Below are 90,429 nucleotides of genomic sequence, written 5' to 3' on the forward strand. Positions count from 1 at the left end.
GCAGGCGGTGTTCCGTCTTGCGGACCGCCTGTCGGTGCAGGCCGGTATGGATTATTACGAATCAATTACTTAGGTGGATTGCGGGCGGCTTGATCACAAAGTTGTCCACAGAAATTGTGCAAACCTGACGTCAGGATGATCTGCGGTATATCTGACTGTAGGGTGGGGGCAGGTACACTTCGATGCAGAAATTCTGCTGCCTGTTTAAGTGGCATGCGCAACTAGAGTGTTTAAAATCAATGACTTGATGTGCATTCTTTGCGCTTCCTCACATTCTTATCCACAAAAAATGTGCAAAGCACGAACATTGTGCGCAAAAGTCATCTTCACCCCGAACAAGTGTTGCACACAGACTATAAACACCCACTTTTATGGGCAAATAGTTGCCCATGCTCAAATTTTAAGCGCATAGATTTTTTTGATGTAAATCAAAGGCTTAGTGTCATAGAAGTGCCCTTGCTCACACTTTTGTCCACAAAAATTGTGAGGAACCGCACTTAGGTGAATGAGAAGTACAGGCCGCAAACCCTGCCCATATTTTGAGCTCGACAATAAATGCGTATTGAATCAAAGACTTAGTCAGTGCCAATGGCCCTTGCGCACAATTTTGTCCACAGAATTTGTTCGCAACTACAGCCGAGCTGAGGGCAAGCCGGCGATGCACGCGCGGTTGAGCTGCACTTGAGCTAAGTCATGAGACTGCCATTTTCTTGCGCAGGCGCAGAAAGTCCTTATGAATCAAGGTCCTTGTTCCGCATACAGGCCATTGCGCACAATTTTATCCACAGAAGTTGTGAAGAACTCTACTTGCCGCTTCGCTAGCAACTTGCTACATTGCCGAATTGATTTTTCTCATCTCAGGAGTATCTCTTGCTCGCCATTTTTCAAGCCGCAGGCTGGCCAATCTGGTTCCTGCTGGCCGCGTCGATCGTTGCCGTTGCCCTGATTGTCGAACGCCTGATCGCCCTGCGCCGCGAGAAGATCCTCCCCCGTAACCTGCTCGACGAAGTGATCCGCGTCCATCGCAGCGGCAAGGTGACGCCGGACGTGATCGACAAGCTGGAACAGAATTCCCCGCTCGGCACCGTGCTGGCCGCCGCGCTGCGCAACGTCGACGTCCCGCGCGACGTCATGAAGGAGTCGATCGAGGAAGCCGGCCGCGGCGTCGCCCACGGCCTGGAACGCTTCCTGACCACCCTCGGCACCATCGCTTCGCTGGCGCCGCTGATGGGCCTGTTCGGCACGGTGGTCGGCATGATCGAGATCTTCGGCGCGTCGAGCCCGACCGGCGGCAACAACCCGGCCCAGCTGGCGCACGGCATCTCGGTGGCGCTGTACAACACCGGCTTCGGCCTGGCGATCGCGATGCCGGCCCTGGTCTTCTACCGTCACTTCCGCAACCTGATCGACACCTATATCGTCGACATGGAACTGCAGGCGGTGAAGTTCGTCGACGTCGTCCACGGTGCCCGCAAATGATGGACTTTCGCCGCGGCCGCAAGCGCGAGGATCCGGAGATCAACCTGATCCCGTTCATCGACGTGCTCCTGGTCGTCCTGATCTTCCTGATGGTCTCGACCACCTACAGCAAGTTCACCGAGCTGCAGATCACGCTGCCGACCGCCGAGGCCGACAAGCCGCAAGAGAAGCCGTTCGAGATCAACGTCACCATCGATGCCAAGGGTAACTACACGGTGAACAACACGCCGGTCGCCTTCAGCAGTGTGGCCGGCCTGGCGCAAGACTTGCGCAACGCCGCCCGCACCCAGGATGGCCAGGTAGTGGCCAGCCCAGTGGTGATCGTCAATGCCGACCAGTTCGCCATGCACCAGATGGTGATCAATGTGCTGGAAGCGGCGCGCGTCGCCGGCTACGACAAGCTGACCTTCGCCGCCCAGACCGGCGGCGCCAAGTAATACCACGGGCGCCGGCAGGCACCGCCGGCGCCGCTGATCGATTTCCGTATGGCTTCCTCTCTCGAAACGACGCTGACCCGCGCCTGGCTGCGGCGCGGTCCGCTGGCCTGGGCGCTGCTGCCGCTGGCGCTGCTGTTCCGCGTCCTGTCCGGCGTGCGCGCGCTGCTGTTCCGCCTTGGCCTCAAGCGCGCGGAACGGCTGCCGGTGCCGGTGGTCGTGGTCGGCAATATCTTTATTGGCGGTACCGGCAAGACGCCGCTGACGATCTGGCTGGCCGACGCGCTGCGCGCGGCCGGCCTGCGTCCCGGTGTGATCTCGCGCGGACATGGCGGAGAAAACAGTGCGCCGCGCGCCGTCACGCCGCAGTCCGATCCGCGCGAAGTCGGCGACGAGCCGCTGCTGATCGCGGCGCGCGCCGGCTGTCCGGTGGTGGTCGGCCGCCGCCGCGCGGAAGCGGGCAGGGCGCTGCTGGCCTTGTATCCCGAGGTCGATGTCCTGATCACCGACGACGGCCTGCAGCACTACGCGCTGGCGCGCGACGTCGAGATCATGCTGTTCGACGGCCGCGGCGTCGGCAACGGTTGGCTGCTGCCGGCGGGACCGCTGCGCGAGCCGCCGTCGCGCCGGCGCGACTTCACCGTGGTCAATGCGCCCGAGGTCCCGCCGGGGCTGGCCGCGGCGGTCGGTGGCGCGCCTTACCGCATGCAGTTGTCCGGCGAATATGCCGAGCCTTTGCAGGGCGGGGCGCGGGTGCCGCTGGCGCAATTGCGCGATAAACGCATCGTGGCGGCGGCCGGTATCGGCAACCCCGACCGCTTCTTCGCCATGCTGCGCGCGGCCGGCCTGACGCTGGAAGAGCTGCCGTTGCCCGACCACCACGACTTCCTCGACCGGCCGTTCGACGCCGTAAATGCCGAGCTGATCCTGATCACCGAGAAGGATGCAGTAAAATGTCGGCAAATTGATCATCTGAAGGACGACCCGCGCTTGTGGGTCGTTCCGGTGACGGCGCAGCTCGACGTGCGCCTTGCCGAACAAATCGTGGAGAAATGTCGTGGACGCTCGCTTGCTTGATATCCTGGTCTGCCCCCTGTGCAAGGGACCGCTTGAATACGACAAAAAGGCGCAGGAACTGACCTGCCCCGGCGACCGCCTGGCCTATCCGATCCGCGACGGTATTCCGATCATGTGGGCCGACCAGGCCCGCAAGGTCGAGCCTGCTTGATGCGCGGGCGATGAGCTTCACGGTCATCATCCCGGCGCGCCTGGCGTCGACCCGCCTGCCGAACAAGCCTTTGGCCGACCTCGGCGGCAAACCCATGGTGGTGCGCGTCGCCGAGCGCGCGCGAGAATCCGGCGCGGCGCGCATCATCGTCGCCACCGACCACGAGGACATCGCCGCCGCCTGCGCCGCCCACGGCGTGCACGCGGTACTGACCCGCGCCGACCATCCGTCCGGCACCGACCGCATCGCCGAAGTGGCGCAGGTGCTGGGCCTGGGCGAGGACGAGACCGTCGTCAACCTGCAGGGTGACGAGCCGCTGATCGACCCGGCGCTGCTGGCGGCCTGCGCCGCGCGCATCAATGCCGACGTGCCGATGGCCACCGCCGCCCACCCGATCTTCGACGCTGCCGAGGTGTTCAATCCGAACATCGTCAAGGTGGTGCTGGACAAGGCGGGCCGCGCGCTGTACTTCTCGCGCGCCACGATTCCATGGCACCGCGATGCCTTCGCCCAGACCCTGGAATCGCTGCCGCTGGGCTACGCGCCGCTGCGCCACATCGGCCTTTACGCCTACCGCAACGCCTTCCTCCAGGCCTATCCCAAGCTCGAACCGGCGCCGCTCGAATCGATCGAAGCGCTGGAGCAGCTGCGCGTGCTGTGGCATGGCTACCCGATCGCGGTGCATGTCACCGAACAAGCGCCACCGGGCGGCGTCGATACCCCGGAAGACCTCGCGAGGGTACGCCAACATTACCCGTCTTGATGTGGCCGGCATACGCCTGATGGGGCTGTCTGCGATGGATCAATAAACCCATCGGCACAGCCCCGGAACTGGCTATAAAGCCAACTTCTGTGGTAACTTTCGTGTCAAGCAAGTCAGCGCAGCACCAATCACACAAAGCCGCCACGACATTCATTTTCATTATTTTCTAGAAACTCAGGAAACTCATGCGTCTCATTCTGTTAGGAGCACCCGGTGCCGGCAAGGGCACCCAGGCCAATTTCATCAAGGAGAAGTTCAACATCCCGCAAATCTCGACCGGCGACATGCTGCGCGCCGCGATCAAGGCGGGTACCGAACTCGGCCTGGCGGCCAAGAAGGTGATGGATGCGGGCCAGCTGGTCTCGGACGACATCATCATCGGCCTGGTCAAGGAGCGCCTGAAAGAAGCGGACTGCGAAAACGGCTACCTGTTCGACGGCTTCCCGCGCACCGTGGCGCAAGCCGACGCCATGAAGGACAGCGGCGTCAACATCGACTACGTGCTGGAAATCGACGTCCCTGACGACCTGATCCTGGAACGCATGACCGGCCGCCGTTCGCACCCGGCCTCGGGCCGCGTGTACCACGTCAAGTTCAACCCGCCGAAAGTCGCGGACACCGACGACGTCACCGGCGAGCCGCTGATCCAGCGCGACGACGACAAGGCCGAGACCGTGTCGAAGCGCCTGGAGGTGTACCACAACCAGACCGAAGTCCTGCTGGGCTACTACAACAAGTGGGCCCAGTCGGGTCTGCCTGGCGCCCCGAAGTACCGCAAGATTACCGGCGTCGGCCCGGTCGAGCAGGTGCGTGACGCTGCGTTCGCGGCGTTGTCGGAGTAAGTCCGAAGTGCAAGAAATCCGATACCGGATTTCTTGATACTAACTTTAAAACCGTCATCCCCGCGCAGGCGGGGACCCAAGTCCGCAGCAGTCCACTCACGCCAGGCGAAGTGGCTGCTCAAGCAAACTTGGGTCCCCGCCTGCGCGGGGATGACGTTTTTGCGCTACCAATTCGTCTTCACGCGAGCGATGTACACGTAGGGTTGGCCTAGGCGGCCCCGCGCTCCGCCGCCGACGCGTCCAGTTCCCTCTGCCCAGTCCCGAATCACAATTATGTGAGCAATTGTTTCGCGTGCGCCGTGCGCGACTTATCAAGACGATAATAAGTCATCGGTTCCCAATATCGGTCACCAACATTTGCGAGGCTAGCCATGAACAAAACCAAATCGATCCTTGCCGTCCTGTTTGCCTTCACCGCGGCAAGCGCCGGCGCCCAGACCACCGGCGCCACCCCTGGCCAGCCCACCAGCGGCGAAACCTATCGCCCGGTCCTGAACGGTCCGACCACCTCGGCCCCGGCCCCGGCCATCGACATGCGTCCCATGACGCAGGAAGAAAAAACCACCGGCCGCCAGGAACCATCGCGCCTGAAGGAGATCGACCCGGCCACCCACCCGGCGCCACAGAACGTGCGCCCGGTGCTGACCCCGCAGCCGAACGCCGGGCGCACCGCCCAGCAACAGATCGACAGCAGCGCCCGCATGCCAACCCCAAGCGCCCCGGTGATGCCGGCCACGCCCAATCCCGCCCCGGCAGGCCCGACCTCGTCCACCGTCAACGCCTGCGTCGGCGCCACCTGCACCGACTCCAGCGGCGCCACCCTGAACCCGGGCGTCGGCAACTCCACCGTCAACAGCCAGGGCCGCCTGTGCAACCGCAACGGCCAGTCGGTGCAGTGCTTCTAACGACACATTCCTGATGGCGTCCTGAGCGCCGCATGGTTTCACCGGCCAAAAGTTCGCTACAATGCCGACTGGTGCTTACGTTAACGTAAACGTAAACGGCAAAAGAACTTATAAGGAGACACCATGCAAATTCAGGACAACGTATTCATCGTCACCGGCGGCGCCTCCGGCCTGGGCGCGGCCACCGCGCGCATGCTCGCGGAAGGCGGCGCCAGGGTCGTGATCGCCGACGTGCAGGAAGAGACCGGGAAAGCCCTGGCCACCGAACTGAACGGCCAGTTCATCCAATGCGACGTCACCCAGGAATCCGACGGCAAGGCCGTGGTCGCTGCTGCAGTGGCGCTCGGCACCCTGCGCGGCCTGGTCAACTGCGCCGGCATCGCGCCGGCCGCCAAGACCGTCGGCAAGGAAGGCCCGCATTCGCTCGAGCTGTTCCAGCGCGCCGTGAACATCAACCTGGTCGGTACCTTCAACATGGCGCGCCTGGCCGCCGAAGCGATGGGCCAGACGCCCGAAGCCGAATACGGCGAGCGCGGCATCATCATCAACACCGCCTCGGTTGCCGCCTTCGACGGCCAGATGGGGCAGGCCGCCTACGGTTCATCGAAGGCGGCCGTGGCCGGCATGACGCTGCCGATGGCGCGCGACCTGGCCCGTAACGGCATCCGCGTGATGACCATCGCGCCGGGCATCTTCGAAACCCCGATGCTGATGAACATGCCGCAGGAAGTGCGCGATTCGCTGGGCAAGATGGTGCCGTTCCCGCCGCGCCTCGGGCTGCCGAAAGAGTATGCGCACCTGGCCAAGGCCATCATCGAAAACGTGATGCTCAACGGCGAAACGATCCGCCTCGACGGCGCGATCCGCATGCAGGCGAAGTAAACCGCAGAGTCGAAACGATCGGCTTGCTCTGAAAGCATCCGGCGAATGCGGTAGCATGCTGGGGTGTCGGGCGCGCGGTGCGTACGTGGGTGCATGCCGCGCGCCCGTTTGCTTTCTGGAGAATCGTTTGAAGACATCAATGAAATTCGCGCTCGGCCTGCTGATCGGCGGCGCATCGGCCTGGCCCGCCCTGGCCCAGGATTCGCAGCAGGCCGCGCCGGAAGCGGCCAGCGGCTATACCGAGAAGGCCGGCTGGCCGGCCCAGAAGTACATGGTGGCCGCCGCCAATCCGCTGGCGGTCGATGCCGGCTACCAGATCCTGCGCCGCGGCGGCAGCGCCATCGACGCCGCGATCGCCACCCAGATGATGCTGACCCTGGTCGAGCCGCAATCGTCGGGCATCGGCGGCGGCGCCTTCATGGTGCACTACGACGGCAAGCACACCCAGGCCTTCGACGGCCGCGAGACCGCGCCGAGCAAGGCCGACGAGCACCTGTTCGAGCGTCCCGACGGCACGCCGCTGTCGCGCGCCGAAGGCATCGTCGGCGGCCGCTCGGTCGGCGCGCCGGGCGCGCTGCGCATGCTCGAACTGGCGCACCGCCAGCACGGCAAGCTGCCGTGGAAAGACCTGTTCCAGCCGGCGATCCGCATGGCCGAAACAGGGTTCGCGGTCAGCCCGCGCATGCACAAGATGCTGCAAGGCGACGCCTACCTGCGCAAGGATCCGGTGGCGCTGGCGCACTTTTACGACAAGAACGGCAAGGCCTGGCCGGTCGGCCACATCCTGAAGAATCCGGCGCTGGCCAAGACCCTGCGCGAGATCGCCGAGGGCGGGGCCGACGTGTTCTACAACGGCCACATCGCGCGCGACATCGCGGCCAAGGTCGCGCGCCACCCGACCAATCCGGGCCTGCTCAGCGCCAAGGACATCGCCGACTACCGTCCGAAGGTGCGCACGCCGGTCTGCAGCGACTATCGCGCCTACACCGTGTGCGGCATGCCGCCGCCATCGTCGGGCGGGATCGCCGTGGCGCAGATGCTGGGCATGTTCGAGACCTTCGACATGAAAGCGCTGGCGCCGAAGAACGGCGTGCCGGGCGCCGAAGCGGTGCACGTGTTCTCGGAAGTGGGCCGCCTGGCCTACGCCGACCGCAACCGCTACGCCGCCGACACCGACTTCGTGCCGCTGCCCGGCGCCGGCCTGCCGAGCCTGATCGACAAGGGTTACATGAAGCAGCGCGCCAGCCTGATCGGCGCCAGCTCGATGGGCGAGGCGCCGGCCGGCACCCCGCCGGGAATGAACGTTGCGTGGGGCACCGACAACGCGATCGAGACGCCGTCGACCTCGCATGTGTCGGTGGTCGACGCCAACGGCATGGGCCTGGCGATGACGACCACCATCGAGGACGCCTTCGGCTCGCGCCAGATGGTGGACGGCTTCATGCTCAACAACCAGCTGACCGACTTCTCGTTCAGCGCGCGCGACAAGGATGGTCCGGTGGCCAACCGCGTCGAAGCCGGCAAGCGTCCGCGCAGCGCCATGTCGCCGACCGTCGTGTTCGACCGCAAGACCGGCAAGCTGGTGCTGGTGATCGGCTCGCCCGGCGGTCCGGCCATCATCAACTACGTGGCCAAGGTGCTGGTCGGTACGCTTGACTGGGGCCTGAACGTGCAGGAAGCGATCGCGCTGCCCAACTTCGGCAGCCGTAACGGCCCGACCGAGCTGGAAACGGGACGCTTCCCGCAACAGACCATCGACGTGCTGCGCGCCCGCGGCCATGCGATCAGGCTGGGCGAGCAGACCTCGGGCCTGCACGGCATCGAACGCATCGAAGTGCATGGCGTGCCGCTGTGGTTCGGCGGCGCCGATCCGCGCCGCGAAGGCGTGGCCAAGGGCGACTGAGGCGCAAAGCGCCGCCCTGTGCGCGCGGTAAAGCAGCGCGACGGGTAGGGCGGCAGTTCACGCAGCGGCCAGCCGTACAGGTGCAGGTGATAGATCGGGCTTCTGATGGTTCGCTGGTGCCGCCACTGGTTGCACATCCGCGACTAAACCCTTGTTAAATAACATTAAGTTCATTAAATTTTCCGCAAGACAAGCGAAATTTGCTACCCTTGGCGCGTGGAAAAACATGAGAAAACCGGACTGATCCTGACAGGAGGAGGGGCGCGCGCCGCCTACCAGGCCGGTGTCCTGCATGCCATCCTGCGCATCCTGCACGACGCCGGGATGCGTCCGGGACGCACGCCGTTCGACATCATCTGCGGCACCTCGGCCGGCGCCCTGAACGCCACCGCGCTGGCCTGCCGCGCCGACAACTTCGCCAGCGCCGTGCGCGGTCTGCTGGCGGTGTGGGAAAACGTCGCCACCCACACCGTCTACCGCGCCGATTCGCTGGCGGTGCTGCGCTCCGGCGCGCGCTGGCTGTCGCTGCTGTCGTTCGGCGCGCTGCTGCGCAAGTGGCGCGCGGCGCCGCCCGATTCGCTGCTCGACAACACCCCGCTGGCTGGCCTGCTGCACCGCGTGCTCGACCTGCCGCGCCTGGACGCGGCGCTGGGCGATGGCGCGCTGCACGCGCTGGCGATCACCGCCTCGTCGTACACCAGCGGCCAGCACCTGACCTTCTACCAGAGCGCGGCCCGGGTCGAGCCCTGGACCCGGCACGGACGCCAGGCGCTGGCGACCCAGATCGGGGTCGAGCACCTGCTGGCATCGAGCGCGATCCCGTTCATCTTCCCGGCGGTGCCGCTGTACCTGGGCGGCCGGCGTGAATACTGCGGCGACGGCTCGATGCGCCAGCAGGCGCCGATCGCGCCGGCGATCCACCTCGGCGCCACGCGCGTGCTGGTGGTCGGCGCCGGCCGCATGAGCGAAGCCGGGCCGGATGCCGAAGGCGCGGGCACGGGCAATGGCGGTTATCCGAACATGGCCCAGGTGGCGGGCCACGCGCTGTCGTCGATTTTCATCGACAGCCTGGCGGCCGACATCGAGCGCCTGCAGCGCATTAACGATACATTGGGACGGCTGGCCCCGGAGGCGCGCGCCGGCCTCGGGCTGCGTGATGTCAAACTGCTGGTGATCGCGCCCTCGGAGCGCCTCGACACCATCGCCGCGCGCCACAGCGCCAGCCTGCCGGCGCCGGTGCGCGCGCTGCTGGGCGCCCTCGGCGCGCTCGAGTCGCGCGGCGCCGCGCTGGCCTCCTATCTGCTGTTCGAGGCCGGCTACACGCGCGAGCTGATCCGCCTCGGCGAACGCGACACCCTGGCCCGGCGCGGCGACGTGCTGGCATTTTTCGCTTCATGACCATGCTTCGATTGTTTGTCGTACTGTTTCTGCTGGCGCTGGCGCCGGCCATCCACGCGGCCCCGCCCGAGCCCACGCTGCGCTTCGAGCACCTGTCGGTGCAGCAGGGCCTGACCCAGGAATCGGTGCTGTCGATCGTCCAGGACCGCGACGGCTTCATGTGGTTCGGTACCCAGTCCGGCCTGTCGCGCTACGACGGCTACCGCTTCGTCGCCCACCGCAACGAGATCGGCAACCCGCGCAGCCTGGTCAACAACTGGGTGCGCGTGCTGCACCTGGACCGCCACGGCCGCATGTGGATCGGCACCGACGGCGGCCTGAATCGCTACGACCCGGCCACCCAGAGCTTCACGCTGTACCTGCCGAACGAGCCGGCGCGGCGCGGCAACGGCAACCGCCAGATCAAGACCATGATCGGCGACGGCGCCGACGGCCTGTGGATCGGCACCGCCGACGGCCTGCAGCACTTCGACACCGAGAGCGGGCGCTTCACGGTCTGGCACCACGTGCCGGACAATCCGCGCACGTTGCGCGACGACGGCATCCAGGCGCTGGCGGTGGACGCCGACGGGCGGCTGTGGATCGGCAGCGCGGCGGGGCTGGACAGCCTGAGTCCCGACCGCCGCGAGATTACCCACCATCCGTCCGGCCTCGGCCCGCGCGAGACGCCGGTGCATGCGCTGCTGGTGGACGATGCCCAGCGCCTGTGGGTCGGCCGCTTCGGCGGCCTGGAACGGCGCTCCCTGCGCGGCCCGCAGGCCGGCCAGGTGCGCCGCTTCGGCGCCCAGGACGGGCTGGGACCGTACTGGATCACCACGCTATACCAGGACGGCGCCAGCATCTGGATCGGCTCGCACGACGCGGGGCTGTTTCGCTGGCGCGCACCGGCGACGGGCAAGGACGATGGCGTGGAACGCTTCGACGGCTACCGCCACGCCGTGGCCGACCGCCACAGCCTGGCCGACAACTACATCTCGGCGCTGTACCGCGACCGCGCCGGCACCTTCTGGGCCGGTACCTGGTACGGCGGCGTGTCGCGGGTGGATCTGGGCAGCGGCGGTTTTGCGCGCATCGTCAGCCGCACCGGCGGCGCCGACGCCGATGCTGATGCCAATGCCGGCGCGCCGGACGCCGGCCGCGGCCTGGTCGACAACAAGGTGCGGGTGCTGATGGAGGACGGAGACCGGCTGTGGGTCGGTACCGCCACCGCGCTGCACCACATGGACCCGGCCAGCGGCCAGGCCACCGTCTACCGCCACGAGCCGGACAACCCGAACAGCCTGATCGACGTGCCGGCGGCGGCGCTGGCGCGCGACCGCCACGGTGTGCTGTGGGTCGGCAGCCGCTCCGGCGTGACCGCCTTCGACCCGGCCACCAGACGCTTCCGGCGCCAGACGCTGCCGGGCGACGCCGACGCCAACAACGTGCGCTCGATGATGACCGACCGAGCGGGCTACATCTGGATCACCACCCGCGGCGGTCTGCACCGGCTCGACCCCGACGGCGGCGGGGTGCTCAGCTACCGCCACGACCCGGCCAAGGTGGCCAGCCTGTCGGACGACATCGCGCGCCCGCTGCTGGAAGACCGCCATGGCCGGTTCTGGGTCGGCACCTTCGGCGGCCTCGATCTGTTCGATCGCGCCAGCGGCCGCTTCCGCCACTTCCGCCACGATCCCTACGACCCCAACAGCCTCAGTCACGACGAGGTGCACCACCTGATGGAAGACAGCCGCGGCGACGTCTGGGTCGGTACCGCGGTCGGCCTGAACCGCATGGTCACGGGGCGCGACGGCGCGGTCAGTTTCACCCGCTACACCACCCACGACGGCCTGGTCGACGACGCGGTGGCGGCGCTGCTGGAAGACCTCGACGGCCGCATCTGGGTCAGCACCGCCAGCGGCATCTCGTGCTTCGACCCGAAGAGCGGTCGCTGGCGCAGCTACACCGCGGCCGACGGCATCGCCGAAGGCGCCTACTTCGACGCCGCCAGCCTGCGCACGCGTGACGGCACCCTGTACTTCGGCGGCTTCAACGGCATCACCGCGTTCGACCCGCGCGCGCTGCGCGACAACCGCATCGCGCCGCGGCCGGTGATCACCGCTCTGCAGGTGTTCAACCGCCCGCTCGACCAGGTGTTCCCGGGCCTGCTGGCGGGGCCCGTGGAGCATGCCAGCGCGGTCACGCTGCCGGCCGACGCCGCCGTGGTCACGCTCGAATTCGCGGCGCTGCACTTCGCCGCGCCCGAGCGCAACCGCTTCGCCTACCGCCTCGACGGCTTCGACCAGGGCTGGGTGAACGCCGGCGCCGACCGCCGCTCGGCCACCTACACCAACCTCGATCCCGGCACCTATGTGTTCCGGGTGCGCGCCGCCAACAAGGACGGGATCTGGAGCGAAGACGTGGCGGCGCTGGCGCTGACCATCGAGCCGCCGCCGTGGGGCACGCCGTGGTTCCGGATCGGCATGACGGTGCTGGTGTGCGCGGTGGTGTACGCCGGCCTGCGCATGCGGCTGTCGAGCCTGCGCAGCCACAAGGAGCGCCTCGAACACCAGGTCAGCGCCCGCACCGAGCAGGTCGAGCAGCAGAACCGTGTGTTGGAGAGTCAGGCGCGCGAGATGCGCGAGCAGGAGCGGCGCGTGCGCCACCAGAGCAACGAGCTGGCGCGCGCCTACCGCGCGCTGCAGGAGAACGAGGAGTTCCTGCGTCAGGCCAAGGAGCGCGCCGAGGACGCGACGCGCCAGAAGTCGGAATTTTTGGCCAATATGAGCCACGAGATGCGCACCCCGCTGGCCGGCGTGATCGGCATGCTCGGCTTCGCGCTGCGCGACCCGCAGCTGAAAGACGGCACGCGCGACCAGATCGTCCGCGGCCAGGCCAACGCCCAGTCGCTGCTGGCGATCATTAACGACCTGCTCGACTTTTCCAAGATCGAGGCCGGCAAGCTGTCGGTGGAACGGATCGACTTCGACCTGCACGCCAAGATGCGCAACGTGGCCAGCCTGTTCCAGGAGCAGGCGGCCAGCCAGGACCTGGAGTTTTCGGTGACGGTGGACGACAACGTTCCGCGCTACCTGGTGGGCGACCCGACCCGGCTGCGCCAGGTGCTGGTCAACCTGGTCGGCAATGCCTTCAAGTTCACCAGGAGCGGCAGCGTCCAGGTGAGCGTGCAGTGCCGGCCCGACGAGCAGCCCGAGGCACCGGGGCGCCACATGATCCGCTTCACGGTGCGCGACACCGGCATCGGCATCCCGGCCGACGCCGTGCCGCGCCTGTTCCAGAAGTTCGAGCAGGCTGACAGCACCACCACGCGCCGCTACGGCGGCACCGGCCTGGGACTGGCGATCTGCCGCCAGCTGGTGGAGCTGATGAAAGGCTCGATCGGCGTCAACAGCACCGAAGGGCAGGGCAGCACCTTCAGCGTGCTGCTGCCGCTCGACGACGGCGTCGAGCCGCTGCATCCCGAGCACGCGCCGCGCGCGCCGCACAGCCACCGCCTCAGGGTGCTGTGCGCCGAGGACTTCCCGACCAACCAGATCATCGCGCGCCTGATGGTGGAAGAGATGGGCCACGAGATCGACATCGCCGACGACGGCGCCGCCGCGGTGGCGGCGTGCGCGCGCACGCGCTACGACCTGATCCTGATGGACGGCCGCATGCCCGAGATGGACGGCGCCAGCGCCACGCGCCTGATCCGCGCCGGCGGCCCGCCGGACGCCCCGGTGCTCGACCCGCACGTGATGATCGTGGCGCTGACCGCCAACGCCAGCAACGAAGACCGCCAGCGCTACCTGGCCTGCGGCATGGACGCCTTCCTCACCAAGCCGATCGACGAGGCGGCGCTGCACCTGCAGCTGAGCCGCGCGATCGAGCGCCAGCTGGGACGCGGCGTGGCGCTGCCATTGATGCCAGCGCAGGAGCCGGACACACAGGCGCGCAGCACTGCAGCGCTGGCCACGGCGGCGCTGGATGCGATGTTCGACGTGACCGTGGGCGCCGCCCAGCCCCCCGCGCCGCAGCGTACACCGGACCAGGAACCAGACTCGGACCGCGCCGGTCGCGACGCCGCGCTGGCGGCGCGCCTGCGCGCCGCCTTCAGCGCCGATCTGCCGCGCCGCCGCGCCGAACTGGAAGCGGCGCTGGACGCCGGTGACGCCGACACGGTTGGCCGCATCCTGCACGGCTTGCGCGGCAGCGCCAGCCATCTCGACGACGCGCCGCTGGAGCAGTTGTGCGTGCAGCTGGAGAGTGCGGCGGCAGTGTTCGACCTGGAGCGGGTACGCGCCGGCCTGCCGCAGCTGAATGCGCTGCTGGAAGGCTTCCAGGCCGCGTCAGACGCGAAACGGGAATGAACGTATGTACGTGCTTATAATGCAAACTCGAACATGGCTGATGAGGTACCGATGAAGGTTCTGGTGGTCGACGATGACGTAGTGGCGCGCATGATGCTGATGCACCTGATCGACAGTTGCGGCAGGCACGAGATCATCGAGGCCGAGGACGGGGCCGAGGCCTGGCAGCTCCTGAGCGACGCCGGAGCGTCGGATAGCGCCCCGGACATCGTGTTCTGCGACCTGCGCATGCCGCACCTGTCGGGACTGGAGCTGCTGCAGCGCCTGCGCGCGCAGCCGGCGCTGGCGGCGCTGCCCTTCGTGCTGGTGTCGGCCGCCGCCGATGGCGCCACCCGCGACGAGGCCACGGCGGCCGGCGCCGACGGCTACATCGTCAAGCCGTTCCGCCAGGACGACGTGCGGGCACAGTTCGAGCGGCTGTTCGCGGATGCGGGGCCGGACGATGAAGCGCCGGCCGATGTCGCGCATCGGCTCGGTATCGATGACGCGCGCCTGCGCCTGTACTACGACGGTCTGGGACGCCAGCTGGAAGCGGCCGGCCTGGAACTGGCGGCGGCCGATGCCGACACCATCATTGCGCGCCTGGCGCGCCTGCGCGAAGGCTGCGCCATGCTCGGCCTGCGCAGCGCGGTGGCGGCGCTGGAAGCGATCGGCACCGCGCAGGCGGGCGACCGGATGCGGGTGGCGGCGGCGCTGAATCTGGCCAACCGCGCGGCGGCGCGCCAGGGCGCCCGGGTCTGACGGGGAATGCGAATCCGCTGTCGAAACAACTGCTTCTCACCGAAACCGGTAAACTACGGCGGTTGACATTACGCGCAAAGCGGTTTGAGGGAAGCATGCAGGGTTTTGACGAGCAGGGGGCACAGCGCGACGAAGGTTTGGACGGCGCAGGCAAGAAGGCCGAACTGGATCTGGAAAGCCGCCTGACCAGCGAGCACCACCAGTCGCTGCGGCTGTGGCTACGCATGCTGTCGTGCACGACCAGGATCGAAAACGAAGTGCGCAGCCGCCTGCGCACCACCTTCGGCATCACGCTGCCGCGTTTCGATCTGATGGCGCAGCTGGAGCGCTTTCCGGAAGGATTGCGCATGGGGGAACTGTCCAAGCGCATGATGGTCACCGGCGGCAATGTCACCGGGATCACCGACCAGCTCGAACGGGAAGCGCTGGTGATGCGGGTGCAGGACACGAAAGACCGGCGCGCCTCGGCGGTCAAGCTGACCCCGGCCGGCAAGGCCGCGTTCGCCGAGATGGCGGCGACCCACGAGCGCTGGATCGAGGAAATGCTGGCCGACGTGCCAAGTGAGGACAAGGCGATCATGATCGAGCTGCTCTCGACCATGAAACGCAAGCTACGGGCGAGTATGTAAAGTCTGCCAGGTAGGTGGCAGTCGCTACTGGCGCGCCTGGCCACCGTGTGCCACATTGCTCACCGTAGCATGACTAGCCATGCTGCCTGCTCACTCTTTCCCCTAGGCTGCCATGTATCCCATTAGCCATGTCAAGGCTGGGCATCCTCAGCCAGGAACTAACCCACAGTACCAACGAATTCCGTACACGGCCGAGCTATTCTCGTAACGGTTGCCTCTTCGTTGGACTATCGGCATCGCCAGGTCGCCAGTAAGTCCGAGCAAGAGCCTGTTCAGAATCAAAGATGTCGTCGTTTCAGGTAAGTACCATTTATTTTTGGAATTTTCCAGAAATAGATATCTCATCTGAATGCTCTGCTCAGGAAGTTCTCATGAACCTCAAGGATCTGATTCACGCGGCATCTGATCTGACCGAGTCACATCGCCCCATCCGGGTACGGCTATTCCAGGAGGAGCGGGTGCTCGACGACGTCCTCCTGGTCAAGCGTGTCACTGGCAGCGAAACACTTTGCGGTGGGTTGGAGTACAGGATTCTGTGCGTATCGACGCGCGCAGATCTTCCTTTGAAGGAGTTCATTGCCTTACCCGTTGAGCTGCAGTTTGTCACGGATTGTGGCGCCATGCATGTCGTATGCGGCATTGTGGCACAAGCTGCTTCCGGGCAGAGCGATGGTGGCCTGGCGACATACGAACTGGTGCTTCGGGATGTTCTGGCATTGATGGAGTACCGAATCAATACCCGTGTGTTCCGCAATCTGAACGAACTGGACATTACTCAGATCGTCGTGGATGAATGGCGCCGGAATAATCCAGTTCTCGCCAGGATCTTCAGTCTGGATTGGTCGCATATAACCGGCACATATCCTCCGCGGGAATTGACGATGCAGCAGAACGAGTCCGACGCCGACTTCCTGCGCCGGTTGTGGAAGCGGCGTGGCATCGCCTGGGGAATGCAGCCCGGGCCTGCCGCGTCACAGCATCAGGACACGCCAACCCACACCCTTGTGTTGTTCGATGACGCATCGACGTTGCCACAAAATGTCGCCGGAACGGTCCGCTATCATCGCGACGACGGCACCGAGCAAAGCGACACCATCACGATGTGGAGTGCTGTCCGCAAAATCAAGCCAGGCAATCTGACCCGCCAAAGCTGGGATTACATGCGCGGGCGTCCGATGACCGCAACTGCGCCGTCCTGCACTGACCAGGGAACAACGGGGAACCGGTTTGCAGCCAGTCTCGACGACTATTTGATCGACGTGCCCCATGCCGGTGATGACGACGCCGACTATCGAAAACTCGGCGACTTGCGCATGAAGCGCCATGAGTATGAGGCCAAGTGCTTTTACGGCGAAGGCAGTGTGCGATCAATGTGTGTCGGACAGTGGATTACCCTGACCGGCCACCCTGACATCGACAGCCATCCACAGGACGAGCGCGAATTCGTCATCACTCGCTTGGAAATTGATGCAGAAAACAACCTGCCGAAGTCGCTCGACGATCGAATAGAACGTCTGTTTGCGCTCAGCCGTTGGGATGAGCGGCCCCTCAGCAATCTTCTACAGCAAGCCAGCAAAGAACGCAGCATGCGTTACACCAACCGTTTTTCGTGTGTGCGTCGCGGCATTCCGATCGTGCCCGCTTTCGATCCCCGAACCGACTTGCCGCGTCCGCAATTGCAGAGTGCAATAGTGGTTGGTCCCGCTCGCGAAGAAATACATTGCGATCAATATGGCCGAGTCAAAGTGCGCTTCCTCGGCACCAGGGCCGAAGACCACGAGCACGCGCAGGGCACAGGGGCCAGCGATAGCGATCGCGACTCCGCGTGGATCCGTGTCGCCAGCACCTGGGCTGGCAGCCAATGGGGAGCGCTGACGCTGCCCCGCGTAGGTGAGGAAGTCGTCATTGACTTTTTAGGGGGCGACCCTGACAAGCCTGTCATCGTGGCACGGGTCCATGGGGGCGCAGCCTTGCCGCCTTCCTTCAGCCATACTGGCACGCTGCCCGGAAACAAATACCTGGCCGGTATTAAGAGCAAGGAAGTTCAAGGCGGCCGCTACAACCAGCTGCGGCTGGACGACACGCCGGGCCAGATCAATGCCCAGTTGTCTTCGCAGCATGGCCATAGCGAACTGAACCTGGGCTGGCTCACCCATCCGCGCAACGACGGCAAAGGCGAAGCGCGTGGCGAAGGTGCGGAGCTGCGCAGTGACCATGCCGTTGCCATCCGGGGTGGGCAAGGAGTACTCGTGAGTGCTACTGGACGCCGGAATGCTGGCGGCAAGCAGCTGGATCGCGACGAGCTGGTCGGTTTGACCGAAGCGCTGCAGGGCGTGCAGCAGGAGTTGTCGAAACTGTCGACGACCCATCATGCCCAAGCTTCCGATGACCAGCAGCTTGCGCAGCTGATCACCTATTTGAGGGATTGGGAGGCCGGCAGCAATACCGAAAAGGATGGGGCCGACGGGGGCGGCCAGCCGGTGGTGGCGCTGTCCGCCCCGGCCGGCGTTGCCGTGACCAGCCTAGACAACATCGCGATCGGCGCGCAGACGCATGTCGATGTGGTCAGCATCGGCAACACCCAGCTATCGGTCGGAAGGAAGCTGCTGGCGCGCGTGTCGGAAAGTATCAGCCTGTTCGCCCACCGTTCCGGCATGAAGCTCATCGCCGCCAGCGGCAAGCTGGAACTACAGGCGCATGGCGACGACATCGAGCTCACGTCCGCCAAGCGCATCGTCCTGACTGCCGCAGACGAAATCGTGCTGCAGGCACCCAAGCTGCGCCTTGTGGCCCAAGGCGCGCAGGTAGACATCGGCGGCGGCGCTATTACCCAGCAGAGTAGCGGCGAGCACACCATCAAATCGTCGAAGTTCGCCCACGTCAAGCCAGGTGGCGGCAGTTTGGCTGCCATGACGCTGCCCAAGAGCGAGTCAGCGCACGATCTGCAAGTCGTCCTGCGCTGGATTGGTACCGACGAGCCAATGACCGACCAGCGTTATCGCATCACTACGGAAGACGGCCGTACCTTCGAGGGACGGACCGATGCCGCCGGCTTGTCCGAACGAGTTGCCAGCACCATTCCTTTCGGGCGCTACAGCATCGAAGCGTTAGACGACTGATCACAGGAGACCGAAACCGATGGCTACCGCAGAACATCCCTTGCCTGCACGGCAGAATCCAAGGGGCGCAGGCAAGGCTGAAGGCTTTGCGACACCGAAGCAGGACACGCGTCCGCAGTGCGCCAGAATCCTGCCCAAACGTGTTTTGCCGATTATTTTCCTCCCTGGGATCATGGGCTCCAACCTACGCATGAGCGCGCAGCGGCAGGAAGAACTGCGCTTGAAGGACAATATCGCATGGCGGCCCGACATCCTGGGTACTAGAAACATCAGAAAACACTCTCAGCTTTCGCCGGGTGAACGCCAGCTGCGATTGGACCCTCTGCAGACCACGGTCGACATCTACGATCCTGCCGGCGCCCCGGATGTTAGCGGCGACGAGCGGCATGAGAACGTCGAACTCGATGATAGTTTCAACTCGCCATTGCTGATGGACGATCCACCCACGGCCAAGAACCGGCGTACTGCGGTCCAGAAAGCGCGCGAGCGGGGCTGGGGCGAGGTCTTCTTCAAAAGCTATGGCGAGCTGCTGCAGCATCTTGAGTCACGCCTGAACAATACGTTCTCCGAGGGGAAAGTCCGGCAGGAGTGGCGCGACGTCGTCGGCGTCGATCCACGGGCATGGAACCCCGATCCCAAGTTGCCTCAGCAGGTCTTGACTGAGGACGAGCTCAAGAAGGTGGCTACCGGCTGCTGGTTTGCCGTGTATGCGTTTGGCTACAACTGGCTGCAATCGAATGGCGATAGCGCGAAAATCATCGCGCAGCGCATCAACAAGGTGATCGACGACCTGAATGGCTCCGGATACCAGTGCAAACAGGTGATTGTCGTCACGCACTCGATGGGCGGGCTGGTGGGGCGCGCGCTGGTACATCCGGCCTATGGCAATCTGCAGGACAAGGTGCTGGGCATCGTGCATGGTGTCATGCCGGCGATCGGCGCGCCTGCAGCCTATAAGCGCATGCGGGCGGGATTCGAGGATCCGGGCATGTTGAGTGGGCCACAGGAAAGCCTTGCCGCCAAGGTGGCAGGCAACTACGGGGATGAAGTCACGGCGGTACTGGCGAACGCTCCAGGTGCATTACAGCTGCTGCCTACCGAGTCATATGGCAACGGCTGGTTGCGGGTGCGGCACAAAGGGCGTGACCTGGAAACCTGGCCGAAGCAGGGCGACCCCTACCGTGAGATCTACAAGCTGCGTGGCAAATGGTATTCGTTGTTCCGGGAAGACTGGATCAATCCATCCGGTTATACCCCAAAGCAAGGAGGCGGAACGTTTGAACGAACGTGCGGGTATCTGGACAAGGTGCAGCAATTTCATAGAACCATCGCGAGCACGTATCACCACAGCAGTTACGCGCATTATGGCGCCGACCGCGCGCGTCATAGCTTCGGCGAAGTGGTGTGGGACATCAGGAATTGTACCGACCCGGGCGGGTGGCAGAACTGGCCTGTCGTCCGCGACAGCAGGCAGGGCAAGCTGGAATTTGCTGCCCGGGATGCGAACGGGGTGAACAACATTGGATCGCTGCCCTACAACGACAGTGCGCCGGAGCCAATGCATGCAACGATCCTCCCGCCTTCGGCGCCGGGTGACCAGACCGTCCCTGTCAGGTCTGCCGATCATCAATTGCACAGCGGCACGTTCAAGGGCGTGTTCCGCCAAGCCGGTTATGAGCACCAGTCCAGTTACAAAGACCCGCGAGCCATCGCCTCGACCTTGTACAGCATCGTGCGCATCGCCCAGAACGCAAGCTGGACATGTTGAAAGGAAAACCGTGTACCCGACTGCCATCAAACGTGTGCCCCTTGTGCCGATTGCTGCCGCGGCCTTCCTGCTCGCAGCCTGCGACCACCAACCGAAAGAATGGAAGACGCCGAACATGACCACACTCACTCCCCGCCTGCAGCCCTTGTTCAAGAAAACCAAGACCGTCTGCTTCGGTAGGTTCATGGTCGATGTACCGGCATCGGCTACCGTCGTTTGGGGTAGGACGATTTTGCCGTTAGACGTCACCATTTATCCTGACGGCGTGGACAAAGTTAAAGGATTAGCGCAGCAGTTCATCGACGAGCTAAAAAACGAAAAGGCCATTTACCTCAACAATATCCCCTTGCTGATTTCGGTGGACGACATGAGTCGGCCTGAAGGGAAAATTGTGACTGGATACGAGGGTTTTGAAGCCATGGCTGAGTTAAAAATCAGTGGCTACTTCAAGATGAATGACGACGGCGTCATTATTGACGCACGTCCTTTGAAAAGACTGAAAGACGAAACTATCGCAGACATCAAGAGCATTGCCCGACGCCTACGCCAACGTGCTAATGATGAAGCCCCGGCCGAACCCGGTAATTGCCTCAAACGGGCCTTCCTGCCGGACTCGCCGGATGATGAAGAGGGCCATCCAGGCGAGTTCGTCAACATCGGTTTCCGCCTAATGGAATTTCCGGACGTACATTTCTCGATCCAGGTCCGTCCCACCAATCCCCACGATCCGGAACGCGAATCGCTCAAGGCACAGTGGCAACGCATGAAGGACGACAAGGGCACACCCGAAGAGGATGAAGCATTCGCTAAAGTCAAATACTTCCGCGAAAGCCCACGTCAGCTCCACGGATGGATAACCGGCTACGAGGTGCTGACCTGGGCACCCGACGAGGGTCGCGTGCACGCCTATCATGATTTCGAGCTCAGGTTCACTGGCGTGGCCGGCGATGCCCTCAAGCCCTATGCGAGTATCCAGCTCCAGACTGGCGTCGGCAACAACGCGGCCGGCGCCATCAAGGCCAGCCTGACCGACGAGGAAACCATTGCGCTTTGGGACAAATTGACCAGCACCGTCCGCGTGCGCCCGACGAGCGCCGCAGCGGTCACTGCCGCAGGGGGCAATCCGCAGCCGCATGTTCCACTCGGCGAACTTGCCGCCACTGGCCGCACCTGCCCGCAGACCGGCTGGTGGGAGTCCGATCAACCGGGAGAAAGACAGGACAACCGCCGGCGGCACATCCAGGCCGGCGAACGAATGCCGTACGTGGTCTCACTGGAAGAATTATCGCTATGGCAAAAGTTCAAGGGAGAACGGCCATCGTATCGTAAGGCGGCTATGTGGAAATTGGTCAGTTACGAAGAGGCGACTGCCGGCGCCGGGGTGGCAGCGCAGACGGCGTCAATCGCCCAGGTTTCTCTCGATGATGTTTCATCAAAAGACGCCAGTGCCGGCACTCCCGAAACCGGAACAAGCGAAGGAACTTCGTCTCAGAAGAAAGGCTGAGCAATGTGCAACGTTATTCGTCTAGGTGACACCACGTCACATGGGGGCAAGGTCGAGAGCGTGAGCGCCACGCATTTCACGGTTGACGGCATCCCTGTCGCCTGCGTTGGCGATAAATGCAGTTGCCCGATCAAGGGGCATGACATTTGTATGATTGCCGAAGGCGATCCAGCCCACCTTATCGACGGGATCGCCGTGGCCTATGACGGGCACAAGACCACTTGTGGCGCCACATTGACTGCGTCGATAAACAACTTCAGCGGATCATAATCAGCCACCTGAACGTTCAGGCACAGGCGAAACATCCTGGTTTCGCAGAATCGCAAATGTCGTGAAGCATCTTGATATAAAGCAGTGGTCCCCCCGACTGGAATCGAACCAGTATCCCACGCTTAGGAGGCATGTGCACTATCCATTGTGCTACGGGGAGGACGCGCGCTCCGCCAAGCGGCGGGGCAAAGCAGGGCGGACCTGCAGTTCGGCAGGCGGCCCTTGCAAAGCAGGCCGGTACCCTAGAACGGATGCAATTATAGCCGAGGATAGCAAGAGAATTGTAGGTTCCGGTCTGCCAGTCGGTACAATGTGCGCCTTACTCAATCAACGCATCCCATTCCGGCGTCGTGCGCACGTGCGAACAGGCGCCGAAACGCACATCGATCATGGCTGTCATTTCCCTCTCTTCCGCCCAATTGGCCTTCGGCCACGTGCCGCTGCTCGACCACGCTGATTTTTCCTTCGAAACCGGCGAGCGCGTCGGCCTCATCGGCCGCAACGGCACCGGCAAATCGTCGCTGCTGAAGGTGATCTCGGGCCGCTCCAAACTCGACGACGGCTTGCTGGTCATGCAGCAGGGCATCAAGATCGCTTACGTCGAACAGGAACCGGTGTTCGACCCGGCCATGACCGTGTTCGACGCCGTGGCGGCCGGCATGGGCGAGCAGCAGGCGATGCTGACCGAATACGAAGAACTGACCGGCAAGTTCGGCCAGGGCGACGACGATGCGCTGATGGAGCGCATGCACGTACTGCAAACCAAGCTCGACGCGATCGACGGCTGGAACCTGGCGCACAAGGTCGATACCACGCTCGACCGCCTGGGCCTGGCGCGCGACGCCATCATGGGCAAGCTCTCGGGCGGTATGCAGAAGCGCGTGGCGCTGGCGGTGGCGCTGGTATCAAGCCCCGACGTGCTGCTGCTGGACGAGCCGACCAACCACCTCGACTTCACGTCGATCAAGTGGCTGGAAGGCTTGCTGCGCGAGTACCGCGGCTCGATCCTGTTCATCACCCACGACCGCAGCTTCCTGGACAACGTCGCCACCCGCATCATCGAGCTCGACCGCGGCCGCCTGCTCTCGTTCCCGGGCAATTTCACCACCTACCAGGAACGCAAGCGCGAGCTGCTGGCCAACGAGGAAGTCGAGAACGCCAAGTTCGACAAGTTCCTGGCGCAGGAAGAAGTCTGGATCCGCAAGGGCGTGCAGGCACGCCGCACCCGCGACGAAGGCCGTGTACGGCGCCTGGAAGCGCTGCGCCTGACGCGCGCCGCACGCCGTGACACACAGGGCCAGATCAAGCTCGACGTCGCCACCGGCGAGCGCTCGGGCAAGATCGTCGCCGACCTCGAGAACATCGGCAAGCGCTACGGCGAGAAGGTCATCGTCGACGGCTTCAGCGGCACCATCCTGCGCGGCGATAAGGTCGGCCTGATCGGTCCGAACGGCGCCGGCAAGACCACGCTGCTGAAGATCATCCTGGGCGAGGAAGCCGCCGACAGCGGCTCCGTGAAGCTCGGCACCAAGCTGAACGTGGCCTACTTCGACCAGATGCGCACCCAGCTCAACGAAGACGCGAGCCTGGCCGACACCATCGCGCCGGGCAGCGACTGGGTCGAGATCAATGGCCAGCGCAAGCACGTGATGACCTACCTGAACGACTTCCTGTTCTCGCCGGAACGGGCGCGTTCGCCGGTCAAGTCGCTCTCGGGTGGCGAACGCAACCGCCTGCTGCTGGCGCGCCTGTTCGCCAAGCCGGCCAACTGCCTGGTGCTGGACGAACCGACCAACGACCTCGACATCGACACGCTGGAACTGCTGGAAGAACTGCTGGAGGAATATACCGGCACCGTGTTCCTGGTCAGCCACGACCGTACCTTCCTGGACAATGTGGTCACGCAAGTGATCGTCGCTGAAGGCGCTGGACGCTGGCGCGAATACGTGGGCGGCTACAGCGACTGGGAGCGGGTGCGCGCCACGGCGCCGGCCGCCAGCCAGCCGGCCGCAGCCAAACCGGCCGCGGCCAAGGCCGACAGCGCGCCGGCCGCCGCACCAGCGGCGCAGGCGAAAAAGGTCAAGCTGAGCTACAAGGAACAGCGCGAGCTGGAGGAACTTCCAGCCTTGATCGCCAGTCTTGAAGATGAGCAGTCGGCCATCACGGCCCAGCTCAACGCGCCGGACTTCTACAAGCAGAACCCGGCCGATGCACGCCGCATCAATGCGCGCTTCGCCGAGATCGAAGAGCTGCTGCTCGACGCCCTCGAACGCTGGGAGCGCATCGAAGCGCGCGCACGCGGCGAGTAAACCGATCAAGAGGAGGCAGGCCAGGCGCCTGTGATCTGGATGACCGAGCGGCACGACAAACGTAGTGCTCCTGCCGCCGGCATCTCTCCCACGGCCCGTCCGCTTGGCCGGGCCATCCTCGAGCGCGCTGCCTGGGTGCGCATCCTGCCGTTCGGCGTCTTCATATTCTTCCTGGTCCTGGGCGACCTGCTGGCCTGGCTCGGCGCCGCGCGCGCCACCTTGCTCTGGCTGTATCCGCTGCAGAGCGGCGCCGTGCTGGCGCTGCTGATTGTGCTGTGGCGCGAGTACGACGAGCTGCACCGGTTCACGCTCCCGATCCCGCACATGCTGGCCGCCGCCGGCGTGGGCGCCATCGTCACCGTGCTGTGGGTACTGCTCGACGACTCCTGGATGATCGCCGGCAGCGGCCCCGGCTACGATCCGCGCGTTGATGGCCGCATCGACCCGCTGCTGGCGGCGATCCGCCTGCTTGGTGCCACGCTGGTCGTGCCCGTCATGGAAGAATTGTTCTGGCGCTCTTTTCTGATGCGGTGGATCGCGCGTGCCGACTTTCGGCTGGTCGATCCGGCGCGCATTGGCTTCAAAGCCTTTGTGCTGCCGACATTGCTCTTTGGTGTGGAACACCATCTGTGGCTGGCCGGCGTGTTGGCTGGCAGCGCTTATGGGCTGCTCTACCTGCGGCACCGCAACTTGTGGTCTCCCGTGCTGGGTCACGCTGTCACCAATGGCCTGCTGGGGATCTGGGTGCTCGCGACTGGCGATTGGGCATTCTGGTGATCCATGGCGAACACTAAAGAGAGACCGGTGCCATGCCTAGATCCGTACCTTCGTTCGTGCCTTCGTTTGTGGTTGCATTCGCACCGGCGCGCCGCTTCCGGCTGCTGGCCGCGCTCGGCGGCATCCTGTTGACCGCGTCGGCGCCGGCCGCCGAGCCCGAGGAAGGCGTGCATCTGTATGGCGGCATCGGCTGGGCCCATGACGACAACCTGCTGCGCATCGCCGACGGCGAGCAGCCGTTCGCGGGCCGGCGCAGCGACAGCTACCGCACCGGCGAAGCGGGCGTGGTGGTCAACAAGCGCATCAGCCGCCAGCGCTTGGCCGCCACCGCCAAGGTGTCGAAGGTCAGGTTCGACCACTTCGATCAGCTCGACTACGAAGGCCGCGACGTGCAGGCCACCTGGAACTGGGCCGTCGGCAACAAGCTGGAAGGACGCGCCGAAGCGCTGTACGTGCAGACACTGGCGCCGTACACCGACTTTCGCAGCGACCAGCGCAACCTGCGCCGCCAGCGGCGCCAGCTGTTCGATGCCGGCTACCGGCTGCATCCGAGCTGGAAGCTGCGCGCCGGCGCCGCGCGCGACAAGTACACCTATGAACTGCAGGTGCAGCGCTACAACGACCGCACCGAAAAGGCGTTCGAGGCCGAACTGCTGTACCAGCCGAAAAGCGGCAGCTCGGTCGGCCTGGTGGCGCGCCGCGTGAAGGGCGAGTACCCATACCGGCGCCCGTTCAATCCACTGGTCGCCAGCGACGACTTCACCCAGGACGAACTCAAGGCGCGCGTGCACTGGCTGGCGGGCGGCGCCACCACGCTGCAGGCGCTGGCCGGCTACGTGCGGCGGCGCCAGCCTTCCTACGGCGAAGGCAGCACCAGCGGCTTCAACGGCCGCCTGAACGCCAGCTACGCCCCGGTCGGCAAGCTCGGCTACACCGCCGCCGTGTGGCGCGAGTTCGCGCCGATCGAAAGCCCGAGCGTCAGCACCACGCTGAACAAGGGCGCGAGCATCGGCGCCACCTGGGACGCGAGCGCCAAGGTCAAGCTCGAGGCCAGCGCCGTCTACGAGCGGCGCGCCTACAGCGCGCGCTTCGTGTTCCCGGGCTCGGACGACCTGGACGACGCGATCCGCAGCGCCAGGCTGAACGCCACCTGGCAGGCGCGGCCGAAGATCAAGGTGGTGGCCGGCTATGCGTACCAGGCGCGCAGCGGCTCGCCGGTGCTGGGAACCGGCCGCTTCGACGCCAACTCGGTGCAGGTGAGCGCCAATGTGCTGTTCTGACGCGGCCTGTACAAGGCATTGTGTGGATAAAGCCACTCATGACGGTCAACGACATCCCGATCATTTCCTTTTTCCAGCGCGTGCTCGATCCGCTGATCGTGATGGGAAGCCTGTACCTGGCAACGGTGGCCTTCAACGAACCGTTCTCGGGCTATTGCCTGGTGCTGATGATCCTGGCCTTCTTCATTTCGTCCGCCGTCTACCAGCACATCGACCCTTACCGCACCTGGCGCAGCGGGCGCATGCTGGCATATGCGCGCGACACCATCTTCGGCTGGTGCGTGACCATCGCCGTGCTGTACTTTCTCGGTTCGGCCAGCGGTATGCGCTATTACTACGACGAGCGCGTGCTGCTGGCCTGGGCGGTGGCGACGCCGCTGGCGATCCTGGCCAGCCACCTGGCGGTGCGCTTCGCCGGCGGCAGCAGCGACGGCGGGCGCGAGCTGCGCTCGGTGCTGGTGGTGGGGGCCAACGATGCCGGCATCAAGTTCGCCGACGTCTGCCGCCGCCACCCGAACCTGTTCATGCAGGTGCTCGGCTTTTTCGACGACCGCAACGGCGAACGGCGGCCGGCGCTGCTGGCCCATCCGGTGCTGGGCCGTATGAGCGAGGCCGCCGCCTACGTGCGCCGCCATAACATCAAAATGGTTTTCATCAGCCAGCCGGTATCGGCCCAGCCGCGCATCCGCAAGCTGATCGACGAATTGAAGGACACCACGGCCTCGGTCTATTTTCTGCCGGACGTGTACGTGTTCGACCTGATGCAGGCGCGCTTCGATACTGTCGGCGGGATGCCCGTGATCGCCATCAGCGAAACCCCGTTCATGGGCTTCAACAGCGTGCTCAAGCGCGGGACCGACATCGTGGTCTCGTGCGTGGCGCTGGTGCTGCTGGCGCCGCTGATGCTGGCGATCGCCGTCGCGGTGCGGCTCAGTTCGCCCGGCCCGGTGATCTTTCGCCAGCGACGCTACGGCCTGTACGGCGAAGAAATCTACATCTATAAATTCCGCTCGATGACGGTGCTCGACGATGGCGCCGACATCGTGCAGGCGCGTAAGAACGATGGCCGCATTACGCGCATCGGCGCTTTTTTGCGCCGCACCTCGCTCGACGAGCTGCCGCAGTTCATCAATGCCTTGCAGGGCCGCATGAGCGTGGTCGGCCCGCGCCCGCACGCGGTGGCGCATAACGAGCAGTACCGCAAGCTGATCAAGGGTTACATGCTGCGCCACAAGGTCAAGCCGGGCATCACCGGGTGGGCCCAGGTGAATGGCCTGCGCGGCGAGACCGCGACCCTGGACCGGATGGAAGCGCGCATCCAGTATGACCTGGATTACTTGCGCAACTGGTCGTTGTGGCTGGATATATGGATCATGCTCAAGACGATCAAGGTGGTGTTCAGCCGCGAGAATGCGCACTGAGCGTGGGTTGAGGCGTGGCCCGACACCGCATCGCGTCCAGCCTGAAGCGCCGCATTGAGCGCCGCGCAAGCATCTGCACGACATACGGAACTGTCGCGCCGCCGCGGCATCGAACAGCACGCGACCATGCTTTACGCCGGCTCCGCAGCGAATCAATTGCACAGGCCAACGAAGGCTTCAGCAACGATGGCGGCAGGACAGGGACATCGTTCCACCCGAACAGGAAACGACTGACATGAAAAAGGCACTGATCACGGGCGTCACCGGACAGGACGGTTCCTACCTGGCCGAACTGCTGCTCGAGAAGGGCTACGAGGTGCACGGCATCAAGCGCCGCGCTTCGCTGTTCAACACCGCGCGCATCGATCACATCTACCAGGATCCGCACGCCGACGATCCGCGCCTGTGTCTGCATTACGGCGACCTGACCGACACCTCGAACCTGACCCGCATCCTGGCCGAGGTCGAGCCCGACGAGGTGTACAACCTGGGCGCCATGAGCCACGTCGCGGTGTCGTTCGAAGCGCCCGAGTACACGGCCGATGTCGACGCCCTCGGTACGCTGCGCCTGCTGGAAGCGATCCGTTTCCTCGGACTGGAACACAAGACGCGCTTCTACCAGGCCTCCACTTCCGAACTGTACGGCCTGGCGCAAGAGACGCCGCAGCGCGAAAGCACGCCGTTCTATCCGCGCAGTCCTTACGCGGTGGCCAAGTTGTACGCGCACTGGATCACCGTTAATTACCGCGAAGCGTATGGCATGTATGCCTGCAACGGCATCCTGTTCAATCACGAATCGCCGCGCCGTGGCGAGACCTTCGTCACGCGCAAGATCACGCGCGCCCTGAGCAATATCGCCCAGGGCCTGGAACCCCAGCTTTATCTTGGCAATCTGGATGCGTTGCGCGACTGGGGCCATGCGCGCGACTACGTACAGATGCAGTGGCTGATGCTGCAGCAAGACCAGCCGCAAGACTTCGTGATCGCCACCGGTCGCCAGCATTCGGTGCGCGAGTTCGTCGAGACCGCCGCGCGCGAGCTCGGCATCACGATCGCATGGCAGGGGCAGGGCATCGACGAGCGCGGGCTGGTGGCGCGGGTCGAAGGCCAGCGCGCGCCCGGAGTGGCGCTGGGCCAGCCGATCGTGGCGGTCGATCCGCATTATTTCCGCCCGACCGAGGTCGAGACCCTGCTGGGCGACGCCGCCCGTGCGCGCGAGCGCCTCGGCTGGGAGCCACGTACCGGTTTCGAGGCCATGGTGCGCGAGATGGTGACGCACGACCTGGAGTCGGCGCGCCGCCACAAGCTGCTGTGCTCGCATGGCTACAACGTTGCACTTTCACGGGAGTAAACGTGTCGAATCATCCTCGTATCTATGTTGCCGGCCACCGTGGCCTGGTGGGTTCGGCCATCGTGCGCGCACTGCGCGCAGGTGGCTCGCCCAAGATCGTCACCCGTACCCATGCCGAACTGGAACTGACCGATCAGGCCAGCGTGCGCGACTTCTTCCGCAGCGAACGCATCGACGAGGTGTACCTGGCGGCGGCCCGGGTCGGCGGCATCCACGCCAACAACAGCTATCCCGCCGAATTCATCTACGATAACATGATGGTGCAGGCCAATGTCGTGCATGAAGCATGGCGCGCCGGCGTGCGCAAGCTGCTGTTCCTCGGCTCGTCCTGCATCTATCCGCGCCTGGCAGCCCAGCCCATCCGCGAAGAGTACCTGATGAACGGCGTCCTGGAGCCGACCAACGAGCCGTACGCGATGGCCAAGATCGCCGGCATCAAGCTATGCGAAAGCTATAACCGGCAGTACGGCACCGACTACCGCAGCGTCATGCCGACCAACCTGTACGGGCCGGGCGACAATTACCACCCAGAGAACAGCCATGTGATCCCGGGGTTGCTGCGACGCTTCCACGAGGCGCGCCTGAGCGGCGCGCCCGAGGTGGTGATCTGGGGCAGCGGCAGGCCGATGCGCGAATTCCTGTACGTCGACGACATGGCCGCGGCCAGCGTCCACGTGATGAACCTGGCGCCCGAAACCTATGCCGCCAACACCGATCCGATGCATTCGCACATCAACGTCGGCACCGGCCAGGATGTGACCATCGCCGAGCTGGCGCGGCTGGTGGGCGAGACGGTCGGCTACCCCGGCCGCATCGCCTTCGATGCGAGCAAGCCGGACGGCACACCGCGCAAGCTGCTCGAAGTGTCGAAGCTGGCCTCGCTCGGCTGGCGCGCCAGCACGCCGCTGGCCGAGGGCCTGCGCCGAACCTACGCGGCCTATCTCGAGACGCTCGATCCGGACCGTATCCGTACGACGGCGCGGCCATCGCTCACCGTGGAGACATGAACGTGAAGATCCTGTATTTGAAGATCCCGTCTTCGGCATTCATCCGAGCTGTTCTGCGCCGCATCCTTGTCCGCTGGTCTGGATTGCAGCGCGGGATATCGGCAGGCCTCGCCGTGCTGGTGGCTGGCGCCGCACTGGCCGGCTGCAGCGACGACAAGGCGACGCAAGCCAAGCCCGGGCAAGCACTGGCCAGCGTCAACGGCGAAGAGATCACGGTGCTGCAGCTCAACGAAGAAATCCAGCGCGCCGGCGTGCCGGCCGCGCAGCAGCAGCTCGCCAGCAAGCAATTGCTGCAGGCCTTAATCGACCGCGCCTTATTGCAGGAAGAAGCGGGCAAGGAAAACCTGGACCGCGATCCCAAGGTGATGCAGGCGATCGAGCGTGCCCGCGCGCTGATCATCGCCCAGGCTTATATGCAGAAGCGCGTCGGTGACGCCGGGCGCCCGAGCGACGCCGAGATCCAGGATTATTTCGACAAGAACCCGCAATTCTTCACCGAGCGCAAGCAGTTCACGATGAACCAGCTGATCATGCCCGCCACGGCCGTAACGCCGGAGCTGCGCGCCGCCGTCGATAAGGCAAAGTCGCTGGAAGAAGTGGCGGTGATGCTCGACGCCAGAAAGATCGGCTACGGCCGCGCCCAGGTCACGCGCAGTACCGCCGACCTGGATCCGCAACTGTCATCCAAGCTGCTCGCGATGCCGAAAGACCAGATCTTCTTTGCCCGGGAAGGCGGGCGCGCGATGCTGGTCTCGGTCGCCGACGTGGTCGACGCGCCGGTGACGCTGGCGATCGCCGCGCCGCAGATCGCGCAGTTCCTGGCCAACCGCAAGAACCGCGAGCTGGCCCAGGCTGAAATCGGCCGTCTGCGCGCGGCGGCGAAGATCGAATACATGAACAAGGAACTGGCGCCCGACGGCAAGACCGACGGCGCCGCGGCACTGGCGCGGACGGCGGGGCCGGGATTGCCTGCCGCGGCGTCGCCCGGCATGTCGCTACCTGCCGATGCCGCTGCGGGTGACGGATCGGGCGCTACGGCAGCGACTACGGAGGGAGCGCAGGCGTCCATGCCTGCCAATCCTGCCGGACCAGCGCCGGTGCAAGCGGCCGACGGTGTTGCGCGCGCCGCGCCGGAGGTGACGGGTGCGGCAGCAGGTGCCGGGGCTCGCGCAGGTAACGGAAATGGCAACAGCAATGGCTCCGACAGCGCCGTCGACAAGGCGGCGCTGGAACGCGGAGTAGGTGGGCTCAGGTAAGCGCGACACAACCGACGCTGGAGGATGAACATGAAACGATTCGTGAAGTGGATGAGCTACGCCGCGTTCATGCTGTTCGCCGTGACCGGCATGCGCGCGGCCGGCGCCGCAGAGGTGCTGCTGGGCGCGGGCGACATCGTCAAGTTGTCGGTCTATGGCAGTCCCGACCTGTCGCTCGAGACGCGCGTCAGCGAGGGCGGCAACATCACCTTTCCGCTGCTGGGACAGGTCGAGGTCGGCGGCTTGTCGGTGGCCGCGGCCGAGAAGAGGATCGGCGGCCTGCTCGAGAAGGGCGGCTACCTCAAGAAAGCGCAGGTCAACATGCTGGTGACCACCCTGGCCAGCCAGCAGGTCTCGGTGCTGGGGTATGTGAACCGTCCGGGCCGCTATCCGGTGGAGGGCAGGCGCAAGGTGCTCGACCTCTTGGCGATGGCCGGCGGCATCCACAGCGAGGGCGGCGACATGGTCAGCCTGGTACGCACCCGCGACGGCGCCACCGCGCGCGAAACCATCGACGTGGTCGACATGGTGCGCAAGGGCGAACTGGACAAGGACGTCGAAGTGGCGGGCGGCGACATCATCTACGTCGAGCGCGCACCGCGCGCCTATGTCACCGGCGAAGTGACGCGCCCCGGTGCCTTTCGCCTGGAGCGCGGCATGACGGTCCAGCAGGCGATCTCGGCCGGAGGCGGCCTGAGTCCGCGCGGCAGCGACAACGGCATGCGCATCACGCGTCGCGACCCGGGCGGCAATCCGGTAACGATTGAAGTCAAGGCCAGCGATCCGGTACAGGTCGACGATGTGATCGTGGTGCGCGAAAGCTGGTTTTGAATTGCGTCTGCCTGTCTGCCGCTGGGCCGGCCTGCGTGCCGCACGTGTGAGCGAGCTGGCGTCGCATCTGAAATGGCAACCATGAGGAAGCAAAGGTAGGTTCATGAACATCCACCAATTTCTGCTGATCCTTCTCGCGCGCAAGCGCCTCATCCTGAGCACGTTGCTGGTGACGGCGCTGCTGGCGCTCGGCTGGAGCCTGGTGCAGCAAAAGACCTATACGGCCACGGCCTCGGTACTGCTCAACTACAAGGGCGTGGACCCGCTGACCGGCCTGACCATGCCTGGTCAGCTGATGCCGGGCTATATGGCGACCCAGATGGACATCATCGGCAGCAAGAACGTGGCGCTGCGCGTGGTCGATTCGCTGCGGCTGGCGTCCAGTCCCGCCGTGGTGCGGCAGTTCCAGGAAGCGACCGAAGGCAAGGGCACGGTGCGCGACTGGCTGGCCGACCTGCTGCTCAAGAAACTGCAGATCATGCCCTCGCGCGAATCGAGCGTGGTCGAGATCAGCTTCGACGGTGCCGACCCGGCGTTTGCCGCCGCTGTCGCCAATGCCTTCGCCGGCGAATACCAGAAGGCGACGGTCCAGCTCAAGACCGAACCGGCCAAGAACGCGTCCACCTATTTCAATGAGCAGACCCGGCAGCTGCGCGACAACGTCGAGGCGGCCCAGGCGCGGCTGTCCAAATACCAGCAGGAGAAGGGCATTGTCAGCCTCGACAACAACCGGGTCGATGTCGAACTATCGCGCCTGAACGATCTGTCGGCCCAGCTGGTGGTGGCCCAGGCGGCGGCGATGGAAGCGAGCTCGCGCGAGCAGGCCGCCGGCGGTAATGGTGCAGCGGGCTCGCCCATCAACTCGCCCGACGTCGCCAACAACGCGCTGATCCAGAACCTGCGCGTGACCCTGGCGAGCGCCGAAGCCAAGCTGGCCGAGGCAGGCTCGCGCTACGGCCGCAACCACCCGCAATACCAGTCCGCCAGCGCCGAAGTCGCCAAACTGCGCTCCGAACTGGGCAGCGCCGTGGGCACGGTGACGCGCAGCGTCGGCGCCAATGCCGATGTGCTGCGCCAGCGAGAAGCCGAGCTGCGCACCGAACTGGCCGCGCAGAAGACCCGCGTGCTCGAACTGAACCGCACCCGTGACGAGCTGGGCGTGATGCTGAAAGACCTCGACAGTGCCCAGCGCGCCTACGACTCGGCCAGCGAACGCTTCTCGCAGACCCGCATCGAGGCCCAGTCCGAACAGTCCGACATCTCTGTACTCAATCCGGCCACGGCGCCGCTCGAACCGTCCGGTCCGCGCGTGCTGCTCAATACCCTGGTGTCGATCCTGCTGGGGACCATTCTCGGGGTCGGACTGGCGTTGATGCTCGAACTGCTCAACCGCCCGGTGCGTTCCAGCAGCGATGTGCGCGACATGCTCGGCATTCCGGTGCTGGGCGCCATCGAGTGGAGCGCGCCGCGCGTGCGGCGCAGTAGCATGGCGCGCCTGATGGGGCCGCGACGCCTGCTGCGGCTTAACTGAAGCATGGATGACTTTCACGACGTGCGCCCGCACCGGCATGACGGCGCATCTCAGAACGACCATGAGGAAGAACCCCGGGACCGCGCCATGAATTCATCCGTACTATCCGCCTTGCCGCTCAACCAGGGAGTCGATGCGAGCATGGGAAGCTTGCTGCTCGACGCCGGCAAGCTGACGCCGGAAGATACCGAGCGAGTGCTGCGCACCCAGAAGGATCTCGGCATCCGCTTCGGCGAGGCCGCCGTGCGCCTGGGGCTGGCGAGCGAAGAGGATGTCCAGCAAGCACTGGCGCGCCAGTTTGCCTATCCCTATCTGCAGCGCGGCGAAGCCAATCTGTCGCCACGTCTGGTGGCTGCCTACGATCCATTTTCGCCGCAGGTCGAAGCGTTGCGCGCCATCCGCAGCCAGCTGATGCTGCGCTGGTTCGCGCGTGGCCGGCGCGTGCTGGCGATCGCCGGGGCCGAGGCCGACGATGGGGCCGGCCTGTTCACGGCCAACCTGGCGCTGGTGTTTTCGCAACTCGGGGAGCAGACCCTGCTGGTGGACGCCAACCTGCGCAATCCGCGCCAGCATGAGATGTTCGCACTCAAGCCGCGCCAGGGCCTGTCCGACCTGCTGGCCGGGCGCGCCGACCTCGACGTGATCCAGCCGGTCCCGGCCTTTTCCGACCTGTCGCTGCTACCGGCCGGAACGCTGCCGCCGAATCCGCAGGAGCTGCTGGCGCGCGAGGGATTCCGCAACCTGCATGCCCAGCTCGAGAGCCGTTACGACGTGGTGCTGTACGACCTGGCGCCGTTCACCGCCGGGGCCGATGCGCTGGCAGTGGCCGGACGTGCCGGCGGCGTGCTGCTGGTAGCGTGCAAGCACCGCACCCGCATTGCCGGCGTCAAGCGCATGGCCGAGCAGATGGCGGAGGCGGGCGCCGAGATCGTCGGCTCGGTGGTGGTGGAGTTCTGACATGGCGGCCCGGATCGACGCTGCAAATCCTCACGGTGCGAACGCGCCTGCGATGGCACATTCGACGCTTGCATCGGCATCGGCATCGGCATCGGTATCGACATCGACGATACCATCGGCACTGCCGTCGACATTACGCGAGGCGCTGCCCGACTGGTGGCCGGTCCTGCTCGGCCTCGCGGCAATGTTCGTCCCCACCTTGTACAGCCTGTTCACCGGCGCCTGGATCGGCGAAGAGCAGGGCCACGGTCCGATCATCTTCGCGCTGGCGTTGTGGCTGATCTGGCGTAAATGGCTCGAGGTACTTGCTGCGAGCGAGCCGCCACGCCTGCACTGGACCGGCTGGCCGCTGCTGGCCTTCGGCCTGGCGATCCACCTGCTGGGGCGTTCGCAGAAGATTTTGATGTTCGAAGTCGGCTCGATCCTGGCCGTGCTCGCCGCCATCGTGCTGCTCAAGTTCGGCGCGTGCGCGCTGCGCGTGCTGTGGTTCCCGTTCTTCTTCATGCTGTTCATGGTGCCGCTGCCGAGCGAGCTGGTGGCGGCGGTGACGATGCCGATGAAGATGGCAGTATCCTGGGCCACCGAACACCTGCTGTTCGCGGCCGGCTATCCGATCTCGCGCTCGGGCGTGGTGCTGCAGATCGGCCAGTACCAGCTGCTGGTGGCCGACGCCTGCGCCGGCCTGCAGACGCTGCTGACGCTGGAAGCGCTTGGCCTGTTCTATCTGAACCTGATGCGCCATCCGTCGGCGTTTCGCAACGTCGGCCTCGCGATCCTGATCGTTCCGATTTCGTTCACCGCCAACGTGGTCCGGGTGATCACGCTGACCCTGGTGACCTACCATTTCGGCGACGCCGCCGGCCAGGGTTTCCTGCACGGCTTCGCCGGCATGGTGCTGTTCCTGACGGCGCTGGCGATGATCCTGGCCGTCGATTCGGCGCTGCAATGGCATCTCAGGCAACGGACTGCGGAAGGGGGAGCCAGGCGCAGCAACGGCATCAACGATATGGACGACGGGGGCCGGGCTGGCGATCCTGCCGCCGACCGCGCATCAGCGGTGAGGGACGCGCGATGAATCGCAGTCTGGTGGTCAGCCTTGTCATCGGTGTCGCCATGGCAGCCACATCGGCGCTGACGGGCGCGCTGACGCCGCAGCCGCGCGCGCCGCTGCCGCACGAGCTCTTCAATCTCGAGCAGATGATTCCGGCCCGGTTCGGTGAATGGACGATCGATCCGAACGTCGTTCCGCTCACCCCGAATTCTGAACAGCAGGGCATGCTCGAAAAGATCTATGACCAGACCCTGTCGCGCACCTACGCCGACGCGCATGGTCAGCGGGTGATGCTGTCGATCGCCTACGGCGGCGACCAGAGCAAGTCGCTGCAGCTGCACCTGCCGGAAGTCTGCTACGTGGCTCAGGGCTTCCAGATGGTGCAGGAAGACGACGACGTCTTGCCGACACGCTATGCGCCGGTACCGGTGACGCGCCTAGTGGCGCGGCTGCACGAGCGCAACGAACCGATCACCTACTGGATCACCATCGGCGACAAGGCCACCAGGACCGGCATCCAACAAAAGCTGCGCCGCCTCGCCTACGGCCTGTCGGGCGAGGTTCCGGATGGGATGCTGGTGCGCGTTTCCACTGTCGGCAACGATCCGCGCGCCGGCTGGCGCGTGCAGGACCGCTTCGTGTCCGACATGCTCGCCGTGCTCCCGCCGCGAGACCGTGCGCGTCTGATCGGAGCGGATGCGCAGCCGGACAATCATGCCGGCACCAACGCGGGACACAGTGCCGAAGCCGCGCAAGCTGAAGAGGCAAAAACATCACGGGCTGTAACCAGCGCTCGACAAGCCGCTTCATCGTCGCCATCTGTAGCGACAGCGTTCCTCCACCGCTGAATTGGAACGTGTGCCGATGAACGACTTCCTGCCTTACGTCTATTACTCGCTGCCATGGCTGGCCGTCATCGGCCTGTCGGTCGCGGCCGTGCTGGGCGTCGGCATCGGCCTGGCGTGGCCGCGTTTCCTGGTCTATCCCTACCTGCTGATCTTCTTTTGGGTCAATTCCACCAGCTACGGCAACCTGGCCGTCTTTGCGTCGCGCAGTATCTACAGCCGCGGATCGGGCCTGCTGCTGTTCGGCGTGGTGCTGTGGTACATGCTGGGCGCGTGGTGCTGCGCGCGCGTGGCCGCCGGCTTCCAGCGCCTGCCGGCGCCGGCCTGTAACCTGCGTCCCTGGTTCCTGGCCTGGGCCGTGCTGCTGGCGGCCCACGTCGGTGCGGCTGTGCTTGCCAACGTGCCGGTAGCGGAGGCGCTGGCCCCGTCCGGCTTCTCGAACATCGTCTGGATGGCGCCGCTGGTCTCGCTGATGCTGCTGGCCTTCCGCACCCGCGAGCAGGCGCGTGAGCTGGCCCGTTTCATCCTGCTGGCCGGCCTGGTGCGCGCCGCGTTCGGCCTGGGACGCTGGGCCGTCCTCGGTGGCGATCCGAACAATGTCTACGCGAACATGAACGCGCTGCAGATCCGGCTGACTTTCTTCGACATCAACGACAGCCTGCTGTGCACGCTCGCGTTCGCCATCGCCGCGATCATGCTGTTCCAGGCCGATGCGGCCGAACGTTCGCGCTTCTGGCGCGGCATTGCCTGGTTGACACTCGGCGCCACTGCGCTGTGCGTGCTGCTGTCCTACCGGCGCAGTGCCTGGATCGGCTTCGTGCTGGCGGCCGCGGTAATCATGTTCCGGATTCCAGCACGGCGGCGCCTGCAGCTGATGCTGGCCGGCCTGCCGCTGGTGGGCGCGGCGCTGGCATTCGTGGCGGTGCGGCGGCTGGCCCGGGTCACCGGCAGCGGCAATGGACCGGTGAGCCTGCTGTACGACATGCAGTCGCGCCGCTTCGGTCCGGAGAGCGAGCGGCTGCTGGAACTCAAGCTCGCGCTGGCCGACTTCCTGGCCCATCCCTTCACCGGCATCGGCGCCTGGGGGCGCTACAACGGCTACCAGACCATCTCCTGGCAAAACAACCAGGACGGCGGTCTGTTCCTGCACAGCGGCGTACTGCACATCGCGCTCAAGACCGGGCTGCCCGGCGCGGTGCTGCTGGCCGGCGTGATCTGCGCCTTCGTCCTGTTCGCGCGGCGCACCCTGCGCACCTTGCCGCCCGACGTGCTGGGACTCGGGGTGGCGGGCGCCGCCGGGCTCGCCTTCATGATTCCCGATCTCCTGATCGGCACGCCGTTCCCGCAGGTGCGCACCACGCAGATGCTGGCCTTGTGCCTGGCGCTGCCTTACCTTGCATTGGCGGTCAGCGCGCCGGCAGCGGCGCCGCGTGCCGTGGCACGGCCGGCCGTGGCACATCCCTATCTGGTGCCTGCGTGATGAACCTGCGCCTGGCCCGCAACGCCTGGTCCAACCTGCTCGGGGCGGCCATTCCCGCACTGGTGATGCTGGCCACCGTGCCGCTGGTGGTGCGCGGACTGGGGGAAGCCGGCTACGGCGTGTATTCGCTGGTGACAGCCATCGTCGGCTACTTCGCCGTGATCGACATCAACGTCACCACCGGCTCGGTCAAATACATCGCCGAGCACAATGCCCATCGTGACGACGACAGCATTGCCGAGACCGTCTCCTTCGGCACGCTCGCCTATACCGCCATCGGCCTGGCCGGCGCGGCCGGCATCTTCCTCGGCGCGCGCCCGCTGGTGACGGGCGTGTTCGCGGTGCCGCCCGCACTCACCGACGAGGCCGTTTCGACCCTGCGGCTGGCCGCACTCGGCTTCCTGCTGGGTCAGATGCAGAACTATCTGAACAGCGTGCCGCAGTCGCTGATGCGCTACGACGTGTCGGGCCGCGTGGAAATGGTGTTCGGCACTCTGGTGCCGCTGGCCACGGTCGGCATCCTGATGCTGGGCCACGGCCTGTTCGAGGTGATTGCGCTGCGCGTCGCCGCCAGCGGCATCCACTGCCTGGTGCTGTGGCATGCGATCCGGCGCCTGCTGCCGGGCTTGCACTGGCGCTGGCCGGGCGTGGCAACCCGGGCGCGTCTGCTGCGTTTTTCGAGCTGGTCCTTCCTGTCGCGCTTTGCCGCGCTTTCGTATGCCCATGCCGACAAACTGATCATCGGCGCGCTGGCCGGGGTCAGCGCACTGGCCTGGTACACCGTGGCCGCCACGCTCGCCAATCGCGTGCTGGGATTGAGCTTCCGGTTGTCCGGCGTGTTGTTCCCGGCCGCCAGCGCACTGGCGGCGCGAGGCGAACTGCAGCGCCTGGATGACGCCTACCTGAAGGCGACGCGCTACGTGGTGTTCCTGAACGCGGCAATCCTAGTGCTGGTGGCGGTGTTCGCGCAGCGCATCCTGCTGCACTGGATGGACGCTGACTTCGCCCGCAACGGCGCCACCGTGCTGGCCGTCGTCGCGCTGTCGCAGTTCGTCGATTCGCTCAGCAGCCTGCCGTCGCTGGTGAACGACGGCATGGGCCATCCGCGCGTCTCCGGCCTGTTCGCGGTGACGCGCGCGCTGGTCGGGCTGGGGCTGGTATATGCCGGCGTGGCAGGGTGGGGCATCGACGGCGCTGCCTGGGGCCACCTGTTCGGTTCGGTCCTGTTCAGCGCTGCCTTCCTGTTGTACGTCCATGGCCGCACCGTGCCGACCTCGCTGGCGCGCCTGGTGGCGCGCGGGTATGCACCAGTTGCCGCCGCAATCGTGCCGGTAGCACTGGTTGCCGCCATGGCCGAGAAGCTGCTCGACACCGGAGCGCACGACTTCGCGCTGATCCTGGGCGCAACCTTGCTGCTGCTGGCCGTGCACGGCGTCCTGTTCGTACTCGAACGCGACGACCGGCTGCAGCTGTGGCGGCAGCTCAAGGCGCGGCGGCAGCCGGTGCGGAGCTAGCATGCGTATCCTGATGGTGTCCGAAGACTTGCCCGGTGCGCAGGTGGGTGGCCTGGGCAAGCACGTGGTGACGCTGGCCAACCGCCTGCTGGCGGACGGCCACGAGGTCGAGATCCTCGGCCGCAACGACCGGGGCGCGCATGGCTGCGCCGAGCAGATCGGCTTTCACGGCCGCTTCCGGCCCGGCTTCGACCAGCCCCATCCCGGCTGGAAGGAAGCGCAACTGGGCATCTTCAACCCGCTCAAGCGCCCTTACTTCGCGCGCAAGATCGGTCGCGCCATCGCGCGCCACGCGCATGGCTTCGATGTCGTGCATTACCACGGCCACCTGCCGATGACGGGCCTGTATGTCCCGGATGGCATCAACTACGTCCAGACCCGCCACGACCAGGGCAGCGAATGCCTGACCCACCTGCGCTTTCGCGACGACGCCGTATGCGACAACCTGGTTCCGGGCGAATGCGCCGCTTGCATCCGGCGCAATGCCGGCCCGCTGCGCAAATCGGTCACTGCGATCGCCGTCAACGGCTACCGCGACCAGAACGCGCGCGCCTTTGCGCGTCACAAGACCGTCTTCGTGTCGGACTTCCTGCGGCGCCAGTTCCTGCGCGCCGTCCCGGATGCCGACCTGACACGCTGCCGCGTGATCCACAACGTGGTCGATTATCCGCGCCTGCGCGCCGCCGCCCTGGCCGCGCCGCCGCCACGGCGCGGCGACCTGCTGCTGGTCGGGCGAATCGACGCCGGCAAGGGCTTTGGAGAATTCCTCGATGCGGCGCGCGGCCGCCTGGCGCCGCATGTGCGCATCACCGTGGTCGGCGACGGGCCGCAGCGCGCCGCGCTGGAAGGGCGTCACGGAGGAGGGCAGGTGCGTTTCTTCGGCTGGCAGGATTATCCGGCCACGCTGGCACTGGCCGCGCGCGCGCACCTGTGCGTGGTGCCCTCGGTGTGCGCGGAAGCCTGCAGCACCACGGTGCTGGAAGCGCTGGCGCTGGGCCGCCCCTGCCTGGCGCTGGCACGCGGCGGTACTCCCGAGCTGGCGCGCTACGCAGGCTTTCCCGACCAGCTCGGCCTGGCCGACTCGATGGCCGATCTGGTGGCGCTGGCCGCGCGCCGGCTCGACGAGCAACCGCACAGCAGGCCGCCGCCGCCCACCTTCGGCGCCGATGCCGGCGTCCTGCTGTCCAGACTATTGGCGCTGTATGCCGAACCCACCGACCACTGCGCCGCCGGCGGGCGCGACAAACCGGACGAAGACGACAACCATGGCAAACGAGGCGAGCGAGCTGAACAACGCGAATTGCGTGAAAACGCTGAACACGGCGAGCACAATGGATCCATCGGACGCAGCAGTCACGCCGACCGTAGCGGACGGGCCCCAAACGGCGAACCCGGCACTCAGTCCAGCAATGACAGCCGACGAGGGCATGCCAGTTCCGATCGCGCCGCCAACCACGCCGACCTTCTCGATCGTCACCTGCACCTGGAACAGCGCCGCCACCCTCGCTGACACCCTGGCCTCGGTGCAATCACAAACGCTGCGCGATATTGAACACATCTTCGTCGACGGCGGTTCGACCGATGCCACGCTCGACCTGATCGCGGCGTACTCCGGCCGCAAGCGTGTGCTGCATGGCGTCACGGGCGGCATCGCGCGCGCCATGAATGCCGGCATCGATGCGGCGCGCGGCGAGATCGTCGCCCACCTGCACTCGGACGACTACTACGCTGCCCCGGACGTGCTGCAAGCCGTGGCCGAGCGTTTCGACACGGCGCGCGCGGCCGGCCAGCCTTTGGCGTGGCTGTTCGGCGCGGTCCAGGTGCTGAAGGATGGCCACCTCGCCGCACCTTACCCGATGCCGGCGTTCTCCTACCGGCGCCTGGCCAGCGGGCGCGCCGCGATCCCACATCCGGCCGTGTTCGTACGCCGCACCGCGTTTCAGCAGGCCGGCATGTTCGACGAAAGCCTGCGCTACGCGATGGACATCGACCTGTGGCTGCGCCTGGCCAAGGTGGCGACGCCCGCCGTGCTGGCGCGCCCGCTGGCAGTGTTTCGCGACCACGCCGGCAGCGTCTCTTCCAGCAACCGCATCGCGGCGCGGCGCGAGGAATTCGCGGTACGCCGGCGCTACGTGCAGCGCGCGCCGCTGGCCTTCGCGATCTATTGCCTGCGCTACTTGAAACGCATGCGTGCCTTGCGCGCCGCAATTGGTACCGGATGAAGATGAACAAAGACAGACTTGTCTGCCTGTCTTTGCAGACAAAACACGACCGTTAGGTGTGTGAAATCTTTCCTTGAAAATGTTAATTTTTTGGCGTGGGACTTCTGCGAAGCAATCGAAAAACCTTTGATTTCCTTAGAGAATTTGTGCATGTTCAAAATTTCTTGACGTAACATTGTTTACGTCAAGCAAGGCATCTCCCGGTGTCGACAGCACGATCTTCAAGGCGCCCGACCCGCGGCGCGAATCCCAGGAATTCACGTTTTTCGGAGCTTTACCACATGAAATTTACCCGGCAAGGTCTGGTCCGCGTTACTGCATTCGCCGCACTGTTCGTCTGCATGCAGGCACGTGCGGACTGGGTCCAGTCCACCGATCCCCTGATTGTCCAACCGAGCCCGGCGATGAACCAGGTGCAGGCGCAAAACCCGCCCGGCTTTACCTGGGCGCGCCACGCCACCGGTCCGGCCAGCTACGAGCTCGAGATCACCAAGGTCGGTGGCGGCACCACCAAGGTGGTGACCGACCGCAACTGGTATCTGCCATCCCAGGCACTGGCCCTGGGCAACTACAGCTGGCGCGTGCGTCCGAGCGGCGCCAACGACTGGTCGAGCCCGCGCACTTTCGCGATCACCAACAAATCGAACCTGTTCGAAGTGCCGGACAATGCCACCCTGCGCACGCGCATCACGGCCAAGCCGCGCCCACGTTCGCTGCCGCCGTCGTTCACGCCCTATTCGACCTGGAGCAGCACCAAGCGCGCCGAGCTCGACCCGTACGTGAGCCGCATGAACAACGAGATCAAGCTGCAGATCAATGCGCTGCCAGAACTGAACGATGCACGCTGGCCGATCGTGATCACCTCGCCCCTGACCGCGGCAATGGCGTCGCAGCAGACCGACATCCGCCAGCGCATCAACGAAGCCAGCCGCCAGCTGGAAGCGGCGGTGGTGATGTGGCGCATGAAGCGCGACCAGATGTTCCTGACCGAGGCGCTGCGCCGCGGCGATCAATTGGCCGCGCTCAATCCGAAAGGCCCGACCAGCTACGCCAACCAGGACCAGGCCACGCGCCAGATCGCGGTGTCGCTGATCAAGTCGGTCGACATCCTGGCCGGCGACCTGGACGCGACCCGGCGCGCGCGCTGGCTCGACACGGTCAAGGTACGCACCGAGGAAATCTACGGCAACCTGGCCGGCGACAATGGCCGCCTCGACCAGTACCCGTTCGACTCGCACGGCAACACCAGCCTGATCTTCCTGAGCCTGATCTCCACCTTGTCCCTGGGCGACATTCCGGAAGCGCGCAAGTGGTTCGACTTTTCGTTCCGTGCCTACGCCAATGCGCCGTCGCCGTGGAGCGGCCCGGAAGGCGGCTACGCCAACGGCACCGCCTACGCCGAATACGCGGCCGGCTACCTGGTGGCGCTGTGGGACCCGATGTCGCAAGCCTCGGGTGTGAACTTCTACGCCAAGCCATGGGCGCTGGGCTTACTCGACTTCGCCACCCAGTTCACGCCGCCGGGCTCGCGGGTGCATGCCTTCGGCGACGGTTCCGAGACCAAGCCCGACACCCGCGTCTGGCACGCCTTCGGGTCGCGCATGGTGTCGCCACGTGCGGCCTGGTACGTGAACAGCCTGGGCGGCACCGAAGACACGCTAAGCCTGCTGCAAGCGCCGTATCCGCTGCCGGTGAAGGAAACCGCCGCCAAGTCGCCGCCGTCGAATTCGGCCTATTACCCGAGCGTGGGCTGGGCCGCCTTCCACAGCGACATCGGTTCCACCGGCCGCACTTCGCTGTACTTCAAGTCCAGCCCCTACGGCTCGTTCAACCATAGCCATGGCGACCAGAACGGCATCCTGCTGTCGGTGGCCGGCCAGCCGCTGCTGGTCAAGGCCGGCTGGTACGACTGGTACGGTTCGCCGTACTGGACCGACTGGTACCACCAGACCCGCTCGCAGAACGCGATCACCTTCGACGGCGGCAAGGGCCAGATGGTGACCGGCTACCGCGAGCAGCTGCAACGCAACGGCAAGATCACCGGCTTCTCGGCCCAGCCCGGCTATGACTATGTCGAAGGCGATGCGACGGCGGCGTATGGCGGTCAATTGACCATGGCCAAGCGCCAGGTCTGGCACCTGCGCAACAGCGGCGGCTCGATGCTGGTGCGCGACCGCCTGGCCAGCACCGTGGCCCGCACCTATGAGTGGAACGTGCACACGCCGGTCATCATGACGGTCGAAAACGCCCAGAACGTGAAGGTGGTGGCCGGGGCGCAGTCGGTGTGCCTGCGCTCGCTGAACACCGACGCCGAGTTTGCCAAGTGGATCGGGCCGGGCGCCAAGACCAATGTGGTCGAGGACAATGGCGCCTTCTACCTGAAGAACGACGGCAAGTCGACCGCCGAATTCCTGGTGCTGCTCGACGTCGGCTGCAAGCGGCCGGAAGTGAAGATCGGTGCCTCCGGTTCGGTGCGTACCGTGACCGTGAATGGCCAGACCGTGTCGCTGAACTGACGCTATCGTCTTCAAAATGCGCGACCTGTGACTGCACGCGGCGCCGGGGGCGGCGCGCGCAGTCACCATGCTAGACTCGGCGCAGCGATCGCCCCCGGAGCCGGCATGCAGCACGTGTTCCTGATCCATGCGCACAAGGATATCGATCAGTTGAATGCCTTGATCGAGCTCTTGTGCGATCCCGATTTTCTGGTCTATGTCCACCTCGACCGCAACAGCGGAATCGACCCGGCGGCCCTGCATCCGCATGCGCGCCAGGTGCGGGCGCGGGTGGCGGTAAGCTGGGGCACCGTATCGCAGGTGCGCGCCAGCCTGGCGTCGCTGCGCCAGATCCTGCTGGAGGCACCGGCGTTCGACAAGCTGGTGTTCCTGTCGGGCCAGGATTATCCGCTGCTGCCGAACGCGCTGCTGAAAATGGAACTGGCGCAGCTGCACGGCCGCGAGCTGATCGAGACTGCGCCGATCGCACCGGGCGGCTGGGCGGTGATGCGGCGCTACCAGTATTTTCATCGCGAGGGCGGCGGCGCACTGGAGCAGCTGGCCTGCAGGCTGGCCAACGGCGTGCTGATCCTGCTCGGCCGCACGCGCCGCTTTCCCGACGGCCTGGCGCCGTATGGCGGCTCGGCCTGGTGGACGCTGTCGCGCGACTGCCTGCGCGAACTGCTGCGCCTGGCCGACGCCCATCCGCGCCTGCTGCGCTTTTGCCGCACCGTGCGCTGTCCCGACGAACTGTACTTCCAGACCCTGGTGATGCAGTCACGCTTCGCCGCGCATGTGGTGCCGGACAATTACCGCTACATCTGCTGGCCCGACCGGCACGCGCGCAATCCAAAGATTCTCGATGAGGGCGACTTCGAGCGCCTGCGCGTCTCGCCGGCCCATTTCTGCCGCAAGCTCGACAGCCGCATCAGTGCCGGCCTGGTGCGGCGCCTGCAGGCCTGGCGCGCCGGCCGTCTCAGAACGTGACGCGGATCTCTTTCGCGCTGAACGTGGCCGCGCCGTGGTACACCGCTTCGATGTTATTGCCGTCGGGGTCCAGCACGAAGGCGCCGTAGTACCCGGGATGGTAGGGCCGCTCGCCCGGCGCGCCGTTGTCGCGTCCGCCTGCTTCGAGCGCGGCTTGGTGGAACGCATCCACGGTTGCGCGGTCGCGTGCCTGGAACGCCAGGTGATGGCGGCCTGTCAGTTGTCCCTGCGCGGCGTCGCTGTCCGGCGTCGAGATGAACAGCTCGTCGGCCCAGAAGTAGTCGTCGCCCGATCCGCCCAAGGGAATGCCCAGCACGCCGAACACGGCTTCGTAAAACCGGCGCGACGCGTCGAGGTCGCGCACCACCAGCTGGATGTGGTCGATCAATCGTCCACGGTAGATTTCCTGCGTTTCCATGACAGCCCTCCCGATCAGAAAGATGTGGTGAAAACGATTATAAACACGCTTACCGGCACTGCGTTCTCCTCTGTACATACCCGAGCGTGGCGCCACCAATCTTGCATGGATGGCATGATTCCCTTCGGATTGTGACATATGAAAATGAGGGAGCATGCACGTGTGGTGGAACCAAGTCTGGCTGACGATACAGCATGAATTTTCGGATCTCGGCGATGCCGAGGACGTGACCATCATCGCGGTGCGCCTTCTGGTGGCGGCAGTGCTGGGCGGCCTGCTCGGCTACGAACGCGAGACCAAGGGCGCCTCGGCCGGCTTTCGCACCCATATGCTGGTGTCGGTCGGCTCGGCCTTGTTCGTGCTGATTCCGCTGCAGGCCGGGATGGAGATCCAGGATCTGTCGCGCGTGCTGCAGGGCGTCACCGCCGGCATCGGCTTCCTCGGCGCCGGCGCCATCCTCAAGCAGCGCGAAAAGAACGACATCCGCGGCCTGACCACCGCCGCCAGCGTCTGGATGACCTCGGCGATCGGCGTGGCCGCCGGCATGGGACGCGAAGGCACGGCGGTGCTCAGCGCCGTGTTCGGCATCGTGATCCTCGCCATCCTGCGCTCGCCCGGCAAGAAGCAAGAGTCCTGAGGCAGCGGGCGCGGCCGGACCGCTTGCGGCCGAGCCTGCGTAGTTTCAGCGCCACGCCTGCGCCAGCGCAGATATGGTGCTTGGGGCTCAAACGTGCGCGCCCGGCGCGGGACTAGAATCGGCGGCCCTGATCCAGGTAGTACACCATGCCACCGCGCGAACCGAACGCTCCGCCCGACGCTTCCGAGCCGCCCCGTTCCGCGGCCGCGAGCACGGTCGCGCACGCCAGCTTCGCGCGCACCATCTTCGAGCGTACCATCTTTTATATCGTGCGCGATCCCTTGCCGCCGACCCGCGCCGACCTGCTGACCCTGTTCGGCGCCGAACTGCCGCGCCACGGCATCGGCGCCGAGCTGATCGGCCAGCGTGGCGGACCCGGCCGCGACACATGGCAGGCCGGCGGCATGCACCTCGTCGGCAGCCCGGCGGGCAGGGGCGCCAGCCTGCTGTCGCCGCTGTGGGATGCGCTCGGCCTGCTGCGCGCCGCGCGCCGGACACGGCCTGACTGCATTCAGGTGCGCGACAAGATCGGCTCCGGCCTGGTGGGGCGGCTGGCAGCCAGGCTGTTCGGCGTGCCGTTCGTGTACTGGATGTCGTTTCCCATCGTCGAGGGCTACGCGGTGCGGCGCGACGATGTCCGCCGTCATGGTGCGCCGCTGCTCTGGCTGCTTCACGCGCTGCGCGCGGCCGCGGCGCGCCTGGTGCTGTACCGGCTGGTGCTGCCCGGCGCGCGCCACGTGTTCGTGCAGAGCGCGGCGATGGCCAACTGGCTGGCGGCGCGCGGCGTGCCGCGTACGCGCATGACGGCGGTGCCGATGGGCGTCGATCCGGCCCGCTTCGCGCGCGGCGCGATCGCTCCTAGTCTCGATCCGCGCCTGGACGGGCGGCGCGTGCTGCTGTATCTGGGCCGGGTGGCGCGGGCGCGCCATTCCGACTTCCTACTCGAGGTCGCAGAACGCCTGCGCCATGGCGTGCCGGGCCTGCTGCTGGTGCTGGCCGGCGACGCACCGTCGCCCGACGAGATGGCCTGGATGCGCGCCGAGATCGGGCGCCGCGGCCTGGAACAGCACGTGCTGCTCACCGGCTGGCTGCCGCAGCGCGCGGCGCTCGGCTACGCGCTGCGGGCCGAAGTCGCCTTGTCGCCGATTCCGCGCGGGACGCTGTACGACGTCTCTTCGCCGACCAAGCTGGTCGAGTACCTGGCGCTCGGCATCCCGAGCGTGGCCAACGACATTCCGGACCAGGAACAGGTGCTCGCCGAGAGCCGCGCCGGGCTGTGCGTGCCGATGGAGGCCGGCGCTTTCGCGGCCGCGGTGCGGCGCCTGCTGGACGACGCGGCCCTTGCGGCAGAGTGTTCTCAGCGTGGTCCAGCGTACGTAAACCGCCACCGGTCGTATGCTATTCTCGGCCGGATAGTTGCAGAAACATATACAAAAATCCTTCCAAGCCGGATTGCCTGATGCGGACTCCCCATGTGGACGCGAAGCTCGTTCTATTCGCTCAAACTCTCGCTGCGCTCGCTCGTGCGTGAACTCGCGCGCAACCTGTGGGGGCGGGCGCTGGTGTATCCGGCGCTGGCGCGCAACGAGCGTTCGGCCTGCGCGCTGAACGCTTACGTGGCGCGCCGCGCGCGTGCGCTGGGCGTAACGGCACCGGCCGACGCCACGCGGCTGCAGGCGGTAGAACCGGACGCGGCGCTGCTGAGCAAGAGCGCGCTGCGGCGCGATCCGGCGCGCCACGTGCGCCCGCGCCGTCCCGGTTCGCTCCTGCGCAATACCATCCGCACCAGCGGCACCTCGGGTTCTCCGCTGACCCTGGTGCAGTCGCTCGGCGCCGTGCTGCGCGAAGAAGGTTTTTTGTACCGCCAGCTGCGCTGGATCGGCTGGCGCCCGCGCCAGCGCCGCGCCTGGATCCGCGGCGACATCGTCTGCGCGCGCCAGCCGAAGGACGGGCGCTACTGGTGCCGCGACTGGGTCGGCAACATGCTCATGATGTCGTCCTACCACCTGTCGAATGCCACCATCGGCGCCTATATCGACGCGCTGGAAGCGTTCGATCCGGTGGTGATCCACGCCTATCCCTCGTCGGCGGCGGCGCTGGCGCACTGGCTCGAAGCGCACGGACGGCGCTACCGCGGGCGGGCGCTGCGCGGAATATTGACCTCGTCCGAAACGCTGGAACCCGAGGTGCGCGCCGCCGTCGAGCGCGCCTTCGCCACCACGGTATTCGACTGGTACGGCCAGGCCGAGCGGGTGGCGGCGATCGGTACCTGCGAGCATGGCCGCTATCACCTGCTGAGCGACTATGGTGTGGTGGAACTGCTGGCGTTGGGTGACGGCCGTGCCGAGCTCGTAGGAACCAGCCTGAACAACCCGGCGATGCCGCTGCGGCACTACCGCACCGGTGACACGGTCGTGGTCGGCAATAGCGGCGCCTGTCCCTGCGGCCGCGTGTTCCCGACGCTCGAGGCCGTGACCGGGCGCCAGGAGCAGGCCGTCAAGCTGCCGGACGGGCGCATCGTGGCGCGCCTGGACCGGGTGTTCCAGGGTTTCGACGGCCGCCTGGTCGAAGGCCAGGTGCGCTATCACGGCGCCGGCCGCTTCACGTTGCGGGTGGTGGCCGGCGAGGCGTTCGGGAACACCGACGAGGCCGCCCTGTGCGACGCATTCCTGCTGCGCGTGCCGGGCGTGCAGGTGGCGGTGGAGCGGGTCGGGGCGATCGCGCGCGGGCCGAACGGCAAGTTCGAGTTCGTCGCGGTGGAAGTGTGAATCGTGCGCGGATTGAAACTAACAGTCATGTATTATCGAAATATTGCCCCTTTCATAAGAGCGTTTCTGCCATGAAAAGGATCTCGCCATGGCCAGCCAGCGTGGGCGCCGCGTGAACGCCGCGCCGCGCGTGCTCATGGTCGGGACCGCGCTGGACGGACGCGGCGGGGTGGCGGCCGTGCTGCAGGTGCTGCGCGCAGCCGGGCTGTTCGAGCGCGAGCGCATCGCCTACGTCGCCACCCATGCCGAAGGCCGGCGCCGCGCCAAGCTGGGCAGCGCACTGCACGGCCTGTGGCAGGCGGCGCGCATCTGCCTGCAGGCGCGTCCGGCGATCGTGCACGTGCATGCCGCCTCGCACGCCAGCTTCCTGCGCAAGTCGCTGGTGCTGCTGATCGGGCGTGTGAGCGGGGCGCAGACGATTTTTCACCTGCACGGCGGCGGCTTTCGCCGCTTCGCGCAGGAAGAGGCGGGGCCCGTGCTGCGGCGCTGGATCCGCCACACGCTGGAGGCGAGTTCGCGCGTGATCGCGCTGTCCGGCGCCTGGGCCGGTTTCGTGCACGAGTTCGCGCCGCGGGCACGGGTGGAGATCGTACCGAATGCGGTGCCGCTGCCGGTGTCCCGTCGTGAGGGGCGGGCGGAAGCGGGACGCATCCTGTTTCTCGGCCGTATCACGCCAGGCAAGGGCGTGGGCGAGCTGCTGAAAGCGGCCGCGCTGCTCGCGCCGCAGCACCCGCAGCTGCGCCTGGTGCTGGCCGGCGAGGGCAGCCCGCACGACCTGGACTGGGTGCGGCGGCGCGCACGCGAGCTCGGCATTGCCGAACGCGTGGAATTGCCGGGATGGCTGGACGGCGCGGCGCGCGAGGTCCAGCTGGCGCGTGCCTGGCTGTTCTGCCTGCCGTCGCATGCCGAGGGCTTGCCGATGGCGATGCTGGAAGCGATGGCGGCCGGCTGTCCGGTGCTGGCGAGCCGGGTCGGCGCGGTGCCGGAAGCGCTGCGCGACGGCGCCGACGGCCTGCTGGTGGCGCCGCGCGACGTGCCGGCGCTGGCGCGGGCACTCGGGCAGTTGCTGGACGATGCCGGCCTGCGCATGCGGCTGGCGCAGGCGGGACGGGCGCGCATCAAGATGACATATTCGACGGATATCGTATGTGGCCGGCTGGCCGCGATCTATCAACAATTGGCGGGGGAAGAATGAGCGCAACAGTACGCATGGTGTGGCTGGTCAACCGGCTGCGCTGCATGTCGGTCGCGGAGCTTGGCTACCGCGTGCGGCAGGCGGCCGCGGTCCGGATGGGCCGGCGCATGGCGGGACGCGCCAGCCTGGCCCCGCCGCCGTTGCCGCGCGCCCTGAGCCTGGGCGTGAGCGGCGCGCCGCCGCTCGACGCCGCCGAGCTCGAAGCGCTGCTGCTGGACGCCGAGCGGATCGAGGCCGGCCACGTGGTGCTGTTCGCCGAACGCCGCTTCGACGTCGGCGTGCCGACCGCCTGGAACCGCGATCCCGAAACCGGCGTCACCGGTCCTGCCATCTATTACGGCGACATCGACATCGCCGACCGCGAGCTGGTGGGCGACATCAAGCACGTGTGGGAACTAAACCGCCACCTGCACCTGGTGCGCCTGGCCCAGGCCTGGACCGCGACCCAGGACCTGCGCTGGCTGCACGCGCTGGAACGCAACCTGCGCAGCTGGCTCGATGCCTGCCCGCCGCTGACCGGCCCCAACTGGACCAGTCCGCTCGAACTGGGCATCCGCCTGATCAACTGGAGTCTGGTCTGGCAGCTGACCGGCGGCGAATTCAGCCCCTTGTTCAACGGCGAGGCCGGCAGCCGGCTGCGCGCCGACTGGCTGGACAGTATTTATGCCCACTGCCGCACGATCGCGCGCCACCTGTCGCGCCACTCGTCGGCCAACAACCACCTGATCGGCGAACTGTCCGGCCTGTACGTCGGCGCCGTCACCTGGCCATGCTGGAAGGAGTCGCACGACTGGGAAACCCTGGCCCAGCGCGAGCTGGAGCAGGAAGCGCAAGCCCAGTTCTCGCGCGACGGCGTCAACCGCGAGCAGGCGTTCGCCTACCACATGTTTTCGTGCGAATTCCTGTTCGTGGCCGGCCTGGTCAGCGAGGCGGCCGGCCAGGCCGCCGGCGGGCCGCGTGGCGAACGCCGCGCCGGGCCGCGCCATGTGCCGTTCTCGCGCGCCTACTGGGCCGTGCTGCAGCGCGCGCTGCGTTTCCTGCGCTCGGTACGCGACGCCGGCGGCCACCTGCCGGCGGTGGGCGATTCCGACGACGGCTGCGTGGTGCGCCTGAGCGCGCATTGCAGCGCGCAACCGAGCGACCGCGCCGCCAAGCTGCTGGCGCTGGGCGACACCGTGTTCGGCGGCCAGCCCGACAGCCACCCCGGCGTACGCTGGCTGCTGCACGCGCTGCCAGGCGGACGCCCCGACTGCGATCCGCACGAGATCGAAACCGGCTGGGCTTTCCCGGACGGCGGTTACTTCCTGTTCGGCAACCATTTCGGCGAGCCGAACGAGATCAAGGGCGTGCTCGACTGCGGCCCGCTCGGCTACCTCGGCATCGCCGCCCACGGCCACGCCGACGCGCTGGCGTTCACGCTGTCGGTGGCGGGCGAGGGGTGCCTGATCGATCCCGGCACATATTCCTATTGGCAGCAGCGCAAGTGGCGCGACTATTTCCGCGGCACCTCCGCTCATAACACCGTGCGCATCGATGGCCTCGACCAGTCGGTATCGGGCGGCCGCTTCATGTGGCTGCGCAAGGCGCGCGCCGCCATCGAACGCATGCCGGCCTCCAGCCAAGAATTCGATTTCCGCGGCTCGCACGACGGCTATGCGCGCCTGCCGGACCCGGTGCGCCACGTGCGCAGCGTGCGCTTCGACAGCGCCACCAACACCCTGGTGGTACGCGACGAGGTGTCCGCCAAGAAGCAGCACAAGGTCGAGGTGTTCTGGCATTTCGCCCCCGAACTCGACGTGCGCTTGTCCAGCCACGGGCTGTCGGTACGCGGCCAGCGCTTCGTGCTGCAGATGCAGGCCAGCGGCGCCGATCTGCAGCTGGAACTGGTGCGCGGCGCCGAAAATCCGCCCCTTGGCTGGGTGTCGCGCGCCTATGAATCGAAGCAGCCGTGCGAGGTGTTGCGCATCACTAACGTATCGTCCGCCGTCCCGATCGAATGCCGGTTTACAATAACGTTTATTTAATAACAAAAAATTATCAAAGGGAAAGTCCTCCATGCTGATTTACCTCGTCGCCGGCGCCCGTCCCAACTTCATGAAGATCGCGCCGATCGTGCGCGCCCTGCAGGCACAGGACAAGCTGAGCTTCAAGATCATCCACACCGGCCAGCACTATGACCGCGAGATGAACGACGTCTTTTTCGAAGAACTGGGCATCCCGCAGCCGGACGTGTTCATGGCCGCCGGCGGCGGCAGCCACGCCCAGCAGACCGCCAAGATCATGGTCGCCTTCGAGGAACTGTGCGTGGGCGAGCGTCCGGCCGCGGTGCTGGTGGTGGGCGACGTCAATTCCACGCTGGCTTGCTCGATCGTGGCCAAGAAACTGAACATCCCGGTGGCCCACGTCGAGGCCGGCCTGCGCAGCGGCGACATGGCGATGCCGGAAGAAATCAACCGCCTGGTGACCGATGCCATTACCGACTGGTTTTTTGTTACCGAACCGTCGGCGGTGGAACACCTGCGCCGCGAAGGCAAGGCGGAGTCGAGCGTGCACTACGTCGGCCACGTGATGGTGGACAACGTGCTGTACCAGGCCGACCAGCTGACCCGCGCCGACACCTCCGGCTTCGAGACCGCCGCATTCAAGGCAGCCCAGGCCGGCGGACGCTACGGCGTGGTGACGCTGCACCGTCCGAGCAATGTCGACGATGCGCAGACTTTCACCCGCATCGCCGGCGCGCTCAAGGAGATTTCCGCCGACCTGCCGCTGATCTTCCCGGTGCACCCGCGTACCCGCGCCAATATCGAGAAATTCGGCATCGAGCTGGGCCCGAACATCACCCTGGCCGGTCCGCAAGCCTACATGGCCTTCCTCAACCTGTGGAAGGACGCGGCGGTGGTGCTGACCGACAGCGGCGGCCTGCAGGAAGAGACCACCGCGCTGGGCGTGCCGTGCGTGACGATCCGCGAAAACACCGAGCGTCCGGTGACGGTCGACGAAGGCTCGAACGTACTGGCCGGCACCGATCCGGCGGCGATCCTGCGCGAAGCGCGCAAGGTCCTGAACGGCGAGGGCAAGCAGGGACGCCGTCCGCACCTGTGGGACGGCAAGGCGGCCGAGCGCATCGTCGCGATCCTGGCGGATGAGCTGGCAGGGGCTGCGGCCTGAAGGAATGACCATGAGCCAGCGCATCACCATGATGGGCTGCGGCATCGACAACCTGTCGATGGAAGAGACCCTGGGGCGGATCGAGGAATTCATCCGCTCCGGGCTGCCGCACCAGCATGTGGTGGTGAACGTGGACAAGCTGGTCAAGGCCAGCCGCGACGGTGAGTTGCGCCGCATCGTCAACGAATGCGACCTGGTCAACGCCGACGGCATGCCGGTGGTGTGGGCTTCGCGCCTGCTGGGCAAGCCGCTCAAGGAAAGGGTGGCCGGGATCGACCTGTTCGAAGCGCTGATGCGGCGCGCGGCGGACAAGGGCTGGCGCGTATTTTTACTTGGCGCGCGCCCCGAAGTGACCGGCGCGGTGGCGCAGATCTACCAGCGCCGCTATCCGGGCCTGGCGCTGGCCGGCTGGCGCGACGGTTACTGGCAGGGGGAAGAAGAAGAGGCGCAGGTGGCGCGGATGGTCGCCGAAAGCCGGGCCGACCTGCTGTTCGTGGCGATTTCCTCGCCCAAAAAGGAGCAGTTCTTAGGCAGGTATCAGGCGGCGATGCGGGTGCCGTTCGCGATGGGCGTCGGCGGCACCTTCGACGTGGCGGTGGGTCGGGTGCGGCGCGCGCCGCCGTGGATGCGGCGCGCCGGGCTGGAATGGTTCTGGCGCTTCCTGCAGGAGCCGCGCCGCATGTTCCGGCGCTACTTCATCGACGACATGGCCTTTGTCTGGCTGTTGATCAAGGAAGCGGCCAGGGGCAGGGCATGACGTGTGGAATACAGGCAATACGGCAAGGATAAATTCAGGGATCACGGTGGCCACAGAAGCCGCCTCATAACAAGAAAAAGCATGGGCCGCCGGGCCGACAGCGCACACGCAGCACACGCAGCATGCGCCGCTTCGCCCAGGACGGCCTCGTCAACAATCACATTCAGAGAGCGCAAGACATGAAGATTCTGGTTACTGGCGGAGTGGGCTACATCGGCTCGCATACCGTCGTCGAACTGCAGAACGCCGGGCACGACGTGGTCGTGGTCGATAACCTGTCCAACGCCCAGGTCTCGGTACGCGAGCGCGTCAAGCAAATCACCGGCAAGGACTTCGCCTTCGTCGAGGCCGACATCCGCGACCGCGCCGCGATGGAAGCCGCATTCGCCGAGCACAAGCCCGAGGCCGTGATCCACTTCGCCGGCCTGAAGGCGGTCGGCGAATCGGTGGCGCAGCCGCTGCGCTACTACGACAACAACGTCTCGGGCAGCGTGGTGCTGTTCGAAACGATGGCCAAGTTCGGCTGCAAATCGCTGGTGTTCTCGTCCTCGGCCACGGTGTACGGCGACCCGGCCTCGGTGCCGATCCGCGAAGACTTCCCGCTGCAGGCGACCAATCCGTACGGCCGCAGCAAGCTGATGATCGAAGACATCCTGCGCGACCTCGCCAAGGCCGAGCCCGACTGGCGCATCGCGCTGCTGCGCTACTTCAACCCGGTCGGCGCCCATGAAAGCGGCCTGATCGGCGAAGAGCCGAGCGGCATCCCGAACAACCTGGTGCCCTACATCGCCCAGGTCGCCAACGGCCAGCGCGACAAGCTGTCGGTGTTCGGCGGCGACTACGATACCCCGGACGGCACCGGCCTGCGCGACTACATCCACGTGGTCGACCTGGCGATCGGCCACGTCAAGACCCTGGACCGCCTGCAGAAGGAAGCCGGCATCGTCACCTACAACCTCGGCACTGGCCGCGGCAACAGCGTGCTGGAAATGGTGCGCGCTTTCGAACAAGCCAGCGGCCGCAAGATCGCCTACCAGATCGTCGACCGGCGCCCGGGCGACGTGGCCAAGTGCTACGCCGATCCGGCCAAGGCCACCGCGGAACTGGGCTGGTCTGCCCAACGTGATGTCGCTCAAATGTGCGCCGACGTATGGCGCTATCAAACCACAGCCAAATAACCCAAAGGATAGTCTAATGAAAGCCATGATTCTCGCCGCAGGCAAGGGCACGCGCGTCCGTCCGCTGACCTATGACCTGCCAAAACCCATGATCCCGCTGCTGGGCAAACCCGTGATGGCCTACCTGGTCGAACACCTCAAGAAGCACGGCGTGTCCGAAATCATGGTCAACGTCAGCTGGCTGCACGAAAAGATCGAAGAGTACTTCGGTGAAGGCGAGCAGTTCGGCGTCCAGATCGGCTACTCGTTCGAGGGCTATACCAAGGACGACGGCACCATCGTGCCGGAACCGATCGGCTCGGCCGGCGGCATGAAGAAGATCCAGGAATTCGGCGGCTTCTTCGACGACACCACCGTGGTGCTGTGCGGCGACGCGCTGATCGACCTCGACCTGAAGGCAGCGCTGCTGGAACACCGCCGTACCGGCGCAATGGCCACCGTCATCACCAAGGAAGTGCCTTGGGATAAGGTCTCGTCGTACGGCGTGGTCGTCACCGACGAGCAGGGCCGCATCCTGGAATTCCAGGAAAAGCCGAGCCAGGAAGTCGCCAAGTCCAACTTCATATCCACTGGCATCTATATCTTCGAACCGGAAGTCATCGACCTGATCCCGAAAGGCGAGGTGTTCGACATCGGTTCCGACCTGTTCCCGCTGCTGGCCGAACGCGGCCTGCCGTTCTATGCCCAGGGCCGTCCGTTCAACTGGCTCGACATCGGCACCATGAGCGACTACTGGGAAGTGCTGCAGGACGTGCTGATGGGCGAGGTCGCCCACATGGACGTGCCGGGCACCCAGATCAAGCCCGGCGTGTGGGTCGGCCTGAACACCAGTATCGACTGGGAAGGCACGGTCATCGAAGGTCCGGTGTATATCGGTTCCAACGTCAAGATCGAAGCCGGTGCGCGCATCGTCGGCCCGACCTGGATCGGCCACGGTAGCCACATCTGCGAAGGCGCGGAAATCGTGCGCAGCGTACTGTTCGAGTACACCCGGGTGTTGCATGATGTAACATTAAATGAAATGATTGTCTTTAAGGAATATAGTGTCGACCGTAAAGGTGAAATGAAGCACGCATCCGAATACTCTTCCGAAGAGTGGCTCAACGCGCGCGACCGCCGCCGTTCGCGCCGCAGGGAAGCGTCGGTCGAGAAGAATAACGAGTTAGTGAAAGAGAAAGTCAGCGCATGAAGATCTATCCAGTCATCCTCTCCGGCGGCGCCGGCACCCGCCTGTGGCCGTTGTCGCGCGCCGTCCTGCCCAAGCAGTTGCTGCCGCTGGTCGCCGACAAGACCATGCTGCAGGAAACTGCCTTACGCGTGGCCGGCTGGCCGGGGTTGATGGCGCCACTGGTGGTCTGCGGTAACGACCACCGCTTCATGGTGGCCGAGCAGTTGCGTGAAGTTGGTATCACGCCGCTCGGCATCCTGCTCGAGCCGGTCGGCCGCAACACCGCTCCGGCGGTGGCGGCGGCCGCCCACCACCTGAAGGCGATCGATCCCGAAGCCATCATGCTGGTGCTGCCGGCCGACCACGTGATCGACAACGGCGCGGCGTTCCGCGAAGCGGTCGAACGCGCCACCCGCCTGGTACAGGGCGGCGCGCTGGCCACCTTCGGCATCGTGCCCAAGACCCCGGAAACCGGCTACGGCTATATCCGCCGCGGCGAGCAGGTGGCCGATTGCGGCGAATGCTACAAGGTCGACCGCTTCGTCGAGAAGCCGGATGCGGCCACCGCCCAGGGCTTCCTGCAGGAGGGCGGCTACTACTGGAACAGCGGCATGTTCATGTTCCACGCCAGCCGCTATCTCGACGAGCTGGAGCAGCACGCGCCGGCTATTGCCGAGGCTGCTACCCAGGCGATGAGCGCCGCCTACCGCGACCTCGATTTCTGCCGTCTGGACGAAACCGCGTTCTCGGCCTGCCCGTCGGATTCGATCGACTACGCGGTGATGGAACACACCCGCGACGCCGCCGTGGTGCCGGCCGATATCGGCTGGAACGACGTCGGTTCGTGGTCGGCGCTGTGGGAAGTGCAGGCCAAGGATGGCAACGGCAATGCCCAGCGCGGCGACGTCTACCTGGACAACGTCAAAAATTCGCTGGTGCGCGCCGAAAGCCGCATCGTGGCCGTGGTCGGGGTCGAAGACATCGTCGTGGTCGAGACCCAGGATGCGGTGCTGGTCACCCACAAGGACCAGGTGCAGCGCGTCAAGGGGGTGGTGGATCACCTGAAGTCGAAAGAACGCACCGAGCACCTGCACCACACCCGCGTGTACCGTCCATGGGGCCACTACGAAGGCATCGATGCGGGCGACCGTTTCCAGGTCAAGCGCATCACCGTCAAGCCGGGCGAGAAGCTGTCGCTGCAGATGCACCACCACCGCGCCGAGCACTGGGTCGTGGTGTCGGGCACGGCGCGCGTGACCTGCGGCGACAAGGTCAGCCTGCTGTCCGAGAACGAATCGACCTACATCCCGATCGGCATGAACCACCGCCTCGAAAACCCGGGCAAACTGCCGCTGCACATCATCGAAGTGCAGTCGGGCAGCTACCTGGGCGAGGACGACATCGTGCGTTTCGAGGATATCTACAAGCGCGCCTGATGTACGCGTGATGTACCCGATGCAGGCTCCCATGCCGGCATGCAGTTCCCTTTCGACGGCCGCGCAAGCGGCCGTCGGTCTTTGCACCAGCCTTCCCAAAACGTGCGGCAATTGGATGCAGTAAGTGTCCACTTCACATGCTTCAACCGTGCGAAGTGGCGCGCGATCGCGGCATACAATGCACCGTCGAGGAACCAGCGAGGGGGCATCATGAAACCGATCGTCGCAGCAGGCCTCGTGTCTGCCGTCCTGGGCGGCTGGACACCGCAAGCGCTGGCGCAAGGCCAGCCCGATCCACTGCTGGACCGGGTCCTGTACGGCCAGCTCGAACGCTGGCTGGGGGCCGGTCCGCTCTATCTCCAGAACGTGTACACCTGGGAGCAGGGCGACGATTCGCTCGACTTCCATGCCGCGGCCGACAACCGCGGCAGCACGTTCACACTCATGCGCGTCAGCGACATGCGCGTAGGCGACGAGGATGGCAGCTGGCTGGTGGGCGGCTACAACCCGCTCAGCTGGTCATCAAGCGACAGCTGGCACGAGTCGCGCTTCGACTGGCAGCGTACCGGCTTCGTCTTCAACTACACCGATCCGGGCGTCTACCGCCAGGTGCTGAGCGACCACATCCTGCCCAGCCAGGGTCTGCGCCAGACCTATAACTGGCCCGATCACGGCCCCACCTTCGGCGCCGGCCCCGACCTGCTGGTCAATGACCGCATGGATACCGTGCTGTCGTGGCAGCTGACCTATGGCGATCCGGATTTCGAAGGGCGCAGCATCATCGACGGCAGCTATGGCGGGCAGTACATGCAGCTCGATGCGATGGAGCTGTACTCGATCTCGCTGGTGCCCGAACCGGGGCAGACCACCATGCTGCTGGGCGGACTGGCGGGGCTCGGCGCGCTCGGCTGGCTGACGCGCCGCAGGTGGCCGGCACAGCGCGCGGGGCTGGCGCCGGCCTGACACCACACCGGCCGGGATGGCGTCGCCGCTGACGCTGACACCATCCCGCCATATCGCACGACGCGGCAGCCGGCTGCCAGGCGCCGGGTGCATGTGCAGCTGTTCGCGTCGGTATGCAACGCGCCGTCCGGCGCGAGGAAGGTCCCGTGCTTCTCGTATTTCCTGTTGTTGTATAGATACTTCAAAAGATTAGTTCTTATGGACTAATTTCTAGTCATCAAGTTGTCAATATGTGCATTTACTATTCATTTTGCTAACGAATGCGGTATTTTCGTCTTGCATGACAACCAACAGGAAACCCATGACCACCTTCGCATTTTTCACGCCACGGCGCACGCTGCTGGCCACCCTGCTTGCCGGCTTTGCCGTCAGCGCCGCCGCCGCACCCGGCGACGTCGTCATCAGCCAGCTGTATGCCCACTCGAACAACAGCGGAGGCCGCTGGAGCCACGACTTCGTCGAATTGTTCAACCGCAGCGGCGCGCCCGTCAGCCTGAATGGCATGAGCCTGCAGTACCAGTCCGCCACCGGCTCGACTTGGAGCACGGTCGCGCCGCTGCCGGACGTGACGCTGCAGCCGGGCCAGTACTTCCTGTTCGTCGGCAAGACCGGCACCAACAGCGACGCCGCGTCGGTGGGCGAGGGCGATGCCACCAATAACGCGCTGGACATGGCCGGCGCCGGCGGCAAGGTGGCGCTGGCGCGCAACCGCAACGCGCTGCCGGCCGACGGCGGCGCCAACGTGGTCGACCTGATCGGCTACGGCAGCGCCAACCGCTACGAAAGCGCGGTCGCGCCGGCGCCGTCGACGGTCAACGCGCTGCACCGCGCCGCGCTCGGCTGCCAGGACACCGACAACAACCGCGACGACTTCAGCAGCGCGCCGGTGAACGGCCCACGCCGCACCAGCTCGCCACTCCAGACCTGCAACGGCGGTCCGGTAGTGCAGCCGATCGTGCTGACCTGCCCGGCAACCATCCAGGTGACCCCGGGCAGCGCCACGGGCGCGCTGCTGTCGGCGGTCGACCGCGACAGCATCGTCACCCGCGCCGCCATCGTCGCCGGCGCCAACCAGAACATCACCCTGGCCGGCTTCACCCCGGCGGTCGCGATCGGCGGCCAGGCCGAGGCTCGCCTCGAGATCGGCGCCGGCCTGGCCGGCGGCCGCTATCCGGTGCAGGTCGAGTTCGGCAACGACGACGGCCAGACCGAAAGCTGCACCGTCAACGTTACTGTTGCCGGCGAGCTGACCATTCCGCAGATCCAGGGTTCGGGCGCCACCAGCGCCTATGCCAACACGGTGCAGAGCACGCGCGGCGTGGTCACCGGCCGCGTCGGCAGCGGCTTCTTCATCCAGGACGTGAACGGCGACGGCGACCCGTCGACCTCGGACGGCATCTTCGTCTACAACTCGACCTTCGCCGCCGCGATCGGCGACCTGGTGCGCGTGACCGGCTCCGTCATCGAATACCGTCCGAGCGGCGCCCCGCGCAGCTACACCGAGTTCAGCAACGTGACGAGCGTCGAGCGTCTCGGCACCGGCCCGGCCATCGTCCCGACCAATATCGAACTGCCGAACGCCGACCTGGCGCGCTACGAAGGCATGCTGGTGCGCTTCACCTCGCCGCTGACCGTGAATGGCAACCGCAACCTGGGCGACCGCGGCGAACTGATCATGTCGTACGGCCGCCGCGAAGTGCCGACCAACCGCTACCCGGCCGGTTCGGCCGAGGCGCTGGCGCTGCACCGCGACAACGAAAATAACCAGATCGTACTCGACGACGGCATCTTCGTCGCCCCGGTCACCATTCCTTACCTGGACGAACAGGGCACGCGCCGCACCGGCGACGTGGTGCACGACCTGACCGGTGTGCTCGACTACGGCGCATGGGGCGGCGGCGGCGCAGGCTTCAAGCTGCAGCCGACCGTGGCCCCGGTATTCGTCGGCGGCAACGAGCGCACTCCGGCGCCAATCCTGCCGGCTGGCATCAAGGTCGCCAGCGCCAACGTGCTGAACTTCTTCACCACCTTCACCGACGGCCGCGACGCCTGGGGCCGCAGCGGCCAGGGCTGCACGGTCGGCAACAGCACGAGCGCCGGCAATTGCCGCGGCGCCGACAACACGACCGAGTTCATCCGCCAGCGCGACAAGATCGTGCAGTCGCTGACCCAGCTCGACGCCGATGTGGTCGGCCTGATGGAAATCCAGAACAACGGCGACACCGCCGTCGGCTACCTGGTCGAGCAGCTCAATGCAGCCACCCGTCCGGGCACCTATGCCGTGGTGCCGAAGCCGGCCGCGCTTGGCACCGACGCAATCCGCGTGGCGATGATCTACAAGCCGGCCGCGCTGACGCTGGCGGGTGGCGCGCTGTCGGACGCGGACAGCATCAACAACCGTCCGCCGATGGCCCAGACCTTCAAGGCCGCCAACGGCGCCAAGTTCTCGGTGATCGTCAACCACCTGAAATCGAAGGGCGGCTGCGGCGGCGCCGGCGCGGGCGACACCGATCCGGGCAACGGTGAAGGCTGCTGGGACCTGACCCGCACCAAACAGGCCGCGCGCCTGACCGATCACTTCATCCCGCAGGTGACGGCTGCCGCCGGTGATCCTGACGTGCTGGTGATCGGCGACCTGAACAGCTATGCGATGGAAAACCCGATCGCCCACCTCAAGCAGAACGGCATGGTTGACCTGCTCGAGCGCTTCGTGCGTCCGAACGGCATGCCGTACTCCTACGTGTTCGACGGCCTGTCGGGCTACCTCGACCACGCGCTGGCCAGCAGCTCGCTCGCATCGCAGGTGCAGGGCGCGGCCGAATGGCACAGCAATGCCGACGAGCCGGAAACCATCGACTACAACCTGAACGATACCCAGCAGGATCCGTATCGCAGCAACGCCTACCGCGCTTCGGACCACGATCCGCTGGTGGTGAGCCTGAACCTGACCCCGGCCTTCAGCGACGTCACCGGCTCGGTGAAGGTGGCCATCGGCGGCATGACGCTGAACCGCGTCACCGGCAAGTACAGCGGCAGCGTGACCATCACCAACACCGGCGGCGCCGCGCTGGCCGGTCCGCTCCAGCTGGTGCTGCAGGGCCTGCCGGAAGGCGTGCTGCTGGATAACCGCAGCGGCATGCAGGGCGGCGCGCCGTATCTGACGCTGCCGGCCGGCCTGGCCGCGGGCGCCACGGTGACCATCAACACCACCTTTACCAATGCCGCCAAGCGCAGCATCACTTACACCCCGCAGCTGGTCTCGGGTTCGTTCTGATCCGGTCCGACTTGAAAGGATAACGCCATGTTCAATATCAAAAACCTGTTCCTCCGTGCGCTGCTGGCGCTCTCGATCGCGGTCGGCGCCCCGGCGGCACTGGCCGGCCCGGTGTACCACGTCTCGCTCGACACCAGCTCGCTGGCCGGCAGCACCGGTTTCCTCGACCTCGGTTTCCTGGGTCTGGAAACGCCGAACCCGACTTTCGCCCGCCTGAACAACTTCAGCGGCGATTTCTTCGGCGCCCCGATCCTCGAAGGCGACGCCGTCGGTGACGTCGCCAGCGGCGTGGTGCTGGGCAACCGTACCGGCTTCAACTACTTCGACCAGGCGGTGCGCTTCGGCGGCCTGCTCAGCTTCGACGTCAGCTTCGAGACCGAGTACGAGCTGATCGGCACGACGCTGAGCGTGGCGCTGCTCGACAGCGACTTCCTCAACTACCTGGGCGCCGAAGCCCACCTGTTGACCATCGACGTGATGGCCAACACCCCGGCCGTGATCGACGTGCTGGCGCCTGGCCTGGTGTCGGTGGCCGAAGTGCCGGAACCGGGCGATTGGCTGCTGCTTGCCACTGGCCTGTTCCTGCTCGCCGCCACCCGCCGCCTGCAGCAGCGCCGCTGACGCCTCATCTGGCGCGGCCGCGCCGGGGGAACCGAAAAGCCACACCGTCCGCAAGGCCGGTGTGGCTTTATTTATATGAAAAACGTCTGAACTTATTAAGGAAATTATATTATTCAGGGCGGCAGGGTTGCGGCATAGTCGGTGTATTGCCCCGCAGATAAGCTTCGCCATGCCAGTCCAGGTCATCGTGTCCGCTTTCCATCCACCGCTTGCGCCGCCGCCACGCGCATGAGCCTGCTGTCCGGCGTCGAACAGGAGCAGCTGCTGCGCTGCATCGAATCCGGCATGGCGCTGGCCGACCACCACCAGCTGTTTCTCTGGGCCCAGGGACCATTGCAGGCGCTGCTGCCGCATGAGGCGCTGCTGTGCATCGGCGTCGATCGGGCCGGTCTGGTGACGCGTGTCGAGTGCTTGCACCACACGCTGCTGGACGGCGCGGCGCGCGCCTGGCTGATGAATCAACTGGGACCGGCGCTGGCCCGGGCCTGGTGCGCCGGGCAGCCGGCGCCGGCGCTGCTGGCACCGGGCGAGGGCGGCGTACTGACGGGTTGCGCGCCGCTGCTGCGCGCGAGCGGTTTCGACAATGCGCTGGTGCATGGCTGCATCCCGCCGTCAGGGGCCGGCAGCGTGTTCGCGCTGCTCGGCATGCCGCCCCATCCGCGTGTGCGCGATGGCTATCTGCTGCAGCTGCTGCTGCCTTATCTGCACATGGCCTGCCTGAGAATGCCGGCGGCGCCGGCATTCGCTCCAGGCGCGCAGGCGCCGCCGGCGCGCTTGCTCAGTGCGCGCGAGCGGGCGATCCTGGAACGGATCCGCGACGGCCGCACCAACGAAGAAGTGGCGCTGCAGCTGGGCATCAGCGCGCTGACCGTCAAGAACCATCTGCAGCGCGTGTACCGCGTGCTCGGAGTCGGCAACCGTGCGCATGCGGTGGCGCTCTGCCTTGCGCTGCGCCTGCTATGGCAGGACGCGGAAGAAAATCAGAGGCGTGCTTCGAGCGCGGCGCGGCGCGCGGCGTCGATGCGCCAGGCTTCGGCATTGCCATCGATGATGCGCAGGCTGTTGCAGCCTTCGGGGGCGCAGTCCGGCTGCGGCATGTTGACGGCGGCCAGCGTGACAACCGGTGCGGATACGGCATCGACCGGCGCGGCTGCAACGCCAGCGCCGGTTGCAGCCGGGCTGGCCTCGATGGCGCTGGCGGACGTGGTCGCCGCTGCGATGCTGGAGGTCTGGATATCCTGCTGGCCGCCGCAGGCGGTCAGGAGGGCGGTAAGGACAAGGGCGGAAACGGTGGAGAGGATCTGGTTTTTCACGGTGGACTCGACTCAAAACATGCTCTGCTGCAATGGAGCTTATTGTAGTGAGGAATGCTTTCCGTGCGTCAATTTATTACATTTGCGAACATAGAATACGGAACAGTAGTCTGCACATTAAGCGAAGTTGCCGCACGTTAATGCTGTTTTCATTTTATATCCACACGGAAACTTTTTGCCGCTTTGTGAAATCGATGCTCGGGCACAGTAACAGTGTGGTGTGCCCGCTACAGCTGAGTTGGCCGGGCATCCGAAACCGGGGTTCAGATGACAAGCCGTGATTCGCTTGACCACACTTTCACTGCGCGCGAAGATGAGCGCATGAAAAAACTTGCTCTCATTCTCCTGTTCGGTTGCGCCGCCTGTACCACCCAGGCGCAGGATCCCAAGCCAAACCCGTCGGCGGACAAGAAGCCGGTCGTGGCAGCAGCTGCGGTAAAGTTCGCATCGCTGGACGACATCCGGCGCCTGATCGGCACCCCGACCTGCAGCGACAACAGCCAGTGCCGTACCGTCCCGGTCGGCGCACTGGCCTGCGGCGGCCCGCAGGAATACCTGCCCTGGTCCACCCTGCATACGAATGAACGCGAACTGCGCACCGTTGCCGAGCGGTTCAAGGTGGCGCGCCAGGCCGAGATCAAGAACAGCGGCGAAATGTCGATCTGCATCCACCGTCCCGATCCGGGCGCCGTGTGCGTGGCCGGCACTTGCCAGCTGGGCGGCGGTTCGCCGGCAGTCTGACGTTCCTACCTTTTTCCTCGATCAGACTGGCGCCGCGTCACGCGCGCCGGCTGCCCAAAAAAAAGGCGCTGTCACCATTTTCTGTTGAATCGCGCGAACTGCTGAGCGAATCGATGGTCTGACCGATATCGACGCGACAGTGGGGGAGTGATGAAAGCGCAGGCCTTCGAACGATGGCTGGGACAGCTGGTGCAACTGAGCCGGGAGCAGCGCAGACGATTGCTGGCCATCTTGAGTCCGGCCGTCGAGCTGGACCGGGTCTGCGCAGTGATCGATGGTGCCAGGAAGCCGCATTGTTGCGTGCACTGCTGCGCACCGGGCCTCTACCGGCATGGCCGCGACCGCGGCCTGCAGCGCTACCGCTGCCGTAGCTGCGGCAAAACTTTTACGGTCTTAAGCGGCACGCCCCTGGCCCGATTGCGCCATCGTGCAAAATGGCTCGATTACCTCGGCAAAATGCTCGATTCGATCCCGGTTCGGCGCGCCGCCGATGCCGTCGGCGTGCATCGCAACACCAGCTTTCGCTGGCGCCATCGCTTTCTTCACCTCAGCAAGCACGACCGCCCGGATAGCCTGAACGGCATCGCCGAAGCAGACGAATTGTTCCTGCTCGAATCGCAAAAGGGTTCGCGTTGCATGGATCGTCCTGCGCGCAAGCGCGGCGGCGTCGCCGGCAAGCGCGGCATTACGAAAGAGCACGACTGCGTCCTCGTGGCGCGCGACCGCGAGGGTCGCACATTCGATTTCGTCCCGGGGCGCGGGGCCGTCACCAAGGCGCAGTTGCACCAGCATCTGCTGCCCGTACTCGACCAGGACGTGCTGCTGGTCACGGATGCCCATGCGGCGTACCGGATCTTCGCGAAGGAAGCCTGCATCACGCACGAATCGGTCAACCTGCGCCAGGGCGAGCGGGTGCGTGGAGCAGTGCATGTGCAGAACGTGAATGGCTACCACCGGCGCTTCCGGCAATGGCTGGCGCGTTTCAACGGCGTGGCATCGCGCTATCTGCCGAACTACCTTGGCTGGCGCTGGGCGCTCGATGGAGGACGCATCGGCGAGCCCGATGTCTTGCTCAGGGCGGCGATCGGTGCTTTCAACATCAAACGGTGACAGCGCCAAAAAAAACTGCGCGCCGAAGCGCGCAGTCTGCTTGATGCAGGGGCCGATGGCCCCGTTCCCGCTCCTGCTTAAATACCGGTGTCCTTCGCCTTCGCGCGCTGGCCGCGGTCGGCAACCGGAATCGGCTGGTTGGTTTCCACCTGGACCACGGTGGTGGCACCCACCGCGTTGTTGTTGTCCAGCAGGCGCACCGCACCCAGGTAGCGCTTGTTGCTGGCCAGGCCGGCCCAGCTGACCGGGATCGTTGCCTTGCCGCCAGCGTACACCTTGGCCGGGACCAGCGCCTTGAAGTTGCCGCCCTTGTCCGAGGTGGTCACGATCGCCGAATGGAAGCCGTACGTGGCCGGCTGGTTGTTGGCGGTGCTGTAGCCGATCACGCACAGGCGGTAGTTGCCCGGTGCCGGAGCGGCCAGCGTGATCCACTCGTCCGCACCGTCGTTGGCCGAGTAGGTGACCAGCGTGCCGGCCGAGTTCACCAGCACCATGTCGAGGTCGTCGCGGCCTTCGCCCGAGGTGTCGCGGCTGAAGGTCTCGAACTGCGCCGCCATGGTGCTGCTGGTGAAGGTCACCGGGATCACGTTGACGCCCGGCGCGCCGGTCACGCAGGCTGCGCGCATGGTTTCGACGGTGGTGATGGTGCCGGCCGGGGCCGGATTGATGGTGGCACTGGTGCGCACGATTTCCTTCAGCCCGCCAACCGCCGCGCTCATCTTGCCGTCGAAGCCGGTGGTGATGCTCATCGATTTGCTGCCGCTGGCCTTGTCGCTCGAGATGAAGGCCGGGGCGATGAGCGGCTTGCCGGAGCGGGCCACGATCGGGCTGCGCACCGAGTGGGCGCCGTCGGACCAGGTCAGCGAACCGTATTTCCAGACGTTCTCGGCGGCGCCGTCACGGGTCAGGGTGACGGTGTACGAGGCGCTGGCGCCGGCAGGGATGGTCAGGGTGGCCGGGCTGACCACGACCTTGAAGCCGTCCATCGGCGCGGTGCTGACGCGGTAGGTCGCCTCGGCGCCACCGACGTTGGTCACGGTACGGGTCACGGTCTGGGCGCCGAGCACGTTGCCGACCGCGATCGACGGCAGGTTCAGCTCGTAGCCGGCGATCTGGCCGCCCGCGCACTGGCTGGCGATGCCGGCGCCGCACATGTACTTGCGGTAGTCGGCAGGATCGATGTCGTACACCAGGCCCGGGTCGACCGCCTTGTTCGGGTTGATGTGGCCGGCGCCCTGGGCGAACGGCAGGATACCGCGGATGTCGCCGGTGAGCGCGTCCGGGAAGGTGTCGGTGGCGGTCGTCATCATGGCCGACTTGACCATGGCCGGGGTCCAGGTCGGATGTTCCTGGCGCAGCAGCGCGGTCAGGCCGGTCACGTGCGGAGCCGACATCGAGGTGCCCTGGTACGAGGCGAAGGCGACGTCCGGCACCAGGGTGCCGTTGATCAGATTGCTCTGCTGTTCGCGGGTCATCTCCGGCGACACGCCGGCGATGATGTCCACGCCCGGCGCGGTCATGTCCGGTTTGAGCACGTTGGCGTCGTAGCGGTTCGGGCCGCGCGACGAGAAGTTGGCCATGATCGGGGCTTTCACCGCCGAGGTGCCGATCACGAACTTGGTCATCGACGCCGAGGCATTGCCATTGGCGCGCACATAGGCGCGGATCACGGCGCCCTGTTCGGCGGTGACGTGGACGGTCGGCACCGAGTGCACTTCGGCCACCAGGCCGGTGCCGTTGTCGACCTGGATCATGCCGACGCCGCCGGCTTGCGCCACGGCCAGGCTCTTGTCGACGCGGGCATTGGTGCCGCGGGTGCAGACCACGATCTTGCCCTTGACCTTGTTCGGGTCGAGCACCGCCCGGCCACCGTTCTCGGCGGCGCTGTAGCACAGTGCCACGCGGGTCGGGTCGGCGCCATCCATGCCGGCCGCTTCGGCCAGGATCAGCGGTGCGTTGGGCAGCGGTGCCGCGTTCATCGAGGCGCCGGTGAAGCGCTGGCCATTGCTCAGCACCACATCCGCCTGCAGTTCGCGGTTGTGGGTCGAGGCGCCGATGGTGGCGTGCCATGGGCTGATGTGGGCGACCTGGTTGCCCGGGCCATCGTTGCCGGCCGAGGCCACCGCCAGTACGCCGGCGTTGGCGGCATTGAAGAAGGCTTGTTCGACCGGGTCGGTGATGCTGGTGCCGCCGCTGATCGAGAAGTTGATCACGTGCACGCCGTCGGTCACCGCTTTTTCGATCGCGGCCACGCTGTCGCCGGTGAAGCAGCCGTTGCGCTGGCCGGCGGCGATGCTGGTGTCGACGTAGGTCCAGCACACTTTATAGGACGAGATGCGTGCGCGCGGGGCGACGCCCGACATGGCGCCGACATTCACGCCGCCCATGGTCACATCGACGCCGAAGTTGCCGCCGGCAGTGGTCGAGGTGTGGGTGCCGTGGCCGCCTTCGCCGATATTGCCGCCGATCGAGTCGCGCGGCGAGTCGGTGAATTCGGTCCAGTGCGGGGTGCGGCCGCTGGCCTTGAAGCTGGTGTTGAAATACTGCGCGCCGACCAGCTTGTTGTTGCAGTTGGCGGCGGTGAAGCCGTTGCCGGTCTGGCAGTCGCCTTTCCAGCGCGAAGGCGGTGCGTCATATGCCACCGAGCCGTTGTTGTCGAAAGTCGGCTTGCCGTTGCTGTCGACGCGGTCGGCGTAGGACAGGTGTTCCGGCCACACGCCGCCGTCGACGATACCGATGATGATGTCTTCGCCGGCCGCGCCCTTGCCGCCGAGCTGGGCCCACAGGCCGTCCGGCTTGTCCAGGCCCAGGAACGAGTGGGTGTAGGTGGTGGTCAGCTCGCGCGGGGTGTCCGGGGTCACGGCGACCACGTCGCTGCGGCCGATCAGGGTGCGCACTTCGGCGTCGGTCAGCATGGCGGTGAAGCCGTTGAGCACCACGCTGTAGTCGTGCAGCACCGGGGCGTTGGCGACGCTGGAGCGCACCACGGCCTTTTTCTGGTCGAGGTAGCCGTTGTACAGCTGGACGCTCTGGGTATTCAGGTCCAGGCGCTGGCCGGCGCGCGGCTGGGTCGCGGCCAGGCCGGCGACGGCGCCGTCATACGAGGCGATTGGCTTGTCGGCCAGCTGGACGACGTAGGGGCGGCGTACATCGTCGGCCTGGACCGCCAGCGTCATGCTGGACAGTGCGAGCAGCAGCGCTGCGGAAAGTGGGCGGAGTTTCATGAAGTGATTCCTCGTTCGGTTCTCTGATGCGTTGTTGTCTGTTTTATGTGTGCAGCGGGCCCATCACGCCTTGCGGCGGCGCGCACCGGCGACCAGGCCGGCCAGGCCCAGGCCGAACAGCAGCGCGCTGGCCGGTTCCGGCACCGCGGTCAGTTCGATGTCGTCGATGCCGAACTGGCCCTGGTTGGTCACGAACGGGGTGCAGGTGCCGGATTGGCCGCATGCCAGGCCGAAGAAGGCGACCTGGACGAAGTCGAGGCTGGCGAACGCGCTCGGCGCCACGTAGTGGCCGAAGTCGAAGCCGTTCGTGCCTGGGCCGTCGAGACGGAAGTCGAGGTAGGTCGAGCGGCCATCGGCCAGCCAGCCCTGGACGCGCAGCAGGCCGGCGACGATCGGGTAGCTGGTCAGGTTGGGGTCGGCGCCGATGAAGCTGGCGTTGAAGGAATTGACGTTGAAACGCTGGCCGGCGGTGCTGGAGGTGACGTAGACGATGCTGTCGTTAAAGGCGCCGTAGTAGTAGCTCTCGTTACCCACCGGGCAGGCCATGTCCACGCACGCGGTCGGGTCGGTCCCGTCGATGATCGCGCCCACCGCGCTGCCCACCGCCGTGTAGTCAAGCGCCTCGAATAGCAGGTCGAAGCCCGCCTCGCTGTAGGTTTCGCCGCTGCCGATGGCCATGCCGTAGCCGGTTTCGAAGCCGATGACGCCGGCCTGGGCCGGTGCCGCCAGGGCGGCGGTGGCGAGGGTGGCGCCGAGGAGTTTGGTGAGGGTATTGCCGAGGGGAACTGCCACGTGCGATTTCCGGATCATGATCTGCCTTTATGTTTGAAATTTCTCTCGCCTGGGTACGGCGGGGCACAGCGCTTTGGCACCTGATGTGCTCAGGTTGAAAAGAAATATATCAATGGAAATAAGAAAAGTGTAAAAAAGTTTAACAACAGTAATTTTGAGTTTTCTTAACTTTTCTTGATTTAATTTGGTTTTCCCTATGAAAACATGCCCATTGGAAGCGAATTTCATGCGTATGAAATTTGCACCGTTTCCTAAGATCAATAAATGTGACGTGTAATAAATCGCTATTGCCATGCCATCGGCATCATGGTTTTTTGCAAAGAAGAGTTGTCGGCCTGCCGAGCCGCGTGGTAGCCTTCTTCGGCAATGCTTTTCACTGAAGCAATTTAGGAGTCGGTTGATGGTTTGTGCCAAGGGTTGTGCCAAGGGCTTCGCTGCCAAGCGGGGCGTCGCAGTAGATCCAGTTCGCCGTAGCGCCGGTTTCACGCTGCTGGAACTGCTGGTGGTGATCGTCATCATCGGCCTGCTGGCGGCCTATGTCGGTCCCAAGTATTTCTCGCAGCTGGGCAAATCCGAAGTCACCGTCGCCAAGGCCCAGATCGAGGCCTTCGACAAGTCGCTCGACACCTACCGCCTCGACGTCGGACGCTATCCGAACGCCGAAGAAGGCCTGAACGCGCTGATGACGGCGCCGCCCAGCGCCGGCGCCAAGTGGAACGGTCCCTACCTGAAGAAGGGCATTCCGCTCGACCCGTGGGGCAACGCCTACCAGTACCGCTCTCCCGGCAGCCGCGGCGAGTACGAGATCGTCTCGCTCGGCAAGGACGGCCAGCCCGGCGGCAGCGGCGACAACGCCGACATCTCTTCGCAATAAGCCGGCGCCTTCGACGCAGCCACCCCAGCCACCTATTTCACGCTCCACAGCATTCACGACGGGCCTTTCATGCAGTTCGCCGTTCGCACCCTTGCGCCCGACATGTCGATCTCGAACGAGATCGTCGACGCCGCCGACGAATTCGAGGCGCGCCGCCAGGTCGAGGCGCGCGGCCTGTTCGTCAGCGCGGTCGGTCCGGCGCGCTCGGGCGGCCTGCAGCTGACCCGCACGCGCGGCCCCAGACTCAATCTGGTGCTGTTCAGCCAGGAATTGCTGGCCCTGCTCAACGCCGGCCTGGGCATCGTCGAAGGGCTGGAAGCGCTGCTGGAAAAGGAAAGCGCGCCCGGTCCGCGCGGCGTGCTGGAACGCCTGCTGGGCGGCCTGCGCGAGGGCAAGCGCTTTTCCACGGTGCTGGGCGCGCAGCCGGAACTGTTCCCGCCGCTGTACGTGGGCATCGTGCGCGCCGCCGAAGGCACCAGCGACCTGCCGCGCGCACTGGCGCGCTACATCGATTACCAGCAGCGCATCGACACCGTGCGCGCCAAGATCGTCAGCGCCTCGATCTACCCGGTGATTTTGCTGATGGTGGGCGGCGGCGTCAGCGGCTTCCTGATCGGCTACGTGGTGCCGAAGTTCGCCGAGGTGTATCACGGCGCCGGACGCAGCCTGCCGTGGATGTCGCAGCTGCTGCTGGACTGGGGCCAGTTCGCGTCCAGCCACGGCGGCGCGATCGGCCTGGCGGCACTGGCACTGTTGATCGGCGCGGTAGTGGGCGTACGCCACCTGCTCAAGAGCGGCGGGGTGGCGCGCCTGCTGGCCAGGCTGCCCGGCATCGGCGAACGTGCCCGCATCTATGAACTCTCGCGCCTGTACCTGACGCTGGGCATGCTGACCGAAGGCGGGATCACCATCGTCGGCGCCATCGAGACCGTGCAGCCGATGGTGTCCGGCAGCGTGCGCAAGGGCCTGCAGGCGGCGCGCGCCGCCATCGAATCGGGCCAGCCGCTGTCGAACGCGTTCGAGGCCAACGGCCTGACCACGCCGATCTCGCTGCGCATGCTGCGCGTGGGCGAACGCACCGGCGAGATGGGGCCGATGCTGACCCAGTCGGCCGCCTTCTACGACGGCGAGATCGGGCGCTGGATCGACCGCTTCACGCGCACTTTCGAGCCGCTCTTGATGGCCGGGATCGGCCTGGTGGTGGGCGCCATCGTGGTGCTGTTATATATGCCGATCTTCGATCTGGCCGGAGACATGTCGTGAACGCGCAAGCAAACCTGCCGATAATGGAACAGAGCGTAGAAACACTCGACCCGGCGCTGTTGACGCGTGCCCGCGCCTTGTCCGCCAATTCGCGCCGCGGCCTGGTGGCCGAGCTGGAAGCGATCACCGGGCGCGAACCGCGCCAGCTGGTGCGCGAACTGGCGGCGCCGTTCGCGCTCGAGGTGATGGAAACCGGCGACATGCTGGGCCTGAGCCCGGCCTTCGACCTGCTGCCGCTGGCGCAGGCGCTGTCGCGCCACTGCGTGCTGCTGCGCCATGGCGACGGCCGCCTGAGCGGGGTGCTGGCCGACCCGTTCGACCTCGATCTGCAGACCTGGCTCGAAGCCCAGGCACGCGCCAGCGCCAGCCGCCCGCTGGCCCTGTGCCTGGCGCTGCAGTCCGACATCCAGGCCTACCTGTCCAAGCAGGAGGAATCGGCGCGCGCCGTCGACTCGCTGGTGGGCGGTGCCGGCGACGCCCGGCGCGACGGCAAGACCGCCGCCGTGCTGTCGTTCGCCTCGGTGTCGGAAAGCGGCAGCCCGGCGGTCAAGGTGGTCAACTCCACCCTGTACGACGCGCTGAAAGCGGGCGCCTCCGACATCCACCTGGAAAGCACTGCCGGCGGGCTGGCGGTCAAGTACCGCATCGACGGCGTGCTCGATCACGCCACCACCGTCGGCGGCATCGAACTGGCCGAGCACATCATCTCGCGCATCAAGGTGCTGGCCGAACTCGATATCGCCGAGCGCCGGGTGCCGCAGGACGGCAGCTTCCGGGTCGAGGCGGGCGGGCGCGAGATCGACCTGCGCGTCTCGATCATGCCCAGCATCCACGGCGAGGACGCGGTGATCCGTATCCTCGACAAGCGCGCCATGATCGAGGCCTACGGCTCGCTGACGCTGGAAGCACTGGGTTTCGACGCGCCTTCGCTGGTGACGCTGCGCCAGCTGGCGCAGGAGGCTTACGGCATGCTGCTGGTGACCGGCCCCACCGGTTCGGGCAAGACCACCACCCTGTACGCGGCCCTGACCGAGATCCACAACGGGCGCGAGAAGATCATCACCATCGAAGACCCGGTCGAATACCAGCTGCCCGGCATCCTGCAGATTCCGGTCAACGAAAAGAAGGGCCTGACCTTCGCCAAGGGCCTGCGTTCGATCCTGCGTCACGACCCGGACAAGATCATGGTGGGCGAGATCCGCGACCGCGAAACCGCCGAGATCGCGGTGCAGTCGGCGCTGACCGGCCACCTGGTGCTCACGACCGTCCACGCGAATAATGTGTTCGACGTGTTCGGGCGCTTCACCCACATGGGGATCGACCCGTATGCCTTCGTGTCGGCCCTGAACGGTATCTGGGCCCAGCGCCTGATCCGCACCAACTGCCCGCGCTGCGCCGAACGCTACACGCCGGGCGAGCAGGAATTGCGCTCGGTGCACCTGGAGCCGGCCGAGGTGGCGGATTACGTCTTCATGCGCGGCGCCGGCTGCGGCGACTGCCGCGGTACCGGTTACAAGGGTCGTCGTTCGATCGCCGAAATCCTGACCCTGAACGACGAGATCCGCGAACTGATCGTCGACAAGCAGCCGATCCGCCGCATTAAGGCCGCCGCCCATGCCAACGGCACCCGCAGCCTGCGCCTGGCGGCACTGGACCTGGTGCGGCGCGGCGCCACCACTATCGACGAGATCAAACGGGTGACCCTGCATGCGTAGGCCGACCATGAGACGGCTGGGACAGTCGCTGCGCATCGGCGTCGCCGCCAATGGCCTGTCCCTGGTCAAGACCGGGCGCCTGTTCGGCAGCGCGCCGCTGGCACTCAGCGAGCAGCCGCTCGACCTGTTCGCGCCCGATGCGCTGGCGCCGGGCCTGCGCATGCTGTTCAGTGACCTGCCGCTGGCCGGCTGGCCGGTGACGGTGGTGCTGGCCGACGACCTGCTGCGCCTGTGGCGGGTAGCGCCGCCGCCGGGCGCGACCCGCCTGGCCGACCTGGAAGCGGCGGCCGCGCTGCGCTTCCAGCACCTGTTCGGCGCCAGTCCGCTCGACTGGCGCATCAGTGCCGACTGGAGCGCGGACAACCCGTTCCTGGCCGCCGCCGCGCCCAGGGTGCTGCTCGACCAGTTGACGGCCGCGGCGAACGAACACCGCTTCCACCTGGTCGAAGTGGCACCGCAATTCGTCGCGGCGCTGAACCAGTGGCGGCGCGAGCGCCGGCCCGGGGCCTGGTTCGGCCAGGTGCATGGCGGCGTACTGACACTGGCCGCCTACGAAGGGCGGGCGCTGGCGGCGGTGCGTACCGCGGTGATTCCGCCGGGCGCCGACCGCGACTGGCTGGAAGCGCACGTCGGACGCGAGGCATTGCGGGTCGGGGTAGGGCGGCCGGAGCGCCTGCAGCTGTGCGGCGCCGCGCCATCGTCCTGGGCCAGCAGCCCGGGGCGCCTGAAGTTCGCCTGCAGCCTGCTCGAGAATATCGATGACGGCTGGTCGGAACTGGCGCGCCTGGCGCGCACCGGGAGCGCCGCATGAAACGCACGCGCATCGATTTCGCGCCGCCGGGCCTGCGTCGTACGCTGTTCCGCGCGCCGCCGCGCCTGGTATTCGTGGTGCCGGCGATCGTCACCCTGGCTGCGGCGGCGCTGGTGCAGGCCGACCGTTATGCCGAACAAAAGGCGGAGCTGGAAGCGCTGCAGGCCGCGGTCGCGGCGCGCAGCCAGGCGCCGGTCGCCATCAGCGTCGCCCCGCCGGCGCCGAAGATCGCGCTCAGCCCGGCCCAGGCCAGCGCCGTCAACGCCGCCGTCATGCAACTGAACCTGCCATGGCGCGACCTGGCCGAAGCGGTGGCCAGCGCCACGCCGGCCTCGGTGGCATTGCTGTCGCTGGAGCCGGACGCCAAACGGCGCCAGTTGCGCATCACCGCCGAAGCGCGCAGCAGCGACGACATGCTGGCCTATGTCAGCCGCATGCAGGCCGAGGAAGGTTTCAGCAGCGTGGTGCTGACGCGCCATGAAGTGATGGAGCAGGACCCGAACCGCCCGCTGCGCTTCCAGATCAGCGCACAATGGAGCGTAGCAGGGAGCGCGCCATGAAGACGATCACCGCAGCCGGCCTGCTGCTGCGCGCGCGCCTGGCGCTGGGCCGCATCAATCCGATGCTGGCACTGGCGGTAGTGCTGGTGCTGGCCGGCATCGGGGCGCAGCTGGCGCTGCTGCCGGCGCGCGAGCAGCTCGACCGGGATTACGAACAGGCGCGCCGGCTGGCACGCCTGCCGGTGCCGGTGGCGCCGCCTGCGGTCGCGCCGCCGCCCAGCAGCGACCAGAACCTGCAGCATTTCTATGCCACGCTGGGCGACCGCCGCGGCGTCGAACGCCAGCTGAAGGACGTGTTCGCGCTGGCGGCCAAGCACGGCCTGAGCCTGTCGCAGGGCGAATACCGCAGCGCCCAGGACCGCAACGCAAAACTGACCACGTACCAGGTGAACCTGCCGGTGAAGGGCAGCTATGGCGCCATCCTCGGCTTCGCCCTCGACGTGCTGCGCGCGATGCCGCACGCCTCGCTCGACGACGTCGCATTCCGCCGCGACGCCATCGGCGACACCGGCGTCGAGGCGCGCCTGCGCCTGACGTTCTACTTGTCCGCGGCAACCACGGGAGCGCCGCGATGAAGCCGCGTCACATCGCGATGGGCGCGGCGCTGGTGCTGGCCGCGGGGCTGGTGGTCTTCGGCGACAGCACGCCCGAGGATGCGGTAGCGGAGCCGGTCGAGCGTGCGGCGCAGGCGCCCGCAGCTGCACCCGCCGACAGGCCTATAAGCGCGCCTGCAAGCGCGCCGGCATCGTCGGGCGCAGCGGGCGCATTGGGTGAAATCGCGGTCCAGAGACTGCTGCCGCGCGAGACCCTGATCGGCGCGGGCGAGGACCGCTTCGGCGCCGGCGAGAATGCGCTGTTCGCCCGCCAGGACTGGACCCCGCCGCCACCGCCGCCATCGAACGAACCGCCGCCGCCACCGCCGCCCCCGAGCGCGCCGCCGCTGCCGTACACCTTCATCGGCAAGTCGCTGCAGGACGGCCAGTGGGAGGTGTACCTGGAGCGCGGCGACCGCACCTACCTGGTGCGCGACAAGACCACGATCGACGGCACCTACCGGGTCGATGCGATCCGTCCGCCGGTCCTGACCCTGACCTACCTGCCGCTTGAGCAGGTCCAGCAGATCAATATTGGAGTATTCGAGTGATGGTTCGTTCCCGGATTCATGGGTTGGCGCTGGCGTTGTTGCCCTTGTTGCTGGCCGGCTGCGCCGCGCAGCGCGCCTACCAGGATGGCAACGCGCTGGTGGCGCAGGACCAGGTGGCGGCCGGCCTGGCCAAGTACCAGGAAGCGGTGGCCGCCGACCCGGGCAATCCGGTGTACCGCGCCGCCTATCTGCGCGCGCGCGACGGCGCCACCCGGCGCCTGATCGAGGGCGCCGACGGCCGCCTCGCCGCCGGCCAGGCCGACGCCGCGGCCGAGGACTACCGGCGCGTGCTGGCGATCGACCCCGGCAACGACCGCGCCCGCGCCGGCCTGCGCCAGGTGGAAGCCGACCGCCGCCACGCCACCATGCTGGAACAGGCGCGCGCCGCCTTCGACAAGAACGATCTCGACGGCGCGCGCGCGACCCTGTCGGCGCTGCTGACCGAACGTCCGGCGCACGAGCCGGCGCGCCAGCTGCTGCTGCAGGTCGACGAGAAGGCCGCCATGCGTCCCGGCGCCGACGGCACGCTGGCGGCGGCCTACCGCAAACCGATCAGCCTCGAGTTCCGCGACGCCCCGCTCAAGCAGGTGTTCGAGATCATCGCGCGCCATTCGGGCCTGAACTTCGTCTTCGACAAGGACGTCAAGGCCGACGGCCGCACCTCGATCTTCCTGAAGAACAGCACGGTGGAGGCGGCGGTGTATTACCTCTTGATGACCAACGGGCTTGAACGCCAGGTCATGGACGGCAATACCATTTTGATCTACCCGAACGTGGCGGCCAAGCTGCGCGAGTACCAGGAGATGACGGTCAAGACCTTCTTCCTGGCCAATGCCGAAGCCAAGAGCATCGCCAATACTTTCAAGACCATTCTCAAGGCGCGCGACGTGGTGGTGGACGAGAAGCTGAACCTGGTGATCCTGCGCGACAACCCGGAAGCGATCCGCATCGCGACCCAGCTGGTGGCGCTGCAGGATGTGCCCGAGCCCGAAGTCATGCTCGACGTCGAGGTGCTCGAGATCAAGCGCAACAGCGTGATGGACCTCGGTATCGCCTGGCCGAGCGCGCTGTCGTTCTCGCCGCTGCAGACCCTGAACGGCGCGCGCCTGACGATCGACGACCTGCGCACCTTCAACAGCAGCAACATCACGGTGGGCCCGATCGGCGCCACCGTGGCCGCCAACAAGACCGACGGCGACACCAACACCCTGGCCAATCCGCGCATCCGCGTGCGCAACAAGGAAAAGGCCAAAGTCGTCATCGGCGACAAGATCCCGAACATCTCGGCCACCGTGTCGTCCGGGATCGGCGGCTTCGCTTCGGAAAACGTCAACTACATCGACGTCGGCCTGACCCTGAACGTGGAGCCGACCATTTACCTGAACAACGAAGTGGCGATACGCATCTCGCTCGAGGTGAGCAACCTGGGCGAATCGATCACCACCAGCAACGGCAGCGTGGCCTACCGCATCGGCACCCGCTCGGCCACCACGCTGCTGCAGCTGAAGGATGGCGAGAACCAGGTGCTGGCGGGCCTGATCAGCAACGAAGACCGCACCAGCGGCAGCAAGGTGCCGGGCGTGGGCGACCTGCCGGTGCTGGGGCGCCTGTTCGGCAATACGCGCGACCAGACCGACCGTACCGAGATCGTGCTGTCGATCACGCCGCGCATCGTGCGCGGGGTGCAGCGTCCGCCGGCGTCGGCCTCGGAATTCGGCGCCGGCACCGAAGCCAGCTTCCGCCGCCGTCCCGACAACGTGGTGCGGGTGGTGGTGCCTGATTCGCGCGCGGTGGCGCCGGGCGCGCCGGTGGTGCTGGCGCCCGGTGTCGTGCCGGGCCAGCAGATCGTGGTGCCGACGCCGGTGCAGGGCCAGGCCCAGCCCCAGACCGTGGTGCCGGCGACCTCGGTGCCGCCGTCGGCACTGCCGGTGACGCCGCAACTCGGTTCGCCGCAATCGGGTCCGCCGCCATCGGCGCCGCTGACGCCGGCCCCGCCACCACCTGAACCGGCGACCCAGGAAGTCGAGATCCAGCCGGTGGCCTATCCGCCGGGCGTGACCCCGCCGCTGCCGACGCGATGAACGCGCTGCGCCGCCGCGGCTTTACGCTGATCGAACTCTTGGTGACGCTGGCGATCCTGGCGCTGCTCGGCACCCTGGTGCTGCCGGTGGCCGAGGTTACCGTGCAGCGGCGCGACGAGCAGGAATTGCGGCGCGCGCTGCGCGACATCCGCAGCGCTCTGGATGCCTACAAAAAGGCCGGCGACGAAGGCCGGGTGGCCAAGGCGGCCGGCGCCAGCGGCTATCCGGCGCGCCTGGAACTGCTGGTGGAAGGCGCGCCCGACCTGCGCAGCCCGAAGGAAGCGAAGATCTACTTCCTGCGCCGTTTGCCGCGCGACCCGTTCAACCCGGATGCGGAATTGAGCGATGCCGAGACCTGGGGCAAGCGCAGCTATGCCAGCGAACCGGACGAGCCGCGCGAAGGCGACGACGTCTACGATGTGCATTCGAACTCCGAACGGACAGGCCTGAACGGCATCCCGTACAACAAATGGTGAACACGATGGATAGAGGTAAGCACAGCGGTTTTACCTTGATCGAGCTGCTGGTGGTGCTGGGTATCGTCGCACTGCTGCTGACGCTGGCGGTGCCGCGCTTCTTTCCGAGCGTGGACAGCGCGAAAGAGACGATCCTGATGGACAATCTGCGCAGCACGCGCGCCGTGATCGACCAGTACCGCTCCGACACCGGGCGCTATCCGGACTCGCTCGAGCAGCTGGTCGAGAAAAAATACCTGCGCGAGATTCCGCTCGACCCGATCGCCGAAAGCCGCGAGACCTGGATCCTGGAGGCGCCGCAGGAAGGCGAGCAGGGCGCCGTGGCGAACGTGCGCAGCGGCGCCGCCGGCAACGACCGGCGCGGCCGGCCGTTCCTCGAGTGGTAGCGAAGCGGATACGCCAGGCCGGCTTCACCTATCTCGGCCTGGTGATCTTCGTGGCCATCGTCGGCCTGGTCGGCGCGGCCACGCTGAAGGTCGGCTCGCTCCTGCAGCGCGCGGCGGCCGAGGAAGAATTGCTGGAGATCGGGGCCGCCTTCAGCGCCGCGCTGGACAGCTACGCCGCCGCCACGCCGCGCGGCGCCACGCCGTATCCGCCGTCGGTCAAGGAATTGCTGAAGGACCCGCGCTTTCCCGGCGTGCGGCGCCACCTGCGCAAGGTGTTCGTCGATCCGCTCACCGGCAAGGCCGAGTGGGGCATCGAATACCTGGGCGGGGGCGAAGTGGGCATCGTCGCCTTCCACAGCCTGTCCGACGCGCAGCCGCTGAAGATCGCCAACTTCGACAGCCGCTTCCGCGGCCTGGACGGCAAGGAAAAGATCTCGCAATGGCGCTTCACCGCCAGCGAACGCAGCCTGGCGCCGGCGGCGCTGGCGCCAAGCCAGCCGGGAGCGCCCGCCGCCACGCCGCCCGCAACAACCGCGCCGCCGCCGGCGCCGGCGCCGGTCGAGGAACCGCCCACGCCGCCGGAGCCGGAAACGCCGCCGGAAGACGCAAAAGAAGAAGCGAAGGACGACGCGAAGGAAAATACTCAGGAAGAGCCACCGGCACCTGAGCCGGCCCAAGACGGCGAGAACGCCGAGGAGACGCCGGCGGCGCCCCCTGTACGCTGATTCAGACCGCGCGGCGGCGGAAGTCGCGCGGGCGGAAGCCCAGCAGCGCCAGCACGGCGAAATAGGTGACCGCTGCCGCGGCGATGATGCCGAACAGCGCACCGATGCGCAGCGCCGGCGTTGCCTTCATCGCCGCCCAGTCGAACTGCGCCTGGCCGAACCAGGCCACCGCGCCCAGCGCAGCCACGCCGAGCGCCAGCTTGACGAAGAACACCAGCCAGCCCGGCTGCGGCGTATAGATGCCGCGCCGACGCAGGCCGATATACAGGCAGGTGGCGTTGATGCAGGCGCCCAGGCCGATCGACAGCGCCAGCCCCGCCACGCCCAGCAGCGGCACGAACACCAGGTTCATCAACTGGGTAGCGACCAGCACCAGCACCGCGATGCGCACCGGCGTCTTGACGTCCTGGCGCGCATAAAAGGCCGGGGCCAGGATCTTGACCAGGATGATGCCGAGCAGGCCGGCGCTGTAGGCCATCAGCGGCATCGCCGAATTGGCCAGGGCCGCATCGTCGAATTTACCGTAGTGGAACAGGGTGGCGATCATCGGCACCGCCAGCGTCGCCATGCCCACCGCCGCCGGCAGCGCCAGCAGGAACGTCAAGCGCAGGCCCCAGTTCAGCAGCGCCGCATACTCTTCGGTGTTGCCCTCGCTGTTCGCTTTGGACAGGCTCGGCAGCAGGATGGTGCCCAGCGCCACGCCCAGCATCGCGGTCGGGAATTCCATCAGGCGGTCGGCATATTGCAGCGCCGACACCGCGCCGGCCGCCAGGCTGGCGGCGATGCCGGTATTGATCAGCAGGCTGATCTGGGCCGCGGAGACGGCGAACACGGCCGGGCCCATCTTCTTGAGCATGCGCCGCACGCCGGCGTCGCGCAGGCCCGACAGCGGATTCATCGAAATGCGCGGCAGCATGCCGATTTTGACCAGGGAAGGAATCTGGATCGCCACCTGCAGCACGCCGCCGACGCAGACCGCGATCGCCATCGCATAGATCGGCTGCTCGAGGTAATTGACCAGCACCAGCGAAGCGAAGATGAACGACAGGTTCAGCAGCACCGGCGTGAACGCGGGAATCTTGAACTGGCGCCAGGTATTCAGGATGCCGCCAGCTAGCGCCACGAAGGACATGCAGGCAATATACGGGAACATCATGCGCGTCATGACCACCGAGGCGTCGTAGGCGCCGGGCGTCTCGCGCAGGTCGCCGGCGATGGCGATGATCAGGAGTGGGGCGGCGATGATGCCCACCAAGCTGGTGAGCACGGTGGCCCACACCAGCGAGGTGGCGACGTGGTCGACCAGGGTCTTGGTGGCCTTGTCGCCATGCTGGGTTTTATATTCGGATAATATGGGCACGAAGGCCTGGGCAAACGCTCCCTCGGCAAACAGCCGGCGCAGCAGGTTGGGCAGGCGGAAGGCGACGATGAAGGCGTCGGTATACGCCGAGGCGCCGAAGGCGCGCGCGAACAGGCTTTCGCGCAACAGGCCGGTGACGCGCGACAGCATGGTCATGCTGGAGATGGCAGCGAGGGTTCTGAGCAGGTTCATGGCGCAAGATTATACTTGTGCAATACGCCAAACACCGGTGCAACTCAGCTGCAGGATAGATACGAAGCCGACAATGTTTGAATTATGAATTGCCCTCGGTTGAAAGCTTCGCTATAATCGTGGGCTGTACTGAATTCTGTTAGCAGACACTAATCGTTGGGCGGGCTTCGCTAGGCGCCGGTTTGACAGTCGCTAATGTTTGCAAACGCAACTTGACCCCGATTTAGGAAATTCCATGGCAAATACCGCACAAGCGCGCAAACGCGCTCGTCAAGCAGTTAAGCAAAACGCACACAACTCGTCGCAGCGTTCGACCCTGCGTACCGCAATCAAGGCCGTCCGCAAAGCCATCCAGGCTGGCGACAAGGCCGCTGCGACCACCATCTTCCAGCAATCCGTGTCGACCATCGACAGCATCGCTGACAAGAAAATCATTCACAAGAACAAGGCAGCTCGCCACAAGAGCCGTCTGGCTGCAGCCCTGAAGGCACTGTCGGCTTAAACCCCGCGTGCTGTGCGGCCCTTGGGCCGCGCAGGCAAGTTCTGTGCAGTGGAAAGACCCGCCCGGCTTCGGCCCTGGCGGGTTTTTTTGCTTGGCGCTGCGCTTTTCTCTTCGGTTCGTCAAACACGGCGCACAGGGTTGACGAATGTTTAAAAACTGGTATCCGAGGCAAAGCTCTGGCATACTATGGCGCGTCTTATGTCTTATAGAAGACTTGAGTGCGCCGTGACCCGGGATGGGTGAGCCACCCGTTTGCATTTTTACCCTGCGCTCCAGCCGTTTGCGGCAAGGGGAGGGGTAGAATGTCCGGCGAGAGCGCTGCGAGCGGGCCAGTCCAGGGACGCTTGTCCAGTTTTGAACATCGCGAACCGTTCGCGAATACCGAGGAAAATGTGCATGAGCAGTGATCAGACCATCATCTACACCCTGACCGACGAGGCGCCGCTGCTGGCGACCCACGCCTTCCTGCCTGTGGTCAGCACCTTCACCAAGCCGGCCGGTGTCAACGTCGAGGCGAGCGACATCTCGGTCGCGGCCCGTATCCTCGCTGCTTTCCCAGAAAACCTGACCCCGGAACAGCGCGTGCCGGACGCACTGAGCGAGCTGGGCAAGAAGACGCTGCAGCCGGAAGCCAACATCATCAAGCTGCCGAACATCAGCGCCTCGGTCACCCAATTGACCACCGCCATCAAGGAACTGCAGGAGAAGGGCTACAACCTGCCCGACTACCCGGCCGATCCGAAGACCGACGAAGAAAAAGCGATCAAGGCCAAGTACGGCAAGTGCATCGGCTCGGCCGTGAATCCGGTCCTGCGCGAAGGTAACTCGGACCGCCGCGCCCCGCGCGCCGTCAAGGAATACGCACGCAAGAACCCGCACTCGATGGCCCCATGGTCGCAGGCATCGCGCACCCACGTGTCGCACATGACCGGCGGCGACTTCTACCACGGCGAAAAGTCGATGACCCTCGACGCGGCGCGCGAAGTCAAGATGGAACTGATTACCAAGAGCGGCCAGACCATCGTCCTCAAGCCGAAGGTCGCGCTGCAGGCCGGCGAGATCATCGATTCGATGTTCATGAGCCGCAAGGCCCTGCTGGCATTCTACGAAGAGCAGATCGAAGACGCGCACCAGACCGGCATGCTGTTCTCGCTGCACGTGAAGGCGACCATGATGAAGGTCTCGCACCCGATCGTGTTCGGCCACTGCGTGCGCATGTTCTACAAGGACGCGTTCGCCAAGCACGGCGCCCTGTTCGACAGCCTCGGCATCAACGTCAACAACGGCATGGCCGACCTGTACAACAAGATCGCCGACCTGCCGTCGTCGCAGCGCGAAGAAATCATCCGCGACCTGCACGCCTGCCAGGAACACCGTCCTGAACTCGCCATGGTCGACTCGGCCAAGGGCATCACCAACTTCCACTCGCCGAACGACGTCATCGTCGACGCGTCGATGCCTGCAATGATCCGCGCCGGCGGCAAGATGTACGGCGCCGACGGCCGCCTGAAGGAAGTCAAGGCAGTCATTCCGGAAAGCACCTTCGCCCGCATCTACCAGGAGATCATCAACTTCTGCAAATGGCATGGCGCTTTTGACCCGAAGACCATGGGCACCGTGCCGAACGTTGGCCTGATGGCGCAGCAAGCCGAAGAATACGGCTCGCACGACAAGACCTTCGAGATCACCGAAGACGGCGTGGCCAACATCACCGACCTCGCCACCGGCGAAGTCCTGATGAGCCAGAACGTGGAGCAGGGCGACATCTGGCGCATGTGCCAGGTCAAGGACGCGCCGATCCGCGACTGGGTCAAGCTGGCCGTGACGCGCGCGCGCAACTCGGGCATGCCGGCCGTGTTCTGGCTGGATCCGTACCGTCCGCACGAGAATGAACTGATCAAGAAGGTCAAGACCTACCTGAAGGATCATGACACCAACGGCCTGGACATCCAGATCATGTCGCAGGTGCGCGCGATGCGCTACACCCTGGAGCGCGTCAAGCGCGGCCTGGACACCATCTCGGTGACCGGCAACATCCTGCGCGACTACCTGACCGACCTGTTCCCGATCATGGAACTGGGCACCAGCGCCAAGATGCTGTCGATCGTGCCGCTGATGGCCGGTGGCGGCATGTACGAAACCGGCGCCGGCGGCTCGGCACCGAAGCACGTGCAGCAGCTGGTCGAAGAAAACCACCTGCGCTGGGATTCGCTGGGCGAGTTCCTGGCCCTGGCGGTGTCGCTGGAAGACCTCGGCATCAAGACCGGCAACGAAAAAGCCAAGGTGCTGGCCAAGACCCTGGACGCGGCCACCGGCAAGCTGCTGGACAACCGCAAGTCGCCGTCGCCGAAGACCGGCGAGCTGGACAACCGCGGCAGCCAATTCTACCTGTCGATGTACTGGGCCCAGGAACTGGCCGCGCAGACCGAGGACGCCGACCTGGCAGCCAAGTTCGCGCCGCTGGCCAAGCAGCTGAGCGAGAACGAAGCCAAGATCGTGCAGGAACTGCTGGACGTGCAGGGCAAGTCGGTCGACATCGGCGGCTACTACAAGCTCGACGAAGCCAAGGTGAGCGCCGTGATGCGTCCGAGCGCGACGTTCAACGCCGCGCTGGAATCGCTGGCCTGAAGTTGAAACGCACGCGCGGCGTCCGCCGCGCGAATGAAAAACCCGCCAGACCGTGAGGTCGGCGGGTTTTTTTACATCTGCACTTCGGCGTATTCGCCCGGCATCAACGGATGCGTGGCCAACGAAAACGGCCCGATACTGCTGCGCACCAGCCGCAGCGTCGGAAAACCGACCGCCGCCGTCATGCGCCGCACCTGGCGGTTCTTGCCTTCTTCCAGCGTGATCGCGATCCACGCCGTCGGCTTGTCCTGGCGCACCCGGATCGGCGGATTGCGCGGCCACAGCCAGGCTGGCTCGGCGATGCGCACCGCGCGGCACGGCTTGGTCACGAAGTCGCCCAGGTCGAGCGGCGCCTGCAGGCGCGTCATGGCGTCAGGATCCGGCACGCCATCGACCTGCACCAGATAGGTCTTGGCTTCCTTGTGGTCGGGATGAGCGATTTTGTGCTGCAGCTTGCCGTCGTCGGTCAGCAGCATCAGGCCTTCGCTGTCGGCGTCGAGACGGCCGGCGGGATAGATGCCCGGAATGTCCAGGTAGTCGGCCAGCGTTTTATGGTCTTCCTTGCGGCCCTCCTGCGGCGAGAACTGGCACAGGACCTGGAACGGTTTATTGAAGAGGATCAGCGGCATCGGAAACAGGGGAGGCGAATGGGGAAGGCGTCGGGCAAACTGCGTGGCGCAAGGAAAAATACTGGGGCATAATGCAAAACACACCATGTCTTATAGAGGACTGGCTGTGCAGGCGCCATTGTAATCCAGCTGGCCACTGCAGTCGCAGCCATGACACCGGGAGAACACGATGTACCAGCATATCACCGTGCCGAGCGACGGCCAGAAAATCACCGTCAACGCCGACTTCACCCTGAACGTGCCGGACAACCCGGTGATCCCGTACATCGAAGGCGACGGCACCGGCATCGACATCACGCCGGTGATGATCAAGGTGGTCGACGCTGCCGTGGCCCAGGCCTACGAAGGCCGGCGCAAGATCAGCTGGATGGAAATCTATGCCGGCGAAAAGGCCAACGCCGTATATGGCGAGGAAGTCTGGCTGCCGCCCGAAACGCTCGAGGTACTGCGCGAGTATGTGGTGTCGATCAAGGGCCCTTTGACCACGCCGGTGGGCGGCGGCATCCGCTCGCTCAACGTGGCGCTGCGCCAGGAACTCGACCTGTACGTGTGCCTGCGCCCGGTGCGCTACTTCACCGGCGTGCCGTCGCCGTTGCGCAATCCGGAAAAGACCGACATGGTGATCTTCCGCGAAAACTCGGAAGACATTTACGCGGGCATCGAGTGGGCCGCCGGTTCCGACGAGGCGAAGAAGCTGATCGCTTTCCTCAAGGACGAAATGGGCGTGGACAAGATCCGCTTCCCGGAGACATCCGGCCTGGGCGTCAAGCCGGTGTCGCAGGAGGGCACCGAGCGCCTGGTGCGCAAGGCGATCGGGTACGCGATCGACAACGACAAATCGTCGGTGACGCTGGTCCACAAGGGCAATATCATGAAGTACACCGAAGGCGCGTTCCGCGACTGGGGGTACGCGCTGGCGCAGAAGGAATTCGGCGCCGAGCCGTTCGATGGCGGCCCGTGGTGCAAGATCAGGAATCCGAAAACCGGGCGCGACATCATGGTCAAGGATTCGATCGCCGACGCCTTCCTGCAGCAGATCCTGCTGCGCCCGGCCGAATACAGCGTGATCGCCACCCTGAACCTGAACGGCGACTATGTGTCGGACGCGCTGGCGGCCCAGGTCGGCGGCATCGGCATCGCGCCGGGCGCGAACATGTCCGATTCGGTGGCGATGTTCGAAGCCACCCACGGCACCGCGCCGAAATACGCGGGCAAGGATTACGTGAATCCGGGTTCGCTGATCCTGTCGGCCGAAATGATGCTGCGCCACATGGGTTGGAGCGAGGCGGCCGACCTGATCATCGCGGCGATGGGTAAGGCGATCGTCTCGAAAAAGGTGACCTACGATTTCGCGCGCCTGATGGAAGGCGCGACGCAGGTGTCATGCTCGGGCTTCGGCGAAGTCCTGATCGAGCAGATGTAGCGTTTACTTGGCGGTGGGCGCCGACAGCAGCTGCATCGCCGAATCGCGCTTGTCCAGCAGGTGGTCGGCCAGCAGCTTGCCGAGGCGCTTGCCGTCGCGCGCATCGAGCGCCTCGATCATCTGGCTGTGTTCGTCGACCGCCTGGTCCCACTTGGTGGGCACGACGTTGGTGCGCTGGCGCAGTGCCTGCAGGCGCCGGTTCATGCTCATGTAGGTCTGCAGCAGCACGGTATTGCGCGCCGCCATCGTGATCTGGTTATGGATCGCCTGGTTGTTGCTGTAGTAGCCGGGCAGGTCGCCCTGGGCCTTGCAGGCCAGCATCGCGGCGTGCAGGGTCTTGATGCCGTCCACTTCCGCCGGCGTGATGCGCTGGCAGGCCAGTTCGCCGGCCATCGCTTCCAGTCCGCTGACGAATTCGAACGCTTCCCAGACTTCCTCGCGCGACATCTTGTAGACCGACGCGCCGCGGTTGGGCGCGATATCGACCAGGCCTTCGGCGGCCAGCGCCTTCAGCGCTTCGCGCAGCGGCGTGCGCGAAATGCCCATCGTCTCGCACAGTTCGCGTTCGTTCAGCTTGGCGCCCGGCGGGAATACCGATTCGACGATCAGCTTGCGCAAGTGACCCACCACGGTGTCGTGCAGGTGCTGTCGCGCCAGCTTTGGAACGGATGGCATGGCGGTGCCGGGAATCGCTTCCATCTCAATTGCCGAATCTTGCATGTCCATCCTGGTTAATGTTCCATCACAATTTTATTACCGGGTATTTTAGGTTCGTAGTAATGCCGGCGCCAGCGTATTTTCACGCATTTTCTCTGCGTGTGAATTGCAAGCTGTGCCATTTCTCCCAAGCAGAATTTTAACTGATTATTTTCAGTATTCAAAAATAACAAAAAACTGAGAAATTACATTGCGATGGACATTGTTGTTTTATGTGGCATGGATATTCAGAGACTCCAAAAAGGCCTTAATTGCATTAGCGCATTAAACGACATATTGGTATGATGTCGCCTGCATTTTGCATACAAAATACATTTACTCTGTAGAAAGACACATCCATGTCCGACGATCAGCAATCCCAGTCGCGGCGCTGGCTCATCAAGAGCTTGGTGTTCGTCCCGATGGGCGCCGGCGCGGCAGCTGCCCTGCACCAGGGCCTGCCGACGGCAAATGCCAGCACCTCCGCAGCGCAAGCCGAAGGCAAGCCCGATCCTTACACCCCCAAGTTCTTCAACGAAAAGGAATGGAAATTCGTCATTGCCTCGGTCGATCGCCTGATCCCGCATGACGAGCACGGTCCTGGCGCCGTCGAGCTGGGCGTGCCGGAATTCCTCGACCGCCACATGCAGACCCCTTATGCGGCCGGCAATATCTGGTACATGCAGGGCCCGTTCATGGAAGCGGCGCCCGAATTCGGCTACCAGGGAAAGCTGGCGCTGAAGGACATCATCAAGGTCGGCATCAAGGCCGTCGACGAGCACTGCGTCAATGCCTTCTCGGGCAAGGCATTCGCCGACCTCGACAACAACATGAAGGATCAGGTGCTGAAGGACCTGGAGGGCGGAAAGATCAAGCTGAAAGACATCTCGTCCAAGCTGTTCTTTGCCGACTATCTGTCCGAAGTGCGGGCCGGCTACTTTGCCGACCCTAGCCATGGCGGCAACAAGAACATGGGCGCGTGGAAGATGATCGGTTACCCCGGCATGCGCGCGGACTACCTGGAGTGGGTCAAGATTCGTGACCGTCCATATCCACTGGGACCGGTGGACCTGGCAGGACGGAGAGGATAAAAGAGTATGGCAATCATTAAAGAAAAAACCGATGCAGTCATCGTCGGCATGGGCTGGGTCGGTGCGATTCTGGCCAAGGAACTGACCGACGCCGGCATGAACGTGGTGGTGCTGGAACGCGGTCCGGACCGCGATACGCAACCCGACTTCGCCTACCCGCGCGTGGTCGACGAGCTCGAAGGCTCGGTGCACCGCAAATACCTGCAGTCGCTGGCGCAGGAAACCGTGACCATCCGCCATAGCCCGAAAGACGTGGCGGTGCCGTATCGCCGCATGGGCTCGTTCAAGCCGGGCACCGGCGTCGGCGGTGCCGGCAGCCACTGGTCGGGCTGCCACTTCCGCGCACTGCCGGAAGACTTCAAGATCCGCAGCCTGATGGAACAGAAGTACGGCAAGAAGATCCTGCCGGACGGCATGTCGATCCAGGATTTCCCGGTCACCTATGAAGACCTGGAACCGCACTTCGACCACTTCGAATACGTGTGCGGCACCTCGGGCAAGGCCGGCGTCATCGACGGCAAGTTCGTCGGCGGCGGCAATCCGTTCGAAGGCTCGCGCACGCGCGAATTCCCGCTCGGACCGAACCCGGACTACCTGGGCGCCGAGCTGTTCTACAAGGCGGCCAAGGAGATGGGCTACCACGCCTATCCGATCCCGGCAGCAAACGCCTCGGGCACCTATGTCAACCCTTATGGTTGCCAGATGGGACCGTGCAACTTCTGCGGCTTCTGCTCCGACTACGGCTGCCTGAACTATTCGAAGGCAAGCCCGAACGCGAACATCCTGCCGGTGCTGCGCGGCCGCAAGGGTTTCGACCTGCGTACCCACGCGCAAGTGCTGAAGGTAAACCTGACCGAAGACCGCAAGATGGCCACCGGCGTGACCTACCTCGACGCCCAGGGCCGCGAAACCGAGCAGCCGGCGGACATCGTGATCCTGGCCGCGTTCTCGCTGTACAACGTGCACCTGATGCTGGTGTCGGGCATCGGCCAGGCCTATGACCCGGAAACCCGTACCGGTACCATCGGCAAGAACTACTCGTACCAGAATCTGAACCGCGTCTCGCTGTTCTTCGACAAGACCGTGCACGCCAACCAGTTCATGGGCATCGGCGGCGGCGGCACCACGATGGACGACCTGAACGGTAACCGCAACGATCCGACCAAATCCGGCTTCATCGGCGGCGGCATCGTGTGGGCACGCCAGCCGGGCGGCGGTCCGGTGCGTGGCGTCGCCACCGCGCCGGGCGTGCCGGGCTGGGGCAGTGACTGGAAGAAGGGCGCCAAGGATGCGATGCGCCACTCGTTCTACTACGAAGTGCAGGGTTCCTGCATGTCGTACGACGATGCGTACCTGAGCCTGGATCCGAACTACAAGGATGCCTTCGGCCGTCCACTGCTGCGCATGACCTTCGACTGGCACGACAACGAGATCGTCGCTTCGCAATACCTGGTCGACAAGGCCCAGGAAATGTGCAAGGTGCTGGGTCCGCTGGCGACCAAGGGCGACGCCAAGAAGCCGGGCTCGCACTACAACATCAACCAGTACCAGAGCACCCACACCTGCGGCGGCGCGATCATGG

74 protein-coding genes and 1 tRNA gene are annotated in these 90,429 nt (G+C 65.7%); 67 read left to right on the forward strand and 8 right to left on the reverse strand.

Annotated features, from left to right (window positions below):
• Window positions 1–870 precede the first annotated feature (870 nt).
• The 17 genes from RTQ83_RS13900 to RTQ83_RS13980 all read left to right on the forward strand — a co-directional run bounded on the left by RTQ83_RS13900 (window position 871) and on the right by RTQ83_RS13980 (window position 22,214).
• Window positions 871–1,479 carry a MotA/TolQ/ExbB proton channel family protein gene (locus RTQ83_RS13900; protein WP_312515581.1) on the forward strand — a complete coding sequence of 203 codons (609 nt, stop codon included), beginning with the start codon at window positions 871–873 and terminating at the stop codon, window positions 1,477–1,479.
• On the forward strand, window positions 1,479–1,916 hold the full coding sequence (locus RTQ83_RS13905; protein ID WP_290417466.1) for a biopolymer transporter ExbD: 438 nt from the start codon (window positions 1,479–1,481) through the stop codon (window positions 1,914–1,916). The genes RTQ83_RS13900 and RTQ83_RS13905 overlap by 1 nt, the downstream gene beginning before the upstream one ends.
• 48 nt (window positions 1,917–1,964) lie before the next feature.
• Window positions 1,965–2,990, forward strand: coding sequence for a tetraacyldisaccharide 4'-kinase (gene lpxK / locus RTQ83_RS13910; RefSeq protein WP_312515584.1), 1,026 nt, complete (start codon window positions 1,965–1,967; stop codon window positions 2,988–2,990).
• Window positions 2,971–3,141 carry a Trm112 family protein gene (locus RTQ83_RS13915; RefSeq protein WP_312515587.1) on the forward strand — a complete coding sequence of 57 codons (171 nt, stop codon included), beginning with the start codon at window positions 2,971–2,973 and terminating at the stop codon, window positions 3,139–3,141. Before lpxK ends, RTQ83_RS13915 begins: the two co-directional genes overlap by 20 nt.
• Window positions 3,142–3,151: 10 nt before the next feature.
• Entirely contained in the window at window positions 3,152–3,904 is a 753-nt protein-coding gene (gene kdsB, locus RTQ83_RS13920; protein ID WP_312515590.1) for a 3-deoxy-manno-octulosonate cytidylyltransferase, read from the forward strand.
• 185 nt (window positions 3,905–4,089) lie between these two features.
• Window positions 4,090–4,746 (forward strand): adenylate kinase, encoded by a 657-nt coding sequence (adk, locus tag RTQ83_RS13925; protein ID WP_312515594.1) that lies wholly within the window; start codon window positions 4,090–4,092, stop codon window positions 4,744–4,746.
• Between the two features lie 371 nt (window positions 4,747–5,117).
• A complete protein-coding gene (locus tag RTQ83_RS13930) occupies window positions 5,118–5,651 on the forward strand; it encodes a hypothetical protein (RefSeq protein WP_312515597.1) in 534 nt (177 codons plus the stop codon).
• A 123-nt stretch (window positions 5,652–5,774) separates the two neighbouring features.
• Window positions 5,775–6,533, forward strand: coding sequence for a 3-hydroxyacyl-CoA dehydrogenase (locus RTQ83_RS13935; protein WP_312515600.1), 759 nt, complete (start codon window positions 5,775–5,777; stop codon window positions 6,531–6,533).
• A 139-nt stretch (window positions 6,534–6,672) separates the two neighbouring features.
• Complete coding sequence (gene ggt, locus RTQ83_RS13940; protein WP_312515603.1) at window positions 6,673–8,436, forward strand: gamma-glutamyltransferase; 1,764 nt, start codon at window positions 6,673–6,675, stop codon at window positions 8,434–8,436.
• A 216-nt stretch (window positions 8,437–8,652) separates the two neighbouring features.
• Window positions 8,653–9,834 carry a patatin-like phospholipase family protein gene (locus RTQ83_RS13945; RefSeq protein ID WP_312515606.1) on the forward strand — a complete coding sequence of 394 codons (1,182 nt, stop codon included), beginning with the start codon at window positions 8,653–8,655 and terminating at the stop codon, window positions 9,832–9,834.
• Window positions 9,831–14,183 carry a two-component regulator propeller domain-containing protein gene (locus tag RTQ83_RS13950; protein ID WP_312515609.1) on the forward strand — a complete coding sequence of 1,451 codons (4,353 nt, stop codon included), beginning with the start codon at window positions 9,831–9,833 and terminating at the stop codon, window positions 14,181–14,183. Before RTQ83_RS13945 ends, RTQ83_RS13950 begins: the two co-directional genes overlap by 4 nt.
• 33 nt (window positions 14,184–14,216) lie before the next feature.
• The gene (locus RTQ83_RS13955; RefSeq protein WP_312515612.1) at window positions 14,217–14,924 is read left to right on the forward strand and encodes a response regulator; all 708 of its coding nucleotides are present in this window, start codon (window positions 14,217–14,219) and stop codon (window positions 14,922–14,924) included.
• 95 nt (window positions 14,925–15,019) lie between these two features.
• Entirely contained in the window at window positions 15,020–15,553 is a 534-nt protein-coding gene (locus RTQ83_RS13960; RefSeq protein WP_312515614.1) for a MarR family transcriptional regulator, read from the forward strand.
• 371 nt (window positions 15,554–15,924) lie between these two features.
• On the forward strand, window positions 15,925–18,672 hold the full coding sequence (locus RTQ83_RS13965; RefSeq protein WP_312515617.1) for a type VI secretion system Vgr family protein: 2,748 nt from the start codon (window positions 15,925–15,927) through the stop codon (window positions 18,670–18,672).
• A gap of 19 nt (window positions 18,673–18,691) precedes the next feature.
• A complete protein-coding gene (locus RTQ83_RS13970; RefSeq protein ID WP_312515620.1) occupies window positions 18,692–20,440 on the forward strand; it encodes a hypothetical protein in 1,749 nt (582 codons plus the stop codon).
• 10 nt (window positions 20,441–20,450) lie between these two features.
• Entirely contained in the window at window positions 20,451–21,944 is a 1,494-nt protein-coding gene (locus tag RTQ83_RS13975; protein WP_312515623.1) for a T6SS immunity protein Tli4 family protein, read from the forward strand.
• Between the two features lie 3 nt (window positions 21,945–21,947).
• Entirely contained in the window at window positions 21,948–22,214 is a 267-nt protein-coding gene (locus RTQ83_RS13980) for a PAAR domain-containing protein (RefSeq protein WP_312515626.1), read from the forward strand.
• An 85-nt stretch (window positions 22,215–22,299) separates the two neighbouring features.
• Here RTQ83_RS13980 and RTQ83_RS13985 read toward each other — a convergent pair.
• Window positions 22,300–22,374: transfer RNA gene (locus RTQ83_RS13985), tRNA-Arg, on the reverse strand.
• 229 nt (window positions 22,375–22,603) lie between these two features.
• Here RTQ83_RS13985 and RTQ83_RS13990 point away from each other — a divergent pair.
• The 18 genes from RTQ83_RS13990 (at window position 22,604) to RTQ83_RS14075 (ending at window position 45,528) form a co-directional block, all read left to right on the forward strand.
• On the forward strand, window positions 22,604–24,523 hold the full coding sequence (locus RTQ83_RS13990; protein WP_312515629.1) for an ATP-binding cassette domain-containing protein: 1,920 nt from the start codon (window positions 22,604–22,606) through the stop codon (window positions 24,521–24,523).
• 39 nt (window positions 24,524–24,562) lie between these two features.
• Window positions 24,563–25,300 carry a CAAX prenyl protease-related protein gene (locus RTQ83_RS13995; protein WP_312515792.1) on the forward strand — a complete coding sequence of 246 codons (738 nt, stop codon included), beginning with the start codon at window positions 24,563–24,565 and terminating at the stop codon, window positions 25,298–25,300.
• A gap of 32 nt (window positions 25,301–25,332) precedes the next feature.
• Window positions 25,333–26,580 (forward strand): XrtB/PEP-CTERM-associated polysaccharide biosynthesis outer membrane protein EpsL, encoded by a 1,248-nt coding sequence (gene epsL, locus RTQ83_RS14000; protein WP_312515632.1) that lies wholly within the window; start codon window positions 25,333–25,335, stop codon window positions 26,578–26,580.
• 38 nt (window positions 26,581–26,618) lie between these two features.
• Entirely contained in the window at window positions 26,619–28,001 is a 1,383-nt protein-coding gene (locus RTQ83_RS14005; protein ID WP_312515635.1) for an undecaprenyl-phosphate glucose phosphotransferase, read from the forward strand.
• 235 nt (window positions 28,002–28,236) lie between these two features.
• On the forward strand, window positions 28,237–29,352 hold the full coding sequence (gmd, locus tag RTQ83_RS14010) for a GDP-mannose 4,6-dehydratase (protein ID WP_312515638.1): 1,116 nt from the start codon (window positions 28,237–28,239) through the stop codon (window positions 29,350–29,352).
• Window positions 29,353–29,354: 2 nt separating this feature from the next.
• Window positions 29,355–30,359: a GDP-L-fucose synthase gene (locus tag RTQ83_RS14015; RefSeq protein ID WP_312515641.1), complete on the forward strand. Its 1,005-nt coding sequence runs from the start codon at window positions 29,355–29,357 to the stop codon at window positions 30,357–30,359.
• A gap of 2 nt (window positions 30,360–30,361) precedes the next feature.
• A complete protein-coding gene (locus tag RTQ83_RS14020; protein WP_312515644.1) occupies window positions 30,362–31,615 on the forward strand; it encodes an EpsD family peptidyl-prolyl cis-trans isomerase in 1,254 nt (417 codons plus the stop codon).
• A gap of 30 nt (window positions 31,616–31,645) precedes the next feature.
• On the forward strand, window positions 31,646–32,446 hold the full coding sequence (epsE, locus tag RTQ83_RS14025; protein WP_312515647.1) for a polysaccharide export protein EpsE: 801 nt from the start codon (window positions 31,646–31,648) through the stop codon (window positions 32,444–32,446).
• 103 nt (window positions 32,447–32,549) lie between these two features.
• Window positions 32,550–33,977 (forward strand): chain length determinant protein EpsF, encoded by a 1,428-nt coding sequence (gene epsF, locus RTQ83_RS14030; RefSeq protein ID WP_312515649.1) that lies wholly within the window; start codon window positions 32,550–32,552, stop codon window positions 33,975–33,977.
• An 87-nt stretch (window positions 33,978–34,064) separates the two neighbouring features.
• The gene (epsG, locus tag RTQ83_RS14035) at window positions 34,065–34,934 is read left to right on the forward strand and encodes a chain length determinant protein tyrosine kinase EpsG (RefSeq protein WP_312515652.1); all 870 of its coding nucleotides are present in this window, start codon (window positions 34,065–34,067) and stop codon (window positions 34,932–34,934) included.
• Between the two features lie 52 nt (window positions 34,935–34,986).
• Window positions 34,987–36,009, forward strand: coding sequence for an exosortase B (xrtB, locus tag RTQ83_RS14040; protein WP_312515655.1), 1,023 nt, complete (start codon window positions 34,987–34,989; stop codon window positions 36,007–36,009).
• On the forward strand, window positions 36,006–36,833 hold the full coding sequence (gene epsI / locus RTQ83_RS14045; RefSeq protein ID WP_312515660.1) for an exosortase-associated protein EpsI, B-type: 828 nt from the start codon (window positions 36,006–36,008) through the stop codon (window positions 36,831–36,833). Before xrtB ends, epsI begins: the two co-directional genes overlap by 4 nt.
• A 16-nt stretch (window positions 36,834–36,849) precedes the next feature.
• Window positions 36,850–38,310: an O-antigen ligase family protein gene (locus tag RTQ83_RS14050; protein WP_312515663.1), complete on the forward strand. Its 1,461-nt coding sequence runs from the start codon at window positions 36,850–36,852 to the stop codon at window positions 38,308–38,310.
• Window positions 38,310–39,824, forward strand: coding sequence for an oligosaccharide flippase family protein (locus RTQ83_RS14055; RefSeq protein ID WP_312515667.1), 1,515 nt, complete (start codon window positions 38,310–38,312; stop codon window positions 39,822–39,824). Before RTQ83_RS14050 ends, RTQ83_RS14055 begins: the two co-directional genes overlap by 1 nt.
• 1 nt (window position 39,825) lies before the next feature.
• The gene (locus RTQ83_RS14060; protein WP_312515670.1) at window positions 39,826–41,334 is read left to right on the forward strand and encodes a glycosyltransferase family 4 protein; all 1,509 of its coding nucleotides are present in this window, start codon (window positions 39,826–39,828) and stop codon (window positions 41,332–41,334) included.
• Entirely contained in the window at window positions 41,252–42,046 is a 795-nt protein-coding gene (locus RTQ83_RS14065; RefSeq protein WP_312515673.1) for a glycosyltransferase family 2 protein, read from the forward strand. The genes RTQ83_RS14060 and RTQ83_RS14065 overlap by 83 nt, the downstream gene beginning before the upstream one ends.
• A 281-nt stretch (window positions 42,047–42,327) precedes the next feature.
• On the forward strand, window positions 42,328–44,562 hold the full coding sequence (locus tag RTQ83_RS14070; protein ID WP_312515676.1) for a heparinase II/III family protein: 2,235 nt from the start codon (window positions 42,328–42,330) through the stop codon (window positions 44,560–44,562).
• Window positions 44,563–44,667: 105 nt separating this feature from the next.
• On the forward strand, window positions 44,668–45,528 hold the full coding sequence (locus RTQ83_RS14075) for a beta-1,6-N-acetylglucosaminyltransferase (protein ID WP_312515679.1): 861 nt from the start codon (window positions 44,668–44,670) through the stop codon (window positions 45,526–45,528).
• Here the strand turns inward: RTQ83_RS14075 and RTQ83_RS14080 are convergent.
• The gene (locus RTQ83_RS14080) at window positions 45,518–45,946 is read right to left on the reverse strand and encodes a VOC family protein (protein ID WP_312515681.1); all 429 of its coding nucleotides are present in this window, start codon (window positions 45,944–45,946) and stop codon (window positions 45,518–45,520) included. The genes RTQ83_RS14075 and RTQ83_RS14080 overlap by 11 nt on opposite strands.
• A 154-nt stretch (window positions 45,947–46,100) precedes the next feature.
• On the opposite strand from RTQ83_RS14080, the gene RTQ83_RS14085 reads away from it, so the two are divergent.
• The 16 genes from RTQ83_RS14085 (at window position 46,101) to RTQ83_RS14160 (ending at window position 66,275) form a co-directional block, all read left to right on the forward strand.
• Window positions 46,101–46,583, forward strand: coding sequence for an MgtC/SapB family protein (locus RTQ83_RS14085; protein WP_312515684.1), 483 nt, complete (start codon window positions 46,101–46,103; stop codon window positions 46,581–46,583).
• A gap of 146 nt (window positions 46,584–46,729) precedes the next feature.
• Complete coding sequence (locus RTQ83_RS14090) at window positions 46,730–48,043, forward strand: glycosyltransferase (protein WP_312515687.1); 1,314 nt, start codon at window positions 46,730–46,732, stop codon at window positions 48,041–48,043.
• A 12-nt stretch (window positions 48,044–48,055) separates the two neighbouring features.
• Complete coding sequence (locus tag RTQ83_RS14095; RefSeq protein WP_312515689.1) at window positions 48,056–49,351, forward strand: phenylacetate--CoA ligase family protein; 1,296 nt, start codon at window positions 48,056–48,058, stop codon at window positions 49,349–49,351.
• Window positions 49,352–49,439: 88 nt separating this feature from the next.
• Entirely contained in the window at window positions 49,440–50,546 is a 1,107-nt protein-coding gene (locus RTQ83_RS14100; RefSeq protein WP_312515692.1) for a glycosyltransferase family 4 protein, read from the forward strand.
• Window positions 50,543–52,570: an alginate lyase family protein gene (locus RTQ83_RS14105; protein WP_312515695.1), complete on the forward strand. Its 2,028-nt coding sequence runs from the start codon at window positions 50,543–50,545 to the stop codon at window positions 52,568–52,570. Before RTQ83_RS14100 ends, RTQ83_RS14105 begins: the two co-directional genes overlap by 4 nt.
• Before the next feature lie 31 nt (window positions 52,571–52,601).
• The gene (gene wecB / locus RTQ83_RS14110; protein ID WP_312515698.1) at window positions 52,602–53,714 is read left to right on the forward strand and encodes a non-hydrolyzing UDP-N-acetylglucosamine 2-epimerase; all 1,113 of its coding nucleotides are present in this window, start codon (window positions 52,602–52,604) and stop codon (window positions 53,712–53,714) included.
• 10 nt (window positions 53,715–53,724) lie between these two features.
• Window positions 53,725–54,471, forward strand: a complete 747-nt coding sequence (locus RTQ83_RS14115; RefSeq protein WP_312515701.1) for a WecB/TagA/CpsF family glycosyltransferase — start codon at window positions 53,725–53,727, stop codon at window positions 54,469–54,471.
• Window positions 54,472–54,650: 179 nt separating this feature from the next.
• Window positions 54,651–55,649, forward strand: a complete 999-nt coding sequence (gene galE, locus RTQ83_RS14120) for a UDP-glucose 4-epimerase GalE (protein ID WP_312515704.1) — start codon at window positions 54,651–54,653, stop codon at window positions 55,647–55,649.
• A 16-nt stretch (window positions 55,650–55,665) separates the two neighbouring features.
• Window positions 55,666–56,838, forward strand: coding sequence for an NDP-sugar synthase (locus tag RTQ83_RS14125; protein WP_312515706.1), 1,173 nt, complete (start codon window positions 55,666–55,668; stop codon window positions 56,836–56,838).
• Complete coding sequence (locus RTQ83_RS14130; RefSeq protein WP_312515709.1) at window positions 56,835–58,253, forward strand: mannose-1-phosphate guanylyltransferase/mannose-6-phosphate isomerase; 1,419 nt, start codon at window positions 56,835–56,837, stop codon at window positions 58,251–58,253. Before RTQ83_RS14125 ends, RTQ83_RS14130 begins: the two co-directional genes overlap by 4 nt.
• A 210-nt stretch (window positions 58,254–58,463) precedes the next feature.
• Window positions 58,464–59,216, forward strand: a complete 753-nt coding sequence (locus RTQ83_RS14135; RefSeq protein WP_312515712.1) for a PEP_CTERM-anchored TLD domain-containing protein — start codon at window positions 58,464–58,466, stop codon at window positions 59,214–59,216.
• Between the two features lie 301 nt (window positions 59,217–59,517).
• The gene (locus RTQ83_RS14140; protein WP_312515715.1) at window positions 59,518–62,490 is read left to right on the forward strand and encodes an ExeM/NucH family extracellular endonuclease; all 2,973 of its coding nucleotides are present in this window, start codon (window positions 59,518–59,520) and stop codon (window positions 62,488–62,490) included.
• Between the two features lie 27 nt (window positions 62,491–62,517).
• Window positions 62,518–63,111 carry an NF038129 family PEP-CTERM protein gene (locus RTQ83_RS14145; RefSeq protein WP_312515718.1) on the forward strand — a complete coding sequence of 198 codons (594 nt, stop codon included), beginning with the start codon at window positions 62,518–62,520 and terminating at the stop codon, window positions 63,109–63,111.
• A gap of 228 nt (window positions 63,112–63,339) precedes the next feature.
• Window positions 63,340–64,518, forward strand: coding sequence for a LuxR C-terminal-related transcriptional regulator (locus RTQ83_RS14150; protein WP_312515720.1), 1,179 nt, complete (start codon window positions 63,340–63,342; stop codon window positions 64,516–64,518).
• Between the two features lie 227 nt (window positions 64,519–64,745).
• A complete protein-coding gene (locus tag RTQ83_RS14155) occupies window positions 64,746–65,165 on the forward strand; it encodes a hypothetical protein (RefSeq protein WP_312515722.1) in 420 nt (139 codons plus the stop codon).
• 150 nt (window positions 65,166–65,315) lie between these two features.
• Window positions 65,316–66,275 (forward strand): IS1595 family transposase, encoded by a 960-nt coding sequence (locus RTQ83_RS14160; RefSeq protein WP_312515725.1) that lies wholly within the window; start codon window positions 65,316–65,318, stop codon window positions 66,273–66,275.
• Between the two features lie 77 nt (window positions 66,276–66,352).
• On the opposite strand, the gene RTQ83_RS14165 is transcribed toward RTQ83_RS14160, so the two are convergent.
• The 3 genes from RTQ83_RS14165 to RTQ83_RS14175 form a co-directional block, all read right to left on the reverse strand.
• Window positions 66,353–69,499, reverse strand: coding sequence for a S8 family peptidase (locus RTQ83_RS14165; protein ID WP_312515728.1), 3,147 nt, complete (start codon window positions 69,497–69,499; stop codon window positions 66,353–66,355).
• A gap of 63 nt (window positions 69,500–69,562) precedes the next feature.
• Window positions 69,563–70,291 carry an NF038120 family PEP-CTERM protein gene (locus tag RTQ83_RS14170; RefSeq protein ID WP_312515731.1) on the reverse strand — a complete coding sequence of 243 codons (729 nt, stop codon included), beginning with the start codon at window positions 70,289–70,291 and terminating at the stop codon, window positions 69,563–69,565.
• 27 nt (window positions 70,292–70,318) lie between these two features.
• Window positions 70,319–70,810 (reverse strand): hypothetical protein, encoded by a 492-nt coding sequence (locus tag RTQ83_RS14175; RefSeq protein WP_312515801.1) that lies wholly within the window; start codon window positions 70,808–70,810, stop codon window positions 70,319–70,321.
• Between RTQ83_RS14175 and gspG the strand changes: the two genes are divergently transcribed.
• From gspG to RTQ83_RS14230, 11 genes are all read left to right on the forward strand, one after another.
• On the forward strand, window positions 70,692–71,165 hold the full coding sequence (gene gspG / locus RTQ83_RS14180; RefSeq protein WP_409456114.1) for a type II secretion system major pseudopilin GspG: 474 nt from the start codon (window positions 70,692–70,694) through the stop codon (window positions 71,163–71,165). The genes RTQ83_RS14175 and gspG overlap by 119 nt on opposite strands.
• A 69-nt stretch (window positions 71,166–71,234) precedes the next feature.
• Entirely contained in the window at window positions 71,235–72,428 is a 1,194-nt protein-coding gene (locus tag RTQ83_RS14185) for a type II secretion system F family protein (RefSeq protein WP_312515734.1), read from the forward strand.
• Between the two features lie 23 nt (window positions 72,429–72,451).
• Window positions 72,452–74,143 carry a GspE/PulE family protein gene (locus tag RTQ83_RS14190; protein WP_312515737.1) on the forward strand — a complete coding sequence of 564 codons (1,692 nt, stop codon included), beginning with the start codon at window positions 72,452–72,454 and terminating at the stop codon, window positions 74,141–74,143.
• 7 nt (window positions 74,144–74,150) lie between these two features.
• A complete protein-coding gene (locus RTQ83_RS14195) occupies window positions 74,151–74,954 on the forward strand; it encodes a hypothetical protein (RefSeq protein WP_312515742.1) in 804 nt (267 codons plus the stop codon).
• Window positions 74,951–75,514, forward strand: coding sequence for a PilN domain-containing protein (locus tag RTQ83_RS14200; RefSeq protein WP_312515745.1), 564 nt, complete (start codon window positions 74,951–74,953; stop codon window positions 75,512–75,514). The genes RTQ83_RS14195 and RTQ83_RS14200 overlap by 4 nt, the downstream gene beginning before the upstream one ends.
• Window positions 75,511–76,089: a hypothetical protein gene (locus RTQ83_RS14205; RefSeq protein ID WP_312515748.1), complete on the forward strand. Its 579-nt coding sequence runs from the start codon at window positions 75,511–75,513 to the stop codon at window positions 76,087–76,089. Before RTQ83_RS14200 ends, RTQ83_RS14205 begins: the two co-directional genes overlap by 4 nt.
• The gene (locus tag RTQ83_RS14210) at window positions 76,086–76,658 is read left to right on the forward strand and encodes a hypothetical protein (protein ID WP_312515751.1); all 573 of its coding nucleotides are present in this window, start codon (window positions 76,086–76,088) and stop codon (window positions 76,656–76,658) included. The genes RTQ83_RS14205 and RTQ83_RS14210 overlap by 4 nt, the downstream gene beginning before the upstream one ends.
• Entirely contained in the window at window positions 76,658–78,739 is a 2,082-nt protein-coding gene (locus RTQ83_RS14215; protein ID WP_312515798.1) for a secretin and TonB N-terminal domain-containing protein, read from the forward strand. The genes RTQ83_RS14210 and RTQ83_RS14215 overlap by 1 nt, the downstream gene beginning before the upstream one ends.
• The gene (locus RTQ83_RS14220; protein ID WP_312515753.1) at window positions 78,736–79,215 is read left to right on the forward strand and encodes a type II secretion system protein; all 480 of its coding nucleotides are present in this window, start codon (window positions 78,736–78,738) and stop codon (window positions 79,213–79,215) included. The genes RTQ83_RS14215 and RTQ83_RS14220 overlap by 4 nt, the downstream gene beginning before the upstream one ends.
• A 5-nt stretch (window positions 79,216–79,220) precedes the next feature.
• Window positions 79,221–79,601, forward strand: a complete 381-nt coding sequence (locus RTQ83_RS14225; protein ID WP_312515756.1) for a prepilin-type N-terminal cleavage/methylation domain-containing protein — start codon at window positions 79,221–79,223, stop codon at window positions 79,599–79,601.
• On the forward strand, window positions 79,595–80,326 hold the full coding sequence (locus RTQ83_RS14230; RefSeq protein ID WP_312515759.1) for a type II secretion system protein: 732 nt from the start codon (window positions 79,595–79,597) through the stop codon (window positions 80,324–80,326). The genes RTQ83_RS14225 and RTQ83_RS14230 overlap by 7 nt, the downstream gene beginning before the upstream one ends.
• Window position 80,327: 1 nt before the next feature.
• On the opposite strand, the gene murJ is transcribed toward RTQ83_RS14230, so the two are convergent.
• Window positions 80,328–81,878 carry a murein biosynthesis integral membrane protein MurJ gene (murJ, locus tag RTQ83_RS14235; protein ID WP_312515762.1) on the reverse strand — a complete coding sequence of 517 codons (1,551 nt, stop codon included), beginning with the start codon at window positions 81,876–81,878 and terminating at the stop codon, window positions 80,328–80,330.
• Between the two features lie 235 nt (window positions 81,879–82,113).
• Between murJ and rpsT the strand changes: the two genes are divergently transcribed.
• Together rpsT and RTQ83_RS14245 are read left to right on the forward strand one after the other, a co-directional pair.
• Window positions 82,114–82,380 (forward strand): 30S ribosomal protein S20, encoded by a 267-nt coding sequence (rpsT, locus tag RTQ83_RS14240; protein WP_027864728.1) that lies wholly within the window; start codon window positions 82,114–82,116, stop codon window positions 82,378–82,380.
• Between the two features lie 396 nt (window positions 82,381–82,776).
• Complete coding sequence (locus tag RTQ83_RS14245; RefSeq protein WP_312515773.1) at window positions 82,777–85,008, forward strand: NADP-dependent isocitrate dehydrogenase; 2,232 nt, start codon at window positions 82,777–82,779, stop codon at window positions 85,006–85,008.
• Window positions 85,009–85,079: 71 nt separating this feature from the next.
• On the opposite strand, the gene RTQ83_RS14250 is transcribed toward RTQ83_RS14245, so the two are convergent.
• The gene (locus RTQ83_RS14250; protein ID WP_312515776.1) at window positions 85,080–85,637 is read right to left on the reverse strand and encodes a pseudouridine synthase; all 558 of its coding nucleotides are present in this window, start codon (window positions 85,635–85,637) and stop codon (window positions 85,080–85,082) included.
• Window positions 85,638–85,806: 169 nt separating this feature from the next.
• Here RTQ83_RS14250 and icd point away from each other — a divergent pair, with 169 nt between their 5' ends.
• Entirely contained in the window at window positions 85,807–87,060 is a 1,254-nt protein-coding gene (gene icd / locus RTQ83_RS14255) for an NADP-dependent isocitrate dehydrogenase (protein WP_312515779.1), read from the forward strand.
• Between the two features lie 3 nt (window positions 87,061–87,063).
• On the opposite strand, the gene RTQ83_RS14260 is transcribed toward icd, so the two are convergent.
• Entirely contained in the window at window positions 87,064–87,780 is a 717-nt protein-coding gene (locus RTQ83_RS14260) for a GntR family transcriptional regulator (protein ID WP_312515782.1), read from the reverse strand.
• A gap of 335 nt (window positions 87,781–88,115) precedes the next feature.
• On the opposite strand from RTQ83_RS14260, the gene RTQ83_RS14265 reads away from it, so the two are divergent.
• Entirely contained in the window at window positions 88,116–88,847 is a 732-nt protein-coding gene (locus RTQ83_RS14265; protein WP_312515785.1) for a gluconate 2-dehydrogenase subunit 3 family protein, read from the forward strand.
• Window positions 88,848–88,853: 6 nt separating this feature from the next.
• A partial coding sequence (locus RTQ83_RS14270; RefSeq protein WP_312515788.1) for a GMC family oxidoreductase occupies window positions 88,854–90,429 on the forward strand: 1,576 nt, incomplete at its 3' end.

Origin of the sequence: Massilia sp., assembly GCF_031995545.1 — a bacterium.
Lineage (GTDB): Bacteria > Pseudomonadota > Gammaproteobacteria > Burkholderiales > Burkholderiaceae_D > Telluria.

Excerpts from the sequence above, each read along its gene's own strand:
- RTQ83_RS14160 (WP_312515725.1), top strand. The coding sequence starts at position 65,316 with ATGAAAGCGCAGGCCTTCGAACGATGGCTGGGACAGCTGGTGCAACTG.
- wecB (WP_312515698.1), top strand. The coding sequence starts at position 52,602 with ATGCTGATTTACCTCGTCGCCGGCGCCCGTCCCAACTTCATGAAGATC.
- RTQ83_RS14260 (WP_312515782.1), bottom strand. The coding sequence starts at position 87,780 with ATGCAAGATTCGGCAATTGAGATGGAAGCGATTCCCGGCACCGCCATG.
- icd (WP_312515779.1), top strand. The coding sequence starts at position 85,807 with ATGTACCAGCATATCACCGTGCCGAGCGACGGCCAGAAAATCACCGTC.
- rpsT (WP_027864728.1), top strand. The coding sequence starts at position 82,114 with ATGGCAAATACCGCACAAGCGCGCAAACGCGCTCGTCAAGCAGTTAAG.
- RTQ83_RS14250 (WP_312515776.1), bottom strand. The coding sequence starts at position 85,637 with ATGCCGCTGATCCTCTTCAATAAACCGTTCCAGGTCCTGTGCCAGTTC.
- RTQ83_RS14070 (WP_312515676.1), top strand. The coding sequence starts at position 42,328 with ATGAAATTTACCCGGCAAGGTCTGGTCCGCGTTACTGCATTCGCCGCA.
- RTQ83_RS14150 (WP_312515720.1), top strand. The coding sequence starts at position 63,340 with ATGAGCCTGCTGTCCGGCGTCGAACAGGAGCAGCTGCTGCGCTGCATC.
- RTQ83_RS14105 (WP_312515695.1), top strand. The coding sequence starts at position 50,543 with ATGAGCGCAACAGTACGCATGGTGTGGCTGGTCAACCGGCTGCGCTGC.
- RTQ83_RS14050 (WP_312515663.1), top strand. The coding sequence starts at position 36,850 with ATGAACGACTTCCTGCCTTACGTCTATTACTCGCTGCCATGGCTGGCC.
- RTQ83_RS14085 (WP_312515684.1), top strand. The coding sequence starts at position 46,101 with ATGCACGTGTGGTGGAACCAAGTCTGGCTGACGATACAGCATGAATTT.
- RTQ83_RS13935 (WP_312515600.1), top strand. The coding sequence starts at position 5,775 with ATGCAAATTCAGGACAACGTATTCATCGTCACCGGCGGCGCCTCCGGC.
- RTQ83_RS13905 (WP_290417466.1), top strand. The coding sequence starts at position 1,479 with ATGGACTTTCGCCGCGGCCGCAAGCGCGAGGATCCGGAGATCAACCTG.
- RTQ83_RS14220 (WP_312515753.1), top strand. The coding sequence starts at position 78,736 with ATGAACGCGCTGCGCCGCCGCGGCTTTACGCTGATCGAACTCTTGGTG.
- RTQ83_RS14055 (WP_312515667.1), top strand. The coding sequence starts at position 38,310 with ATGAACCTGCGCCTGGCCCGCAACGCCTGGTCCAACCTGCTCGGGGCG.
- RTQ83_RS14145 (WP_312515718.1), top strand. The coding sequence starts at position 62,518 with ATGTTCAATATCAAAAACCTGTTCCTCCGTGCGCTGCTGGCGCTCTCG.
- RTQ83_RS14075 (WP_312515679.1), top strand. The coding sequence starts at position 44,668 with ATGCAGCACGTGTTCCTGATCCATGCGCACAAGGATATCGATCAGTTG.
- epsF (WP_312515649.1), top strand. The coding sequence starts at position 32,550 with ATGAACATCCACCAATTTCTGCTGATCCTTCTCGCGCGCAAGCGCCTC.
- RTQ83_RS13970 (WP_312515620.1), top strand. The coding sequence starts at position 18,692 with ATGGCTACCGCAGAACATCCCTTGCCTGCACGGCAGAATCCAAGGGGC.
- RTQ83_RS14155 (WP_312515722.1), top strand. The coding sequence starts at position 64,746 with ATGAAAAAACTTGCTCTCATTCTCCTGTTCGGTTGCGCCGCCTGTACC.
- RTQ83_RS14140 (WP_312515715.1), top strand. The coding sequence starts at position 59,518 with ATGACCACCTTCGCATTTTTCACGCCACGGCGCACGCTGCTGGCCACC.
- RTQ83_RS13980 (WP_312515626.1), top strand. The coding sequence starts at position 21,948 with ATGTGCAACGTTATTCGTCTAGGTGACACCACGTCACATGGGGGCAAG.
- epsE (WP_312515647.1), top strand. The coding sequence starts at position 31,646 with ATGAAACGATTCGTGAAGTGGATGAGCTACGCCGCGTTCATGCTGTTC.
- RTQ83_RS14130 (WP_312515709.1), top strand. The coding sequence starts at position 56,835 with ATGAAGATCTATCCAGTCATCCTCTCCGGCGGCGCCGGCACCCGCCTG.
- murJ (WP_312515762.1), bottom strand. The coding sequence starts at position 81,878 with ATGAACCTGCTCAGAACCCTCGCTGCCATCTCCAGCATGACCATGCTG.
- galE (WP_312515704.1), top strand. The coding sequence starts at position 54,651 with ATGAAGATTCTGGTTACTGGCGGAGTGGGCTACATCGGCTCGCATACC.
- RTQ83_RS14200 (WP_312515745.1), top strand. The coding sequence starts at position 74,951 with ATGAAACGCACGCGCATCGATTTCGCGCCGCCGGGCCTGCGTCGTACG.
- kdsB (WP_312515590.1), top strand. The coding sequence starts at position 3,152 with ATGAGCTTCACGGTCATCATCCCGGCGCGCCTGGCGTCGACCCGCCTG.
- RTQ83_RS14225 (WP_312515756.1), top strand. The coding sequence starts at position 79,221 with ATGGATAGAGGTAAGCACAGCGGTTTTACCTTGATCGAGCTGCTGGTG.
- RTQ83_RS13955 (WP_312515612.1), top strand. The coding sequence starts at position 14,217 with ATGGCTGATGAGGTACCGATGAAGGTTCTGGTGGTCGACGATGACGTA.
- RTQ83_RS14175 (WP_312515801.1), bottom strand. The coding sequence starts at position 70,810 with ATGATGACGATCACCACCAGCAGTTCCAGCAGCGTGAAACCGGCGCTA.
- RTQ83_RS14095 (WP_312515689.1), top strand. The coding sequence starts at position 48,056 with ATGTGGACGCGAAGCTCGTTCTATTCGCTCAAACTCTCGCTGCGCTCG.
- RTQ83_RS14115 (WP_312515701.1), top strand. The coding sequence starts at position 53,725 with ATGAGCCAGCGCATCACCATGATGGGCTGCGGCATCGACAACCTGTCG.
- RTQ83_RS14215 (WP_312515798.1), top strand. The coding sequence starts at position 76,658 with ATGGTTCGTTCCCGGATTCATGGGTTGGCGCTGGCGTTGTTGCCCTTG.
- RTQ83_RS14005 (WP_312515635.1), top strand. The coding sequence starts at position 26,619 with ATGACGGTCAACGACATCCCGATCATTTCCTTTTTCCAGCGCGTGCTC.
- RTQ83_RS13965 (WP_312515617.1), top strand. The coding sequence starts at position 15,925 with ATGAACCTCAAGGATCTGATTCACGCGGCATCTGATCTGACCGAGTCA.
- adk (WP_312515594.1), top strand. The coding sequence starts at position 4,090 with ATGCGTCTCATTCTGTTAGGAGCACCCGGTGCCGGCAAGGGCACCCAG.
- gmd (WP_312515638.1), top strand. The coding sequence starts at position 28,237 with ATGAAAAAGGCACTGATCACGGGCGTCACCGGACAGGACGGTTCCTAC.
- ggt (WP_312515603.1), top strand. The coding sequence starts at position 6,673 with ATGAAATTCGCGCTCGGCCTGCTGATCGGCGGCGCATCGGCCTGGCCC.
- RTQ83_RS14210 (WP_312515751.1), top strand. The coding sequence starts at position 76,086 with ATGAAGCCGCGTCACATCGCGATGGGCGCGGCGCTGGTGCTGGCCGCG.
- RTQ83_RS13990 (WP_312515629.1), top strand. The coding sequence starts at position 22,604 with ATGGCTGTCATTTCCCTCTCTTCCGCCCAATTGGCCTTCGGCCACGTG.
- RTQ83_RS14185 (WP_312515734.1), top strand. The coding sequence starts at position 71,235 with ATGCAGTTCGCCGTTCGCACCCTTGCGCCCGACATGTCGATCTCGAAC.
- RTQ83_RS13930 (WP_312515597.1), top strand. The coding sequence starts at position 5,118 with ATGAACAAAACCAAATCGATCCTTGCCGTCCTGTTTGCCTTCACCGCG.
- RTQ83_RS14080 (WP_312515681.1), bottom strand. The coding sequence starts at position 45,946 with ATGGAAACGCAGGAAATCTACCGTGGACGATTGATCGACCACATCCAG.
- RTQ83_RS14065 (WP_312515673.1), top strand. The coding sequence starts at position 41,252 with ATGCCAGTTCCGATCGCGCCGCCAACCACGCCGACCTTCTCGATCGTC.
- RTQ83_RS13960 (WP_312515614.1), top strand. The coding sequence starts at position 15,020 with ATGCAGGGTTTTGACGAGCAGGGGGCACAGCGCGACGAAGGTTTGGAC.
- RTQ83_RS14190 (WP_312515737.1), top strand. The coding sequence starts at position 72,452 with ATGGAACAGAGCGTAGAAACACTCGACCCGGCGCTGTTGACGCGTGCC.
- RTQ83_RS14125 (WP_312515706.1), top strand. The coding sequence starts at position 55,666 with ATGAAAGCCATGATTCTCGCCGCAGGCAAGGGCACGCGCGTCCGTCCG.
- RTQ83_RS14165 (WP_312515728.1), bottom strand. The coding sequence starts at position 69,499 with ATGAAACTCCGCCCACTTTCCGCAGCGCTGCTGCTCGCACTGTCCAGC.
- lpxK (WP_312515584.1), top strand. The coding sequence starts at position 1,965 with ATGGCTTCCTCTCTCGAAACGACGCTGACCCGCGCCTGGCTGCGGCGC.
- RTQ83_RS14245 (WP_312515773.1), top strand. The coding sequence starts at position 82,777 with ATGAGCAGTGATCAGACCATCATCTACACCCTGACCGACGAGGCGCCG.
- gspG (WP_409456114.1), top strand. The coding sequence starts at position 70,692 with ATGGTTTGTGCCAAGGGTTGTGCCAAGGGCTTCGCTGCCAAGCGGGGC.
- RTQ83_RS13995 (WP_312515792.1), top strand. The coding sequence starts at position 24,563 with ATGACCGAGCGGCACGACAAACGTAGTGCTCCTGCCGCCGGCATCTCT.
- RTQ83_RS14060 (WP_312515670.1), top strand. The coding sequence starts at position 39,826 with ATGCGTATCCTGATGGTGTCCGAAGACTTGCCCGGTGCGCAGGTGGGT.
- RTQ83_RS13950 (WP_312515609.1), top strand. The coding sequence starts at position 9,831 with ATGACCATGCTTCGATTGTTTGTCGTACTGTTTCTGCTGGCGCTGGCG.
- RTQ83_RS14135 (WP_312515712.1), top strand. The coding sequence starts at position 58,464 with ATGAAACCGATCGTCGCAGCAGGCCTCGTGTCTGCCGTCCTGGGCGGC.
- epsI (WP_312515660.1), top strand. The coding sequence starts at position 36,006 with ATGAATCGCAGTCTGGTGGTCAGCCTTGTCATCGGTGTCGCCATGGCA.
- RTQ83_RS14265 (WP_312515785.1), top strand. The coding sequence starts at position 88,116 with ATGTCCGACGATCAGCAATCCCAGTCGCGGCGCTGGCTCATCAAGAGC.
- RTQ83_RS14090 (WP_312515687.1), top strand. The coding sequence starts at position 46,730 with ATGCCACCGCGCGAACCGAACGCTCCGCCCGACGCTTCCGAGCCGCCC.
- RTQ83_RS14195 (WP_312515742.1), top strand. The coding sequence starts at position 74,151 with ATGAGACGGCTGGGACAGTCGCTGCGCATCGGCGTCGCCGCCAATGGC.
- xrtB (WP_312515655.1), top strand. The coding sequence starts at position 34,987 with ATGGCACATTCGACGCTTGCATCGGCATCGGCATCGGCATCGGTATCG.
- epsL (WP_312515632.1), top strand. The coding sequence starts at position 25,333 with ATGCCTAGATCCGTACCTTCGTTCGTGCCTTCGTTTGTGGTTGCATTC.
- RTQ83_RS14100 (WP_312515692.1), top strand. The coding sequence starts at position 49,440 with ATGGCCAGCCAGCGTGGGCGCCGCGTGAACGCCGCGCCGCGCGTGCTC.
- RTQ83_RS14205 (WP_312515748.1), top strand. The coding sequence starts at position 75,511 with ATGAAGACGATCACCGCAGCCGGCCTGCTGCTGCGCGCGCGCCTGGCG.
- epsG (WP_312515652.1), top strand. The coding sequence starts at position 34,065 with ATGAATTCATCCGTACTATCCGCCTTGCCGCTCAACCAGGGAGTCGAT.